At 64.3% G+C, this 80,830-nt stretch carries 76 protein-coding genes, 1 tRNA gene and 2 pseudogenes; 38 read left to right on the top strand and 41 right to left on the bottom strand.

The features are described from left to right. The coding region (locus ACT6S0_RS03835) for an ATP-binding protein (RefSeq protein WP_444762598.1) at positions 1-225 on the top strand (225 nt) is incomplete at its 5' end. 105 nt (positions 226-330) lie between these two features. Here ACT6S0_RS03835 and ACT6S0_RS03840 read toward each other — a convergent pair. Continuing rightward, positions 331-1,410 (bottom strand): DEAD/DEAH box helicase family protein, encoded by a 1,080-nt coding sequence (locus ACT6S0_RS03840; RefSeq protein WP_444762599.1) that lies wholly within the window; start codon positions 1,408-1,410, stop codon positions 331-333. Positions 1,411-1,698: 288 nt separating this feature from the next. Here ACT6S0_RS03840 and dndB point away from each other — a divergent pair, with 288 nt between their 5' ends. From dndB to ACT6S0_RS03885, 9 genes are all read left to right on the top strand, one after another. Continuing rightward, a complete protein-coding gene (dndB, locus tag ACT6S0_RS03845; RefSeq protein WP_444762600.1) occupies positions 1,699-2,799 on the top strand; it encodes a DNA sulfur modification protein DndB in 1,101 nt (366 codons plus the stop codon). Positions 2,800-2,819: 20 nt separating this feature from the next. Next, positions 2,820-4,310, top strand: a complete 1,491-nt coding sequence (dndC, locus tag ACT6S0_RS03850; protein WP_444762601.1) for a DNA phosphorothioation system sulfurtransferase DndC — start codon at positions 2,820-2,822, stop codon at positions 4,308-4,310. Then, positions 4,300-6,321, top strand: coding sequence for a DNA sulfur modification protein DndD (gene dndD / locus ACT6S0_RS03855; protein ID WP_444762602.1), 2,022 nt, complete (start codon positions 4,300-4,302; stop codon positions 6,319-6,321). The genes dndC and dndD overlap by 11 nt, the downstream gene beginning before the upstream one ends. After that, positions 6,311-6,691: a DNA sulfur modification protein DndE gene (gene dndE / locus ACT6S0_RS03860; RefSeq protein WP_444762603.1), complete on the top strand. Its 381-nt coding sequence runs from the start codon at positions 6,311-6,313 to the stop codon at positions 6,689-6,691. Before dndD ends, dndE begins: the two co-directional genes overlap by 11 nt. Continuing rightward, complete coding sequence (locus tag ACT6S0_RS03865; protein WP_444762604.1) at positions 6,688-7,650, top strand: phosphorothioated DNA-binding restriction endonuclease; 963 nt, start codon at positions 6,688-6,690, stop codon at positions 7,648-7,650. The genes dndE and ACT6S0_RS03865 overlap by 4 nt, the downstream gene beginning before the upstream one ends. A gap of 109 nt (positions 7,651-7,759) precedes the next feature. After that, positions 7,760-8,272, top strand: a complete 513-nt coding sequence (locus ACT6S0_RS03870; RefSeq protein WP_444762605.1) for a hypothetical protein — start codon at positions 7,760-7,762, stop codon at positions 8,270-8,272. Beyond that, complete coding sequence (locus ACT6S0_RS03875) at positions 8,262-9,527, top strand: DGQHR domain-containing protein (protein WP_444762606.1); 1,266 nt, start codon at positions 8,262-8,264, stop codon at positions 9,525-9,527. The genes ACT6S0_RS03870 and ACT6S0_RS03875 overlap by 11 nt, the downstream gene beginning before the upstream one ends. Positions 9,528-9,910: 383 nt before the next feature. Continuing rightward, a complete protein-coding gene (locus tag ACT6S0_RS03880) occupies positions 9,911-11,371 on the top strand; it encodes a hypothetical protein (protein ID WP_444762607.1) in 1,461 nt (486 codons plus the stop codon). Positions 11,372-11,387: 16 nt separating this feature from the next. Continuing rightward, positions 11,388-13,100: a hypothetical protein gene (locus tag ACT6S0_RS03885; protein WP_444762608.1), complete on the top strand. Its 1,713-nt coding sequence runs from the start codon at positions 11,388-11,390 to the stop codon at positions 13,098-13,100. Positions 13,101-13,144: 44 nt separating this feature from the next. Here ACT6S0_RS03885 and ACT6S0_RS03890 read toward each other — a convergent pair whose 3' ends face one another. The 18 genes from ACT6S0_RS03890 to ACT6S0_RS03975 all read right to left on the bottom strand — a co-directional run bounded on the left by ACT6S0_RS03890 (position 13,145) and on the right by ACT6S0_RS03975 (position 30,272). Next, positions 13,145-14,383 carry a DUF1173 family protein gene (locus ACT6S0_RS03890; RefSeq protein WP_444762609.1) on the bottom strand — a complete coding sequence of 413 codons (1,239 nt, stop codon included), beginning with the start codon at positions 14,381-14,383 and terminating at the stop codon, positions 13,145-13,147. A gap of 7 nt (positions 14,384-14,390) precedes the next feature. Continuing rightward, a complete protein-coding gene (locus tag ACT6S0_RS03895; protein ID WP_444762610.1) occupies positions 14,391-15,527 on the bottom strand; it encodes an LPD7 domain-containing protein in 1,137 nt (378 codons plus the stop codon). A gap of 18 nt (positions 15,528-15,545) precedes the next feature. Beyond that, positions 15,546-16,187 (bottom strand): OmpA family protein, encoded by a 642-nt coding sequence (locus ACT6S0_RS03900; RefSeq protein WP_444762611.1) that lies wholly within the window; start codon positions 16,185-16,187, stop codon positions 15,546-15,548. A gap of 13 nt (positions 16,188-16,200) precedes the next feature. Beyond that, positions 16,201-18,210: a type IV secretory system conjugative DNA transfer family protein gene (locus tag ACT6S0_RS03905; RefSeq protein ID WP_444762612.1), complete on the bottom strand. Its 2,010-nt coding sequence runs from the start codon at positions 18,208-18,210 to the stop codon at positions 16,201-16,203. Continuing rightward, the gene (virB11, locus tag ACT6S0_RS03910) at positions 18,207-19,292 is read right to left on the bottom strand and encodes a P-type DNA transfer ATPase VirB11 (RefSeq protein WP_444762613.1); all 1,086 of its coding nucleotides are present in this window, start codon (positions 19,290-19,292) and stop codon (positions 18,207-18,209) included. Before virB11 ends, ACT6S0_RS03905 begins: the two co-directional genes overlap by 4 nt. 6 nt (positions 19,293-19,298) lie before the next feature. Further along, complete coding sequence (gene virB10 / locus ACT6S0_RS03915; protein WP_444762614.1) at positions 19,299-20,711, bottom strand: type IV secretion system protein VirB10; 1,413 nt, start codon at positions 20,709-20,711, stop codon at positions 19,299-19,301. Continuing rightward, a complete protein-coding gene (locus tag ACT6S0_RS03920) occupies positions 20,708-21,604 on the bottom strand; it encodes a TrbG/VirB9 family P-type conjugative transfer protein (protein WP_444762615.1) in 897 nt (298 codons plus the stop codon). Before ACT6S0_RS03920 ends, virB10 begins: the two co-directional genes overlap by 4 nt. Further along, on the bottom strand, positions 21,601-22,374 hold the full coding sequence (locus ACT6S0_RS03925; protein WP_444762616.1) for a virB8 family protein: 774 nt from the start codon (positions 22,372-22,374) through the stop codon (positions 21,601-21,603). Before ACT6S0_RS03925 ends, ACT6S0_RS03920 begins: the two co-directional genes overlap by 4 nt. 34 nt (positions 22,375-22,408) lie before the next feature. Beyond that, positions 22,409-23,104 carry a type IV secretion system protein gene (locus tag ACT6S0_RS03930; protein WP_444762617.1) on the bottom strand — a complete coding sequence of 232 codons (696 nt, stop codon included), beginning with the start codon at positions 23,102-23,104 and terminating at the stop codon, positions 22,409-22,411. A gap of 19 nt (positions 23,105-23,123) precedes the next feature. Further along, positions 23,124-24,191 carry a type IV secretion system protein gene (locus ACT6S0_RS03935; protein WP_444762618.1) on the bottom strand — a complete coding sequence of 356 codons (1,068 nt, stop codon included), beginning with the start codon at positions 24,189-24,191 and terminating at the stop codon, positions 23,124-23,126. A gap of 13 nt (positions 24,192-24,204) precedes the next feature. Further along, the gene (locus tag ACT6S0_RS03940) at positions 24,205-24,612 is read right to left on the bottom strand and encodes a hypothetical protein (RefSeq protein ID WP_444762619.1); all 408 of its coding nucleotides are present in this window, start codon (positions 24,610-24,612) and stop codon (positions 24,205-24,207) included. Beyond that, on the bottom strand, positions 24,609-27,092 hold the full coding sequence (locus tag ACT6S0_RS03945) for a VirB4 family type IV secretion/conjugal transfer ATPase (protein ID WP_444762620.1): 2,484 nt from the start codon (positions 27,090-27,092) through the stop codon (positions 24,609-24,611). Before ACT6S0_RS03945 ends, ACT6S0_RS03940 begins: the two co-directional genes overlap by 4 nt. Next, entirely contained in the window at positions 27,076-27,408 is a 333-nt protein-coding gene (locus ACT6S0_RS03950) for a VirB3 family type IV secretion system protein (protein ID WP_444762621.1), read from the bottom strand. The genes ACT6S0_RS03945 and ACT6S0_RS03950 overlap by 17 nt, the downstream gene beginning before the upstream one ends. Before the next feature lie 15 nt (positions 27,409-27,423). Then, complete coding sequence (locus ACT6S0_RS03955; RefSeq protein ID WP_444762622.1) at positions 27,424-27,714, bottom strand: TrbC/VirB2 family protein; 291 nt, start codon at positions 27,712-27,714, stop codon at positions 27,424-27,426. Next, entirely contained in the window at positions 27,711-28,211 is a 501-nt protein-coding gene (locus ACT6S0_RS03960) for a lytic transglycosylase domain-containing protein (protein WP_444762623.1), read from the bottom strand. The genes ACT6S0_RS03955 and ACT6S0_RS03960 overlap by 4 nt, the downstream gene beginning before the upstream one ends. Positions 28,212-28,218: 7 nt before the next feature. Continuing rightward, positions 28,219-28,854 carry a hypothetical protein gene (locus tag ACT6S0_RS03965; RefSeq protein ID WP_444762624.1) on the bottom strand — a complete coding sequence of 212 codons (636 nt, stop codon included), beginning with the start codon at positions 28,852-28,854 and terminating at the stop codon, positions 28,219-28,221. Between the two features lie 211 nt (positions 28,855-29,065). Next, on the bottom strand, positions 29,066-29,851 hold the full coding sequence (locus ACT6S0_RS03970; RefSeq protein WP_444762625.1) for a helix-turn-helix transcriptional regulator: 786 nt from the start codon (positions 29,849-29,851) through the stop codon (positions 29,066-29,068). After that, on the bottom strand, positions 29,826-30,272 hold the full coding sequence (locus tag ACT6S0_RS03975; protein WP_444762626.1) for a hypothetical protein: 447 nt from the start codon (positions 30,270-30,272) through the stop codon (positions 29,826-29,828). Before ACT6S0_RS03975 ends, ACT6S0_RS03970 begins: the two co-directional genes overlap by 26 nt. Before the next feature lie 398 nt (positions 30,273-30,670). On the opposite strand from ACT6S0_RS03975, the gene ACT6S0_RS03980 reads away from it, so the two are divergent. Next, on the top strand, positions 30,671-30,973 hold the full coding sequence (locus ACT6S0_RS03980; RefSeq protein ID WP_444762627.1) for a hypothetical protein: 303 nt from the start codon (positions 30,671-30,673) through the stop codon (positions 30,971-30,973). A 22-nt stretch (positions 30,974-30,995) separates the two neighbouring features. On the opposite strand, the gene ACT6S0_RS03985 is transcribed toward ACT6S0_RS03980, so the two are convergent. Beyond that, the gene (locus tag ACT6S0_RS03985) at positions 30,996-31,217 is read right to left on the bottom strand and encodes a helix-turn-helix transcriptional regulator (RefSeq protein WP_444762628.1); all 222 of its coding nucleotides are present in this window, start codon (positions 31,215-31,217) and stop codon (positions 30,996-30,998) included. 130 nt (positions 31,218-31,347) lie between these two features. Between ACT6S0_RS03985 and ACT6S0_RS03990 the strand changes: the two are divergent. After that, positions 31,348-31,554: pseudogene (locus tag ACT6S0_RS03990) on the top strand (transposase domain-containing protein); the annotation flags it as partial. A 122-nt stretch (positions 31,555-31,676) separates the two neighbouring features. After that, positions 31,677-31,898: pseudogene (locus tag ACT6S0_RS03995) on the top strand (IS630 family transposase); the annotation flags it as partial. A 58-nt stretch (positions 31,899-31,956) separates the two neighbouring features. Here the strand turns inward: ACT6S0_RS03995 and ACT6S0_RS04000 are convergent. The 5 genes from ACT6S0_RS04000 to ACT6S0_RS04020 form a co-directional block, all read right to left on the bottom strand. Continuing rightward, a complete protein-coding gene (locus ACT6S0_RS04000) occupies positions 31,957-33,285 on the bottom strand; it encodes a hypothetical protein (RefSeq protein ID WP_444762629.1) in 1,329 nt (442 codons plus the stop codon). A 324-nt stretch (positions 33,286-33,609) separates the two neighbouring features. Next, positions 33,610-35,157, bottom strand: coding sequence for an IS66 family transposase (gene tnpC / locus ACT6S0_RS04005; protein WP_310333286.1), 1,548 nt, complete (start codon positions 35,155-35,157; stop codon positions 33,610-33,612). A gap of 63 nt (positions 35,158-35,220) precedes the next feature. After that, a complete protein-coding gene (gene tnpB / locus ACT6S0_RS04010; protein WP_310333285.1) occupies positions 35,221-35,556 on the bottom strand; it encodes an IS66 family insertion sequence element accessory protein TnpB in 336 nt (111 codons plus the stop codon). Further along, a complete protein-coding gene (locus tag ACT6S0_RS04015; RefSeq protein WP_310333283.1) occupies positions 35,553-35,939 on the bottom strand; it encodes a transposase in 387 nt (128 codons plus the stop codon). The genes tnpB and ACT6S0_RS04015 overlap by 4 nt, the downstream gene beginning before the upstream one ends. 177 nt (positions 35,940-36,116) lie before the next feature. Beyond that, positions 36,117-36,323: a helix-turn-helix domain-containing protein gene (locus tag ACT6S0_RS04020; RefSeq protein ID WP_444762630.1), complete on the bottom strand. Its 207-nt coding sequence runs from the start codon at positions 36,321-36,323 to the stop codon at positions 36,117-36,119. A gap of 53 nt (positions 36,324-36,376) precedes the next feature. Here ACT6S0_RS04020 and ACT6S0_RS04025 point away from each other — a divergent pair, with 53 nt between their 5' ends. The 6 genes from ACT6S0_RS04025 (at position 36,377) to ACT6S0_RS04050 (ending at position 45,398) form a co-directional block, all read left to right on the top strand. After that, the gene (locus ACT6S0_RS04025; RefSeq protein WP_444762631.1) at positions 36,377-37,180 is read left to right on the top strand and encodes a transposase; all 804 of its coding nucleotides are present in this window, start codon (positions 36,377-36,379) and stop codon (positions 37,178-37,180) included. 11 nt (positions 37,181-37,191) lie between these two features. Continuing rightward, on the top strand, positions 37,192-37,671 hold the full coding sequence (locus tag ACT6S0_RS04030; protein ID WP_444762632.1) for an RNA polymerase sigma factor: 480 nt from the start codon (positions 37,192-37,194) through the stop codon (positions 37,669-37,671). Positions 37,672-37,673: 2 nt separating this feature from the next. Then, positions 37,674-38,735, top strand: coding sequence for a FecR family protein (locus ACT6S0_RS04035; RefSeq protein ID WP_444762633.1), 1,062 nt, complete (start codon positions 37,674-37,676; stop codon positions 38,733-38,735). Positions 38,736-38,810: 75 nt separating this feature from the next. Next, positions 38,811-41,822 (top strand): TonB-dependent receptor domain-containing protein, encoded by a 3,012-nt coding sequence (locus ACT6S0_RS04040; RefSeq protein WP_444762634.1) that lies wholly within the window; start codon positions 38,811-38,813, stop codon positions 41,820-41,822. A gap of 97 nt (positions 41,823-41,919) precedes the next feature. Then, the gene (locus ACT6S0_RS04045; protein ID WP_444762635.1) at positions 41,920-44,241 is read left to right on the top strand and encodes a prolyl oligopeptidase family serine peptidase; all 2,322 of its coding nucleotides are present in this window, start codon (positions 41,920-41,922) and stop codon (positions 44,239-44,241) included. A gap of 248 nt (positions 44,242-44,489) precedes the next feature. After that, the gene (locus ACT6S0_RS04050; protein ID WP_444762636.1) at positions 44,490-45,398 is read left to right on the top strand and encodes a hypothetical protein; all 909 of its coding nucleotides are present in this window, start codon (positions 44,490-44,492) and stop codon (positions 45,396-45,398) included. Between the two features lie 6 nt (positions 45,399-45,404). On the opposite strand, the gene ACT6S0_RS04055 is transcribed toward ACT6S0_RS04050, so the two are convergent. From ACT6S0_RS04055 to ACT6S0_RS04070, 4 genes are all read right to left on the bottom strand, one after another. Next, on the bottom strand, positions 45,405-47,120 hold the full coding sequence (locus ACT6S0_RS04055) for an ABC transporter ATP-binding protein (RefSeq protein WP_444762637.1): 1,716 nt from the start codon (positions 47,118-47,120) through the stop codon (positions 45,405-45,407). Between the two features lie 83 nt (positions 47,121-47,203). Next, positions 47,204-49,024, bottom strand: coding sequence for an asparagine synthase-related protein (locus ACT6S0_RS04060; RefSeq protein ID WP_444762638.1), 1,821 nt, complete (start codon positions 49,022-49,024; stop codon positions 47,204-47,206). 6 nt (positions 49,025-49,030) lie between these two features. Further along, the gene (locus ACT6S0_RS04065; RefSeq protein ID WP_310332854.1) at positions 49,031-49,759 is read right to left on the bottom strand and encodes a lasso peptide biosynthesis B2 protein; all 729 of its coding nucleotides are present in this window, start codon (positions 49,757-49,759) and stop codon (positions 49,031-49,033) included. Positions 49,760-49,815: 56 nt separating this feature from the next. Beyond that, the gene (locus ACT6S0_RS04070; protein WP_310332855.1) at positions 49,816-49,935 is read right to left on the bottom strand and encodes a rubrivinodin family lasso peptide; all 120 of its coding nucleotides are present in this window, start codon (positions 49,933-49,935) and stop codon (positions 49,816-49,818) included. A gap of 1,514 nt (positions 49,936-51,449) precedes the next feature. On the opposite strand from ACT6S0_RS04070, the gene ACT6S0_RS04075 reads away from it, so the two are divergent. The 11 genes from ACT6S0_RS04075 to ACT6S0_RS04125 all read left to right on the top strand — a co-directional run bounded on the left by ACT6S0_RS04075 (position 51,450) and on the right by ACT6S0_RS04125 (position 60,433). Then, positions 51,450-52,451: a hypothetical protein gene (locus tag ACT6S0_RS04075; RefSeq protein ID WP_310332856.1), complete on the top strand. Its 1,002-nt coding sequence runs from the start codon at positions 51,450-51,452 to the stop codon at positions 52,449-52,451. Further along, the gene (locus tag ACT6S0_RS04080) at positions 52,448-53,209 is read left to right on the top strand and encodes a hypothetical protein (RefSeq protein WP_310332857.1); all 762 of its coding nucleotides are present in this window, start codon (positions 52,448-52,450) and stop codon (positions 53,207-53,209) included. Before ACT6S0_RS04075 ends, ACT6S0_RS04080 begins: the two co-directional genes overlap by 4 nt. Before the next feature lie 272 nt (positions 53,210-53,481). After that, a complete protein-coding gene (locus ACT6S0_RS04085; protein ID WP_310332858.1) occupies positions 53,482-53,808 on the top strand; it encodes an ArsR/SmtB family transcription factor in 327 nt (108 codons plus the stop codon). Positions 53,809-53,819: 11 nt separating this feature from the next. Continuing rightward, on the top strand, positions 53,820-54,314 hold the full coding sequence (locus ACT6S0_RS04090) for an arsenate reductase ArsC (RefSeq protein WP_310332859.1): 495 nt from the start codon (positions 53,820-53,822) through the stop codon (positions 54,312-54,314). 8 nt (positions 54,315-54,322) lie between these two features. Continuing rightward, the gene (locus ACT6S0_RS04095) at positions 54,323-54,826 is read left to right on the top strand and encodes an arsenate reductase ArsC (protein ID WP_310332860.1); all 504 of its coding nucleotides are present in this window, start codon (positions 54,323-54,325) and stop codon (positions 54,824-54,826) included. Between the two features lie 2 nt (positions 54,827-54,828). Beyond that, on the top strand, positions 54,829-55,515 hold the full coding sequence (locus ACT6S0_RS04100) for an MIP/aquaporin family protein (protein ID WP_310332861.1): 687 nt from the start codon (positions 54,829-54,831) through the stop codon (positions 55,513-55,515). Then, positions 55,508-56,236, top strand: a complete 729-nt coding sequence (arsH, locus tag ACT6S0_RS04105) for an arsenical resistance protein ArsH (protein WP_310332862.1) — start codon at positions 55,508-55,510, stop codon at positions 56,234-56,236. The genes ACT6S0_RS04100 and arsH overlap by 8 nt, the downstream gene beginning before the upstream one ends. A 114-nt stretch (positions 56,237-56,350) precedes the next feature. After that, positions 56,351-56,839 (top strand): MarR family winged helix-turn-helix transcriptional regulator, encoded by a 489-nt coding sequence (locus tag ACT6S0_RS04110; RefSeq protein WP_310332863.1) that lies wholly within the window; start codon positions 56,351-56,353, stop codon positions 56,837-56,839. Beyond that, complete coding sequence (arsN2, locus tag ACT6S0_RS04115; protein WP_310332864.1) at positions 56,830-58,692, top strand: arsenic resistance N-acetyltransferase ArsN2; 1,863 nt, start codon at positions 56,830-56,832, stop codon at positions 58,690-58,692. Before ACT6S0_RS04110 ends, arsN2 begins: the two co-directional genes overlap by 10 nt. A 2-nt stretch (positions 58,693-58,694) precedes the next feature. Next, on the top strand, positions 58,695-59,900 hold the full coding sequence (locus ACT6S0_RS04120) for an MFS transporter (protein WP_444762639.1): 1,206 nt from the start codon (positions 58,695-58,697) through the stop codon (positions 59,898-59,900). Next, positions 59,897-60,433 carry an arsinothricin resistance N-acetyltransferase ArsN1 family B gene (locus ACT6S0_RS04125; protein WP_310332865.1) on the top strand — a complete coding sequence of 179 codons (537 nt, stop codon included), beginning with the start codon at positions 59,897-59,899 and terminating at the stop codon, positions 60,431-60,433. The genes ACT6S0_RS04120 and ACT6S0_RS04125 overlap by 4 nt, the downstream gene beginning before the upstream one ends. A gap of 71 nt (positions 60,434-60,504) precedes the next feature. Here ACT6S0_RS04125 and ACT6S0_RS04130 read toward each other — a convergent pair whose 3' ends face one another. From ACT6S0_RS04130 to ACT6S0_RS04140, 3 genes are read right to left on the bottom strand one after another with little or no spacing between them, the layout of a single operon-like run. Continuing rightward, a complete protein-coding gene (locus ACT6S0_RS04130) occupies positions 60,505-60,897 on the bottom strand; it encodes a GNAT family N-acetyltransferase (protein ID WP_404666576.1) in 393 nt (130 codons plus the stop codon). A 47-nt stretch (positions 60,898-60,944) separates the two neighbouring features. Then, the gene (locus ACT6S0_RS04135; RefSeq protein WP_310332867.1) at positions 60,945-61,418 is read right to left on the bottom strand and encodes a MerR family transcriptional regulator; all 474 of its coding nucleotides are present in this window, start codon (positions 61,416-61,418) and stop codon (positions 60,945-60,947) included. A 10-nt stretch (positions 61,419-61,428) separates the two neighbouring features. Beyond that, positions 61,429-61,803: a hypothetical protein gene (locus ACT6S0_RS04140; protein ID WP_310332868.1), complete on the bottom strand. Its 375-nt coding sequence runs from the start codon at positions 61,801-61,803 to the stop codon at positions 61,429-61,431. A 339-nt stretch (positions 61,804-62,142) separates the two neighbouring features. Between ACT6S0_RS04140 and ACT6S0_RS04145 the strand changes: the two genes are divergently transcribed. Then, the gene (locus ACT6S0_RS04145) at positions 62,143-62,478 is read left to right on the top strand and encodes a YnfA family protein (protein WP_310332870.1); all 336 of its coding nucleotides are present in this window, start codon (positions 62,143-62,145) and stop codon (positions 62,476-62,478) included. 81 nt (positions 62,479-62,559) lie between these two features. Here ACT6S0_RS04145 and cadR read toward each other — a convergent pair whose 3' ends face one another. Further along, positions 62,560-63,012, bottom strand: coding sequence for a Cd(II)/Pb(II)-responsive transcriptional regulator (gene cadR, locus ACT6S0_RS04150; RefSeq protein WP_310332871.1), 453 nt, complete (start codon positions 63,010-63,012; stop codon positions 62,560-62,562). Positions 63,013-63,357: 345 nt separating this feature from the next. On the opposite strand from cadR, the gene ACT6S0_RS04155 reads away from it, so the two are divergent. From ACT6S0_RS04155 to ACT6S0_RS04185, 7 genes are all read left to right on the top strand, one after another. Further along, positions 63,358-65,433 carry a heavy metal translocating P-type ATPase gene (locus tag ACT6S0_RS04155; protein WP_310333014.1) on the top strand — a complete coding sequence of 692 codons (2,076 nt, stop codon included), beginning with the start codon at positions 63,358-63,360 and terminating at the stop codon, positions 65,431-65,433. 57 nt (positions 65,434-65,490) lie between these two features. After that, on the top strand, positions 65,491-67,431 hold the full coding sequence (locus tag ACT6S0_RS04160) for a cytochrome c/FTR1 family iron permease (RefSeq protein WP_310332872.1): 1,941 nt from the start codon (positions 65,491-65,493) through the stop codon (positions 67,429-67,431). Continuing rightward, complete coding sequence (locus tag ACT6S0_RS04165) at positions 67,394-68,263, top strand: sulfite exporter TauE/SafE family protein (protein WP_444762640.1); 870 nt, start codon at positions 67,394-67,396, stop codon at positions 68,261-68,263. Before ACT6S0_RS04160 ends, ACT6S0_RS04165 begins: the two co-directional genes overlap by 38 nt. A gap of 65 nt (positions 68,264-68,328) precedes the next feature. Beyond that, a complete protein-coding gene (locus tag ACT6S0_RS04170) occupies positions 68,329-68,712 on the top strand; it encodes a hypothetical protein (RefSeq protein ID WP_310332874.1) in 384 nt (127 codons plus the stop codon). Positions 68,713-68,789: 77 nt separating this feature from the next. Continuing rightward, positions 68,790-70,022 carry a TolC family protein gene (locus tag ACT6S0_RS04175; RefSeq protein WP_310332875.1) on the top strand — a complete coding sequence of 411 codons (1,233 nt, stop codon included), beginning with the start codon at positions 68,790-68,792 and terminating at the stop codon, positions 70,020-70,022. Beyond that, positions 70,019-71,257 (top strand): efflux RND transporter periplasmic adaptor subunit, encoded by a 1,239-nt coding sequence (locus tag ACT6S0_RS04180; protein ID WP_310332876.1) that lies wholly within the window; start codon positions 70,019-70,021, stop codon positions 71,255-71,257. Before ACT6S0_RS04175 ends, ACT6S0_RS04180 begins: the two co-directional genes overlap by 4 nt. After that, the gene (locus tag ACT6S0_RS04185) at positions 71,254-74,430 is read left to right on the top strand and encodes an efflux RND transporter permease subunit (RefSeq protein ID WP_310332877.1); all 3,177 of its coding nucleotides are present in this window, start codon (positions 71,254-71,256) and stop codon (positions 74,428-74,430) included. The genes ACT6S0_RS04180 and ACT6S0_RS04185 overlap by 4 nt, the downstream gene beginning before the upstream one ends. A 516-nt stretch (positions 74,431-74,946) precedes the next feature. On the opposite strand, the gene ACT6S0_RS04190 is transcribed toward ACT6S0_RS04185, so the two are convergent. From ACT6S0_RS04190 to infC, 8 genes are all read right to left on the bottom strand, one after another. Continuing rightward, positions 74,947-75,023: transfer RNA gene (locus tag ACT6S0_RS04190), tRNA-Pro, on the bottom strand. A gap of 33 nt (positions 75,024-75,056) precedes the next feature. Next, positions 75,057-75,584: a MerR family transcriptional regulator gene (locus tag ACT6S0_RS04195; RefSeq protein ID WP_444762641.1), complete on the bottom strand. Its 528-nt coding sequence runs from the start codon at positions 75,582-75,584 to the stop codon at positions 75,057-75,059. Between the two features lie 35 nt (positions 75,585-75,619). Next, positions 75,620-75,991, bottom strand: a complete 372-nt coding sequence (locus ACT6S0_RS04200; protein WP_444762642.1) for an integration host factor subunit alpha — start codon at positions 75,989-75,991, stop codon at positions 75,620-75,622. 20 nt (positions 75,992-76,011) lie between these two features. Next, positions 76,012-78,441: a phenylalanine--tRNA ligase subunit beta gene (gene pheT / locus ACT6S0_RS04205; RefSeq protein ID WP_444762643.1), complete on the bottom strand. Its 2,430-nt coding sequence runs from the start codon at positions 78,439-78,441 to the stop codon at positions 76,012-76,014. 10 nt (positions 78,442-78,451) lie between these two features. Next, positions 78,452-79,495, bottom strand: a complete 1,044-nt coding sequence (pheS, locus tag ACT6S0_RS04210; protein ID WP_444762644.1) for a phenylalanine--tRNA ligase subunit alpha — start codon at positions 79,493-79,495, stop codon at positions 78,452-78,454. Positions 79,496-79,582: 87 nt separating this feature from the next. Next, the gene (rplT, locus tag ACT6S0_RS04215; RefSeq protein ID WP_025564000.1) at positions 79,583-79,939 is read right to left on the bottom strand and encodes a 50S ribosomal protein L20; all 357 of its coding nucleotides are present in this window, start codon (positions 79,937-79,939) and stop codon (positions 79,583-79,585) included. A gap of 27 nt (positions 79,940-79,966) precedes the next feature. Continuing rightward, positions 79,967-80,170: a 50S ribosomal protein L35 gene (gene rpmI / locus ACT6S0_RS04220; protein ID WP_056263791.1), complete on the bottom strand. Its 204-nt coding sequence runs from the start codon at positions 80,168-80,170 to the stop codon at positions 79,967-79,969. Between the two features lie 120 nt (positions 80,171-80,290). Further along, complete coding sequence (infC, locus tag ACT6S0_RS04225; protein WP_444762645.1) at positions 80,291-80,809, bottom strand: translation initiation factor IF-3; 519 nt, start codon at positions 80,807-80,809, stop codon at positions 80,291-80,293. Between the last annotated feature and the right edge of the window lie 21 nt (positions 80,810-80,830).

Raw genomic sequence — 80,830 nt, forward strand, 5'->3', positions numbered from 1 at the left:
ATGATCACGACCAACCTGGACTTCGCCGAGTGGTCCAGCGTGTTCGGCGACGCCAAGATGACGACGGCCTTGCTGGACCGGCTCACGCATCACTGCCACATCATCGAGACGGGCAACGAAAGCCATCGCTTCTTGCACAGCAGCGCCGTGGCCAAGAAGCGCATCAAGGCGCGTGAGCAGGCTCGCCGGACCGACAAGCAGCCACCACCGGACACAGACGGCTGAGCGAGGACTGCGCGGGGGCTGCCGCTACGGGCTCCGCCCTGCGCGGCATCCCCCGCGCCAACTGACCAGCTTCAGGAGGTCTACGAAACAGCCATCGACCTACACTTATCCACAGCCGACCGCCAGGCGGTTGGCATCCATCCCCGGGTCAATATTGAATCGGCAGGGTGGGTCAATATTGGATCGGCGCCAACACGTTCCGAAGTGCCTGTACAGCGTGAATCCACGTCCTTCCGATGCGCGCCATTCCAGCAGTTCACCGCACCACTGGTCTAGAAGATCGTTGCCCTCCGTGGAGACGATGATGGTGTCGATGGCGCGTTGCTGGAGCAGCGTCGATGCGATCTGCAGGGCAGTTCGGGTCTTGCCAGTGCCGGTCGCCATCTGCAACACGCCATGCGGTTCGGTAAGGAAGGCGGCGACGGCTTTGCGCTGGTGGGCCCATCGTTCGTCTTCGCGGGCAGGCGGACGTGCGCGTTTGCGGTCGTTCTGTTCAGCTCGCTCTCGGACGAGACCCAACGTGCTGGATGAGACCGGCACGACGACCACTCCATCGTCCTGCCGGGACCATAGGCGCTCCATGTCGTCGTCGACCAACTGCAACCGTACCTCGTCCGCCGGGACCCAGCTCCGGAACACCTGCAACCCTTCATGGTTGCGTCTGTAGCCACCCGCGGTTTCGTTGGCGGAGCCTTCGAAGGCGACCCGAGCGCCATCGCCGAACTCGAATACCCCAATCTTGCGATGAAAGATCCCGTCGGTCGCCTCGCTGGGCAGTGCGAACTGGAGCTGGAGGGAACCCGAGGCCAGCAACCAAACTAAATAGTCGGCCTGGTGCTGGCGTTCCGCTGGGGCAGACAGGACCGCAGCCACTAGCGCGTCGCCGCCACGCCGAAGGATGGCCTCACGTTCGGCATGTGATGTCGATCGTTCAATCGCGAGTCGGTCAACGGAGCTCAGCTCAGGCGAGATCAGCAGCTCGATCGATAACCCGCCATGACCACTCTTCTCCAGCGCCTCGGCCCAAGCCAGCAGCGCGGTGGACGAGAAGTAGCCGGCGGCTCGGCGGTACCGTGTGGCTTCGCGTAGGCATGGTTTGAAAAACGCATCTGACAGCGAGGTCGAGCCACTGCGGTAGGTGGCTTGGAGGTCGTTGCGCCACTCGGGCACAGTTGCGGCATCCACGGTCGACGGCCGCTAAATCGGCTCGGGCGGGCGCCTAGGCCAACCGCATCGTTTTGATGCGAAGGCACCGAGTGCTGTCGTGGACAACTTGTGCCGCAATAGGGCGTTCAGCATGAACCTCCTCCGAAAGCGACCGAACGTTTTTGTCGTTGGTCGGCGTTGTTTGCGGACGATGCTAACGCCGAGTCGACGCGATTTCGGACGACTTTGGTGGGCAGGCGAGAATCGTGGCTGCCCTCGGTGGCCTGGAAGTCAAAAACTGACTTCCAGGGATACACTGGAAGCATCATGGAGGATCAGGGCTACTTCCACACGTTCCCAGCAGCGCGGGGCACCCAGGCGGGGCGGCAGTTCTTCATCGCCATGTGCCCTCTGCGTGTGATTCCCAAGCTCTTCGTCTTCGACGAGGAGGAGGTCCCTGCGAATATCCGTGCCCAGAGGACGCTCAACCAGGCTCGCGTGCCTGAAATCGCTCAGTACCTCGTCAGCAAGCGCGACACGTACGTGATGTCGGCCCTGACGGCATCGGTAGACGCTGCCGTGACCTTCCTTCCCTTCGACGCCGACAAACATACGTCGCTGGGATTCCTGCAGATTCCCATGGAGGCTCGCATCCTCATCAATGATGGCCAACATCGTCGCGCGGCGATTGAAGAAGCCATCAAGGAGAACCCAGGCCTCGGGATGGACAACGTGCCTGTGCTGTTCTTCGTGGATGAGGGCCTGGAGCGAAGCCAGCAGATGTTCGCCGACCTGAACCAATATGCGGTACGGCCAAGCGAGTCGCTGACGATCCTCTACGACCATAGCAACGAGACGTCGGATCTCGCGCGCTACCTGGCCGAAGAGTGCATCACCTTCAGGACGCTCACCGAATTTGAGCGTTCGACCATTTCCAATCGCTCTACGAAGCTGTTCACGCTCAGCAGCATCAAGCGCGCGAGCCGAGCCCTGCTCAGGAAAGGCCCCAAGGACGGCGTCTCGATTCAGGAGAAATTGATCGCCAAGGAATTCTGGGAGGCCGTCGCCGAACAGATTCCGGATTGGATCCGGGCAAGGCAGCGCAAGCAGGTTTCTGCCGCGGAGCTGCGCCAGGAGTTCGTGCATGCGCATGGGGTCACGCTGCAGGCGCTGGGCATGGCCGGTGCGGATCTTCTCGCCACTCATCCTACAAGCTGGCGTGGGCATGTAAAAAAGCTCGGAAAGCTCGACTGGTCGCGGTCGAACCGTGGTTGGGACGGGCGGGCCATCGTGAATGGCCGGCTCAGCAAGTCCACGTCCAGCGTGCACCTCTCATCCAACTACATCAAGCAAGCAATGGGTCTGCCGCTGTCGCCTCGCGACCGCGAGGTCGAGGCCCAGCGCACCAGTGGGCGTTCGCTGAAGTGAACGGCCCGGGATAACGTTTCATGGATCACCTTCCGGTCTCGCGCGAGGACATCCTCCGCATTTATCAGGGCGACTCTCGTCCTTGGGTCATCGGGTACAGCGGCGGCAAGGACTCGACCGCGGTCACCCGTCTCGTCTTCGAAGCACTGGCATCGCTGCCATCGGAGCGGCGCACGAAGCCTGTTTTCGTCGTGTCCTCGGACACGCTGGTCGAGACTCCGCTCGTGGTCGACCTGATTCGCCAGTCGCTGAACCAGATGCGTCAGGCTGCAATTGATCAGAAGCTGCCAATCGAGGTTGCCGAGCCGGTCACGCCAAAGGTCTCAGAGACGTTCTGGGTCAATCTCATCGGCAAGGGCTATCCGGCGCCTACCCGGCAGTTCCGCTGGTGTACAGAGCGCATGAAGATCGACCCGATCAGCGAATTCATCACGGACAAGGTCGCGCAGTATGGCGAGGTCGTCGTGGTGCTCGGCTCGCGCAAGCAAGAGAGCGCGTCGCGGGCACAGGTGATGAAACGCCATCGGATCGATGGCTCACGACTGGCTCGCCATTCGAGCCTGCTGAACGCGTATGTCTTCACGCCCATCGATGAATGGTCGGCAGACGATGTGTGGGAGTACTTGTTCTCGGGGCCCGCGCCTTGGGGCGGCGATCACCAGGCCCTGTTCGATCTGTACAAGGGGTCAAATGCCGGCGAGTGCCCGCTGGTGATCGACACCTCTACACCGTCTTGCGGGAACTCGCGGTTCGGCTGTTGGACCTGCACGGTGGTCCAGAAAGACCGGGCCATGGATGGTCTCATCGAGACCGGGCACAAATGGATGATCCCGCTGCGAGACTTCCGCAACCTGCTGTACTCGACCACCGACCCGGCGCGCAAGGGTGAGTTTCGAAACGCGCGCCGGCGCGATGGATCAGTGACGGTGCATCTGAAGACGGACAAGTCGGGCAGCGAGGTCGAAGAAAAGCATGTGCTTGGACCATACCGCCTTGAGTTCCGCCAGAAGCTGCTCAAGCAGTTGCTTGAAAACCAGAAACTGGTGAACGCCAACAATCCGGGTGCTCCTTACGAGCTGATCACTACGCCTGAGCTGGAGCAGATCCGGATTGAATGGCGCTTGGATCCCAATGAGCCGGATTGGGAAGACAGCGTCCCGAGGATCTACCGTGATGTCTTCGATGCCGACCTGGAGTGGGAGCTGAACGACGACTTCATCTTCACGGGCACCGAGGCCGCGCTGATCGACCGACTTTGCGAGGCCAACCAACTGCCAAAACAGCTGTTCATGAAGCTGCTTGAGTTGGAGATGTCCTTTGAGGGTTACGCCCGACGCTCCAACCTACAGCGCGACCTGCGCGCCCTGTTGAGCCGCGATTGGTCGAGTGAGCAGACCGCCATCGCGGCGGCTGGCGACAGAAAACGTTCTAAGAGCTACTTTGAGATGGAAGAGCAGAAGCTTCAGCGTCGCTACTCAGACTACGCAAAGGTGCTAGGCGATGCTTCTTGAGAGTCTGATCGTCAGTGACGTTGGAACCTTCCGCGGGCGTCACGTTTTCAACCTGATCCCCGGTGCGAAGAAGGGAAAGAGCCGTCCTATCGTCTTGTTCGGCGGCCTCAACGGCGCAGGAAAGACGACCCTGCTCAACAGCATTCGCCTGGCACTCTATGGCCGGCAGTCGTTGGATTCGCTCGTCACGAACAAGGGCTATGAAAGCGCCCTCCGGGATTTGATCCATGCGCCGTTGGCTCAAATGGCGCGGCCGAGCCAGGCCAGCGTGGAGGTGGTCTTTACCTACGCGCGGCTGGGGGAGCGTAGCCGCTACCGCGTCGAGCGGCGCTGGGAGGATGCGGGCTCAAGCGTCACCGAGTGGCTGCGAGTCTACAAAGACGGGGCATTGACTCCCTTGCTGGACGGGGAGGGCGCACAGGGTTTCTTGTCGCAGCTCATCCCCCCGGGAATTTCGCAGTTCTTCTTCTTCGACGGCGAGAAGATCGCCGAGTTGGCCAATGATGGGTCGGATGAAGTGCTCGCGGAGGCCGTCCGCCGCCTGCTGGGTCTGGATATCGCCGATCGTTTGAACAGTGACCTGTCCGTCTTTCTTCGGAACCAGCGCGCCGAAGGCATGGACTCTGGCAGCCGGCAGGAGCTGCGAAAACTCGAGGCCGAATACAAGGACCTGTCGGCTCAGATCGACAGGGAAGAAAAGGAGTTAGCCGAGGAGCTCACCCCCGCCGTTGACGCAGCGCGCCTGGATGTCGAGAAGGCGCAGGCGTTGCTGGTCGATCAAGGCGGTGCCTGGGCTGTTGACCGCCAGGCGCTTGAGACAGAGCTCAACGAGCTGGGAGAAACGCGTCGTGAAGAAGAGGCAACCTTGCGGGAGGCCTTGTCCGGCGTTGCGATCTTTGCTTTAGCGCCTAAGCTGTCCGAGAAGGTTGTCAAGACGTCCAATCAGGAGCGAGACGACGGTGATCGTGCGGCGCTGGCGGCGTTTCTGGAATCAAAGACCGGAGTGCTGAAAACTCAGCTGAAGGGCATTGCCAGCGCCCGATCTGCGCAGCGGGAGGTCCTCGCCTGCATCGATAGTTGGATAGGTGGCCTCAGCGGTCCGGCGAAGAAGGGAGGACAGAAGCCTGTTCACGGATTGGCGCGCACGGACGCTGATGCGCTCGATCGTGCCTTGAGTACGAACGCGCCACTGGGGTTTGCTGAAGTCACTCACCATGTCGAGAGCATCCAGCAATTGCAGGGCAGGGAAGAGGTCATCCAGGATCGCCTCGCCCATGCTCCTTCGCAGGACTCCATCCAGCGGGCGTTCGAGACCTATCAGAAGGCAACCTCCGCGCTCGCAGAGCTGGAGATCAAGCGCAAGCTCCATATCGAGAACCTCCGATCAAGAATCTGGTTGGCTATCGCACTGAATCGCAAGATGCGTCGAGTTGACGAGCAGGTTCATGAAGCTAGCTCTACGAGCAAGGCCGAAGACCTGGCCGAGGGCGTGAGCCACATGATTGGTGCGTTCAAGGATGAGGCGGCGCGCGCGAAGTGCCTACTGCTCGAGCAGCACTTGACGAAGGCTTTTGCCCGTTTGTCGCGCAAGGAAGATGTGATCCGGTCCGCAAAAATCGACCCGACCACGTTCCGCGTCACGCTGTACAACAGGTCCGGCAAGGTGACGCCCAAGGATCGCCTCTCCGCGGGGGAAAAGCAGATCTTCGCCATAGCCATGTTAGAAGCGTTGGGGAAGACGTCTGGGCGCAATCTGCCGGTCATCATCGACACGCCGCTCGGACGCCTCGATAGCGCGCACCGGGCCAATCTGCTGAAAGCCTATTTCCCACAGGCCAGCCATCAGGTCATCGTCCTGTCGACAGACACGGAGGTCGACCAGAGCTTCTATCAAGGTCTGAAGCCCAGCATCTCTCACGCGTACCACCTGGTCTTCGATGAAGTTGAGGGCTGCACGGAGGTCTCACCAGGATATTTCTGGCGCCATCAGGAGCTCCAGCATGCTGCCTAAGCGCCTTCGCATCTCAAAGTCGGCGGCGGACACGCTTAAGCTGCTTAAGAGCCGCACAGGCCTGACGCCGAACATCGTCTGCCGAATGGCGCTGGTGATCTCGCTTGAGCAGGGCAAGCGAGGGGGCGAGTTACAGCCCGACCAGCTTGGCAGCGAGTTCAATGCGACTACCTTCTTCGGTGAGTTTGGACTCGTCTTTGAAGCCCTCTTGAGGCAGGTGCATGGCAAGCTTGACGCGAAGCAGAGCGCCACTGTGATCTCGAGTCACGTCGATGCTGGGCTCGAGATTTTGCGAAAGTCGAAGACGCTGCTTGAACTGGTCGAGCACAGCACGCCGAAGGCAGCCCGGCGCGCAAACTCAAGGCCATGACCATCGATGCTGGGCCTTCGTCAGGAGACGAGGTGGCCAGTAGCTTCTTGTCCGCCCTCGACCGGATGGGTATTTACGTCTCACCCAGCGGTCATCGTGCAGTCCACAAGCCGTTGCTGGTGCTTTTGATGCTTGCGCGCGTGCAGCAGTTACGTCGCGTGCGCGCTTCGTTCGACGAGATTGAAGAGCCCCTTGAGCACCTCATCGCCGAATTTGGTCGAACGTCGGCCACACGACACCGCGCGCACTACCCGTTCTGGTATCTAAAGTCGGACGGTTTTTGGACGGTCGATTCAGACGACGCACTGGACTTCCGTGAGGGCAAGTCAGAGCCGAAAGTGACCGCGTTGCGAAAATTGGGCGTGACAGGGGGCTTCAGCGAACCGGTGGGGTCGCGGCTGCTTTCCGACGATGGATTGATCCGTGACGCGGCAATGCGAGTTCTCAGGAATGCATTCCCTGAGACGCGCTACCTCGACGTAATCAACGCCGTGGGCCTGCAGCTCAGTGTCGAACTTGCCGCTACGCGCAGGGACTCGGCGTTTCGGCGAGAGGTGCTTCGGGCATACAACGCCAGATGCGGTGTCTGTGGATATTCCGGGCGGCTCGGGCTTCAGCCAGTGGGCATTGAAGCCGCCCACATTCGGTGGGTTTGCTTCGGTGGGCCCAACGAACTCCCGAATGGGATCGCGTTGTGCTCACTTCATCACAAGCTCTTTGACGCGGGCGTGTTCACGGTGAGCTCAAGCAATCGGCGGTTGCTTGTGAGCCCCCATTTCGATGGCGCGGACCCGGTCACTGCGTGGCTGGTAAACGCAGCCGCTTCCAAGGGGTGCCTCATCGCCCCGCTTCGTGTTCACGAGCATCCCGGGGAGAGCTTTCCTGGACTGGCACGCAAGCGAAGTGTTCGTCTCCGCTCCTCGGTAGGAACGCCGACGGAGGCCGCTCGCGAAGGGTGATAACCTTACCGGCAAGAGCTGCCGCCAGACCGAATGGTTAGTGGCGAGCGCTTGCTGGAGGATGTCCATCAATAGATGCCGCAAGTCTGAGCGGCCAAGAAGGGCGTAAATGCACTGGACGGAAGCGTTGTTGAAGGATCCCGTGGGAGCGGGACTTCTCGACAATATGAGATCCCCAAGCTTCATCATCTCGCCCGGGGACTTCCATCGCGCGGACATCACTCCGCGGATGAATTGGAACTCCGTCAAGTTTGAGGCCAGCCAACAAGCCAATTTGCCGACCGATCCTGGGCTCTATGCCTTTGTGATTCGTGTGGGGTTTCCCGGCCTGCCGCCCAACGGATGGGTGCTCTACATCGGGCAAACCGGGGACGGGGCTAGCCGGGGCACTCTACGTGCGCGGTTTGGTCAGTACTTGAAAGACAAGAAAAAGCCAAAACGCTTGTCGATCTTCCTCATGCTGAACGCTTGGGATGGCGCATTGGAGTTTTTCTATGCGCCGCTGCCTGGACGAAAGGCAGACCTCGTCAAACTCGAGACTGAACTCCTCGGTGCTTTCCGTCCGCCATTTACCGACAGGACATATCCTGCCGCTTACATGAGCCCACGCCATGCCTTCTAAACCACAATCGGCGGGTTCGGCTATTGCCTTGCCCGCGCTGCGCGGAAACTTTGGTGATTGGACTTACTATAGCGCCGTTGTTCCTCTCCCTGAACTTGCAGCGCGGGTAGCGTTTGCCAATGAGATTCACACGAACGTCGAGCTTTCGAAGTTGATTCAACGTTCATTGAAGGGCGATCGAGCTACGGATATTGCCGAGTACTTATCCACGCAGCCCGAACGGTTCTTCAATTCGTTGGTCATTGCGCTTTATGGGGGCGCTCCGGAATGGGTTCCTCTCGATATTCGCGGAGTAACCCCCGGGGGAGCGAACCTAGGCCTACGGGCTGAGTCGCTTGGTGTCCTCAATTTAAGCGGCGCTGAGAAGCTATTTGCTGTTGACGGCCAGCATCGACTTGCCGGTATGAAACGGTTTGTTGAGGATCAGGATGAACGTCCAGACGAACTGGAGCAGCCAACTGCTGAAAGTGATTTAGTTTCGGTTCTGTTCATTGCTCACCGAACAGATCGCATTGAGCGAACGCGGCGGCTATTTACCACGCTCAATAAGACTGCGATTCCGGTCTCCAAGATGGAGAGGATCGCGCTGGACGAGAATGACGTCTCAGCCATTATCGCGCGAAGATTGGTCGAGGAGAACGAATGGTTTTCCGTTCCTCGGATTGCGATGCGGCATACAAACAATCTGGGTAAAGAAGAGGGTGTGGCCCTCACCACGATTGGCAACCTGTACGACATCCTGAAGTCGCTATTTCTCGATAGCAGCGGACTAAAGAAAAAGGATCTGGAATACGATCGACCTTCTGATGGGCAGCTCGACGTCTACTACAAGCAAGCCACTAAACATTTCGAGGCATTCGCTTCTGTCGAGCCGGCGCTGCGAGACTACTTTAAAGCAACGAATCCTCGCGAGGTGTGTCAATTGCATCGCACCGACACGGGTGGTAGTGTTTACTTTAGGCCGATGGGCCTGGCGATAATGACGGAAGTCGCGATTCGTCTAAAGAAGGAGAAAGGGCCTGACGGGATCCAGTGGATGAAGGCATTGCCGCGTCGTTTGGATCAAGCACCCTTTGATGGGACGATTTGGTCGCATCGAAATACAATAGATCCAAAGCATAGGGTGCTGTGCCGAGATTTGTTGTTGCATATGTGTGATGTGCCGGTAGGTAGTAGTGCAGATCTAAAGGCCAAGTATTCGGAAGTGCTTGGTTCGACTTCGCAACTTCCGCGAAAAGTGCAACCAAAGCTCTAGCTAAACCGTGCATCGCTGATCTGCTCAACGCAACGTAGCTGCTCGCGGCTTTCGTCGATGAAGTACTTCGCTTAGAGCAGCAGGAGCCCGCGGCTGTCGGGCAGTTGGTCTCCGGAGAGGGCGTTCGTATTCTCGAAGGACTATGCAAGTCACCGCGCGGCTGACCGGCGTTAGCGGTTCAGGCAAGAACTGTGTGATCGTCCATCGCGACCCTCGGCTCGGCTTAGCTGACCATGGACAATCAGTGCTCGTTAGGCCGGGGCGGCATTTCCGCTCGGCGGCGCCTGCACCCCGAGGGTCAGGGCGAGGAAATTCCCAAGTCTAGAGAACTGGAACGAGGACGCGAGGGCATGGCGAGGGCCGAAGACACCATTGGCGAGAGGATGAGCGTCGACGTAGCGCTACGGGTGTTCTCTGCCCCGGATAGCTCCCCGGAAGACCGACAAGTCGCTCTGTCGGTTCTGATGGAAAGAAAAGTGCTCGCGAAGAAGGGCGACGAAGACCTGGCCAAAGCCGTTCGCGCAGGGCGTGACCAGCTCTTGAGGGCTGCAGTTGAAGAACACCGACCAGGCTACCGTTTACTGGCAATTGCTGAAGCCATGCGCATGCGTCAGGTCGCTGACAAGGACGGCAAGCGGGATATCGAACGGGCGCTAGCGCCAGCCTTGGTTGACGAGTTGCCGGAGATGTCCTTGCTGACGCGAGCAGACGATCGCGCCAATGCCGCCCGTGCTTGCTTGCTTGTCCGACAACCTTGGGTTGCAGGCTACATGGCTGCCGCGGTGGCGGACGAGGACAGCGGCGAAATCGGCCGTGAGCTGATGATCGTTGACCTCGTTGAGCGGCTGCCGACACTTTCTGCCACGGTGCACTTGCTCGCCTCAGCCTTCGAGAGACGATTACCCAGCACCGAAGTGCCTGGGGACACGGTAGGCCGTCGCCTGACCCGTACATTGACCAAGCTTAGATTGGCGATCGTGCAGTCGGAGCGTGAGCCAGGCGAGGATCTTGGTAGGGCCTTGACTGGTCTGGTGATCGACGCATTTTCGCGGTCCGGCAAGCCTCAGGAGGACAAGGTCAAGTCGGAGCTCAGCCGCGAACTCGTGTTGACGGTTCACGACGCTGTTCGGACCCGCTTCTCGTTGGTCACGGATCCGACCATGTACGAAGCTGTGCGTTACTGCCGTCGCCTGTTTGCCGGCGGAAACTGGCCGGGGGATCCAAAGTTGGAAGACGCGTTGAGCCGACTGATCGCGGATGTCAGCGAAGCGCTGCTGCTGCTCGGACGGCAAGGAGCGCCAAATCAGGACCTCCGTGCCCAGCTCGACGTGTTGTGCAACTACCCCGAGAGGGCTCGTGGGATCTCGCGGGAACTCGCCGCGCGACACCAGGAGCTGCCGGAGCAGGTACGTGAGTGGCTGGATACCGGTCGGATGCCAAGCGCGGAAAAGGCCAGCGAGGCCGCCATCGAGTTGGCCGCGAGCAATGCGGACGCATCGATTGGGCTGGCTTTGCGAGCTGTTCGCGAGATGCAGGACGCCCTCGAAAGCGTTCAAGAGAGGTTGATAGCAAGCCTCGAGATGTACGACCCGATTTTGGCGCCGTCCGTCGAACAGTTCGCCAGCAGCGCGAAGGCGGGGTTCGCTCAGGTGACTCAAGCAGCGAAGTTGCGTCGGCTTGAGCTTTATGGAACGCCAGGCGAAGAAGTTGACTTCTCGGCGAAGTTCTTTGACCTCGTGGGCCAGCACCCGCGGCAACGAATGGTGGTCACCGTGCCCGCAATCGTGCGGACCAGAGCCGACGGCGGTGTTGGTGATGTGATTCTCAAAGGTAGGGTGGAATAGCCCAGGGAGAGGGAGCGTGGATAAAAAACTTGCAAGCAGTTTGCTGCTGAACCTCATTCAACGGATTGATCTTGGACAGATCACCGGTTTCACTGCTCTTGAAAGAGCTGCATTGACTTACGCCCAAGGCGCTTTGGGTGACGGTGATGGTCCGACTTCTGCTCCTCCGCCGACTCCGGCGGTGCCTCCGACGACCGATGCGATATCGAAACCAGAGCCGGTCGCACGCGTTCCTCTGACGGCATTGCCTCAGGTCACCCTAAATCTGAAGTGTCTTGACCAAGACGTGCCGAGCGATCCTGACGTGTTGCTCTGCCTGGATTTCGGCACGGCCATGTCAAAGGCCTTTGCTTTTGTTCAGCCGGCAAACTACATCGATCTGAGCCTTGGTGTGTCGGCTGGTGGCGGCGGGTATGCCGTCCCGTCTTCCGTGTTCGTCGGCGCTGACGGCAAGGCCTATTTCGGCTTTGAAGCCATCGCGCAAAGCGATGGGTTAGCGGCCAGTGGCCGCGAGAGGCTGGACTCGATCAAGACTTGGCTGAGCCTCAGCACCGGTGGCGACCTCGACAGCGAGAGCCGCACGCTCAAGCAGACCCATAACCCTACCGGTGTGGCGTTGACTCAGGGCGATGCAATACGGATCTACCTGGCATACCTGACCGACCTCGCAGGTGGTTGCTTGGCCCACAACCAAGGCAACCCTAACCGTAAGACTGCTGGACGGTACGTGCTCCGGCGGTTCGCGCGTCCATGCTGGCCTGAAAAACAAGCTAAGTGGGCAGACGAACAGATGAAGCGTCTTCTGTGCGATGCACAGGTGCTCGCTGATACGTTCAGTGGACAGTGGTTGGGCGGCATCGCGGTCGCAAAGCTGAAGGCGGCCATCGAGCAGATCAAGCAGCTCGGAGCACGCCCGAGTTACTTGATTGATGTGGGTGTTCCCGAGCCTGTTGCCGTGGCAGCTGGCGCCGTCGTGACAAGCGAGAACTTCCGCGATTACTACTTGGTAGTGGATGCCGGCGCGGGCACAACTGATTTCGGATTCTTCTATTCGGGACACACGAAGAGCGGGGAGGCCAAAGTTTTCCAGGTGCCCTCATCAATCCATGGACTGATGCACCATGCGGGGAACAAGGTGGATGAGTTGCTTCGCGACTTCATCCGTCGGAAGCATTCCATAGAACGTTCCAGCCCCGAGGCTGACTCGATCGAGCGGGGTATGCGTGAGCAAAGCCGGGCCTGGAAGGAGCTCCTGTTCCGCGACGGGAAGGTGGACTACTTGCTGGTGACCGGCGACGGCGGCACTGTGGTTCTGAAGGACTTCGCCGAGGATGAAGCCGTAAAGCAGTTTGGCGCTGCGCTCGAAAAAGGGCTCCGCACGTCCCTAGAGGCTCTCGACGACAGCTACCTGGAGCAACTTGCTCGAGATCCAGTTCGGCTCAACATGGTCGTCACCGGCGGGAGTGCGTCCCTCTCTATGGTCAAGGCGCTTGGCTCAGGCGTGATCGAGATACGGGGCTTCAAGATCATGCGCAGCATGGTCACAGCAATGCCGGAATGGATGGCTGGCAAGCCCAAGGAGTTCAGGGAGGCATACCTTCAGCTAGCGGTTGCGATCGGTGGCGCATCCGATGACCTGCCCGAAGCCAACGTTGCTCCAGATCAATTTCCTGGAAGCGGCGCCCGTTCGCAATATGAGCCCGGAAGATTCCAAGTCTCGGGAACCTAATGTCGCTGCGTCGGCGCGGCCTCGCCTGAGACAGCGTTCGCAGGCTATCCGTGCCGTACGCTAGCGCCCTGACGCTGCGGTAGAGCTGCCATAGGACCTTCAGCAACGTGCCAGATCCATTTCCTGTCCGGCTTAAGTTCCTGCGTGGCATCAGGGTTAAACGGCTGATCGGCATTCACGTCCACTAACAGATTTGAGGGTGAATCGGGGCAGTCGAGAAGGGTAGCGGACGTGATGAGCCCACGTCCGCGTGGATTAATGCGGGCGATCTTCAGAAAGCTGCGTCTCTCGGCGACGAGGCGCTCAACGAGGTGCTGCTCGAATGCGTCATTGATTGGTATCCACTCTCTGGTTGCGGGCGCGAGCGCAAGTTCGACGATGGTGGGAACTCCAGATGCGCCGATGCTGAAGGTCGCGATCGACATCATGCGAATGTCATCTCCTGCGTTCCAGAGCGAAATTTCCGGCTGCAAGCACCGTGAGATGCGACCGTAGAGATGCTCGTCGATGACGAAGGCCTGATCTGGCACCTGCTTGACGATTGCCTTGAACCCACAACGTGCCGGCACAATCTCCTTCAACTCCCCGATCAACAGTAGGCGCTGGCCGGAGCCTGCCGAATTCGGAGCAGCCATCGCCCAGAAGGCTGCTCGCCGACGCCCCAAAGCTTCGCGCTGTTCAACCGAGAACGGCTCTGGCACGAACAGCCTGTCCAGCAACGGACGTCCGCCAACGATCTTGTTGCCGGCTGCCTGCAGCAGTCGTCGGCGCACCGTCGCCCATGACCGCTTGCCAGCGAAGCTAGGCTGCCACCGCGTCAACCCAGCTTGTTCCCACAGGTAGAGCAGCAGCCCGCGCAGCGAAAGGCGAGGGCAGCTGGGCGCCGTTGCTAGCGCGCGTACTGACGTGTCCCTGGAGGCGAGCCGTTGAGGCGACCGCGACAAGCTGAAGTCTAGTTTCAGAGCCGTCAGGCCGGTCACTGGATCCTCGCGGATCGCGGTTCCCAGAAGCGCTCCTAGACCTGAGGCATCTGCCGCTACCTCGAAGTGAGGACAGGACGGTGCGTGCTGGTCTCCTGTGTCCGGCATGCGCTTCACGACGTATCCGCCGCTGAGCCTTGCCACGTAGGTTTCAACGCCGCCGGGCATGCACATGCAGCGTGGACGCTGCTGCATGGCGTGCGCACGGGCCACGGCCTCCGAATAGCCTGGCGTCGTCAGGTCATATTGTTGGCCCCCAATCTCATAGACCGCTTGGCCCGCGGCGTCGCGATCGTCATCCATGATGGTGTCACCTGGCATGACTGGGAGCTGTGCGGTCTCGCGACCGGGTTTGCTCCGGCGTCGGAGCGACCGGCGCGCGCTGCGGCGTTGCCGCCTTGTCGTAGACCTTCACCTTGGGTTCCTGACCGGCTCGCGTTCGTTGTGCCAACTTCTCCGTGGCCGCCGCCAGGACGGCGTTGCGTTGGGCTTCAGGAACGCGCTTCGCGACTAGGATGGCTTCGATGGCGGCGACAACGGCCTTGCGGCCGCCGCTGCCGCGAACAGACGACTTCTCGGCGCTGCCGGCACCCGCCCCCGCGCTGGGCCCGGGCGTCGGCTCGATGCGGTTGCTCTGTCGGGCTAGCTGTTCGCGGCGAAGGACATCGAGATCAGCAGGGTTGGGCTCGTAGCCGATCGCTTTCACGCCCCGAACCGATGCTTCCAGCCACACAAGGCGCCGGAAGTCCTCGCTGCCCGACACGCGCAACCCCTTCCAGTTGCGCGCCTGGGCCACGTCGACCATGGAGCGGGCGACCGAGGGGCTGTTCGTGTCGGTCGCCAGCCGGAACGTGGACTCGGTGAAGGCGACACGCGAGGTGTCACCCCGAAAGCGGTATTCGGTGTGGCCGATCTTGACGTCGCCGACACTAACCGGCGCCTGCTTGATGATGTAGCGGTCCTTAAGCGCCGTCTCCAGCCTGGACACCAGCGCCGCACGTTCCGCGTCCGACTCGATCCTGGCGAGCGCCTTCGCATCGGGCTGCTCCGGCTGCTTGGACGCCTTCGAGGTACCCGTTGGTGTGTCGGCCAGGTCACCCTGCGCCGGACCGGGGTCCAGTGGCCGCTCCGTTCTCGCGGGCAACTGCTCCTCACGCTGCCACTGGTTGCCCACCTTGACCACAGGCGTGCGCTTGCCGTCCTCCGCGATTGCGGCGAAGCGGCGGCTGCCCAGCTCGTCCGCCTTGGTGATCATCTCGGCCATCGTCGTCGCCCGGTAGGTCACTTCCGCGAACGGGTCGCGCAGTTCGAACCGCTCGCCCTGGATCTCCTGAGGCGTTTGGAACTTCTCCTTGGCGACGGCCGCACGGTTGGCGGGTTCGACGGCGCCACCCATCCCCTGAGCTGTCGGGCCAGCTTGCCGACCTGGCGCGGTGTCTGCTTCCATGGCGATCTCCTGGGTTAGTCAGTTGTTCGCTATCAGCGCCACCGGTGCCGCGCGATAGATCTCGATCTCCACACGTCGGTTCAGCGTCTGTCCGTCGCTGCTGTCGTTGTCGGCCACGTGGTCCCCCGTCGGCTGGTAGGTGGCGCGGATGCGTGAGGCATCGATGCCCGCCGCAATCAAGAAGGCGCGCACGGCGTTGGCTCGCTCTCGGGCGATGCGGCTCTCAGCCAGGGTGGGGGCCGCTCCGTCGGTTCGTCCTCGCAGCATGACGAGCGGCGCCGACCTGGCTTCGGCGATCAGCACCTGTGCCGTGTCGGCTGCGATGTCGACGTGCGTGCTGCCGAAGTTGAAGCGGACGGTGAACACCGCATTGCCCTGCGCCAGTGGTCGTTCCCGAGGCTGAAGGTTGGCCAGCGCCTGCTGACGAGCGGCGATGCTGGCGAGCGTTGCTGTTGTGGCGTCCACATGGCGCGCGGATTCGGCAGCCAGCAGGCGCGTGTTTTGAAGCTCATGCTTGCAGACCTGCAGTTCCATGGCCGTCGCTGAGTTCACTGGCCGCCGGTGGGCGTCATCCACCGAGGGCGGCTTCGGTGGCGAACTGCAGGAAGCCAGCATCGTCAGCGAGACGAGGAACGCGGTCAGGAGAGTGATGGTGCGCATGGCGCGGCTCCCGTCAGTGGGTGATGAGTTCCAGCGATCGCTGGACCGGCTCTCGGCCTGACTCGGCCTGTGCAATCAGCACACCGTCGTCGTCGGCCACAGGCTCGATCTCGCCGCCGATGGATGGCGTCGAGGCGGTGAAGAAGTTCAGCAGGGTCTCGGCCAGTTGTTCCGAAGGCCCATCAAGGCGGTCAGGCAGCTGCGACAGGTCGTACGCCAGGGCTTCGATGTCGATGCCCTCATCGGCGGCGAGATCGTCCGCGTAGCGCCAGCGCTGCTGGACCTTCGCCAGGTGTAGGTCCATGTTCATCCGCGGCACGGTGGGCGCAGGCAGCAGCCGGTCGCGAAAGGCCGTGTCGCTGTAGTAGCGGATCTTCTCGCCCAGGATGGGCTTGCAGTTCTCCAGGATCAGCACGAGGCGCTCGCTGCCCAGTTCCTTGAACTCCTGGGGTAGGAGCAGCGCGCGCCGCTGGTCGCTCTCGTTGCGGCTTACGGAGCTGCTGCCGTGTGTGCTGAAGGACCGGCTGCGCCCATGCGACGTGGCGCGCTCGGTGAAGTGCCCCAGCATCGCGCTGTACTCGTCGGCGTCGCGCTGCTCACGAGGCGCGTACAGGATCTGCAGGCCGTGGTTCGTCGCGAAGGTGCGGGCGTCCTTCTCCCCGTAGACGGCGTCCAGCTGGGACATCGCCTGAACGACCGTCAGCAGCCGCAGGTTGTAGCCGGCCAGGAATGCGGCCGCGTTCGTGATCACGCTGACCCGGCCCATGGACGTGAACTCGTCGTTGACGATCAGGCACTGGTGCTTGAGCGTGGGGTCCTGCTCAGGCAGGTGCCGCGTGTTGAGGATGACAAGCTGCGAGAAGAACAAGTTCAGCAGCGGGCGCGCACTCGCGAGCCGGTTTGGTGGGATGCACACGTAGACCGACATGCGCTGCCGCCGAACATCCTCCAGGTGGAAGTCGTCGGCGCTGGTGGCGGCATCGACGATGGCGTCGGCGAAGACGACCAGCGGCGCGTTGAGCGTCGCGACGATGCTGGACAACGTGTTGTCCGAGTTGGACAGCAGTCGCTGCAGTGCATCCGTGCACTCGTCGGTCAGCGGTCGTCCTTCATCCCGCCGTCGGCTGATCAGGCCGTTGAGATGTTCCTTCGTGGACTGTCCCTTGCCGGACGCCTGCCTCAGGATCTCGCCGATGGTGCGTGGCAGGTCCGGTGATTCCAGCAGCAGGAGACCAAGACCCAGGAAGAGATTGCGAGCCGAATCGTTGAAGAAGCTCTCGGAGGAAGTACCTCCGGTATCGCTGGGGAAGAGGATCTGACCGATGGCCAGCAGGTCTCCCACACGGTGAAGCTCGTCGGTGCGAACGGATGACAGCGGGTTCCAACGATGGCTGCGTGCTGTCTCATCAAAGGGGGCGAATGCGAATACTGCCTGGCCGTGCGCAGCCCTGAAACCTGCCGTGATGTCGTAGATCTCTCGCTTGATATCGAGCGCCACGACTGAGTCGGGCCAATTCAGCATGTTCGGGATGACCACGCCGACACCCTTGCCGCTGCGGGTGGGCGCCGACAGCATCACGGACAGCTGGCCGGTCAGCGACAGGAACTTGCCCTGGTGGCGGCCCACCAGGATGCCCGGCCCGTGGGCGACTCGGGTCAGGCCCGCGCGATCAATCTCTGCTGCGGTCGCAAATCGTGCTGAACCATGCAACGAGCGGCGGGGGCGGGCCGCCACGAACAGCGCCGCCGGCAAGATGATCAGTAGGCCGCCGGCTGACGCGCCACTGGCGAGCGCCAGCGGCTTGCGCAGCCGCGGGTGATCCCAGCACAGCTGCCAGTACTCGACGACGCTGAAGATCCGCGCCTGCGCGGGGTTGACCTTGATCAGCACCAGGAACAGTGCGCCGGCGAGGTACAGGGCAGCGACGATCAACGCTGCGTATGCGAGCAGGCCGAAGATGGCTGCAGCAACCTTCCTGCCCGTCGACCAGGCTGGCGGAGGGACGGGATCGACCTGGCTCATGCCGACGCCCCTTCAACGCGCCCAGGCTGCAGACGCTGTACCCGCGGCTGGTAGTGGATCTCTGAGATGAAGCGCCCGCGTTCGTCGCGGTCGAACTGGACGACCACGTCCACGACGATGTTCAGCAGTCGGCGGATCTCATCCATGCGCAGTCCGCTGCCGGCACCGGTCTCCCGAATCATCAGCGCCATCTGCTCGAAGGCGAGGGCGCAGCTGCCGGCATGGACGCTTGTGATGCTGCCCGGATGCCCCGAGGCCGCCAGCCGCACGAAGTGGAAGCACTCGTCGCCTCGGACCTCAGCCAGGAAGATGCGGTCCGGCTTCATGCGCAGGCAGGCTTCGAGCAGTGACTTCGCGGTGACGCGTGCTGAGCCCTGAGCGTCCTTGCTGTAGAACAGGTGGACGGCGTTGGGGTGGTTCGGCAGGGTCAACTCCGCCGTGTCCTGGATGGTGATGAGCCGTTCCCTGTGAGCGACCTCCTCAACCAGGCCCTTCATGAACGTGGTCTTGCCGGAGCCAGTCTTGCCGCTCACCACGATGGTCTGGCAACTGCGAACGGCCAGCCGCAGGAATTCGGCATACCGACCGGCGCCTTTCAGGGCGACAAGTTCCGCTTCGTGCGATGCAAGGCTTCCCGCGGATGTCCGCGACAGATCTGCAGTCCGTTCGAACAGACCTTCTCGCTCGAAGTCCGCCAGGCCCTTGATGACGCTTGACGGCTTGCGGATCGTGATGGACACCGTGCCACGCTTCACCGCCGGAGGGATGACGAACTGGACGCGCTCCCCTGTGGGCAGCGTGGCGCTCAGCAGCGGGCGCTCCTGGTTGATCTGTTGGTCGCATAAGGTGGCGACGGCCGTGGCCAGCGACAGGCAGCGCTCGAGCCCCATGTCCGGCGCGGCCACGGTCCGCCAGCCCGACGTGTCCTCGATGAACACCTCACCCGGGCGGTTGACGCAGACCTCCAGCACATCAGGCGCGTCGAGGTGCTGGCGCAGTGGCCGAAGGAACTCAATGACCGAGGTGGCGTCGCCGCGCCAGCCGTCGGCCAGTGCGTCTTGATCGCAGTCGCAGTTGCTCATGGTGGCTCACCGCACCGTGGGACGGAGCTCGTAGACGGACGAGAAGTCCACGTCTCGCGCGACGCGGATGCCGACGATGCCGCCCTGGTTCTGGTAGACCAGCGGCGGGATGTTGATGGTGCTGTCCAGCACCTTCTCGGCCAGCTTGCTGGTGTTCGCGGTGGTGGAGGGCATGACGATCGTGTCGCCCTGGCGGTCGTTCGTCTGGTTCTGGATCACCAGCTTGACGGAGTCGTCGATCAGGGAGAGCAACATCGCGGCACCGATGCGCTCGGTCCAGCGGTTGTCCACGTAGCCTTCCACGCCGGACTCACCGAGTGGGCCCGTCGCGGGCGAATCGATGTCCACGGTCACGCCCAGCGGGGTGCGGATCCGAGTCCACAAGACAGGAATGCGCACCATGCCGGGCCGCGCAGAAGCCATCCGGTATTCGCCGTCCATATGTGAACCCCGCTCGATGAGCACGACCCGTCCGTCGTCGCTGAAGACATTGCGCAGGACCTGGCAGCCCACCAGGCCCGACGCTGCGCTGATCAGCCGTGTCTTGAGCGCGCAGGTGAATGCGGTGCCCTTGGGCAGGGTGAGGCTCCGATTGCCCAGGACCCGGGCGCTGACCGCAGGCGTCGTCGACCCCTGCAGCTGACCGCCGAACAGCCCGCCGGTAGCCGGCTGCCCGGCATTGCCGACATGGCCGGCAGGCGAGGGTGCGGTCAACAACGGGCCGGCTGGGCTCTGCGTGCTACCTCCGCCAGCTGCCAGATCTGCAGTTCGGGTCAGATCGTTGAGCAGGCCCTGAAGCTGCCGCTGGTAGTTCTCCAGGTTGCGGGTTGTGGCGGCGAGCGGATCGGTCGGGTCGAGCTCGTTGTGGTGGGCGCCCAGGTTCTCTGCGCTGCCATTCACCGGCGCATGGTTCTCCGACCTTGCAGATGCGTGTCCGGCCGGGCGAGTCGACACCAGCAAGATCGGCGCGTCCTCGGTTGCTGTCTGCTTCGAGCCGTTCTTCGGGGAAGCGCCGCTACCGGTACCCCGGACGCCGATGGCCTGCGCGACTTCATCGTCGTCGGGCTCCAGCGCCGGGATGCGTGGCGCCGCGCTTGCGGCCTGGCTGGGCACCAGCCCGGCGACTTCTAGCCTTCGAGGCTCAGTCGTGGCGGCACTGGGCTTATCGCTGGCGCGGGCGACCTCCGGCTCGGCCTTCTTGCCACTCGTGACGAATCGTTGGATGCCCACGGCGCTGATCGCCACTAGGGAGGCCAGGAACAGGATCAGCGCGAGCAGCCCCTTCTTGGAGATCGAGTTGCCTTGCGCGGCCGCGACGCTCGGAATCCCAAGCTCGCCAGGCAGCGGAGACATGGTGTTCCCGTCAACCGGCATCCCGGGCTCTGCGTCGTCGGGCGTGAGGGTGTGATCGGTCGTCATGGCTTGGCCCCCCGTTGCGCTTCAGGTGCCTGCGCTGCTTTGAGGACGCGCTCCACGCCTGGCACCGTTGTTCCCGCATCCGGGGGAACGCCGTCCAGGTCGAACGCCTCGTTCCAGAGGCCGACCACGGACGTGCCAGCGCGCAGCATCAGCCGGCGGCTGACGCGGTCCACGACCAGCAGGTCATCCTCCATGCGGGCGTTGATCAACGTCTCGCTGCCATCACTGCGCACGTGGAACACCGCGGGCACCTCCCGATTGCCCGGGAACCGCATGTAGGTGAACCGCCCGTCGTCGAACACCAGCGAGGGCACGATCTCGTCGGAATTGCGGCCCTCTGCCAGGGAGTACTGGGTGTTCAAGACCTGCGGCTTGGTCTGCATGCGCTCGGCGACCAGTTCCGCCGGCAGAGGCAATGGCTGAACGATGAGCGGGGGCAGGCTGGAGGGCGCCGGGCTGGCCGGGCGCACTGCGATAACCGCTGGCCGGGCCGGCGCCTTGACGTGCAGCCTGTAGATCGGCGGCTTGGGATCAGCGTCCGCCAGCACCTCGAACCTGAAGGCATGGGTGCGGCGGTCCGTCACGACCGCGAGGGTGTTCGCCGAGCTTGCGTTGCTCTTGGGCTTGATGAACACCGTGCGGCCGCCCGGTTGCGCGACGACGCACCAGGCCGCCTCGGGTTTGATGCAGTCGCCGCCCAAGCCGGCCGCGACCTCAGTGATCGCCTCATCGGCGTCCAGAGCCACAAGCGACACGACCCCGCGCTTTACCGGGACGGTGACGACGGCGCGCGGGTCATACGTGACCTCGCGCAGGCGCGGGTCACCGTCCTGCAGACCAGCAACTGCTGCTGGAAGGGCGGCGGCGACGAGTATGGAGGCCAAGGTCTTCATGGCTTGGCTCCCGGCGCGGTGGCGTTGATCTCCGGATCGGAGCGGTAGGCGGTGACGACGAAGCCGAATGGGTTCTCCAGCCGGTCCCGTTCCTTGGCCAGCACCTTGGGCTGGTACTTGAAGACGATGCTGGCCACGTGCCGCGTCGTCACGTCCGGCAGGTTTCGGTCGGTGAGGTGTACGAGCTTGTCGTAGGTGACGGTGGCCTCACCCTGGTTGCCGCTGCGGCCGGCTGCGGCGAGCCGCACGCCGACGATGTGGATGCGCCAGTCCTGCGTGCCCGCCAGCTTCTTCTGAAGGGCCGCATCGCCCTCGAAGAGGCGGTTGTAGTCGGCGAACACCGTCGGAACCGCCATGCGTGCGACTTGGTCGAAGTCGCGTTGCAGGAACATCCAGCTGTAGCCTTCCCGGGCCCTGACGAAGGCTGCAGCGTTGTGCTTGTCGAGCGCTTCCAGCGGCGGGATGGTTTCGACGGCCAGCCGTTGCTGCACGGTCGTCTCGCCGGTGACGCGGTCGACGACGATGGGAATCTCGACAACGCTGCGCAGCGGGCCTTGCACGAACACCGCAGCGATGCCGATCAAGCCCAGCGCGGCGCCACCGGCCGCCACCCGCCAGGCGCGCCGCTCGGACCGTTCGGTCAGCAGTTGTCGATCAAGCTCCCAAGCCTGGTTGGCTTCGATGTCGTCGGCGACGGCGGTCGTGGTTGCCGATCTTCCGGTGTGTTTCGGCAATGCGGCGGCCTCGCCTGGTGTCAGGACAGCGCTCATGGGGTACCTCGGGTGACTTGGTGGGGCCTGCGCGTCAGGGCAGGTAGTCGGAAACCTTGCCGGTGCGGACCAGCATCTGGTACTGGCGTTCCCGGTCGCGGGCCCGGGCGATACGTTCCTCGCTGTCGGCCATGCCCTGGAGCATCTGCACTTGGGAGACCTCGTGTGCCAACAGCGCGTTCTCGGCGCCGATGCGAGCCTGGATCTCTTGCACCGACTTCTGATCGTTCGTGGCGTTGATCTGGCCCATCAACGCCTGGATCTGCGACAGGCGGCCGGAGGCAGACTTCATCGCGTCCTGCAGCAAGCCTTTGTGCTGGTAGGGCTGAGCCAGCGCTGCCTGGCAGACGATGCGCTCCGCGCCGCTGCGGTCCAGGCAGTTGTAGACCATGTGAGCATCGCGTAGCGCCTTGGCGGTCACATTGAGGCCGGAGTAGCCCGTCATGTTGACGCCGTTCAGGAAGGTGTAGACCTCGGCCGGAACATAGTTGGTCAGGGCGGGGTTGTGGAAGACCTTGCCAAGGTTGCGAACGCCGTTGATGCTGTCCAGCTGCGCCCTGAGCTGTGTGATCTGCTGGATCTGGTTGTTGATCTCGGTGATGTCGTTCATCACCTGCTGCACCGTCTGAACCAGGTTGGCGACGTCGATGACCGGGATGCCGCTGGCGCGGACGGCGCCCGAGGCTGCGAGGATGGCCGCTGCCGCGGCGATCTTGAGGCGTGAGCGCATGTCGTACTCCTGGATGAGATCAGGACCTGCCGCGCATCGCGGCGAGCTTGTAGGCGGCGGTGCGGACGGCGCCAGCGCCTCGGCGTGCTATCCGGCCAGCAGCTGCGGCGGCCGCACCAGTGGCTTGGCCAGAGAGGTAGGGGAGGCCAACACCAGCGTGGACGGTGCCGCCGCCGGCTGAGGCCGGTGCGCCGCTCCCCGACCTGTTCGATGAACGCAGGCCGGCAACCATCATGGCGTTCTGGACCATCTGGATGCCCTGCTGCATCGCTGAACCGCCGGTCAGAGCCGAGGCCAGGCTAGGTGCCTGGAAGCAGATGATGGCCATCAGGATCATGACGACGCAGTACTTCAGCGACTCGGCGACCGCATTGAACGTGGGACCTGCGAACCCGCCTTGACCCTGGATGACGTGGACCAGCGAGTCGCCCATGTACGCACTAAGTCCGAGGGCGAAGAATGCGAACCAGGTCATGACCACAGCGTTCAGGATCATCGACAGCCAGCTGTCGAAGAACCTGGCTGTTGGCTTCCAGGCGAGCGTGAGTACGAACAGCGGCCCGATGGCGATCACGAATGTCAGGAAGACCTTCGACAGCGTCACGACGAACAGCGCGACACACAGGAAGATGACATTGCCGAACGCTGTCACTACAGCGGCGAGCAGCAAGTCGAGCCTCGTGATCCCCGCTTCCTTCATGAGGTCAACAACCAGCTGGCTCGCGTTGTCGTTGAAGTCGTCGAGCACCGCGTAGGGCGAGGCAAGCGTGGCCGAGCTCGCCGTGGACGGCAGGAACGTGGTCGCGACACCTGTCGCCAGCGCGTTGGCCGTGCCGGCGATGGTGGAGATGTAGAAGCCAGACTGAAGTGCGATCGCGAGTACGAGGCCGATCTTGAAAACCTTCCAGACAAAGTTGGGCACCGTATCCGAGACTTCGTTGCGCAGAACGGCCCAGCCATAGAGCCCCACCCAGAGCGTCATCGCGGACAGCGCGATTGGCGTGATCCCAGCGATCAGCGATGCGACGACGCCAACGACGTACGTGTTGAGGACGCTGTCGAACTGGGATCCGATCCAGGTGAACATGGTTCGCTCCGACCTACTGAATGACGGCGTGAGGCAGCGTCTTCGTGCTCACGCACTTGCTTGCGATGTTCGGGTGTTGGCACTGCATCCAGGCGCCCTTGAGCTTCACGATCCACAGGCGGGGTCGCTTTTCCGCCCCGAACGTCGATGCACGGCAGGTGCCGGCTCGCGCGTAGATCTCCGTACATTCCTGCAGACCTCGATCGGTTTCCACCATCCGCCATCCGCTTGGTGTGCAGGAGGCCCGTTCGGCAGGGCATGGCGACCGCAGCGTGGCGGAAGGAAGTGGTGGTGTCTCGACCTTCTTCGTGCCATCGGGCATCACGGTGATCGCCTCATTGCCTTTGACGAACTGGGCACTGGCCGAGCCAGTGGCGAGGGACAGGACCACTGCATTGATCAAGTACGGGATCGGCTTCATGCAACTCTCCGAAGGGTTAGGGTTGCGCGATCTTGAACCTCCCTGAGGAGCACGGGAAGCCACAGCCTGGGATCGTTGCCGTGACGGGCGCGGATCGCGTCCAGCAGCGCCACGTTGTCGGTGGTGGCGGATAGCACGGTGATGAAGTCGTCCAGGCCGGCTAAGTCGAGCTCGCAGATGGCGCTGCCGTGAGGCTGCTTGACGAGGAAGCGGCGCCCGCCGTGCGAGCCCAGGGATCGGACGATCTCGTATTCGGCCTCACTGAGACCGAAGCCGTCGACGTACTCGTCGCGGACCGCCTCTGGATTGGCGAGGAAGATCTTCGTCACGCTCTGCTCGATCATCGTGCGACCGATCGGGTGCCGAAGCACGTCGGACGGGCTCTGCGTGTCGAAGATGCCGAGACCGTTCTGCTTGCGGATGGTCTTCTGTTTCTTCTTGGCGAAGTCGCTGAAGATCTCGTGGTCCAGTGCCTTCCAAAACTCCGAGATCACGTAGATCAGCCGGCTGCCGTCGACGAGCTCGTCCATGACCTGCAGCAGGTACATCATCACTGGCGTGCGGACCTCGGGCAGGTCCAGGAACTCGGTGGTGTCGAACCCGATCACGGGCGCGGCTTTCAGGTCGAGGAGCCGGTCGTCGGCCTGGTCGAACACCCAGCCCAGCGCACCCCCGTCGCACCAGCGGCTGAGCCGCTCGTACAGACTGTTGTCGCCGGCCTTGGGCAGGTTCTGGCGCACCGTCGAGAAGCGGCGCAGCGACGCAGGCATCATGGCGACCGCCCTGACTGCGTCCGCGATGGCTCGCTCGTCCGCCGGCATCAAGGGCAGGGCAGTGGAGGTGATGCAGATCTTGATCAGCTGCTCCCAGAACTGGATGCGGCTGGGCGTTGGTTCGCGCTGCAGCGGATTGCAGCCGGTGGGGCGTCCTGCTTCCAGCGTCAAGTAGTGGCCACCCATCGCGCGGATGGCGATCTCGCAGCCGCGGTCCAGATCGAAGAGCACCAAGCGCGGCGCCGGCTGCCACTTTCGTGTCAGCGTCAGCAGGAACATTTCCAGCGTGGTCTTGCCTACGCCGGTGGAGCCGATGATGAGCGTATTGCCTGGCAGCTTCTTGTCCTCCGAGTCTTCGTCGAGAGGGCTGCTGTGCAGGTTCAAGTAGAACGGCTGGCTTGACGGTGTGCGAAGCAGCGCCAGGGCTTCGCCCCACGGGTTGCCGCTGCGCTTGCCCTGCGGGAAGTTGTGAGCGCTGGCCAGCGCGGCGAAGGCGCGCGACGACAGCTTGGCGTCTCTGGGCCGCCATTGCCAGTTCCCGGGCCACTGCGCGAACCATGCGGCATCGGCCACCAGGTCGACCGGCGACATCTGAAGGCTGGTGGACTCGCCGACGGCGCCGATGGCTTGTGCAGCCCGCCGTCCGGCGTCCGAGACACTGTCGCCGAACAGGACCAGGGAGTAGTGGTACTCGCCCATGCAGAACTGGCCGTCGCCTAGTTCGTTGAGTGCGAGGTCCATGTCGGCGATCTGGCTCGCGACGACGTCGTCACTGGCGAGCAGCTGGTCGCGCTGCAGTTCCAGGGCGCGCATCGCTTCCCGGCGGGGCAGGGGGGAGAAGCTCTGCGTTTCGATGAACTCGCTGGACTCGTACAGCAGGGCGTCGAGGACGCCGGGCTGGACGTCGTCGGCGTACTCCTTGATGTCGACGAGTGCGGCATACCGCCGGCTGTCGCCGTAGCGGATCTCCAGCTTGTCGCCGCCGAATGAGAGACGCGACGTGGGCAGCGTCCGGTAGAGGGGTCCCTTGGCGAACGGGACGGCACGCCACTGGCCGTTGACCAGATAGCCTAGGAACTCGCCGACCTCGGAGTAGCGGCGGCCGCCTTGCTCACGCACTCCCAGCAGCTCGGGACCGAACCGGCGCAGAACGCGGCCCACCAGCGCCGAGCGCTCGTCCATGGCCCTGAGTGCTTCGGCCTGAGCCTGCTCGATGGACTCGCGGGTCTTGCGGGTCGACTGCAGCGCGCGCCCCACCCGCGACAGCCTGGGACGGTAAACCAAGGTCAGGTAGACCTCGTTGCTCATCAGCCGGTGCTTCCCGAGCTTGGCTTGGTAGGCCTGCGACAGGTCTTGAGCGAAGCCCGGCGCTTGTGGGTCCTGCAGGGCGTCGCAGACGACACGGTGGAGGCGGTGGGTCCAGACGGCCCACTGCCCACCGGCCAGGTTGCGCAGCAGGCTGCACAGCGCTTCATGTCGTTCGGCGATCTGGCTCTCGTCGGCGCATTCGAAGGCAACGCCGCCCAGCCGCCAGACACGGAAGTAGTCGCCACCGCGGGTGATGACGTCGTGGTCGCTGACCAGCGACGAGAAGGGGATGAAGCGGGCCAGCGGGTTCTCCGTTCGCGCTTGCGCCCAGTGGCGCGGCCTGGCCGTGCTGTGGTCGTGGCGGCGGGCGGCGCCCGCGCGTTCAGACATGCCAGTCATCACATGCTCCTCGGTACAGCGTGGGGGCGTAGCTGCGGGCTCGCCAGAGCCGATGGTTGCGGTCGTGCAGGCGCAGCTTCATGGCGATGAACATCTGGCGGAAGCGCTGGTCGTCCTGCGTGGTGACGAAGCGCATCCAGACCAGCGCCGGCCCGATGGCCAGCAGCACACCTAGGGAGAGCCACCAGCTCAGCAGGACGCCACCCCACATGGTGAGCAGCATCCCGACGCCGAGCAGCACCACCAGCGGTACGAGCGGGATGCCCAGCTTCATGGCCGGTCGGGTCGCACCCTTGTAGATGGCCTCGGCTTGCATGACGGGCTCGCTGCGTCAGGCGACGATGTAGGTGGCCATGGCGCTGGCGCCGCCGATCAGCGTGGCGCCGATCAGGACGTTGGCGACATCGGCCAAGCGGGCGCCCTGGAAGATCATCTTGAAGCCGGCCCAGATGATCGCGATGGTGACCACCGCGATCGAAATCGTCACGAGGATGGTATTGACGTTGACGACCGTGTCGTTGATCTTGTCGAAGCCCTGGGCTTCGGCGGGGCGGTACGCCATGACGAGTGTTGCCAGCGAGGTCGCGGCGCAGCGACGCTTGAGTTGTCCGAGTCGGCTCATGACTTTTCCTTTGGAAGGGCTGGGGGGAGTGGCAGCTGCGCGCTGGTCGCCGCCTGGACGACCCGTTGCACGTAGCCGTGCTGGAAACCGGTGGAGAAGTCGCCGCTGTAGTAGCAGGACAGGGCCTGCCGGAGCGCTTGTTGGTGGCGTTGGCCTGCGGACCGCGAGCGGTCGAAGCAGTCGGTCAGCACGACCTGCATCGCGGTCAGGTTCGAGCAGGGGTCGAACGCGCTCTGCAACGTCAGACCCAGCCGCGCGAAGTTGCGGACATTGATCTGGCCCAGCCCGACACTGAAGTTCCAGCCGCCGGACTGCAGCGCAGTCGCGGTGGCCAGGGCCTCGAGACGGCTGCGGGGTTGTCGTTCGAGCTCACCACCGACCACGCCTATGGCCCACGGGTTGAACGAGCTTTCGGTGGCGACAAGCGCCCTTGCCGTGTCGGCGTGCACGTGAGGTGCGCACGTCAAGACCAGCGAGAGGAAGGCTGCAGGTTCCATGTCGACCTCAGCGAACCGGGTCCGCTGGGACCGCAGGACGCGAGGCCAACCAAGCGGCGTAATCCGCGTCGAACCTTGAGTCCCAGGAGCCGAGCTGCGACTTGGCAGATGGGCTGAAGTCGGTGACAGCGTCGCCAGCCATCGACCACCAGGTGCGAGCGAACGGTTCGCCGTTGACGGTCACAGAGATTGCACCGTCGTAGTCGCATGTGTAGACCGGGCCATGTGGTCCATCCCATGTCCGGGTGTATTGAGGCGGGCAGAAAAACGGAGCGGCGGACCAGCTGTGCGTCGCAGCGTTGCTGCCGCTGGCCATGCCGCAGGTCGGAAAGGCCTTACCCCTGGCCAGGTCGCGGAAGAGCTGACGAATCGGCGGCACGCACTGCGGAACCGCGCGCCAGCTGGGGGCGGCAAGGCACAGCAGCACGACGCACCCGTCAACGGCGCTGGCCGGCAGAGGTGCCGTCAGCAGGGCTGTCCCGAGCACGACGAGGCTCGTCACGTTCGTCGTAGCGCTGGATCGGCGCTTCTGATCCGCGTTGACGCCGCTGCGCTGCGGGGTCGATCTCGATACGGCTTTGATCACGGTTGACCTCTCTGCTCGTGCCCCTTCGAGGGGCAGTTGCGGCTCGTTGAGAGCCATGAGGTCAATCTAGAAACTGAACGCTATTGGTCCTTGCCGGCATTTGGGGATGCGTTCCAGCACGTTCGCTGAAGGGTCAGGGCTTGCGTGCGCACGCGCGGACCGCCCGCCTGCTGGAGCAGCAGCGGGAGAAAGGCGCGCATGGATGAGCAGCGCGGTTGTGCTGCCTTGAAGGCCCTTGGGTGGGCTTGCAGCTGACTCTGTCAGCCGATCAGGTGCCGAGCACGCCATACAGGCGTGCGATCCGCGCTGCGGTCCGGCGGTCGGGTGCATCGAGCTTCGCGCTCAGTCGCTGGAACCTGGAGTCGACGGTCTTGGCCTCGATGTTCAGCTCCGCGCCGATCATCTTGCTGGTGTGCCCAGCTTCCTCGTGGCGCAGCAGCGCAATCTCGTCGGCGGTGATACCGGACTTCGCGACGAGCTCACTGGCGATGTTGCGCAACAGCCAGCGGTTCAGTTCTGTCGCAAGCGCCCTGGCCACGATGCGGAAGAGGATCTGAGCCACGCCGTCGAAGAATCCGAAGTTGTGTGAGCCAATGGTCAAAACGGCGATTCGAGACAAACCTGCCGGGCTGGGCGCGGGCACCACGACCGATGACGCGAACCCCAGCCTGGCAGACACGTTCACGAACCCAGTCTCGTCAGGGCGTACATCCAGTTCCGTGCCGCAGATGGGCTCCGAGTGGAGGCGCGCGTGCCTCAGCCACGGATCGTGGTCGTGCCAGCCGCCCTTCGTGTACTCGGTGGCCCACATGGGGTCGCAGGCCAAGAGAGATCGATGTGACGTCCTAGTCGCGTCATCCTTGATGACGCTGAGGAACACTCCGGCATCGGCACCCATGAGCTTAAGTACGTGGCGGAACTGGTCAACGGCTGCCTCTGCATCGTCTGCATCGCCCAGGGCAGGGAGCAGATCAAGGATCCGCGCGGCGTACTCTGGCTCGCGAGTCAACGTCGCGGCGCTGAACAGGTCATCGATCGCCATCAAATGCTTCATGGCCTTCTCGACGTAGTTGCGCGTGAAGCTGGGGGTTACCAAAACGCAGCGGGTCGGTGTCGCACCATCGATCGAAGCCGCCGACATCGTCGAAGACCATCGTCTGCGCAACGCGTAGCCCTGCTGCAGGCCAGTGACGGCGCTCGACCATCAGACCTTTCGCGATTCTGATGACAGCGAACGCCAAGGTTCCGTCGGCTGACGTGATGATGCGGCCCGCACCGCCCGCCGCTCGACGCGTGAGGGCGGAGCGCCATGCGGCGACGGAGTGCCGATGTCTTTGAGCCTGCAAGGCGAACCGCTTGGCGCCAAGCGGCCTGGCTGGCTGGTCTATTGGATCGAGCTGCTTTGCCGTCGTAGGCAGCGGTTCGCTTGCTGACGTCGATTGCTGATCGGCGCTGTCGCTCGTTGTCGAGTCCATCCCTTGCTCCGGTAGCTACGGAAGCAGGGGGCGCTCCTAGGGAGCGTTCTGTTCCGCGTATTGCAAGCCCGAACACATTGCAGACTGTTGCCGTCCGCATGTCTAGGGACGTGATTGCAGGCAGTTACATCGTTGCAGCAGCGTCCGTTTGTCCGATTGCGTCCCAGGTCGTTGTGGCGACCGAACAATTGCATCGTTGCTGACGGAATTCGTACAAGGGGAGACCAAGCGTCTGTATGTTCGGTCGCGGCGTTTTCTGCTCGCTCATCCGTCCGGTGATGTCCTGATTCAGCCGAACGAAAGCACTTTTACGAATGGTTGCCATGCTGTGCCTAACGTGATGACGAATGTGATTCCATGGGCATCTTTCGCCAGTCGTTTGGCGACAGGAGAGGCTGATGTTTGTGCTTGTCCGCCGAGAGCCGAAACCCGACGCGTCTTACTGGCCGGGAAGGCGGTTGCTGGCTGCCGTTGACGCCGTGGTTTGGCCATTTGGGCTGGCGATGCTGGTGGCATTGACGCCGGCCACTGAAGGCTTGGTGCGGCCTGCGCTTGCGGTCGCTACGTTTTGGGCGTTGTTGCGCCTGTGCGGTGCGGTTCTGGCCAATGAACGCTACCGCTTCACGACTTGGTGGTTCGCGCGACTCGTAGCTCTTTTGCTTCTGGTCGGGGCCGTGATGAAGCTGGTGATGCCAGCATAGGCCGGCCTCTGGGAGCGACGGGCTAGTGAGTGGCCTTCGGGCGCGCTGCGAGCCATGCGTCGATGTCTGCCTTGCGCCAGCCGATCGCACGCGGGGCCAACTGCACGGCGCAGGGAAACAGGCCCTGGTTCATCAGGCGATAAATGGTTGAGCGGCCCAGTCCCGTGCGCTGCCGCACGATGGGCAACCGCTGGGTGTCTGCTGGATCGGCTTCGATGCCGGATGCGCGGAGGATGAACTGCACGACGTTGCTCCGATGGACAGATTGAACCCAATCTAGGTCAGAGGTGTTCGTCAAAGACTTCTGGATTCACCGTAGTGATGCGGCGCAGACAACGGCTTGGCTCGCTTCGCCGCGCCTTGGCCAGCATCAACGTCCGGCGCCCGAAGGCCGTCGACTCTTCGCCGGCAGCCAGCGCGCCGGCAAGCGGGCTGCGGCCATCATGAGCCTGCTGCACTCGGCGCGCATCAACGGGCACGACCCCTACGTATATCTCCGCGATGTACTGGAGCGCTTGCCGCTGCAGCCGGCCAGCGGGATCGACGAGCTCCTGCCGCACCGCTGGTCACCATCGAGCTGAGATCTAGCGGGGTGAGGCGCAAATTCCCATCCCCGCTGTCAGGACTGGGAATCTGCACCGTGCCCCGGACTGCAACCGTCAAGGTGTGTTCGGCGGACGCATACGTTTGGCGGACGCCTACCTCCAGTTGGCTCAATCAGGTCGAACGCTTCTTCGCCATCATTACGGACAAGGCGATCCGACGTGGCTCGTTGACCAGCGTGAAGAAGCTGACGAAGTAGATTGACAGCTTCGTCAACCAGTACAACAAGAACTGCAAGCCCTTCACCTGGACGGCCACCGCCGGCTCAATCCTCGCCAAGCTTGCGCGCCTCTGCGGACGAATTACTGGGGCAGGCCACTAGCTCGGCTGACACGCGAACCAGATTGCTCCTTCTGACGGGGCGTCAGCCCAGCTCTCTCTTAAAGCCTCAGCGCCTCTTCAAGTTGTCTGGGGCTTATCTTCAGGACCTTGTCCGTCTTCTCGACCCTGAACCACCTCTGGGTGTTGTCCGCATTGATCACGATTGGCTTGCTTCCATCCACTTGCTGCACATGCAGCTTGAAGTAGGACAGACGCTCGGGTAGGTTCAGAACGATGTCACTGCCCCAAGTGACTGGCGCCGCGGGCGAGGTTTCCACCTTCTGAGTGGTTACCGTTGTGGCTTCGGTCCAATTGACATTGCCTCCCAGCCAAGCCCGCGCATCGTAGAAGGCCTTCTTGCCTCCTGAGAACGGGATTGTCGGTCCGCAATCGCCCTTGTTCTTCAGCGTGGACTGCATCCGAAATCCAGCTGGCGTGAAGTCCAACGGACCCGCCATGCTCCTCTCTGCATTGCCGGAGGTCTCATGAAACGAGACTGAGCCAGGAACGATTGAATAGCCAGGGCCGTGCTGGACTGAATAGTTCAGCGAGTAGTCGCGCTGTCCGGTGCAATGTGGGTTGCCCGAGTCAAACACAGCGCTCGCGGGTTTCGTCTGCTGTGCGTCGGTGGCATAGCCTACTTCCAACGTATAGGTTCCCAAAGTCGGCGGGACGGCGATGACGAGGCTCCTGTAGTTCTTCTTGGGCTCGTAGTCACGAAAGACATTCTTGATGCGTTCCCAGAACTCCTTGCGGTCCGCGACCACCAGGCTTCCTGCGACATTCTTGAAAGAGTCGCTCGTCTTGAACAAATTTGCCGGGCAATGGAAAGCCAATGCCGTGTCGGTTTGTGACGCCAACGTGCAAGCTTGCCGCTCCATCTCTAGAGTAGCCGGTCCATAACCTAGGAAGTTTCCTTCGACGACGATGCGTACCGGAGCCGCAGTCGTTGGCGATAGGAAGTGGTCGGGGCGGATGTTGGTTATGCGAGGGCTCTTCTCTGCTAAAGGCAGTCGAGCGACCGCACTTTCCACATCCTTGGCAATCTTGTTGGCTTCGGCCAGCGACGCGGTTGCAGCGCGCTTGGCCTCTGCAATTGTGTTCTCCGCGCCCTTGAACAGATTCTGTTGCTGCTTGTCCAGGTCCTTGAACGTCTTATCTTGAATGGTCAAGGCAGCGTGCTCCAGCTCGCTTATCGTCACCAAGAGATGCTGCCGAATTTGAAAGCTGTTGATGCTCGCCGACTGGCTCAGTTGGTGAATCACATCTTGCGCAGTTGATCTCAACTGCTCGACCATCGAGCCGACGGCAGCGTCCGCGCCGATGGCACCCTGCGCATGACATGCGCTTGCTACAAACAGGCTAATCGCAACTGACGCAAGTTTCATTTTTGGCTCCCTGTTGGAAGGTTTGGAGCCTATGGAGAGCATCAGAAGGCGTCATCCTCACGTTTTGGGAGGAGCCAGCCGCATCGACGAGCTCCTGACGCACCGCTGGTCGCCATCCTTTTGAAAGCCCTTGCCGCTCGGGCCTGACTGTCAAGATGTGTTCGGCAGACGCACACGTCCATCGTCGATGGCGGCTTCATGCAGCAGCGGCGGGTTGAGGCGCTGCGTCTCAGACCTGCGTCGCCAGCATCCGCTGAGGCTCAAAGTACGTCAACGGAGGGTAAGCAGCCAGCGAACACATGTTGACCGCTGCAGAGCGTTCGGTCAGATGGCTGGCACCCAGTGATGAGGCAGCAACTCGTCGATTGCGCAGGCCCGTTGTGTCGGCAGCCGCTGCAGAACGTCCTTCAGGTAGGCATACGGGTCATGCCCGTTGAGCTTGGCTGACTGGATCAGGCTCATGATGGCCGCGGCGCGCTGCCCCGCCAACAGCGTTCCCGCGAACAGCCAGTTCTTGCGCCCCGTCGCCCAGGGGCGGATTTGCTGTTCGTCGTGGTTGTTGTCGATCGGCAGCGCCGGGTCATCCAGGTAGCGCGTGAGCGCCGCCCAGCGGTTGAGGCTGTAGTCGATGGCCTTGGCCGTGGCGGTGCCGTCCGTGATCTTGCCGCGCTGCGCGAGGAGCCAGTCGTGCAGCGCCTTGGCGATGGGCCCCGCTCGTGTTCGTCGCTCGTGCAGCCGCTGCTGCGCACTGAGCAGCTTCACCTCACGCTCGATGCCGTACAACTGGCCGATGAGGTCGATGGCCGCCGCCGCGATGGTGCTCTTGTTGGCCTCGTGCAGCTCGACGAACTTGCGCCGCGCATGGGCCATGCAGCCGGCCTCGGTCACGCCCAGCGCGAAGCTGGCCTTGTAGCCGGTGTAGTCGTCGCACACGAGACTGCCGTGCCAGTCGCCGAGGAAGGCTCTGGCGTGCTCGCCGGCTCTGGACGCGGTGAAGTCGTAGACGACAGCGCGCAAGGGCTCGAACGCACCCGCGGCATAGGCCCACAGGTAGGCGCGATGCGTCTTGCCGGTGCCGGGCGCCAGCATGGCCACCGGCGTCTCGTCGGCATGCACGACCTTGCAGGCCAGGATGTGTGCCTTCAGCGCATCGACCAGGGGCTGCAGACGCAGGCCACACACGCCGATCCAGGCGCCCAGGGTTGAGCGCGGGACTGCGACGCCGGCACGGCCGAAGATGGCTTCCTGGCGGTACAGCGGGAGGTGGTCCGCGTACTTGGCGACCAGCACCTGGGCCAGCAGCCCGGAGGTGGGGATGCCCTTGTCGATGATCTCGGCTGGAACCGGCGCCTGGGTCAACGCGCGGCACCGCGCGCAGGCCCACTTGCCGCGGATGTGACGCTCGACCGTGAACACGCCCGGCGTGTAGTCCAGCTTCTCGCTGATGTCCTCGCCGATACGCTTGAGGGAACAGCCGCACGCGCAAGTGGTGTTCTCGGGTTCGTGGTGGCGGTCCACGCGCTGCAGATTCGCCGGCAAGGTGGCGCGCTTGGGACGTTCGCCAGGCGTTGCCGGGGGCTTCTTCTTGCCCAGCAGTTCTTGAAGCTGCGCTTCGGCCGCGGCGATGTCGGCGTCCACGGCCTCGTCGAACAGTGCGCGTTGTTCGGCATCGAGCTGCTCGCTCTTCTTGCCGAACTTCAGGCGCCTCAGCTGAGCGATCTCGAACGAGAGCTTCTCCAGCTTCACGTCGCGCCGGTCGATCTCCTGCCTGTCGTGCTCGATGCGGCGAAGCAGCTTGGCGCCGACCTCACCAAGGCCCGCCGCTTGCAGCGCGGCAAGTTCTTCGGCAGAGATGGGCGGGTCTGCAAGCATTGAGGCCAGTGTGCGCAGCACCAGGCATGCTGACCATCGGCGCACGCACCGATTGCCTTGGGCTCATGTCAGGCCGATCACGCCGGCCTCGCCGATGCGCTGCCACGGCAGGCCCAGCACGAGGGCATCCAGTTGCTCACGGGTCAGGGACTGCGGCGCGCCACAGCCGCCGCCTGGCCAGGTGAAGCGGCCCTGGTGCAACCGGCGCGCGGCCAGCCAGATGCCGATGCCATCGTGCACCAACACCTTCAGACGGGTCGATCGCTTGTTGGCAAAGACGTAGGCGTGGTGAGGGCGGGCTGAGCCGAAGACCTGCACCACCTTCGCCAGCGTCGTGTCGGTGCCGGCACGCATGTCCATCGGCTGGGTGCATAGCCAGACCGCGTCCACGCGGATCATCGAAGCCAGTCCCTCAGCCAGGCGGCACAGTCCCGCGCCGCCGCAGCGGGCCAGACCAGTTTGATGACCGTGCCAGCGCGCTGCAGCTCGATGCGAATCTCACCGTCCACCGTCGGCGCGGGCAACGCCAATGGGATGAAGGTCGGCGGCGGCATCGCCGGCGGCTCGGGCTCAGCGGGCGCGTTCACCGGCGGGGCGATGGTCTTGTGCTCAGCGTCGATGACCCACTTGCGCAGCATGTTGGCGTTCAGGCTGTGCGCCAGCGCCACGGCCGCGATGGATACGCCGGGCTTGAGGCATTCCTCGATGACCGCCGCCTTGAACTCCGCCGTGTGCCGCCGCCGACGACGCCGGCCCATCAGATCGACCCCATAAGTGTTCACGTGTCCGCCTCCTTCTAAGCGGACAGATGTTCACTACCGAGGCACGGTCAGATCAACATGTGTTCCCTGGCTGCTTACAACGGAGGCGAGGCGAGAGGAGATCATCTGTTCGCGGTTGAGCCCAACTCCCAGGGCCAAGTGGCGGCGCAGGCGATATGGGGATGATGCTTGCCCGCGTTAGGGGAACAGGTCCCTAACAGGGACCTTTAGCGCAAGGGCGAGGACCTCAATTGCATCCAACGATGGATTGGCGCCACCGGTCTCAATGCGAGACATGTACGAGCGCGCAAATCCACAACGTTCGGCGAACTCATCCTGCTTGTAGCCAGCTGCGCGCCGCAGTGCGGCGACACGTTGTCCGAACAGGAGGCGCAGGGGTTCCATGGCCCTGGCATCGTGTGGTAGTGTCCACTAATCGCGAACCCACTAATCGTGACATGGGCGACATCTACTCCACCGACAGTTGGCTCGCACGGCCGCTGTGCAGCCGCTACGTCGCTGCGGTGTTCGGCTTCTCGACGGCGCGACTGCTGGATGGTTCCTTTCTTCCTCAGCCAGTCTGCTGGGCTATAGGCTGCCTGATCAACGGGGAGGTGGAAGTCCTCGGTGCGTGGTTGTTGCATGAGGGGCTTCCTGCACCAACAGCAACTTTGTTCGGCAATCTGCACGACCGCGGCGCTGAGTCCGTGAGGATTGCAGTCGGCTTGCCGACTACTGCAAAACAGGCATTCAAGAAGACGTACCGCCTTGGCGACTGCGTCGATTCAGTCGAGCAGTCGCTCGAATCGGCTGCGGCTCTAGTACCTGCGCGCCATCGCACCGAGGTGGCGATGCAACTTCGTGCGGCAGCCGAATCGGACAGCCTCGAAACGGCAAGTTTGAAGTTGGCAGGATTTCAAGGCTCCATTCTTGGTGAAAGATACCCAGCCGTCATGCGGCTCTGGGGCGAAGCCCTGGCAGGATTCACGCCAATCTTCTACCTAAGCGAACAACTGCGTGCACTGATTCGTTCGACCGACCAAAGGGCAGCTCAGGTGCGTGGCCAGTTGATGCGAGCGATATCTCGGCATGGCCGTTTTACAGACTCAGCCGCTGCGCTGGATTTCGTTGCCACCTCGCTTGCACGTACTGAACAAAGGTGGGACCGCGAACGCGCTGCGGCACGGGCGGCGCGCATGCCGCGAACTTCTGGTGGAACCGTACGTCGGGCTGAAGCGCTCGGCGTAACGACGCTGGCGTAGCGGGTATTGCGATGAAGATCGACTGGCTGAGCGTATTCTCCAACGTCATGTCCGTGCTGAAGCGGCGTGGGCGCACTGAACAGGATGCCGAAGACCTGGTGCATGACGCTTACGTTAAGTACGCCCAGACCTCGAAGGAGCGAACGATTGAGAAGCCAGAGGCGTTCCTCATGAAAGTGGCACTGAATCTTTCGATCGATGCTCACCGCGCCTCAACCGTCCGCGGGGTCGAGGTAATGCTGGAGGATGTCGTTATCGTCGATGGCCGGCCCAGCGCTGAGGACGTGGTGCTGGCTCGTGAGGAACTCGCCCAGGTCGGGGAATGTCTGTCGCGCATGAACGAGCGAACTCGCTCCATCTTCCTGGACAACCGTGTAGAGGGCTTGAGCTACCAGGAGCTTGCTGATAAGTACGGGATCACAAAGAGTGCAGTCGAGAAGCACATCGCCAAGGGCGTGATGCTGACGGCACTCTGGATGGAGGACCTGTAGCCATGAACCGGCCCAGCGCCGGCACTTCTCAAGCGGCTGACGCCAAGTCCAAAGTGCCGCGAGAGATCCTTGCCGAAGCCGCAGTCTGGGTGACCCGGCTCCATGGGCCAGATCGTTCCCCTCAGATGGAGCGGGACTTCCGCACTTGGCAGGCGTTGTCTCCCTCACACCGAGAGGCCTTTGAGAAATGTACCGATGCCTGGGTCGGTGTCGGGAAGGTCAAGGCCGCAACAGCCTATGAGACCGTCGCTGCGAAGAACGCCGGTCGGTGGGGGGGGGGGAGTCAAGGCATTCGGTGGTGGGCCGCTGGCGCAGCTTCCGCTGGTGCGATAGCTGTCCTGCTGGTGGCTGGGCAGGTCTGGTTGGCGCATGGGTCGTTCAGCACCGACGTTGGTGAGCAGCGAACGGTGATGCTTGACGACGGCTCGCGCATGCTGCTCAACACGGACACGCAGGTTCGGGTGAGCTTCGACGGCAAGCAGCGAACGGTCAACGTTCGTGGAGGCGAGGCGCTGTTTGAAGTGGCGAAGGACCCGAGCCGCCCGTTCGTCGTGCGTGTCTCGGGCAGCGAAGTCGTTGCTGTCGGAACCGCTTTCTCTGTGCGCTTCGCACCACTGGCAGCCGCTGCGCCGAACGAGCTGACCGTCACCCTGATCGAGGGGCAGGTGAAAGTCCGTCGGGCTGCGGAGGCCAGCGTCGAAGCTGTCGCTCCAGGTGCGCCTGTTGCCATGCAGGCGGGTGAACGGCTGCGTCTGGCGCATGGTGCTGATTCCGCCACGGTCCAGTCGCCGAAGGTCGATCGTCCGAACGTGGACCAGGTGACCGCCTGGAAGCGCAATGAAGCCGTCTTTGACGCCACGACGCTCGGGGACGCGGTGTCAGAGATGAACCGCTACAGCCGAACAAAAATTGTGTTGCTTGATGGCTTGAGCGAGTCAGGACTGCGCGTGAGCGGCCTCTTCCGCACAGGCGACAACGCAGGATTTGCTCATGCTGTCGCGCACTTGCATGGCCTGAAGCTCACGGAAGACGTTGGACGATTGGAGCTCGGAAAAGCTCAGTAGGGAGATGTCCCGGCCGCTGGTTACTCGACTGAAACGTCATCTTGTTGTGGCCCCTCAACACAACAAGGACATCAGATGAGACGCTTCAAACCAAGCCGACTGCTCAGTCGCCACGGCGCGCTGCCACTTGGCACTTGCCTTTCGATCCTCCTGGGCTTCAGCTCGGCTTTCGCCGCCGAACCGCCCCGAGCCGCCCGCTATGCCATCGAGCAGCCTTCTCAAGGCATGGCGCAGGGTCTGCAAGCCATCGGGCGGCAGACCAACACTTCGGTCTTGTTCGAGCCGGAGACTGTCGCTGGCCGTGTGACCAGGCGCGTGTCGGGTCGGCTCTCTCCGATCGAAGCCATCAAGGCGGCGCTGCAGGGCAGCGGCATGACTGCCGAACTCATGCCCAACGGTGCGGTGGTGGTGAAGCCGGCGCCACCTGCGGCAGTGCTGCCTGCGGGGAGTGCGCCAAGTTCGACGCCGCCGGACACCCAAGGCGGGCAACCCGGCAACGCTGGGCAACGCACCGCAGCCGGTGCGGCTGTCGACGTGACTGGCGCGCTGCCGGCGGGTGAGGTGCGCGGGTTGCAGGAGCTGACCCGCGTGGAAGTCACTGGATCCCGGCTGAAGCGAATCGATGCCGAGGGGCCAGCGCCGGTGAACGTCTACACCCGCGAGGATCTTCACCGGAGCGGGCAGCCCAACCTGCAGCGCTTCCTGGCATCGCTGACCGAGGTGTCGGCATCCACGGGCGAAGGCGGATTCGGTACGACGCTGGGGCAGGGGACTGTTCAGCTGCGCGGCCTGCCGCTGGGATCAACGCTGGTGCTTGTCAATGGCAGGAAGGTGCAGGGTGTCGGATCCTTCACCGGCAGCGTGTTCAACCTGAACCTCATCCCGATGGCGGCGATCGAGCGCGTCGAGGTCGTGCCCCTGGGCTCGTCGGCCGTCTACGGTGGCGACGCGCTGGCAGGCGTAGTGAATGTGATCCTGAAGCAGTCCGTCAGCGGGCCATCGCTGAGCATGCGCTTCGGGTCTGGCAGCGGGTACAGCGACGGTAGCGTGTCAGTGGCGACAGGCGGACGAAGCGCCGACGGCGAATTCCTGATCATGGGTTCGTACAGCCGCTCTTCGCCGCTGAGCATGAAGGAACGTGATTTCTTCAAGGATGCGGACTACCGCCGATTCGGTGGTGCGGACGAGCGTCTGAACTACTGCGCGCCCGGCACCGTCAGCAGCGTCGCGGGCAATCTTCCAGGGTTGAACAGCAACGTCGCCGGCATCCCGCAGAGCGTTTCAGGCCAGCACTTGAAGGTCTCGGATTTCCAGGCGACGGCGGGCACCCAGAACCTGTGCAACATCTGGACGACGGGCGGCGGGGTGGCGCTCTTTCACGGCTACGAGACGCTGGCGCTGCATGCGCTCGGCGAGCACAAGCTGTTCGGCAGTTGGTCCGCGTTCACGGAGCTCACCTACACGCGAGATCGCATGAGTGCGCGGGACCTCGGTCTTCGGCTTGGCAACGTATCGGTGCCGGCGGCGAATCCGTTCAACCCTTTTGGCGTCGACGTGACGGTCACGGCCTCACTCGGTGCTGAGAACGGGACGGAGGGCCTGTCCCGCCAGACCAACTTCACGCGCGCGCTGGTTGGCGTCCGTGGTGACCTTGGCGGCGGCTGGGATGCCGAGTTGACCGCTTCGACCACCAGCGACCGCGGCGGCTCCCAGAGCTGGAACGAGGCCTTCAACGCCACGGCGTTGACTGCTGCGCTGGCCTCTACCAACCCTGCCACGTCGCTCAACCCGTTTACATCGGGGCGAGTCGCCAGCGACGAAGTCTTGCGTGGCATCTGGTCCGACAACAGGCGTCGCAGCGTCGGGCGCAAGGACCAGGTCTCCGGTCAGGTCAGGGGATCGCTGCTGCGGCTGCCCGCAGGTTCCGTCGAGTCCGTCGTTGGTGCCGAGGCCTCGAGGGACGCCTATGACGTGTCCAGCACGTCCGAGACCCACGGCTCACGCCGCAGCGCCGCGGCCTACGGTGAACTTCGTGCACCGCTGTTTCGCGGGGGCGGCGAAGGTGCTGCCGGATGGAACCTCGCCGCGCTGACACTTGCCGCGCGTCGTGACCACTACAGCGACTTCGGCTCGGCCAACACCTATCAAGGCGGGCTCGAACTGCGGCCGACGCGAAGCTTGCTGATCCGGGCTTCCGCGGCGAACTCCTTCAAGCCGCCGACGATCCTGCAGACCCACGTCAACGACGTCGTCTACCAGGCGTCCATCTTCCGGCTGGTTGACCCGGCCCGAGGTGGCCAGGCGATCACCTCGGGCACTGTGGTGCGCACCGCGAATCCGGACCTGGCGCCCGAGCGAGGTCAGGCAAGGGGCATTGGCGCAGTCTGGGAGCCCGAGGGTGGTCACGGCACGCGTCTCAGCATCACTCATTGGCAGATGCGCATCCGGGACATGATTGCGGTGCTCGCCACCCAGTCGGCGTTGGATCACGAGAACCTGTTCCCTGGGCTGGTCGCGCGGAGCCCCTCGGTGAACGGCCAGCCCGGTGTCGTCACGAGCGTCAAGTCGACTGAGGTCAACTTCGGTCGGTTGGACACATCCGGCACCGACCTCGACATTGCCTACGTCGCGAAGACGTCGATCGGCAAGATGACGGCCTCGATTGGCGCAACCCGCACCGGCGAGTACGACGTTGTCCTGGCCCCCGGAGCGGCCATAGTGAATCGGTTCGATCGCAGGTTCCGCGACTTCTGGGCGCCGTGCTGGAAAGGGCGACTGTCGTTCGGTCTGGACCGAGGCGCCTGGAACGTGGGGCTGACGAGCCGGTACCTTGGCGGCTACAAGGACATCGGCACCAGCGAGCGCGGTCTCGGCAACTTCTGGATTCACGACTTGGGCGGCAGCGTTGATCTCAAGAAGCTCTGGCCGGATCTGCTGTCCGGGTTCAGGACCGCCTCGGTCGGCGCCAGCGTCGCAAACCTGACCGACCGGGAGCCACAGTTTGCTCAGGGCGCGCCGTTCTACGACGTCACCCAGGGCGACTGGCGCGGTCGTTACGCGAGCGTGCGTCTGACGCTGGACTGGTAGTCCGCCAGACCGACTCCTCCCTCCTCCATTCGTAACGCGGCCACCCTGCCCAAGCGCGGGGAGGTGGGCCGCGCCTTTGCCCAGAAGTAGTTTCACTATGCGCCTCTACCTTCTCGCAGTCGTTGCCTCCATCGTCACCGCTGCGTTCACTTCCGTCACCGCCCAGACTGCGGTCGGGCCGACTGTCCGGGACGTCGTCGAGTTCAAGACCATCGTCTGGCCCGTCGCGCACGACGCCGAGGGGCTGCGCCAGCAGACTTCTCCAGATGGCAGCCGCGGCTTCATCGTCACCCGCAAGGCCGACGTGAAGGCGGACGTCAACCGATACGAGATCGTGATGCTGAACCTCGCGCCCGCGCGACTTGCAGACCGCCGGCCTGTGCCGCCGGAGGTGGTGTTCGGGTTCGATGCCAAGAAGGACAACGAATCCGGCTATCCGGCTCTCGCCCAGGCGCAGTGGGCGGACGACCGGACCCTGGTGTTCCGGGCCAAGATCAAGGACCACGTCTACCAGATTTACAGCCTCGATCTGCCGACGGGCAAGGTCGTGCAGCTGACGAACGCAGCGACACCGATCGAGTCATTCGCCACCTCGCGCGATCTGAAGCGCGTGGTGTATCTCGTGCAGGCTCCCAACCCGCCCATGAAGGACGGCTCGCGCAGCATCGTCGTCGGCAACCAGTGGTTCCGCGCCGCCCTCTATGGCCAGCAGGACGTTCGCCAGCAGAACCGGAAGTACCGCTTCTATGTGGAGGACGTCGGGACCGGCAAGCCGGCTCGCCCCCTGGGCGAGCCCTTCCTGCAGGCCAACGCTGGCTTCCCCGCTGCCAACATATCGCCTGACGGCCGTTGGGCCATCTTGCCAAGGTACGAGCGAGAACGGACGTTGGCGTGGAGTCGCCAGTACCCCGTCGTCCGCGAGATCGCGCAGGAATTCGGCCCGGCGCTGAAGCGAGACCCGCTCGGCTACTTCAATGGCGCCATGGCGTACACGGCCAGGCGGATGGTGGCCTGGCGCTTGGAGGATGCGCGCGAGCAGACCATCCTGGATGCGCCGGACGACTGCTTGCCCGGCGGGCTGCAGTCCCGCCGCGACAAGGTCTGGTTGTCCTCAGGAAAGTCCGTGGTGTTGGCCGGTACCCATCTGCCGATCGCTGCAGGGAGCAAGGCGTCGTCGGCGTCGCATGTCGTCGAGTACTGGCCCGACAGCGGCCGATGGTCGATCGTGGCGAAGCTCAGCGAACGGCTGGACAGCGCCGTCGGGTTCGGCGACAGGATCGAGGTCGTTGAGGGCGGCCGGCCGCGGCAGTTTGAGCGCAGCGACGGAGCGTGGCGGGAGGTCGCCTCGATCCCGCTGGCATCGAAGGCGGCTTGGCGTTTGAAGGTGCGCGAGAGCGTCAATGAGCCGCCCGATGTGTTTGCGGAAGGGCCTGCTGGCCAGGCCGTTCGGCTGACGACGCTCAACCCGCACTTCGATACGAATACCTGGGGAGCCGTCTCGACCTACACCTGGCGCGATGCCAAGGATCGGCAGTGGCATGGTGGTCTCATGGCGCCGAGCGACGCAACGCCCGGCAAACGTTTGCCCCTGGTCATCGAGGCATACAACTACTTCCCGGAGAACTTCTACATCGCGGGATCCAACGGTGCAAAGCGAGCTGCAACCAGCGCGTTTCCGGGGCGGGCGTTGCTTCGCGAAGGGGTGCTGGTGTTGGTCATGCCTGTCCACACGAAGAAGACGCCCTTCAAGGATGACGCCGATCAGAGTCGGCTGTTCAACGAAGGTGTCCGTGGCGCTGTCGAGCAGCTCGTGAGGGAAGGGCGCGTCGACCCTGACCGCGTGGGGATCATCGGGTGGAGCATGAGCGGCGAGAAGCTCCTGAACCTCATCACCTTCTCCGATCTGCCCATCCGCGCAGCGACCATCGCTGACGGGGACTCCAACACACTGTTCTCGTACACGATCACCTACAGCTTCACCGATTACACGTGGGGTCATAAGGAGGCCGTGAACCGAGGCATCCCTGCTCGCCCGAACCTGGACAACTGGGTCAGGACCGATCCCTCGTTGAACACCGACTGCATCAAGGCCGCGCTGCGCATCGAGACGTATGGAGCTGCCGTGCACAACCACTGGGACATCTACGCGCTCTTGCGGCGGCAGTACAAGCCTGCGGACATGATCCTCATCCCTGATGGATCACACGGCCTAGCGACGCCGAGCGAGCGCATGATTTCGCTGCAAGGGAACGTCGACTGGTTCCGGTTCTGGTTGAAGGGCGAGAAGCGCAATGGCGAGTTGCTCGCCACGGAAACCGATGGATCGTTGCGCGCGCAGTATGAGTCTTGGGATCAGATGGCGACTTTGAAGCAGGCCGACGACAAGCGTCCCCGGTGTCCGCTGAAGAGCGTGGGCTGATCCGCGCTATGTAGCGCCCACTACCTTGTGTCGGCAGAGCGGCGCGCAGGGGCGTGCCGTTCTGCTTGCTGATACGCTCCCGCGGACAAGACGATTAGGGGAGCGATATGAGGCGTTGGAGGCTCGCAGTAGTTGGCAGTGCGATCGGTTTCTTCTTCGTGGGCGCGCAAGCCTACGAGCTCAATCCCGTCGAAGATAAGTATCGATGGGACGGCGACAGGACCCACTGGAAATGGGTGGCGGATCCAATGCACGAGGAACTGACCTTGCGTGCACGCGCCTGCGCCGCCGGTCATGAAGCATCGAAGCCGGAAGATGTTCGTTGTGGCATGTCGCCATCCGTGCCAGCGGGCCATCATCGCGGGCACAAGCATGATTCGCTCGTTAGAGGCGTGTGGTGGAACGACGATCCGAACCAGTTGCTGTTCGCCCTGCGCCAAGCGGAATGGGCCGCGTGGATGCTGGATGGCGAGCACATAGCGACACACAAGCGCAACCTGCGCGGCAAATCGGCCAAGATCGACAAGACCTACTACATCAACTACCGGAGTCACTATGGCGATCTGCAGTTCCTGCATGCCATGGCGAGCGGCGACAAGGTTGATCCTCGGACTACGCAGCAGAACATCCTGACCTGGGCGGAGTTCACCTACAAGGTCGCGATCGGCTCGATAGGCACCGAATCAACGCTGGGCCAAGTGGAGGTGCCAGGCTTCGGTGAGTTCTTCGGGCACCTCAATGGATGGTCGGTTTCATACCTCTTCGCGCCGAAGTACCTGCTGAGGTCCGGCGAGCACTTCAACCAGATGGCGCTGGGGTCGCTTCTGCATGTGATCCAGGATTCCTTCTCTGCGGCGCACGTGGAGCGCGTCTTCAAAGCAACCGAAGCTTGCCCACGCGGCAGGGTGATCCGCTTCAACACGTACGTTGGTCAAGTGAAATCGGCCCACAAGGCGGCTGACGTGCGGATCGCTTGGCTGGACCAAAAGTACGGTGACTTCCAGGGGCCCATCGATGCGAGCGCGGCACTGTTGTCGCTCGCATCTCGGAAAGCTGACTGGGAGAAGGAGGTCAAGCCGTACCTGGAGAACGCTGTGTTCTGCCTCGGCAATGATGCAGAGCCATCGAATCACGGGGGCTTCAATCAACATCGTTGATCCGAGCTACGCAGCAGCGCCCTCTGCCTGGTACCGCCAGAGCCGCGCGTAGAGTCCCTGCCTTGCCAGCAGATCCTCGTGCGTGCCTTGCTCGCAGATCCGTCCCTGGTCCATCACGACGATCTGGTCGGCGTGCATCACTGTCGACAGGTGGTGAGCGACGATCAGCGTCGTGCAGCCTTCAGTGGCCCGGCGCAGAGCCAGCAACACTTCGGACTCTGTCCGGCCGTCCAGTGCTGACGTGGGCTCATCCAGCAGGAACACAGAGGGCTTGCGCACCAGCGCGCGTGCGATCGCCACGCGCTGGCGCTCGCCACCGGAAAGCTTGAGCCCCCTGTCGCCGACCAGCGTTCGGTACCCCTCGGGCAGTGAATCAATGACGGCGTCGAGCTGCGCGGCGCTGGTGGCGCGCTCCATCGTCCCGGGCGCCAGGTCGGGTGCGGCCAGGGTGATGTTCTCAGCGATCGACATGTGAAGGAGAGGGGTGTCCTGCGGCACCAGTGCCATCTGCGTGCGCAGCTGTCGAAGCGGCATGGTGTCGATGGGGATGCCGTCTAGCAGGATGCGGCCTCGTTGCGGCACGTACAGGCGCAGCAAAAGCTTTAACAGTGAGGACTTGCCTGAGCCGCTGGGGCCCACCAGGGCAACGGTGGAGCCCGCGCTGATCGCCAGGTTGAGGTCATGGATCACGGGCTTGTCGGGCTCGTAGCCGAAGGCCAAACCTTCGAAGCGGATGGCTGGAGGGCGAAGCAGCGAGGTTGGCGGCCGCGCTGCGGTCTTGGGCTCAGCTTCAGACTCCCGGCTCTCGTGCAGGATATCCAACGCTGGCCTCAAGAAGCCCAGTGCACGCACCAGGTCTCGAACTGCGGACCCGATGGCTTCAACCGGTCGCACCATCTGGATCAGATAGACGGTGCTGAGAACGAAGTCTCCGAGGGTCAAGGCCCCGCTCTTCACGCCGTTCGTAGCGATGAACAGGCAGCTACCCATCGAGACTGCGAAGACAGCGGTCGCAGCTAGGGCCGTGAATGCGCTGACCCGGTAGTACGCCGTCCAGCGCTCCACAAGCGAGGTGGCAGCGCCGGCCAGTGACCGCTGGGCGGCGTTCTCGGCGCCAAAGCAGCGAAGGACCTCAACGCTGGCCATACCCTCGGCGAGCTGGCCGTGAACCGCCAAGCTGGCCGCGGTGACTTCTCTGGCATGGTTGTTCAGCCGTCTGGCGCCGATGGCGAACACCACGAAGTACAGCAGCCCGCTCGCGCCGAACAGCGCGAGCAGGGCGGGTTGTCCAAGTCCTGCCAGCACAACCAGCATGACCGCCAGCTCGACGACGACCGGCGCGACACTTTGAATGAGATGCGTCAGGATCAGTTGCGTGCCTGCGCAGGCGAGGTCAAGGCTATGAATCAGCTCGCCCGTGCGTCGTTTGAGCAGGCCACCGAGTGGCAAATGCAGCACATGGTCGAAGAAGCGGTGACGCAATGCTGCGACCAGCGGCTGGTCGATCTTGCTGACGAGCCACGGCCGGACATCTCCTAGGATGCGGCCGGTACCTAGCGCCGCGACATAGATTGCGCCCGCGGCCATCAAGAGCGTGTCGAAGCCGTCACCGGTTGAACTGGTGTGTGCGGCTGTATCAACCAACTGCTTCAGCGCGAGCGGAGCAAGGGCCGTCAGGGCGCCGCCCGCGAACACGATGAGCATCGCGGCGACGATCAGCAAGCGGAGGCGATGGTCAGTCAGCTCCGCAAGCAGGCGCAATGCAGGCCGTATGCGGTGCTGGCCCAGCATGGCGGGTGCATCTGTCAGAAGAGCGTTGAGCGGCTGCCGCGTGAAACGCGGCGCAGCCAGGCCTCGATCGCGATGCAGGAGTGGATCTCAGACACGTACGCATCACCTTGTGTGGGACGCCGCTCCAGCGAGGCCTCGACGCGCTGGCGGTCGAGCAGGCCTCGTCGCACCAGCTGGCCATCGAGGAGGAGGCTTCTGGCAAGCGGCAGACTGCGCTGGAGGACGGCTGTGATGTGCTCCTCGGTGCCGCCCTTCGAGCGCCGTGAGGCGATTTCCGGCGGGATTCGGTCGGAGAAGGCATCTCTGGCCAGCGCCCGGCCACGACCGCCTCGTGTCAGCACATAGGTTGGCAGCCGCAGACTGAGCTCAAGCAGGGGCTGCGACATCAGCGGATGGACGAGCTCCGGCGATGCCGCTGGAGCGTAGGGGTTGTAGTAGTCGAAGGGGCAGATCAGCGCGCGCAGCTGCATCAGCTTCCCGATGGGTAGATCTGATCCCTCCATCAGGCCGGGATGGACAAAGCGTGAGGCTTGTCCGAGTGCGTTCGCGACGATGTCGGAAGGCATCAGCGCCAGGTACTGTCCTGCGTTGGTCAGCGCGCTCCGCTTGGTGAAGCGGTACTGGAAAGCCTCCCGCAGGGTCTGCCAGAAGGACACATGACCCAGTCGTGCAGCATCCAGCGTTGCCCCTAGAAAGCCTCGATCGAGCCCCCGCAGTTGGAGGTAGTCGGCGGCTGGCCAGGTGCACCGCACCTCCTCAAACAGCTGATCGCCGCCAGCGCCCGTGAATAGCGCCGATGCGCCTGCAGCGTTGGTGACCTCGGCGTCCATGCGGTCCGACCCCAGCCGGCCGATGTGGCTTCCCGGGACTGGGGTGAGGGCTGGGTCTGCGACCTGGTCGAGGTGGAAGTCGACGTCACGATGTCGTTCCACCAAGGTGCACCCGACGCGGGTGGCGGCGAGCCGTGCATAGGCTCGCTCATCGCTGTCTGAACCGGGCGAGAAGTAGTTGAGGCAGGTAATGCCTGCCGTGGGCGGCCCGCAGTAGAAGCTGCCGAGGATGATGGCTGAGTCCACGCCGCCCGACAGTCGCAGCACGACGTCTCCATAGCAGGACAGCCAAGAGAGCACGCTCTGGGTCGTTGCTTCCTTTAGCAACTCGGCAGCCAGGGCGGGCTCCGGTTCGATCGGATGACGTGCGATGTCGACGGCGCGCCAGAGGGGAGTCGCCGCACGCTGTAGCGACGTCATGGAAGTCAGCTCGCCAGGCAGTACGTTCGTTACACCCTTGAGCGCCGTTTCTTGTGCGCCGAGCCGTCCGTACACAAGGACCGCTGCGATCGCATCCCAGTTGACCTCTGGTGGCGGTAGCTCCAGCAGTGCAGAGACATCCTCCAGCCATGAGAACGCGATCGACAAGCCGTCGAGCTCGAGGTGGAAGCATGGCAGGGTTCCGGTGGGATCGCGCAGCACGCGGCCTTCGCCGGCCCACGAAGGCATGAAAGCTACCCAGCGCCCCCAGAACTGCTCGACCAACGCGCGGCCCTCAGACCGGACGATCTCATCGCCTTCCTGATCGGTCAGTTCAACGTCCTCGCCGGGGGCGGGCGAAGGATCTGCTCGACGAAACAGCCGTCCGAGCACGACGCCGGCGTGAGATGGCAGCGTGTAGACGCCGTTGATGCCTCTTGTGTGACCCACCATGTAGACGCTGAATCCGGACGACGAGAAGGCGCGATGCCATCCTCCGTCGATCAAGGTTCCCGTGAGCCTTCTGGCCAGTGCGTTCTGGCTTTCGTTGGCGGGTGCCCAACTGAATGCGATGTAGCGAAACATCGCTGATCACACGACCAGGATGGGCGTGAAGCCCCGCACGTACTCGTGGGTGTCGTTGAGTACAAGGTCGCCTGACTGCACCCAAGAGTGCGCGGCGAAGGGTCGAGTCCTCACGCCGACGACCCAGCTGGCATACAGCTTCTCTGCGGCCAGGAAACGCAGCAGCGTCAGAGAGTCGTGCAGGCACTTGTCGTGCGAGGTGATGACCACGGGGCGCATGCGCAGGTACCAGGCGCTGGCTCTTCTCAGCGCGCCTACCTGCTCGTCATCGGTCTTCATCCCCCTCGCAGGACGCAGAGCGCGTACGCTGCAAGCGATGGTGGCCATGCTGTGTCGCTTGAGCCAGTGCGTTGTGAGGAGCGCTGCATAGGCAAGGCCGAGGAACCTGCGCCACGGGACGCCCGGCGATGGCACATGCTCACCGTGGGACAGGCTGTTGCGCGGCGATGCGAGCGCTTCGTGGGCGGGTGCTGGCAACGACGCTGGAACCAGCAGGGCCTGATCGCGCAGATGGCCAATCCAGTGATCAACCCCGTTGCTCGCGGGTTCGACTTGGTCGAGATCTTTGGCGGGCCAGCCGGCGATCCTTGCGGACAGGGCGGCCATGAGGGGGCCACCCGCGCCGATGTACTTGTCTCTTTGGAGGTCGAGCAGGATCACCTGTCCGTCGACGTGGCACGCGCGCACATGATCGGCAAGGCGATATTCCGGCTGAATCGGTGTTGTCGTTGGCATGGTGATCCTGCTAGGCGTGCAGCTTGTCGCCGCACGCCGTTTCTGCTGCCGGGGGATCAGAACTGCTTGTAGATCCCGACCTGGTTGTCTTCAACCCGCGGCAGGTCGGGCTGACCCTTGGTTTCTTCCTTGGCGTCGCCCAGGTCCACGATCTCCAGTTGCGGTGCTTCGTTCATCACGATCTCCTTGAAGTTGCGTTGAGGTCAGAAGTGCCGTCAGCGCTTGGCCATCCGGCGATCGGAAGATTGAGGCTGGTCGCGTGGCCCGGCAACTTGAGATGCCGATGAGTTGCGGCGTTCGGCGATCCGCCAGCTCGGGTGACCGGGCGTAGGGGACGTCAAGGCGCGGTCGCGGCATAGCCGTTCATCGCTGCATCCGTTCGGTTGTTCCGCTAGCAAATGGACGGCGCAGACGCTTCTGTCCGGTCTCGGATCGCCACATGTCGCGCGGGTCATGTGACCGATGCGATGGTGGCTGGCTCGGTATCCCTGCGCGGAGCGAGGTGAGTTCGGGTGATTTCCGGCTGCTGAACCGAACACTTGGTGTGGTGCTGTGTTTTCGGCGCTGAGGTTTTTGGCGGCTGAAACGTCATGGAGTCATGGAGAACTCCGTTTCAGATCGAGGCCCCGCGACCACCTGGCACCTCTGCTGGAAGGCAGCGGTCGGGCGTGACCTGGTGTCGAGCCCGAAGCTCGTCGAGATGATCACGGATCGACTGCTGGATGCCCATCAACAGCGGGGCAGGGCGTTGCTGTACTACCTGCTGACGGCCACGGAGATACACGTCTTGTCGCGAGTTGAGCCTGGCGACAGTCCGCGAGAGGTGGCTCGAGAGGTCGCCACCATCGTGGCCCGATGGGTGCGGGAGCTTCAAGGGGTGAGAGGGCCAGTGTTTGCGGACCGATATCGCACGCATCAGGTCAGGACTGACGCCGAGCTGAAGTACGAGATACGGATGCTGGCGTGGCGACCTGTCACGACGGGCCAGTGCTCAAAGCCTCTGGTCTACGTGAACTCGTCCTTGCGCACGACGCTGGGACTGCGGCGTGCTTACGGATTCGAGTCTCGGACGCTGCTCCGCGTGTTCGACGGGACCGTATTCGAGGCGCGTGAAGCAATGCGCCGGTTGATACGGCACCGACCATCGAGGTCGGATCTTCGGGAGTGGGAGCTGAACCATGGCTTGGCCATCGCCACTGGTTCTGCGGGTGCGAGCTTCGGTTTGGCCCGCGAAGTTGGTGGGCCGGCAGCGGCCCTTGTGGCGGCCTCCGCTACGCAGGATATTGATGGCGCACTCGCCTTGCTGGCTCGCTGGGTGGCGCATCGGCTTGAGCTACCGTCTGGGGATGACCTGTCGACGGTGCCAGGCGCGGTAGGAACGAGAGCGCGAGCGTTGGTAGCTGGGCTGGCCGTCCAGTCCGACCTCTGCCCAGCTGCTTCGGTTGCTCGCTACTTCGATCGCGCTCGGGCTACCCTGTGCGAACAGATGACTGCTTCGCGAGGGCGGCCGGCTGACCGACAACTCCTCGGCATGCCGGTCCAGTTGATCCTGGATGAGCTCAAGAAGCTGTCGAAACGGCCCCGGCGCTAGCCGCTGATTTGCCCCCTCCCCGCACCTTTTGGTAACTTGATTTTGCACCATAACATTTGTGATGTTACGATGCGCATTCATGTTTCTCAGGCGCGGACCATGGGCGTCATCGAACTCGCACACCAGACACAGGCGTATTTGCTCGAAGCGCTCGGCCAGCGCTTGAGCGCGCTGAAACCTCGCTCGGGGCCAGGGTTGCCATTTTTCGTCATCGACAGCTTCGACCTCATGGAGATTGAATTGTTCGGCGAATTGGTGACGCTCGCCATCCTCAAGGAGCAGGCATCTCTGACGCCTATGGAGGTCGCCCTGCGCATTCGAAAGATCCGGGCGCAGGGCAGTCTCGCTCTCTACGTGGCGCCAGCCGTCGACGCTTCAGATCGTCGACGCCTTGTTGAGCAGAAGGTGCCCTTTGTGGTGCCAGGCAATCAGCTGTACCTGCCGGACCTGGGCATCGACTTCCGCGAGCACTTCCGGCGCCAAGCCGAGATCGGCTCGATGACGCACATGGTGGCTGCTACTCAAGCGCTGCTGTTCAGTCACCTGATCGATCGGATGTCGACCAATGAACGCAGGTCTAGTTGGCACGTTGCTCCGACCGTGGAGAAACTGGGCTACACCAAGATGACTGGGTCCCGCGCCGCCAACGAGCTCGTTGCGCTGGGCCTCGCCAAGGTCGAGAAAATCGGACGCGCTGTACATCTGCGCTTCAAGCAAGACACAACAGCAGCCATCTGGGAGGCTGCAAAGCCATACGTCAAGAGCCCGGTGCTGAGGCGCCGGTGGCTCCACATGCTTCCGTCGGACATCAGCCCGTTCGCCCGCGAGGCCGGCGAGATGGCGCTTGCCAAGCGAACCATGCTTGGCGAGCCTGAGCATCAAACCTACGCCATTCATCGTGACCACTGGTCGGACACAAACGAAGGCCTCATCCTCACTCGCCCGGAACCTGGCGCCGTTGAAGTGCAGCTGTGGAGCTACAGCCCAGGCCTGGATGACGGCCACCTCGTCGACCCACTGTCACTGGTCGCAAGCTTGAAAGACTCTGTCGACGAGCGGGTGCGGCTGGCAGTACGGGAACTTGAAGGACAGATCCAATGATCAAGGGCCTGGACGCCTTCACGAAAGCGTTTGCAGACTGGACTGATCAGTACGTTCTGATCGGGGGCACTGCGGCAACGCTCACGATGCAAGATCAAGGGCTCAAGTTCAGGGCCACGAAGGATCTCGATGTCGTGCTCATCGTTGAGGCCCTGACAGCAGACTTCGGCCGGGCATTCTGGGACTTCATCAAAAGTGGAGGCTACGAGATCCAGCAGGCCAGCGAAACGGGAAAGCGCAGCTTCTATCGCTTCATCAAGCCGAGCGACGCGTCCTTCCCTGTGATGATCGAGCTCTTCGCAAGAGCGCCCGACGCCTTGCGGCCGATCGCGGAAGGACACCTGACCCCGATTCCGTTGGACGAGGATCTCTCAAGCCTCTCGGCCATCCTTCTTGACGATGAGTTCTACGCCTTCATCCTCGACGATCGCACGGTGCGCGACGGCCTTGTGTGGGTGAACGAGACACGGCTGATACCCCTCAAGGCTGCGGCCTGGGTCGACATGACAGATCGACGTCGCCAAGGCGCGCAAATCGATTCAGACAGCATCAGGAAGCATGGCCTGGACATCTTGCGCCTGTCGCAGTTGCTCAGCGAAGGGGCAACCGTCACCGTCGCGGGTCGCGTAGAAGAGGCGCTTCGGCGCTTCCTCGCGGAATTTCCGGCCGATGCCCCACCTGACCCGAAGACGCTGAAGATCAATGCCAAGCTTGATGACATCCTCGGGCGAGTCGCGGCAGGATTTGGGTTGGCTTGATCCGAGCGCAAACCATTGGCCGGGTCTGGCTGAACGCAGCACCGCAGCGCGAGCATTGGTCTCGGAAATCGGTCCAACCGCATTGTTCGTGGTCGGAACGCACGACTGAGCTTCCCGCGGCTGCTTTGCCGCTCTGTACAAGCGGGCGCACCGCGTCGGCGAGGCTGTGCAGATGCCCTCGCGACAGCCTGCCTTCGGTTGTCGAGCACCTCGGTCGCCCGAAGTCCACGAAAAGGCTTGCATTGATTCCATGATTCCACCAAAATGGAATAATGGAAGAAATCGAAGTCATCAAAGGCCTCGCCGCGCTGGCCCAGCCGTTGCGGCTGCAGGTGTTCCGCGCCCTGGTGGTGGTCGGTGAAGCCGGCCTGACGCCAGGTGCCATCCAGGAGGCGCTCGGCATCGCGCCCGCCACGCTGTCGTTCCACCTGAAGGAGCTGGTCAACGCCGGCCTCGTCACACAGGAACGAGCCAGCCGCAACCTGATCTACCGTGCCCACTACGCGCAGATGAACGAGCTGCTCGCCTACCTGACCCAGAACTGCTGCCAGGGCGAAGCGTGCGCCGTTGAGAGCAGTTCAGCTTCCTGCGGCTGCTGACTGAGACCACCATGCTCGACAACACCTTCAACGTCCTCTTCATCTGCACCGGCAACTCGGCCCGTTCCATCATGGCCGAGGGCCTGATGAACAGCCTGGGCGAACGGCGCTTCAAGGCCTATTCGGCCGGCAGCCATCCCAACGGCACGGTCAACCCGGTGGCCCTGCAGACACTGGCTTCGCTGCACATCCCGACCGAGGGCTTTCGCAGCAAGAGCTGGGACGAGTTCGCGGTGGCCGGTACGCCCATCATGGATTTCGTGTTCACCGTCTGCGATTCGGCAGCGGGCGAGGTCTGCCCTGTGTGGCCCGGCCAACCCATGACGGCCCACTGGGGCGTGCCCGACCCCGGCCATGTGGAAGGAACCGAGGCAGCGAAGCTGCAGGCCTTCCTCGACGTGGCGATCACCCTCAAGCGCCGCATCGAGCTGCTGCTAGCGCTGCCCATCACCAAGCTGGAGCCCCTGGCCATCCAGCACGAGATTCAACAGATCGGCACCCGCTGAGCCCTCCCATGACGACCCACGTTCTCATCCTCTGCACGCACAACTCCGCTCGCAGCGTCCTCAGCGAGGGCATGCTCAACCACTGGGCCAAGAAACTCGGCAAGGACGTGCAGGCTCACAGCGCCGGCAGCGCCCCCAGCGGTCGCATCAACCCGTTCGCCGTCGAGGCGCTGCAGAACGCCGGGGTGGACACCAGCGGCTACTACAGCAAGAGCTGGGACCAGTTCAGCCAGGACGGCGCGCCGCCGCTGTCCATCGTCATCACGGTCTGCGACAGCGCCGCCGCCGAGCAATGCCCGGTGTTCTTCGGTGGCCAGGGCCAGCCCGTCAAGGTGCATTGGGGCTATCCCGACCCGTCCAACGCCGAGGGCGGCGACGAAGGCAAGCGCCGCGCCTTCGAGCTGACCCGCCAGGCCATCGGCTACCGCATGCTGCAGCTCCTTCAGTTGCCGCTGGAAGACCTGAGCAAGGCCGAGCTGCAGCAGGCGCTGGCCGACATCTACAAGAGCTGAGCATGAGCCTGTCCCGCAAGCTCCTCGCCGAAGGCCTGGGCACGGCGCTGCTGCTGGCCGTCGTCATCGGCTCCGGCGTCATGGCCGAGCGCCTGTCTGGCGGCAACGTCGCCATCGCGCTGCTGGCCAATACGCTGGCGACGGTCGGCGGCCTGTACATCCTCATCGAGGTCTTCGGCCCGGTCAGCGGTGCCCACTTCAACCCCGCCGTCAGCGCCGTCATGGCCTGGCGCGGCGAGCTGCCGGTGGCTTCGCTGGTGCCCTACATCGCCGTCCAACTCATTGGCGCGATGCTCGGCGCCTGGCTGGCCCACGCGATGTTCGACATGAGCATCCTGCAGTTCTCGACCAAGGTGCGCAGCGGCACCGGCCAGTGGATCGCCGAGAGCGTGGCGACCTTCGGGCTGCTGCTGGTCATCCTGCGTGCTCCAGGCTCGCGCATGGCCGCGATGGTCGCGGCCTACATCGGCGCGGCCTACTGGTTCACCGCTTCCACGTCCTTTGCCAACCCGGCCGCCGTGTTCGGCCGCATGTTCAGCGACAGCTTCGCTGGCATCGCCCCCAACAGCGCGCTGGGCTTCGTGGTGGCTGAACTGATCGGCGCAGCGGTGGCCGTTGGCGTGCACGGTCTGCTGTCGCAGCCGGCTGTAGCCTCGGCGGCGGTGACCGGGGAGGCCCAACGTGTCTGAGCCTCTGTTCCCTGACGCCACGTTTCCCGCGCTGCGCACTGAGCTGTTCGACGTGCCGACGCAGGAGCGTCTGACGCCCACGCCGTCGCAGCACCGCCCGCGCTTCCTGATGCTCTACGGCTCGCTGCGTGAGCGCTCGTACAGCCGCCTGCTGACCTTCGAGGCCGCGCGTCTGCTGGAAGCCATGGGCGCAGAGGTGCGCATCTTCAACCCCAGCGGTCTGCCGCTGCCCGACGACGCGCCCGACACCCACCCCAAGGTGCAGGAGCTGCGCGAATTGGCCGCCTGGTCCGAAGGCATGGTCTGGACGTCGCCCGAACGGCACGGCGCCATGACCGGCATCATGAAGTCGCAGATCGACTGGATTCCGCTGTCGTCCGGCGCCGTGCGGCCCACGCAGGGCAAGACGCTGGCCGTCATGCAGGTTTCCGGCGGCTCGCAATCCTTCAATGCGGTGAACCAGATGCGCGTGCTGGGCCGCTGGATGCGGATGCTCACCATCCCCAACCAGTCGTCGGTGGCCAAGGCCTTTGCCGAGTTCACCGAGGACGGGCGCATGAAGCCCTCGTCGTTCTACGACCGCGTGGTGGACGTGATGGAGGAGCTGTTCAAGTTCACGTTGCTGACGCGCGACCTCGGGCCCTACCTCGTGGACCGCTACAGCGAACGCAAAGAAAGCGCCGACGAGCTGTCCAAGCGCGTAAATCAGCGCGCCATCTGAGCCAGCACAGATGGCACGGGGCTACGGCCCCGTTTCTTTGACCCAGGTAGTTGCTATTGACAACCAAGAAGGCGAGTTCCAACATGCGCCCAGATAGTTGCTATTCACATCCAAATGTCCGAGTCCAGCCCAGGCAGCCTGTTGCGCGAAGTCGCCCGCATGTACACCCGCGCCCAGCGCGTCGTGGCCGACTGCTGCCGCACGACCAACACCCAGTGCCACCTGCTCACCGAGCTGGGTCGGTCCGGACCGTTGCCGCTGTCCGAGCTGGGTACGCGGGTGAGCCTGGAGAAGAGTTGGGTGTCGCGAGCCGTGGAGGCCATGGCAGCCCGTGGCTTGGTGACGAAGGAGCCGAACCCGTCCGACGCAAGGAGCTGGCTCGTCACGCTCACCGCCGACGGCGAGCGCACCGTCCGTGAGCTGAACAAGACCCTCGATGACCACGCCGAGGCGCTGCTGGCCTCACTGAGCCCGCGCCAGCGTGATGCCGTCGAGAACTCATTGCTGACGCTCCTGAAGGCTTTGCGCGAAGACCCGGCAGCGATGTGCTGCCTGCCGCCAGAGCCGAAGGAGCCCGAACGGGATTCCAAACCATGCTGCTGAACAACGCCATCTCCCTTCGCCAGGCCGGCGCTTCCGACTGGCCCGCCATCGAAGCCCTGCTGCTGGCCAACAAGCTGCCGACCGATGGCGCGCAGGCCCATCTGACCACCTACCTGCTCGCCGTCAGCAACGGCGAGGTCGTCGGCTGCGCCGGCGCCGAGGTCTACGGCACGCTCGCCCTGGTGCGGTCGGTCGCCGTTGCGCCCGGCCTGCAGAAGCAGGGCATCGGCCGGCTGCTCGTCGAGCGCCTGCTGCACGAGGCCCGCTCGCGCGACATCGCGGCGCTGTATCTCCTGACCGTCACCGCACCCGAATACTTCGCGCAGTACGGCTTCAAGCGCATGAAGATCGAGGCCGTGCCGGCGGCGCTGAAGGCCTCGGCCGAGTTCCAGGGGGCCTGCCCGGCCTGCGCCGCGTTGATGGCGCTGACGCTGCGTGAGGCGCCCGTCGTGGATGCCGCGCTGCCGGTGGCAGTGCTTGGCGCGGGCCCGGTGGGGCTGGCTGCCGTCGCCCAGCTTGTCGAGCGAGGCCTGCCCTTCATCGCCCTAGAGGCCGGCAAACAGGTCGGCGCCAACCTGCGCGACTACGGCCACGTCCAGCTCTTCTCACCCTGGCAGTACGACGTGGACCACGCCATGGCCCGCCTGCTGGCGCCCACCGGCTGGACCATGCCGCCGGCAGCCGAACTGCCGCGTGCCGGCGAAGTCGTCGAGCGCGTGCTGCAGCCGTTCGCCGCACTGGCCCAGGTCGCGCCCTTCATCAAGCTGGGCGCCCGCGTGTTGGCGGTGAGCCGCGAGGGCTTCGACAAGGTGAAGAGCGCCGGCCGCGACAAGGCGGCCTTCCTGGTGCGCTACGAGCAGGACGGCGAGGTCCACGAGCTGCGCGCCCGCGCCGTCATCGACGCAACCGGCACCTGGAACCAGCCCAACCCGGTGGGCGCCAACGGGCTGCAGGCCATCGGCGAGGCCGACGCGCGCGACCGCATCTTCTACGGCATCCCCGACGTGGCCGGCGCGCTGCGCGGCCGCTACGAGGGCAAGCGTACGCTGGTGGTCGGCGCCGGGCACTCGGCCGCAAACGCGCTGCTGGCCCTGGCTGACCTGGCCAAGCAGTCGAGCACCACGCGCCTTGCCTGGGCCGTGCGATCGCCGGCCCTGCAGCGCGTGTTCGGCGGCGGCGATGCGGATGCGCTGCCGGCCCGGGGCGCGCTGGGTGCGTCGCTGCGGCGGCTGCGCGATGGCGGCACGCTGGAGTTCTTCAGCGGCCTGCGCGTCACGCGCATCGAGCGCTTCGGTGGCCAACTGCGCCTCACCGGCCTTGACGCCAAGCAGCAGGCTGTCGTGGTGGATGGCATCGACGAGGTGATCTGCGCCACGGGCCAGCGGCCCGACCTCACGCTCACCAGTGAGCTGCGCCTGAAGCTGGACCCCTGGCTGGAATCCAACGAAGCCCTGGGACCGCTGATCGACCCCAACCTGCATAGCTGCGGCACTGTGCGTCCGCACGGCCACCGCGAGCTGGCTCATCCGGAGCTGGGCTTCTACACGCTCGGTGTCAAGAGCTACGGCCGCGCGCCGACGTTCCTGATGGCCACCGGCTTTGAGCAGGCGCGCTCCGTCGTCGCGGCCATCGCGGGCGACCTCGCGGCGGCGGATCGCGTCGAGCTGGAACTGCCGGAGACCGGGGTCTGCTCGTCGAACCTGACGGTTGAGGGTTCGGCCACGGGCTGCTGTGGGCCGGCGGTTGAATCGGCGCCGGAGGCTATGGTGGCTCCGAAGCGCGGCTGCGGCCCGAGCAGTTGCGCACCGAAGCCCGCACCCGAAGCTGTGGCGCCGAAGCGCTGCTGCGGTTGACGATGCAGACCCATCGCGCGCGCGTCGTCGCCTCGTTAGGCACGACCCAGACCTTGGCCTGGGCATCGTCCTACTACCTGCCGGCCATGCTCGTGCGGCCGATAGCGAGTGAGTTGGGCGTGTCCCAGCCGACCGTGTTCGCGGCGTTCTCGGTGGCACTGGTTGTGTCGGCGCTAGTCGGCCCGCATAGCGGCCGACGCATCGACCGATGGGGTGGGCGTCCGGTGCTCATGACGACCAGCGCGATCTTCGCGCTGGGGCTTGGGCTGCTGGCAGTTGCGACCGGCCCCGTCAGCCTTTTTGTAGCCTGGGCGGTGCTGGGCGTGGCGATGGGTAGTGGCCTCTACGAGGCGGCGTTCGCGTCGCTGGTGCGGCTGTACGGGCATGAAGCGCGCGGGGCCATCACGGGCATCACGTTGATCGCAGGTTTCGCCAGCACCGTGGGCTGGCCGCTGACGGCGGCGCTGGAGCATGGACTGGGATGGCGCGGCGCATGCTGGACGTGGGCGGCTCTGCACCTGCTGGTCGGCTTGCCGCTGAATGCGTGGCTGCCTCGCGCGGAGTACACCGCGCCGGCGGCAGGCGAGACGCCGACCGACGTCAAGAGCGAGCCAGCCGAACCGCCGCTCGGCGTGGTCATCTCGCTCGCCTGGGTGTTCGCAGTGACATGGTTCATCAGCACGGCGATGGCGGCGCATCTGCCAGGTCTGTTGGCAGGCACCGGCACCGCGCCGGGCGTCGTCATCGCCATCGGCATGCTGGTGGGCCCGGCACAGGTCGGTGGGCGGTTGCTGGAGTTCGGCTTCCTACGGCGGCTGCACCCGCTGTACTCGGCGCGGGTGGCGGCGCTGATGCACCCGGTTGGCGCGATGCTGCTGCTTGCGCTCGGCGGGCCGGTGGCCGCCGCCTTCGCCCTGCTGCATGGCGCTGGCAACGGCATCCTGACCATCGCCAAGGGCACGCTGCCGCTGGCGCTGTTCGGCCCCACGGGCTACGGGCACAGGCAAGGGATGTTGATGTTGCCGGCCCGGCTCGCGCAGGCGCTGGCGCCGTGGCTCTTCGGGCTGCTGCTGGCGGTGCTGGGCACGCGCGTGCTGTGGGTGTCGGCCGGCCTGGCGCTGAGTGCGCTGGCGGCGCTGATGCTCATCCGCGTGCCGTCGCGCATGCAAGACGAAAGCACATCGACAACATTGGAGGAGCCGACATGAACATCCGAACTGCCTCGCCTGCCGATGCCGCAGCCGTGGCTGCGATCTATGACCCGGTCGTTCGCGACACAACGATCTCCTTCGAGACAGAACCGCCGGACGAAGCCGAGATGCGGTCCCGCATCGAGAAAACGCTCACCAGCCTGCCCTGGCTGGTCGCCGAGGACGCAGCCGGCGCGGTGTGCGGCTACGCCTACGCCAGTAAGCACCGCGAGCGCGCCGCCTACCAGTGGTCTGTGGATGTGACGATGTACGTGCGTGAAGACATGCGCGGCCGAGGTGTGGGCCGGGCGCTGTACGGCAGACTCTTGGCGGTGCTGGCCGATCTGGGCTACTGCCAGGCCTTTGCAGGCATCGCGCTACCCAACGCGGGCAGCGTCGGCCTGCACGAAGCAATGGGATTCGAGGCCATCGGCGTGTACCGGGACGTCGGTTTCAAGCATGGCGCATGGCGCGACGTGGGGTGGTGGCAAAAGCCTCTGCGCGAACCTGGAGCGCCGCAGGAGTTGCGTCAGTTCGCCGCGCTGACTTGAGCGGGATTCGCTGCGGGTTCTCTGCGATCATCAAGGCCATCGGCAAGGCTGCTGTGCTCTGGTTCGTGCCGTCACGCCACGCGGCGGCGCATCTCTGCGGGGTAGTCCTCGAAGCCCAGCGAGCGGTACAAGGCGCGGCCGTCAGGCGTCGCGCCAAGGTTGAATTCCCGCACCTCAAGTGTCTCGCATTGCCGCATGACTGCTTGCAGCAACTCGCGGGCCACACCCTGACCACGCCAGGCTTCAGCGGTGAACACATTGACGATACGGGCCATCTGGCCGCTGAGATTGGCACGAGTCGGCCCCCAGTCCAGCAGCACCGCGCCGGCACCACCGACGACGACGTCACCTTGCACTGCCAGCCAGCCGACATATCGGCCGGCTTCGATGCGCGGGCCTAGCCAGGCCGCGTAACCAGGCCGTCGTTCAGCATCTTCCTTGCGGTAGCAGCCATGAGCCGTCACTTGCTCTGTGTCACAGGCGGTCACCGGCCTCAAGTTCCAAGCTGTCGTCATGGTGCACTAGCGGCGCAACAGGCGGGAGCGTGCAGCAGCGTGGCTTCTCCCATCGGCGTGGCCAAGTCTTCAAGGATGTTGCAGTCCACTGCCGCACCACCCGCACAGGCCGTGTCACAACTGCCGACGAAGGCTGCCATGGCGCCCTCCAAAGCTTTCAACTCGGCCAGCTTGCTTCGGAGCTGTCCCAGGTGGCGTGCTGCGACCTCGCGGACTTCGACACAAGGACGCTGCGGTTCGTCCATCAAGCCGACGAGTTCTCGCACCTGCTCAAGGCCGAAGCCGAAGTCGCGACAGCGACGGATGAAGCCCAGTCGACGCACCGCCGCCTCGTCGTAGACGCGCCTGCCGGCTTCCGTGCGAGGCCCTGGGGGTAGCAGGCCGATGGTCTCGTAGTAGCGGATGGTGGGAACGGAGCACCCGGTCCGCCGGGCCAACACACCGATGGAGAAGGCGGGTGATGTGGTCATGCCAGCGAGCTTAGCCTTTGACACAGCCGCAAGCGCCCGGTCCTGGGGGTGGCAAGGTGGGTGTTGCAGGGAGGAACTGAGAGAACAGCCACTGTGCATCATCGGCTTGGTCCGTCGGGCCAATGATGAGAAGTTCCACGGCATCGCGGCTCTCGGCCAAGTGGAATGTCAGGAAGGCACAGCATTCGCGCTCCAGCACGATGATGGCGGCTAGCTCGGGGGCGGCGTTGGGGGCGTAGAAGAGGCGCAGCGTCGAGCCTTGAAGGCAGTGGGAACGCAGGTGGTTGCGCGTGAGTTGTTGAATGCGGGTCAGACGCGCAGCCATGTCACCGGGGCGCAGCGTGCAGGCAAGAGGTGCGGCACCATTGAACTCAGCGGCAGGCATGGTCGCCTCCCGTCGCACAGGCCGTGGTGCAGGCGCAAGCCTGACGGCGGGCAACTCGTCTGCGCCGCCAGACCCACAGCACCGAAAGGGCCGGCAAGAGCAGCGCGAGCGGCAGAAGTTCATCGGCGCAAGCCCATAGCGCAGCAGCAGACGCGGCAATCGCAGCGCCGCCGAGCAGGGGAATCGTGCAACAGGCAGCGCAGGCTGCACCCAGGCCCAAGGCCAGCTTCCAGGACTTCATGAGGAATCTCCTCGCAGTAGGCGATGCCCGCAAGGTAGAACCTCAAGCTACTTGAGGAGCAAGCACTTTCGGTGGACCGGCCTCACGACAATGGAGCCATGGAAATGCTGAAAACGCTGGGCCTGTTCGCCGCCACGGCGCTGGCCGAAATCGTCGGCTGCTATCTGCCGTATCTGTGGCTGAAACAGGGCAAACCGATCTGGCTGCTTGTACCGGCCGCTGCGAGCCTCGCGCTGTTTGCTTGGCTGCTGACACTGCACCCAACGGCTGCCGGCCGCGTGTATGCCGCCTATGGCGGCGTCTACATCGCCGTGGCGATGTTGTGGCTGTGGGGCGTGGACCGGGTGACGCCAACGACGACGGACTGGCTCGGCATGGGGCTGTGTTTGTTGGGCATGGCGGTCATCATGTTCGGGCCGCGCCCGCAGGCCTGAGCTTCGAGTTGGCGGGGACAAGCCGGCGCATAGCGTCGGCCGGCGCGATCAAGCGACTGCCGGTACGTGCACGCCGCGGCGTCAATGCTTGTGCACTGCGCGTAAGTGCTGGCTTGGCGACTCGGCTGGCGGCAGTTCCTGCGAAGCTTCGCGTAGACCAGAAAGGATGCCGCACTGATCTGTTTTGTGAGCGTCGCTACAACGCTGCCGCAGCCCCCGCAGTTGCGTTTCCAACAGACGCAGTTCTTTGATGCGCTTGGATACGTGGCCGATGTGCTCATCGAGCAGCGAGTTGACGTCGCCGCAGTCTTCGCCAGGCGCATCCTTGAACCGCAGAAGAACACGGACCTCGTCCAGCGACATGTCGAGCCCCCGGCAGTACCGAATGAACTGCAGACGTTCGAGGTGCGGCGCCTCGTACACCCGGAAATTTCCCTGCGTTCGTCCGGGTGCCGGCAACAACCCCTCACGCTCGTAGTACCGGATGGTCTCGATGGGGGTCGACGAAGCCGCCGATAAGTCGCCAATCTTCATGGGGATGGTCCAAGCCTGTTCCAACAGAAGTGTAGGGACTTGACTCTGTAGTGGCTACAGGTCTTCTAATCCGCTCATATCGCCGGAATGCCCATGCCGAACACCCATCTCCCTCACCCGTCCAAGGACGCCGAGCCGGCCGCCGATGGCGGCCACGACTGCTGTTCAAGCTCGTCTTGCAGCTCGACGCCCGCACCGAAGCCCCGCACGGTGCTTCCCTTGCAGGTTGCCGCGCCAAAGCCGGCCGCCACCGCATGCTGCGACGACGACTCATGCTCGACGCCCGTGGCCAGCCCGTCGGTCGCCGAAGCGCCCGACGGGGCCCTCCTGCTACGCATCCCCGCCATGGACTGCGCCGTCGAGGAGGGCCAGATTCGCCGCGTCCTCGAAGGCTTCCCTGCCATCAAGCGCCCGCGTTTCGATCTGCCTGCCCGCATGCTGACGCTGGATGCCCAGGCCGACCAATGGGGTGCGGTCGTAAGCGCCATCCAGTCCGCCGGCTTCAAGACGGAGGTGCTGTCGACGCCCCCATCTGCGGATGACACAGCCAAGTCGCAGCGTGTCGAGCTCTGGCGCCTGATTGCGGCCCTCGTCGTGGCCTTCGGTGCTGAGCTTCTGCACCTGGTCGGTCCCGACTCGACGGCCTGGCAGATTGCGGGCATGGCCGTCGCCGCCATCGCCATCGCGCTCTCCGGGTTGTCCGTCTTCCAGAAGGGCCTCACGGCCCTGCTGCACGGCAAGCTCAACATCAACGCGCTGATGAGCGTCGCGGTCATCGGCGCCTTCGCCATCGGGCAGTGGCCAGAGGCGGCCATGGTCATGGCCCTGTATTCGCTGGCCGAACTCATCGAAGCACGCTCGGTGGAGCGGGCTCGAAATGCCATCTCTGGCCTGCTCGCGCTGTCGCCACCGCAGGTCGAGGTCCGCCAGGCGAATGGCCAGTGGGCGAGCGTAGATGCCAAGACCGTCGCGGTTGGTGCTGTCGCTCGCGTAAAGCCCGGTGAACGGTTCGCGCTGGACGGGCGCGTGACTGCGGGTCAGGGTGCCGTCGACCAGGCGCCCGTGACGGGCGAGAGCATCCCTGTCGACAAGGCACCAGGTGACGACGTCTTCGCCGGCACCATCAACCAGAGCGGCTCGCTGGAGTTCGAGGTCACCAAGCCTGCCAGCGACACCGTGCTGGCGCGAATCATCCACGCCGTGGAAGAAGCGCAGGGTCAGCGCGCGCCGACGCAGCGCTTCGTCGACAAGTTCGCGGCCATCTACACGCCGGCGGTGTTCGTGCTGGCGCTGGCCATCGCCGTCGGCACGCCGTTCCTCATGGGCTGGCCATGGCTCACCGCAATCTACAAGGCGCTGGTCCTGCTGGTCATCGCCTGCCCATGCGCCCTGGTTATCTCCACCCCGGTGACCGTGGTCAGCGGCCTGGCTGCGGCAGCCCGTCGGGGCATCCTCATCAAGGGTGGCGTCTATCTGGAAGAGGCGCGCAAGCTCAAGGTCGTCGCACTCGACAAGACCGGCACCCTCACCGAAGGCAAGCCCAAGCTGGTTGCGCAGTCCGTGCTGGCCGGCGACCTGGCCGAAGAGCAAGTCCTGCGCATCGCGCGCAGCCTGGCAGGTCGCTCTGACCACCCGGTTTCCAAGGCCGTTGCAGCGGGCCTGTCCGTAGAGCCGCTCGAAGTCGCCGACTTCGGTGCCGAGCTTGGCCTCGGCGTGCATGGCGCTATCGACGGCCATGCCTACATCCTCGGCAACCATCGCTGGATTCACGACAGCGGACTCTGCTCGCCGGAGCTGGAGGCCAAACTCGAAGAGCACGAGGTGCAAGGCCGCACGGTTTCTCTGCTGGCTGACCAAGGCCGTGTCCTCGCGCTCTTTGCCGTGGCCGACACCACCAAAGAAACGAGCAAGCAGGCGGTCGCGGACCTCAAGGCCTTGGGCATCCGGTCGGTCATGTTGACCGGCGACAACCCCTCGACGGCGCGCGCCATCGGCGCACAGGTCGGCATCGACGACATCCAGGCCAATCTGCTCCCCCAGGACAAGCTCAGGGTCGTGACCGACCTGGGTACCGGCATGCGGGTCGGCATGGTCGGCGACGGCGTGAACGACTCACCAAGCCTCGCCGCCGCCGCGGTCGGCTTCTCGATGGGTGGTGCCGGCACGGACACCGCCAAGGAAGCGGCGGACGTGCTCATCATGAACGACGACCTGCGCAAGGTGCCCGAAACCATCCGGTTGTCCAAGCGAACCTATGCTGTCCTTTGGCAGAACATCATCCTGGCGCTGGGCATCAAGGCGGTGTTCTTCGTGCTGGCCGTGTTCGGTAACGCTTCGATGTGGATGGCGGTCTTTGCCGACATGGGCGCCAGCCTGCTGGTTGTCTTCAACGGCCTGCGCCTGCTGAAAAGCTCGCGCTGATCCCAACGGCCACATGGGCCCGCAACGCGCGGGCCATCTTTTTGCACAAGAACCGAAATGCGTCTCACTAAGTTCGTCCATCGCAGCGCCAAGGTGCTCGCCGTCGTCGCCGCGTTCCTCTTCTCGGGCGTGTTGCAGGCATCTGAGGCCGATGTGAAGCGCGTCTGGCAAATCCTCGACTACCTAGCCGTCGACTACGCCGGTGCCGTCCAGGATGGCAAGGTGCTCTCACAGTCCGAGTACGACGAGATGAAGGAGTTCGCGCTGACCGCGCGAACCAAGATCACCGCGCTGGGAGCCAAGACCGAGCAGGCCGCGCTGGTTGCCCAGGCGGCCGAACTTGAGGCGGCCATCGCGTCCCGCGCCGACGCGGGCAAAGTCGGCACGCTGTCGAAGGCGCTGGCCAAACACCTGATCGCCGTGTACCCCGTGCCGCTGGCGCCCTCGACCGTCCCCGACGTCAAACTCGGTGCGAAGGTCTATGCGGAGAACTGCGCCAGTTGCCATGGCGCCACCGGCAATGGCGACGGTCCCATTGGGAAGTCGTTGGACCCGACGCCCATAGCGTTTACCGACAAGGAACGTGCGAGCCAGCGCAGCCTCTTTGCGCTCTACCAGGCGGTGTCGCAAGGCATCGCTGGTACAGCGATGCCCGCGTTCAGTCAGCTCTCGGAAGAGGACCGGTGGGCAGTGGCCACCTATCTGGGCACCTTCGCTCACGATGGCAGCGAGGTCGAGCAAGGCAAGAAGGTCTGGGCGGAAGGCGAGAAGGCGAAAGCCGCCGTCCCCAATCTCGACCGCTTCGTGGGCCTGACGCAGAACGACCTGGCCGAGTCGCTGGGTGCCAAGGACGCGAGCGCGGTCATGGCCTATCTGCACGCAAGTCCAGAGGTGCTGAACCAGGCGCCCACAGGTGGCTTGACGCTCGCGCGCAAACAGCTTGAGGACAGCCTGACGGCGTACAAGGCCGGCGACCTGAAGAAGGCGCAGGACCTGGCCTTGTCGTCCTACCTGGACGGTGTCGAGCCTTACGAGCAGGCGCTCGCGGCCAAGGACGGCTCGCTGAAGAACCAGATTGAAGTGGGGATGAGCCTCTACCGGTCGCGCATCTCGGACAAGGCCCCAGTTGACCAAGTCGCTGCAGCCGCTGCGGATGTGGAGCGGCTATTCACGCTGGGCGACCAGGTGCTTGCGGACTCGCGGGCAGACGCGACGGCCGCCTTCCTGGGCAGCCTCACCATCCTGCTGCGCGAAGGCCTTGAAGCCCTCCTGGTTGTCGTCGCCATGATCGCGTTCCTGCGCAAGGCGGAGCGCCCGGATGTCCTGGCCTACGTGCACGCGGGGTGGGTGACGGCGCTCCTCGCTGGCGCGGCGACGTGGGGTGTGGCGACCTATCTCGTCACCATCAGCGGCGCGAACCGGGAAGTGACGGAGGGGCTATCGAGCCTCTTCGCGGCGGCCGTGCTCGTGAGCGTCGGCGTCTGGATGCACCAGAAGAGCGTCGCCGGCCAGTGGCAGACCTACTTGCGGGAACGCATGTCTGCGGCCCTGAACCGCAAGTCGGCGTTCTTCATGTTCGGCCTGGCCTTCATCGCGGTGTATCGCGAGGTCTTCGAGACCATCCTGTTCTACGCGGCGCTCTGGGGCCAGGGCAACGACCACGCCATCCTCGCCGGGCTGGCGACGGGCGTCGTTTGCCTGATGGCCATCACCGTCCTGCTGCTGCGCTTCAGCGCCCGGCTGCCCATCGGCAAGTTCTTTTCTGCCAGTTCCTGGCTGGTTGCCGTGCTCGCCGTCGTGCTCACCGGCAAGGGCGTGGCTGCGCTGCAGGAGGCGGGCTGGATTGCGCCGAGCGCGCTGACCGCTCCTCGGTTTGAGCTGCTGGGGGTGTACCCATCGACCATCGGGCTTGCCGCGCAGGCCGTCGTCCTCGCTGTCGTGCTGGGATTCTTCCTTTGGCATGGCCGCGCGCAACCCCAGCAAGACCAGACACGATGAGCACCCTGGCGACTCACAATGCGCGGCCATGACCGCATCCACAGCAGAGAGTCCCCGACGCATCCTCAGTGCCACGCTGGCCGGCGCAGCCGTCGGCATTCTGGGCGGGCTCATTGGTCTGGGCGGCGCGGAGTTCCGGCTGCCCATCCTCATCAGCTTGTTCGGCTTTGCAGCGCTGCACGCTGTCATCCTGAACAAGGCGATGAGCCTGGTCGTGGTGACCAGCGCGCTGTTCTTTCGGATGGGGACAGTGCCGGCGGGGGAGCTTCTGGCCAACTGGCCGAGCATCGTGAACTTGCTGGCGGGCAGCCTGGTCGGTGCCTGGCTGGGCGCAGGATGGGCAACGCGACTCAGCAGTCGACGGCTCTATCAGGTCATCAGCGTGATGTTGGTTGCCATTGCGGTCGTGCTGCTGTCGGCGCATGAAGTGCACTCAGACGGGGCGCTGCTGCATGGGCCGGCACAGGTGGTGGCGGGGCTCGTGGCAGGTTTCGTCATCGGCGTCGTAGCCGCGGTCATGGGCGTGGCCGGTGGCGAACTGCTCATCCCCACGCTCATCCTGCTTTTCGGTGCGGACATCAAGCTCGCCGGCAGCCTCTCCGTGGCCATCAGCCTGCCGACCATGGTCGTGGGCTTCGCTCGTTACAGCCGAGACAGCGCCTTCGACGTGCTGAGGCACAACGGGCGGTTTGTGCTCGCGATGGCGGCTGGGTCGATAGTCGGCGCCGCAGCGGGCGGCCAGCTGCTGGGCATCGTTCCAAGCCAGGTGTTGCTGCCCGTGTTGGCCGCCATCTTGCTCATCTCGGCGGTGAAGGTCTGGCGTCACAAGTGACGGGCAGCCTGCAAAAGTAGTCCCACGTCGCTGGCTAAACCGAGCCCGCTAAACTTGGCGTGACCATGTTCCGCCGTTCAACCCGCCGCCTGACCACCGCGTTTTTCGTGGTGTTGTCACTGCTGTTCTCGCAGTTGGCGTTGGCGAGCTACGTCTGCCCGCAACAGGCAAACGCAGCGGCGATGGTGGAGGTGATGGCGGCCGGCGTGCCCTGCGAGGGCATGGACCAGGACCAGCCGGCGCTGTGTGCCGAGCACTCGTCCAGTGCTGCGCAGTCCTTCGAGGCCGTCAAGGTTCCGACGGTGTCGCTGCCGATGGTGGTCCAAGTGCTGGAGTTGCCGCTGGTGCTCGACGCCGTCGAGGCCGCGACCGTCCCCGCTGCCGCCACGACCGAGGCACAGCCGCCTCCGGACCCACTCTTCCTTTCCACGCTCAGACTGCGAGTCTGACCAGCTCCGTCGACTGACAGGCGCCGGTGCGGCACGTCCGCATCCCGGCAACGCCGCCGCTCGTCCACGGAGTTTTCATGCCATCACCACGTTTCCTGCGTGCAGTCGCCCTGGCTGCCGCATTGCTGCCCGCCCTGAGCGGTGCAGCCCCCCTCACGCTCGACCAGGCCTTCGAACTGGCCGTCCAGCGTTCCGAGTCCGCTCGTGCTGCCCGAGCTGGTGTGACCAGCGCGGCCGAGGCCGCCCAGGCTGCCGGCCAACTACCCGACCCTGTGCTGCGCGCGGGCGTCGACAACCTGCCCATCTCCGGGACCGACCGCTTCAGTTCCCGGGATTCGATGACGATGAAGCGCATCGGCATCAGCCAGGAATGGCTCTCGGCCGAGAAGCGCGCCGCGCGGCAAGCCGCTGCCGATGCGATGGTCGGGCGTGAGGGTGCTGCTGTGCAGGCCGCCGCCGCCGAAGTGCGTCTCCAGACGGGCCTGGCCTATCTGGAAGCCTGGTTCGCTGGCGAGACGCTCCAGCTCACGGCACTGACGGAGCACCACGCCCACGAAGAGCTTGAAGCCGCGCGCGCCCGGCTGTCCTCCGCGACCGGCAGCAGCCAGGAAGTCCTGGCGCTGACCGGCGCACGGGGCGTCACCGAAGACGAGACCGCCGAGGTGCGACAGCAGCAGGCCACGGCGCGGGCGGTGCTGGAGCGCTGGGTGGGCGCACAAGTCGACGACCTGGCTGCGCCTGCGAGCCTCGCGATACCGGAAGAGCAGGCCTATGTGGTCAACCATCCTGCGGTCCTCGCTGCGCAACTGGACGCTGAGTTGGCGCGCAGGGAAGCAGAGCTGACACGAAGCAGCCGCAACCCGAACTGGTCCTGGGAGGTCAGCTACGGTCAGCGCTCTGGCTATCCCGACATGGTCTCAGTCGGCGTCAGCATCCCCCTGACCGTCGCGCCGGCGCGGCGTCAGGACCGCGACATCGCGTCCAAGCTGGCACTGACGGAGAAGGCGGAGGCCGCATTGGCCGAGGCCATGCGGATGGCCACTGGCGAATACCGCGCGCTTGCGAGCGACGTAAAACGCCTTGCCGAGCGCATCGAGCGCTACCGCGCGACCGTTGCCACGGTGGCGCAGCAGCGCACAGTCGCTGCGTTGGCCGCCTACCGATCCAACCAAGTTCCTCTCATGACGCTGTTCGAGGCGCGCCATGCCGAGGTCGAAGCGCAGAGAAAGCTGCTTGCCCTGCAGCGCGACCTGGCCAAGACCCAGGCCCAGCTTGCCCTCAAACCCATCCTCGAAGGAGCCGCACGATGAAGCGCGCAACTCTGGTCGCCACGCTCGTCGCTGGCGGCGCTCTGCTGGCCGTTGGCGGGTTCTACACCGGCCGCTCGACGCAACCCACCGCCTCCGCACCGGGAGCCCCTGCCACCGCGGCAGAGCGCAAGCCGCTGTATTGGCATGACCCCATGGTTCCCGGGCCGCGCTTCGACAAGCCGGGCAAGTCACCCTTCATGGACATGAAGCTCGTGCCGGTCTACGCCGATGAGGGCGGGGACGCCGGTGTGCGCATCAGCCCGGCTCTGCAGCAGAACCTGGGCATACGCACGGCCATGGTGACTCGGGCCAGCACCGCGTCCAGCTTTGAGGCTGTGGGTGCCGTGCAGTTCAACGAGCGGCTGGACGTGGCTGTGCAAAGCCGCGTGGCCGGCTATGTCGAGAAGCTGCAGGTGCGCGCCGCAATGGAACGGGTACGCCCGGGCCAGGCGCTGGCCACCGTCTACGCGCCCGAATGGCTGGGACCGATCAACGAGCTGCTGGCGCTCAAGCGCACGGGCGTAGCGCCAGCCCTCGTTGCAGCGGCGCGCGAGCGGCTCAAGGCCATGTCTGTCCCCGATGGCCTGGTGCGCCAGAGCGAAGAGAGAGGCATCGCGCAGGCGCGCTACACGCTGCACGCGCCGGCCGGTGGCGTCGTCGCGGAGCTGGGCGTACGGGAAGGCTCCGCCGTCAGCCCGGGCATGACGTTGTTCCGCATCGCAGGGCTGGAAAAGGTCTGGGCCGTCGTCGACGTGCCTGAGGCGCAAGCCTTGCAGCTCAAGCCTGGCCAGAAAGTGACGGCCACCGCGCAGGCCGACGTCACGCAAACCTTCACCGGCACGCTGGCCGAGGTCATCCCGCAGGTCAACCCGAGCAGCCGCACGCTGCAGGCCCGCTTCGAGGTGGACAACCGCGCCGGGCGCTTGACGCCCGGCATGCTGCTGCGCGTTCAGGTGGCCGGGCCATCCGTCTCACGCCTGCTGGTTCCGGCCGAGGCGGTCATTCGCACCGGCACCCGCGCGGTCGTCATCGTTCGCAAGGGCGATGGCAGCTTCGAGCCGCGTGACGTGAAGCTGGGCGCCGAGCTGGGCGAGCAGTTCGAGGTGGTGGAGGGCTTGAGCGAGGGCGACCAGGTCGTGGCCAGCGGCCAGTTCCTTGTCGACTCCGAAGCGCGCCTGCGCTCGGTGCTGGGCGGCATGTCGGCAGCCTCGGCGCCGCAGGGAGGCGCGCAATGATTGCCGCCTTGATCCGCTGGTCGGTGGGCAACCGCTTCCTGGTGCTCATCGCCACGGCCTCCCTCGTGGCCGCCGGCATCTGGTCGGCCTTGCACACGCCGGTCGACGCGCTGCCGGACCTGTCCGATACCCAGGTCATCGTGCGCACCAGCTACCCGGGCAAGCCGCCCCAGGTGGTGGAAGACCTCGTCACCTATCCGCTGACCACCACGCTGCTCAGTGTGCCGGGCGCGAAGACCGTGCGCGGCTATTCCTTCTTCGGCGACTCCTTCGTCTATGTCCTCTTCGACGACAAGACCGACCCCTACTGGGCACGCTCGCGGGTGGTTGAGTCCTTGAGCCAGGTGCAAAGCAAGCTGCCGGCCGGCGCAACGGCGGCTCTGGGGCCGGATGCGACCGGCGTGGGCTGGGTCTACGAGTACGCGCTGGTGGACCGCAGCGGCAAGACCGACCTGGGGCAGTTGCGCGCGCTGAACGACTGGTTCCTCAAGTTCGAGCTGAAGACCGTGCCCGACGTGGCCGAGGTGGCCAGCGTGGGCGGCATGGTGCGCCAGTACCAGGTGGTACTGGACCCCGACCGCATGCGCGCCCAGGGCATCACGCATGCCATGGTGGTGGAGGCGCTGGGCAAGGCCAACCAGGCTTCGGGCGGCTCGGTCGTTGAAATGGCCGAGACCGAGGTCATGGTGCGCTCGCGCGGCTTCCTGAAGTCGCTGGACGACTTCCGCACCATCCCGCTGAAGGTGGTCGGCGCGACGCCTGTGCTGCTGCGGGACGTGGCCTTCGTGCAGGTCGGTCCCGAGATGCGCCGCGGCGTGGCCGAACTGGACGGCCAGGGCGAGGTGACGGGCGGCATCGTGGTGATGCGGTCGGGCAAGAACGCGCGCAGCGTCATCGCTGCGGTGAAGGCGCGGCTGGAGGCCCTGAAGCCCAGCCTGCCGGCCGGCGTGGAGGTGGTGGAGACCTATGACCGCTCCCTGTTGATCGACCGCGCCGTGGACAACCTGCGCGAGAAGCTGGTGGAGGAGTTCATCGTCGTGGCCCTCGTCTGCGCCGTGTTCCTGTTTCATCTGCGCTCGGCCCTCGTCGCTGTTGTCACGCTGCCCGTGGGCGTGCTCACGGCCTTCATCGTCATGCACTGGCAGGGCGTCAGCGCCAACATCCTCAGCCTGGGCGGCGTGGCCATCGCGCTGGGCGCCATGGTGGACGCCAGCGTCGTGCTGGTGGAGGCGGCACACAAGCATGTGGAGCATTTCGAGGAAGAACACAGCCGCCAGCCGGGCGACGCCGAGCGCTGGGCGCTGATGGCCAAGGCCGCGGTAGAGGTGGGGCCGGCGCTGTTCTTCTCGCTGCTGGTCATCACGCTGTCCTTCCTGCCCGTGTTCACGTTGGAGGCGCAGGAGGGGCGGCTGTTCTCGCCGCTGGCCTTCACCAAGACCTATGCGATGGCGGCGGCCGCAGGCCTGTCAGTCACGCTGGTGCCGGTGCTGATGGGCTATCTCATTCGCGGTCGCATCCCTAAGGAAACGGCTAACCCCATCAACCGCGGGCTTATCGCGGTCTACCGGCCAGCGCTGGAGGTCGTGCTGCGCTGGCCCAAGGCCACGCTGGTCATCGCTGTCCTGGTGCTGGCTGTCACGGTCGTGCCGGTGCTGCGGCTGGGCGGCGAGTTCATGCCGCCGCTGGACGAGGGCGACCTGCTCTACATGCCCTCGGCGCTGCCGGGCCTGCCGGTGTCCAAGGCGGCCGAGCTGTTGCAGCAGACGGACCGGCTCATCAAGACGGTGCCTGAGGTGGCGCGCGTCTTCGGCAAGGCCGGGCGGGCCGACACGGCCACCGATCCCGCGCCGCTGGAGATGTTCGAGACAACCATCCAGTTCAAGCCGCGCGAGCAGTGGCGGCCCGGCATGACGCCGGACAAGCTGGTCGAGGAACTGGACCGCGTCGTCAAGGTGCCGGGCCTTTCCAACGTCTGGGTGCCGCCCATTCGCAACCGCATCGACATGCTGGCCACAGGCATCAAGAGCCCCGTGGGCATCAAGGTCGCCGGCACTGACCTGGCCACGCTGGACCGGCTCACCACGCGCATCGAGGCCGTCGTCAAGGCGGTGCCGGGCGTGTCGTCGGCGCTGGCCGAGCGGCTGACCGGCGGGCGCTATGTGGACGTGGACGTGGACCGCCCGGCAGCCGCCCGCTACGGCCTGGCCGTGGCCGACGTGCAGGCTATCGTGGCCTCGGCCATCGGCGGCGACAACGTGGGCGAGATCATCCAGGGCCGCGAGCGCTTCCCCATCAATCTGCGTTACCCGCGCGAGCTGCGCGATTCACTGGAGGGCCTGCGCCGCTTGCCCTTTGTGACGCCGGGCGGCGCGACCGTGCTGTTGCAGGACGTGGCTCGCGTGCATGTCGAAGACGGCCCGCCCATGGTGCGCAGCGAGAACGCGCGCCTGTCGGGCTGGGTCTATGTGGACGTGCGCGGCCGCGACCTGCGCTCCGTGGTGCGCGACATGCAGGCGGCCGTCGCCGCGCAGGTGGCCATGCCGGCCGGCTACGCGGTGTCGTGGTCGGGGCAGTTCGAATACCTGGAGCGCGCGACAGAGCGGCTGAAGGCGGTTGTGCCGTTGACGCTGGTCGTCATCTTCGTGCTGCTGTACCTGCTTTTCCGATCGGCGGGCGACGCGCTGCTCGTGATGGCTGCGGTGCCGTTCTCGCTGGTGGGCGGCTTCTGGCTGATCTGGGCGCTGGGGCATGCCATCTCGGTGGCAACCGCCGTGGGCTTCATTGCGCTGGCGGGCGTGGCGGCGGAGTTTGGCGTGGTGATGCTGGTCTACCTGAAACAGGCTTACGACCAGCGCCTAGCTACGGGCGCTGTCGACGACGAGGTCACGCTGCTGGCCGCTGTGCGCGAGGGCGCGGTGCATCGTGTGCGACCCAAGGCCATGACGGTGGCCGTCATCATGGCCGGCCTGCTGCCCGTGCTATTTGGCCACGGCACCGGCTCCGAGGTCATGACGCGCATCGCCGCGCCCATGGTGGGCGGCATGGTCAGCGCACCGCTGCTGAGCATGTTCGTCATCCCGGCGGCGTGGATGCTGCTGCATCGCCGCCGTTTAAGTCAGCGAGTTGCATCGCTGCGGATGCAGGTTCAAACCCTGGTCGAAACGAGAGGTTGAAGCTCACTCAAGACTTCGGGGCTCGCCAAACGGAAGGGGCCGGGCGCTGCGCGCCACGGCTGGCGGTGGACAACGCGTCGCGTTGCCCACCGCTGCAAAAATCTTGTCCTCAAAACTACGCTGACTCCGAGCACCGGACGGGGCGACTTTGGCGACCGGCCCCGGTGCTCAACAACGCCGGAATACGCAAAGGGGAAACCATGCTGACCTCGCCGAGCATCATTGCGCGACCCGCCCAGGCCTCTGGAGGCCGTCGATGCACGCTCGGCCGAGAACTGCAGTCCGTGCACGAGCGCCGCTGATGGCGGCGTGATCGCCAAGCCGGGGAGTGTGCTTGCTGGGGCCCCAAGCTGTCGCGGCTAATGACGAAGACGCGTCCCGCTGCGTCTCGTGATGTCCCAGGGCAGCTCCACGCTGGTATCCCCCTGGGTATCCCCCTGGACAAGAATTCGAGGCGGGCAAAGAAAAACGGGCTAGCTACCTGAGCAGCTAACCCGTTGATCTACTTCAATAAAATGGTCGGGACGGCGGGATTCGAACTCGCGACCCCTTGCACCCCATGCAAGTGCGCTACCAGGCTGCGCTACGCCCCGACTGAGCCAAGCAGTATAGCCCAGGAATCAGGCTCAACTCAATAAGCCGGCACGGATCGCAAGAAGTTCGGCGCGCACCTGTTCCAGCGAGGTCAGCGGCTCGACGGTCAACACCGGTAGCGTCATGGACACCTCTGCGGCTTTCAGCGGCTGGGCGTGGGCATGTGAGGACACAAGTCGCGTTACAGGTAGATATGCCACCTCTGCATCCATGCCGACGCCGTCGCCGTCCGTCTCACGTCCCATCGCATCACGGGCCTGAGCAGCCGCAGCTTCATCATGGAAGTTGTGTGCGGCGGTCGGCGGCAGGCCTTCACTGAGCTGGTTGCGCGCGCCGCTGATCGTGAAACCCTGGTCATAGAGGAGGTCGCGGATCCGGCGAATCAGCAACACCTCGTGGTGCTGGTAGTAGCGCCGGTTGCCGCGCCGTTTCATGGGTTTGAGCTGAGTGAACTCTTGCTCCCAGTAGCGCAGCACATAGGGCTTCACGCCGCACAGCTCGCTGACTTCACCGATGGTGAAGTAGCGTTTGGCGGGGATGGCGGGAAGCGCCTTTTCCATTGCAAATCAATGAGTTCGAGAAGGGAGGGGGGACTCTACTCGAAGTCTTCCCCAGCCGGCACGTCGCCTTGCACCTGACCCTTCAGCTTGTGGCTGGCGTGAAAGGTCACGACGTTGCGTGCCTTGATCGGAATTGACTCGCCAGTACGCGGATTGCGACCCGGACGCGGCGCCTTGCGGCGGATGTTGAAGTTGCCGAAGCCCGATAGCTTGACGTCTTCGCCCTTGACGAGGCTGTCATGCAGGATGTCGAAGAAGGCCTCGACCATGTCTTTGGACTCGCGCTTGTTCAAGCCGAGCTTGTCGAACAGCAATTCGGCCAACTCGGCCTTGGTCAGCGTGGGCGTTTCCAGGCTGCCGATGACTACGGCAGCCGCTGCTGTTTTCTTGGCGTCGTTTGCGTCCATCGTGTTCCTCCTCTTGAGGGTCAGCCGCGCAGGCGGGCGCCAACTTGGTTGCTGGATGCGGCGACGATGGCCGCAACGGCAGCGTCGATGCGTTCATCGGTCAGCGTGGCTTCGTCATCAAGCAGTTCCAGGCGGACGGCCAGTGAACGCTCGTCGGCTTGCAGGTCGGTGCTGCTGCCCGCCGCCGGTTTGAAGACGTCGAAGAGCTTGGCCGAGCGCAGCAGCGCGCCGCCGGCGGCGGCAATGGCGGCCATCAGCGCGTCGTGAGGGATGCTGTCCTTCACGACCAGCGCCAGGTCACGCTGCACGGCTTGTTGGCGGGGCAGCGGCTGGCCTTGCGGCAGCGCGCGCAGCAGAGCGGCGTCGACATCCAGCTCGAAGACCACCGGTGCGCCACCGCTGATCTCATAGCCTTGACGCCAACTCGGGTGCAATTCGCCGACCATGCCGATGGGCTCGCCATTGAGCTTGATGCGGCTGCTGCGGCCCGGGTGCAAGGCTGGGTGTTCGGCAGCCTCAAAGGTCAGCGTTTGCGGCGCGAACAGCGCTTCCAGATCGCCCTTCATGTCGAAGAAGTCGACGCCACGGTCGCGTTGGCCCCATTGCTGCTGGTCGGCGGGGCCCCAGGCCAAGCCGCCAAGCCGCAGCGGCTGCTCAATGCCGGCCACATTGAGAGGACCGCTGGCAACGCTCGAGTCGCGCTTGAACACACGGCCCAGCTCGAAGATGCGCACGCGCGTCGCGCGGCGGGCTTGGTTGTGGCGCAGCACCTGCACGAGACTGCCGATCAGGGTGGTGCGCATCACCGCCAGCGGCGCGGCGATGGGGTTGAGCAGACGGATCGGGTCGGTGACGCCGGCCAGCTCCCGCTCCCAGCGTTCCTCGACGAAGCTGAAGTTGATGGTTTCGAAGTAATCCCGCGCAGCGACAGCACGGCGCAGTGCATGCGTGGAGCGGCGCGTTTCCGAACCCGTGCGGCCGACGATGGGCGCCAGCGGCGCGGTGGAAGGCAGCGTCGGGTAGCCCAACACGCGGATAACTTCCTCGATCAGGTCTTCCTCGATCAGGATGTCGAAGCGCCAACTGGGCGGTGTGACGGTGATGACACCTTCGGCCGAGGCAAAGGGCAGGCCTAAGCGCTTGAACACGCCTTCGCAATCCGCCTGTGTGACCGGCATGCCGATGACCTTGGCGGCACGTGCCACGCGTAGCGCGACCGGCTGGCGTCCCGGCACGTTCGGCGCCTGGTCGTCCATCGGGCCGATGCGCGTGTCCGCTGTGCCGCAGATGTCGATGATGAGCTGCGTGATGCGCTCGATGTGCTCGACGGTCTGCGATGCGTCGACGCCGCGCTCGAAGCGGTGGCCGGCATCGGTCGAGAAGTTGTAGCGGCGGCCGCGGCCCATGACGGCCTCGGGCCACCAGAAGGCGGCCTCGACGTAGATGTTGCGCGTGTCGTCGGACACGGCGGTGTGGTCGCCGCCCATGATGCCGGCGAGGGACTCGACCTCGCGTTCGTCCGAAATGACGCCGACCTTCTCGTCGACGGTGATGGTGCTGCCGTTGAGCAGTTTCAACTGCTCGCCGGGCTTGCCCCAGCGCACGACCAACGCGCCGCTGATCTTGTCGAGGTCGAAGATGTGGGACGGGCGGCCATACTCGAACATCACGTAGTTGGAGATGTCGACCAACGCCGTCACCGAGCGCTGGCCGCAGCGCTCCAGGCGCTGGACCATCCAGGCGGGCGTCTTTGCCTTCGTGTCGATGCCCTTGACGATGCGGCCGGAGAAACGGCCGCAGAGGTCGGTGGCCTCGACGCGCACCGGCAGCTTGTCGTCAATGGAGGGCTTGACAGGCGGGAACTCGGCCTTGAGCAGCGGTGCGCCGGTCAGCGCCGCGACTTCGCGCGCGATGCCGAAGACGCTCAGGCCATGTCCAAGATTGGGCGTGAGCTTGAGCGTGAACAGCGTGTCGTCGAGGTTGAGGTGCCTACGGATGTCCTCGCCGATGACAGCATCGGTTGCCAGTTCCAGCAGGCCGCCGTGGTCGTCGCTGAGCTTGAGCTCTCGCGCCGAGCACAGCATGCCGAAGCTCTCGACACCGCGCAGCTTGCCGACGCCGATCTTGAAGGGTTTGGCAGCGTCATCGGTCGGCAGTTCGGCGCCGACGGTGGCCAGCGGCACTTTGATGCCGACGCGCGCATTGGATGCGCCGCAGACGATCTGCAGGGGTTCAGCGCCACCGGCGTTGACCTTGCAGACGCGCAGCTTGTCAGCGTTGGGGTGCTGCTCGGCTTCGAGGATTTCGGCAACGACGATGCCGTGAAAAGGCGGTGCGACAGGGCGCAGCTCTTCGACCTCCATGCCGGACATGGTCAGCAGCTCGGCCAGTTTTTCAGTGGACAGCGGCGGATTGCAGAACTCGCGCAGCCAGGACTCGGGGAATTGCATAACGTTCTAGTTACTTGAACTGCGAGAGAAAACGGAGGTCGCCGTCGAAGAAGGCGCGCAAGTCGTTGACGCCATAGCGCAGCATGGCCAGGCGGTCGATGCCGGACCCGAAGGCGAAGCCGATGTGGCGCTCGGGGTCCAGGCCCATGTTGCGGATCACCTGCGGATGCACCTGGCCGGAGCCCGACACCTCCAGCCAGCGGCCCTTGAGCGGGCCGCTCTCGAACATGATGTCGATCTCGGCGCTGGGCTCGGTGAACGGGAAGTAGCTGGGGCGGAAGCGCAGTTGCAGCTGATCGGTCTCGAAGAAGGCGGTGATGAAGTTCAGATACACCGCCTTCAAGTCCTTGAAGGAGATGTTCTCGCCCACCCACAGGCCTTCGACTTGGTGGAACATCGGCGAGTGCGTCGCGTCGCTGTCGACGCGGTAGGTGCGGCCTGGCGCGATGACGCGAATCTCAGGCATGGTCTCCTGGCCGGCGTAGCGTTTGGCGTGGGCCTGCGCGTAGCGGATCTGCATCGGGCTGGTGTGCGGGCGCAGGTTCAGCCAGGCGCCGTTCTCGTCTTTCATGTCGACGTAGAAGGTGTCCTGCATCGATCGGGCAGGGTGGTTCTCGGGGTTGTTCAGCGCCGAGAAGCTGTACCAGTCGGTCTCGATCTCGGGGCCGTCGGCGACGTCGAAGCCCATGGAGGCGAAGATCGCCTCGATGCGCTCCATCGCGCGCGTGATCGGATGTAGCCCGCCGGTGCCGCGGTTGCGGCCGGGGAGGGTGACGTCGAGCGCCTCGGCCTTGAGCTGCTTCTCAAGCTCCGCAGCGGCAAGGGCCTCGCGGCGAGCGGTGAGGGCGCTTTCGATGGCGACCTTGAGATGGTTGATCTCGGCGCCGCGGGTCTTCTTTTCCTCAATGCTGAGGGCACCCAGGCCCTTCATCAGCTCGGTCACGCGACCGGACTTGCCAAGGAATCGGGCCTTGGCGTTCTCCAGTTCGGCGGGCGTGGTCGCGGCGGCGAAATCAGCCGTGGCCGCTTGCAGCAAAGCGTCGAGATCAGTCATTCGGGAAGCACAAATAAAAAGGGGCCGACCACGATGGGCCGGCCCCTGAACAGTTGCGGCTCCGGCGCAAACCGGAGCTGATCGCAATCAGGCGAGCGCGGCCTTCACCTTGGCGAAGATGCTGGCAAAACCAGCCGGGTCGTTGACGGCCAGATCGGCGAGGACCTTGCGGTCGATCTCGATCTGGGCCTTCTTCAGACCCGCCACGAACTTGCTGTAGGACAGACCCAGACCACGCGATGCGGCGTTGATACGGGCGATCCAGAGCTGGCGGAAGACGCGCTTCTTGGTACGACGGTCACGGTAGGCGTATTGGCCCGCCTTCATCACCGCCTGCTTGGCGATGCGGAAGACGTTCTTACGGCGACCCCGGAAGCCCTTGGCCAGAGCCAAGACCTTCTTGTGACGGGCACGAGCGGTTACACCACGTTTGACGCGAGGCATTGTGTTTCTCCTTGAGTCAGTGGTGGATTACAGGCCAGCAAAGGGCAGCATCTGAGCGATGTGTCCCATGTTGGTTTCGTGCACGGCGACCGAACCGCGAAGCTGACGCTTGTTCTTGGTGGTCTTCTTGGTCAGGATGTGGCGCTTGAACGCCTGACCGCGCTTGACGGTGCCACCCGGACGAACGCGAAAACGCTTTTTCGCGCTGCTCTTGGTCTTCATTTTGGGCATGTTGATGCTCCTTCTAAGTGTGTCCCTGGGGCGATGCCGGTGAGCCCGGCATGCTTGTTGGCCTCAGGAGACTTGTGAACCGGCCGGCGACCAAACCGACCGATCAAACCTGTTTCGGTCTCAGCGCTTCTTGGGCGCCAGGACCATGATCATTTGCCGACCTTCGAGCTTGGGCATGTTCTCGACGATTGCCACGTCGGCCAGTTCATCGCGAATCCGCTCCAGCAGGCGCATGCCGATGTCCTGGTGGGTGATCTCACGGCCCCGGTAGCGCAGCGTGACCTTGCCCTTGTCACCGTCTTCGGCGATGAAACGGCGCAGATTGCGCATCTTGATCTGGTAGTCGCCTTCGTCCGTGCCTGGGCGGAACTTGACTTCCTTGATTTCGATGATCTTCTGCTTGGACTTGGCTTCGGCAGCGCGCTTTTGCTCCTGGTACTTGAACTTGCCGTAGTCCATCAACCGGCAGACCGGCGGATTGGCGGTGGCAGAGATCTCGACCAGGTCCACATCCATGTCGCCCGCCATGCGCAGGGCTTCCTGGATGCTGACGACACCGATAGGTTCGTTCTCGGGGCCGTTCAGACGGACTTCGGGAGCCATGATTTCGCGGTTCAACCGGTGCTTACGCTCCGGAATAGCACGACGGTCGGCAAACGT

The sequence above is a fragment of the Roseateles sp. genome, assembly GCF_052436255.1.
In the GTDB taxonomy this organism is placed as follows: domain Bacteria; phylum Pseudomonadota; class Gammaproteobacteria; order Burkholderiales; family Burkholderiaceae_C; genus Pelomonas.

Bases quoted from the DNA above. Each gene is read 5' to 3' on its own strand.
- dndB (WP_444762600.1), top strand. From the start codon at position 1,699: ATGGAGGATCAGGGCTACTTCCACACGTTCCCAGCAGCGCGGGGCACC.
- dndC (WP_444762601.1), top strand. From the start codon at position 2,820: ATGGATCACCTTCCGGTCTCGCGCGAGGACATCCTCCGCATTTATCAG.
- dndD (WP_444762602.1), top strand. From the start codon at position 4,300: ATGCTTCTTGAGAGTCTGATCGTCAGTGACGTTGGAACCTTCCGCGGG.
- dndE (WP_444762603.1), top strand. From the start codon at position 6,311: ATGCTGCCTAAGCGCCTTCGCATCTCAAAGTCGGCGGCGGACACGCTT.
- ACT6S0_RS03865 (WP_444762604.1), top strand. From the start codon at position 6,688: ATGACCATCGATGCTGGGCCTTCGTCAGGAGACGAGGTGGCCAGTAGC.
- ACT6S0_RS03870 (WP_444762605.1), top strand. From the start codon at position 7,760: ATGCACTGGACGGAAGCGTTGTTGAAGGATCCCGTGGGAGCGGGACTT.
- ACT6S0_RS03875 (WP_444762606.1), top strand. From the start codon at position 8,262: ATGCCTTCTAAACCACAATCGGCGGGTTCGGCTATTGCCTTGCCCGCG.
- ACT6S0_RS03880 (WP_444762607.1), top strand. From the start codon at position 9,911: ATGAGCGTCGACGTAGCGCTACGGGTGTTCTCTGCCCCGGATAGCTCC.
- ACT6S0_RS03890 (WP_444762609.1), bottom strand. From the start codon at position 14,383: ATGGATGACGATCGCGACGCCGCGGGCCAAGCGGTCTATGAGATTGGG.
- ACT6S0_RS03895 (WP_444762610.1), bottom strand. From the start codon at position 15,527: ATGGAAGCAGACACCGCGCCAGGTCGGCAAGCTGGCCCGACAGCTCAG.
- ACT6S0_RS03900 (WP_444762611.1), bottom strand. From the start codon at position 16,187: ATGCGCACCATCACTCTCCTGACCGCGTTCCTCGTCTCGCTGACGATG.
- ACT6S0_RS03905 (WP_444762612.1), bottom strand. From the start codon at position 18,210: ATGAGCCAGGTCGATCCCGTCCCTCCGCCAGCCTGGTCGACGGGCAGG.
- virB11 (WP_444762613.1), bottom strand. From the start codon at position 19,292: ATGAGCAACTGCGACTGCGATCAAGACGCACTGGCCGACGGCTGGCGC.
- virB10 (WP_444762614.1), bottom strand. From the start codon at position 20,711: ATGACGACCGATCACACCCTCACGCCCGACGACGCAGAGCCCGGGATG.
- ACT6S0_RS03920 (WP_444762615.1), bottom strand. From the start codon at position 21,604: ATGAAGACCTTGGCCTCCATACTCGTCGCCGCCGCCCTTCCAGCAGCA.
- ACT6S0_RS03925 (WP_444762616.1), bottom strand. From the start codon at position 22,374: ATGAGCGCTGTCCTGACACCAGGCGAGGCCGCCGCATTGCCGAAACAC.
- ACT6S0_RS03930 (WP_444762617.1), bottom strand. From the start codon at position 23,104: ATGCGCTCACGCCTCAAGATCGCCGCGGCAGCGGCCATCCTCGCAGCC.
- ACT6S0_RS03935 (WP_444762618.1), bottom strand. From the start codon at position 24,191: ATGTTCACCTGGATCGGATCCCAGTTCGACAGCGTCCTCAACACGTAC.
- ACT6S0_RS03940 (WP_444762619.1), bottom strand. From the start codon at position 24,612: ATGAAGCCGATCCCGTACTTGATCAATGCAGTGGTCCTGTCCCTCGCC.
- ACT6S0_RS03945 (WP_444762620.1), bottom strand. From the start codon at position 27,092: ATGACTGGCATGTCTGAACGCGCGGGCGCCGCCCGCCGCCACGACCAC.
- ACT6S0_RS03950 (WP_444762621.1), bottom strand. From the start codon at position 27,408: ATGCAAGCCGAGGCCATCTACAAGGGTGCGACCCGACCGGCCATGAAG.
- ACT6S0_RS03955 (WP_444762622.1), bottom strand. From the start codon at position 27,714: ATGAGCCGACTCGGACAACTCAAGCGTCGCTGCGCCGCGACCTCGCTG.
- ACT6S0_RS03960 (WP_444762623.1), bottom strand. From the start codon at position 28,211: ATGGAACCTGCAGCCTTCCTCTCGCTGGTCTTGACGTGCGCACCTCAC.
- ACT6S0_RS03965 (WP_444762624.1), bottom strand. From the start codon at position 28,854: ATGGCTCTCAACGAGCCGCAACTGCCCCTCGAAGGGGCACGAGCAGAG.
- ACT6S0_RS03970 (WP_444762625.1), bottom strand. From the start codon at position 29,851: ATGAAGCATTTGATGGCGATCGATGACCTGTTCAGCGCCGCGACGTTG.
- ACT6S0_RS03975 (WP_444762626.1), bottom strand. From the start codon at position 30,272: ATGGACTCGACAACGAGCGACAGCGCCGATCAGCAATCGACGTCAGCA.
- ACT6S0_RS03980 (WP_444762627.1), top strand. From the start codon at position 30,671: ATGTTTGTGCTTGTCCGCCGAGAGCCGAAACCCGACGCGTCTTACTGG.
- ACT6S0_RS04000 (WP_444762629.1), bottom strand. From the start codon at position 33,285: ATGAAACTTGCGTCAGTTGCGATTAGCCTGTTTGTAGCAAGCGCATGT.
- tnpC (WP_310333286.1), bottom strand. From the start codon at position 35,157: ATGCTTGCAGACCCGCCCATCTCTGCCGAAGAACTTGCCGCGCTGCAA.
- tnpB (WP_310333285.1), bottom strand. From the start codon at position 35,556: ATGATCCGCGTGGACGCGGTCTGGCTATGCACCCAGCCGATGGACATG.
- ACT6S0_RS04020 (WP_444762630.1), bottom strand. From the start codon at position 36,323: ATGGAACCCCTGCGCCTCCTGTTCGGACAACGTGTCGCCGCACTGCGG.
- ACT6S0_RS04025 (WP_444762631.1), top strand. From the start codon at position 36,377: ATGGGCGACATCTACTCCACCGACAGTTGGCTCGCACGGCCGCTGTGC.
- ACT6S0_RS04030 (WP_444762632.1), top strand. From the start codon at position 37,192: ATGAAGATCGACTGGCTGAGCGTATTCTCCAACGTCATGTCCGTGCTG.
- ACT6S0_RS04035 (WP_444762633.1), top strand. From the start codon at position 37,674: ATGAACCGGCCCAGCGCCGGCACTTCTCAAGCGGCTGACGCCAAGTCC.
- ACT6S0_RS04040 (WP_444762634.1), top strand. From the start codon at position 38,811: ATGAGACGCTTCAAACCAAGCCGACTGCTCAGTCGCCACGGCGCGCTG.
- ACT6S0_RS04045 (WP_444762635.1), top strand. From the start codon at position 41,920: ATGCGCCTCTACCTTCTCGCAGTCGTTGCCTCCATCGTCACCGCTGCG.
- ACT6S0_RS04050 (WP_444762636.1), top strand. From the start codon at position 44,490: ATGCACGAGGAACTGACCTTGCGTGCACGCGCCTGCGCCGCCGGTCAT.
- ACT6S0_RS04060 (WP_444762638.1), bottom strand. From the start codon at position 49,024: ATGTTTCGCTACATCGCATTCAGTTGGGCACCCGCCAACGAAAGCCAG.
- ACT6S0_RS04065 (WP_310332854.1), bottom strand. From the start codon at position 49,759: ATGCCAACGACAACACCGATTCAGCCGGAATATCGCCTTGCCGATCAT.
- ACT6S0_RS04070 (WP_310332855.1), bottom strand. From the start codon at position 49,935: ATGAACGAAGCACCGCAACTGGAGATCGTGGACCTGGGCGACGCCAAG.
- ACT6S0_RS04075 (WP_310332856.1), top strand. From the start codon at position 51,450: ATGGGCGTCATCGAACTCGCACACCAGACACAGGCGTATTTGCTCGAA.
- ACT6S0_RS04080 (WP_310332857.1), top strand. From the start codon at position 52,448: ATGATCAAGGGCCTGGACGCCTTCACGAAAGCGTTTGCAGACTGGACT.
- ACT6S0_RS04085 (WP_310332858.1), top strand. From the start codon at position 53,482: ATGGAAGAAATCGAAGTCATCAAAGGCCTCGCCGCGCTGGCCCAGCCG.
- ACT6S0_RS04090 (WP_310332859.1), top strand. From the start codon at position 53,820: ATGCTCGACAACACCTTCAACGTCCTCTTCATCTGCACCGGCAACTCG.
- ACT6S0_RS04095 (WP_310332860.1), top strand. From the start codon at position 54,323: ATGACGACCCACGTTCTCATCCTCTGCACGCACAACTCCGCTCGCAGC.
- ACT6S0_RS04100 (WP_310332861.1), top strand. From the start codon at position 54,829: ATGAGCCTGTCCCGCAAGCTCCTCGCCGAAGGCCTGGGCACGGCGCTG.
- ACT6S0_RS04110 (WP_310332863.1), top strand. From the start codon at position 56,351: ATGTCCGAGTCCAGCCCAGGCAGCCTGTTGCGCGAAGTCGCCCGCATG.
- arsN2 (WP_310332864.1), top strand. From the start codon at position 56,830: ATGCTGCTGAACAACGCCATCTCCCTTCGCCAGGCCGGCGCTTCCGAC.
- ACT6S0_RS04120 (WP_444762639.1), top strand. From the start codon at position 58,695: ATGCAGACCCATCGCGCGCGCGTCGTCGCCTCGTTAGGCACGACCCAG.
- ACT6S0_RS04125 (WP_310332865.1), top strand. From the start codon at position 59,897: ATGAACATCCGAACTGCCTCGCCTGCCGATGCCGCAGCCGTGGCTGCG.
- ACT6S0_RS04135 (WP_310332867.1), bottom strand. From the start codon at position 61,418: ATGACCACATCACCCGCCTTCTCCATCGGTGTGTTGGCCCGGCGGACC.
- ACT6S0_RS04140 (WP_310332868.1), bottom strand. From the start codon at position 61,803: ATGCCTGCCGCTGAGTTCAATGGTGCCGCACCTCTTGCCTGCACGCTG.
- ACT6S0_RS04145 (WP_310332870.1), top strand. From the start codon at position 62,143: ATGGAAATGCTGAAAACGCTGGGCCTGTTCGCCGCCACGGCGCTGGCC.
- cadR (WP_310332871.1), bottom strand. From the start codon at position 63,012: ATGAAGATTGGCGACTTATCGGCGGCTTCGTCGACCCCCATCGAGACC.
- ACT6S0_RS04155 (WP_310333014.1), top strand. From the start codon at position 63,358: ATGGACTGCGCCGTCGAGGAGGGCCAGATTCGCCGCGTCCTCGAAGGC.
- ACT6S0_RS04160 (WP_310332872.1), top strand. From the start codon at position 65,491: ATGCGTCTCACTAAGTTCGTCCATCGCAGCGCCAAGGTGCTCGCCGTC.
- ACT6S0_RS04165 (WP_444762640.1), top strand. From the start codon at position 67,394: ATGGCCGCGCGCAACCCCAGCAAGACCAGACACGATGAGCACCCTGGC.
- ACT6S0_RS04170 (WP_310332874.1), top strand. From the start codon at position 68,329: ATGTTCCGCCGTTCAACCCGCCGCCTGACCACCGCGTTTTTCGTGGTG.
- ACT6S0_RS04175 (WP_310332875.1), top strand. From the start codon at position 68,790: ATGCCATCACCACGTTTCCTGCGTGCAGTCGCCCTGGCTGCCGCATTG.
- ACT6S0_RS04180 (WP_310332876.1), top strand. From the start codon at position 70,019: ATGAAGCGCGCAACTCTGGTCGCCACGCTCGTCGCTGGCGGCGCTCTG.
- ACT6S0_RS04185 (WP_310332877.1), top strand. From the start codon at position 71,254: ATGATTGCCGCCTTGATCCGCTGGTCGGTGGGCAACCGCTTCCTGGTG.
- ACT6S0_RS04195 (WP_444762641.1), bottom strand. From the start codon at position 75,584: ATGGAAAAGGCGCTTCCCGCCATCCCCGCCAAACGCTACTTCACCATC.
- ACT6S0_RS04200 (WP_444762642.1), bottom strand. From the start codon at position 75,991: ATGGACGCAAACGACGCCAAGAAAACAGCAGCGGCTGCCGTAGTCATC.
- pheT (WP_444762643.1), bottom strand. From the start codon at position 78,441: ATGCAATTCCCCGAGTCCTGGCTGCGCGAGTTCTGCAATCCGCCGCTG.
- pheS (WP_444762644.1), bottom strand. From the start codon at position 79,495: ATGACTGATCTCGACGCTTTGCTGCAAGCGGCCACGGCTGATTTCGCC.
- rplT (WP_025564000.1), bottom strand. From the start codon at position 79,939: ATGCCTCGCGTCAAACGTGGTGTAACCGCTCGTGCCCGTCACAAGAAG.
- rpmI (WP_056263791.1), bottom strand. From the start codon at position 80,170: ATGCCCAAAATGAAGACCAAGAGCAGCGCGAAAAAGCGTTTTCGCGTT.